Raw genomic sequence first — 115,343 nt, forward strand, 5'->3', positions numbered from 1 at the left:
GTTGCTGCCTAGCTTGTAATGGCCTCTTCGCGAGCAGGCTCGCTCTCACAGGGATTACACAATCCCGTGTGGGGCGAGCCTGCTCGCGATTCGATTTTGCGTCGAATAAAAATAACGAAGGACGAGAGATGCAACAACCAGCCAAAGGTTTGAAACGCGGGCTCTCTGCCCGACATATTCGCTTCATGGCACTGGGGTCGGCGATCGGCACCGGGCTGTTTTACGGTTCTGCCTCGGCCATTCAAATGGCCGGGCCCGCGGTACTGCTTGCTTACCTGATCGGTGGCGCTGCCGTGTTCATGGTGATGCGCGCCCTCGGCGAGATGGCGGTGCACAACCCGGTGGCCGGTTCATTCGGTCAGTACGCCAGCACCTACTTGGGGCCGATGGCGGGCTTTATCCTCGGTTGGACCTATGCGTTTGAAATGGTCATCGTCGGAATGGCCGACGTCACTGCGTTCGGCATCTACATGGGGTTCTGGTTTCCGGAAGTCGCCCGCTGGGTCTGGGTGCTCGGCATCGTTTCGGTGGTCGGTGGCTTGAACCTGTGCAATGTCAAAGTCTTCGGGGAAATGGAGTTCTGGTTGTCGCTGCTCAAGGTGGCGGCCATCGTCGCGATGATCCTTGGCGGCTTCGGCATCATGCTGTTTGGCATCAGCAGCGCCCCCGGTGCCCAAGCGACCGACATCAGCAACCTCTGGACCCAGGGCGGCTTCATGCCCCATGGCATGGGCGGTCTGATCGCTTCGTTCGCGGTAGTGATGTTTGCATTTGGCGGCATTGAAATCATTGGCGTGACCGCCGGTGAGGCCAAAGACCCGCAGCACGTGTTGCCTCGGGCGATCAATGCCGTGCCGTTGCGCATCTTGCTGTTCTACGTGCTGACAATGGTAGTGCTGATGTCGATCTTCCCATGGCAGCAGATTGGCAGCCAAGGCAGCCCGTTCGTGCAGATTTTCGACAACCTGGGTATCAGCTCGGCGGCGACCATCCTCAACATCGTGGTGATTTCGGCGGCGGTGTCGGCGATCAACAGTGACATCTTCGGCGCGGGCCGCATGATGTATGGCCTGGCTCAGCAAGGGCACGCACCGAAAGGCTTCGCCAGTTTGTCGCGCAACGGCGTGCCGTGGCTGACCGTGGTGGTGATGAGTTGTGCGCTGTTGTTGGGCGTGCTGCTGAATTACCTGATACCGGAAAACGTATTCCTGCTGATCGCCTCCATCGCGACCTTCGCCACGGTATGGGTCTGGCTGATGATTCTGTTCACCCAGGTGGCCATGCGTCGCTCCATGAGTGCCGAGCAAGTCAAACAGTTGAAATTCCCGGTACCGTTCTGGCCTTATGCGCCGATGGCGGCGATTGCCTTCATGCTGTTCGTCTTCGGCGTGCTGGGTTATTTCCCGGACACCCAGGCGGCTCTGATCGTTGGCGTGGTCTGGATTGTGTTGCTGGTGCTGGCCTACCTGACGTGGGTAAAACCGGCGGCAGGGAAGGCCGTACCGGTGGAGCAGGCACCTTCTTTTTCTCATTGATAACCTAACGGAGGCCAAGGATGAAAACTCTCTGGCAACACTGTCACGTCGCAACCATGGCGCAAGGCGTCTACTCGATCATCGAGGATGCGGCCATCGTGACGTCCGGTGCGCACATTGAGTGGGTCGGCCCACGCGCTGAACTGCCGGCTGGCGAATACCCGACCGTCAACGACTTGAAAGGCGCCTGGGTGACCCCGGGCCTCATCGACTGCCACACTCATACGGTGTTTGGTGGTAACCGCAGCGGTGAGTTCGAACAACGCCTGCAAGGCGTCAGTTATGCAGAAATAGCAGCGGCGGGTGGCGGCATCGCCAGCACGGTGCGCGCCACTCGCGCGGCCACCGAAGACGAATTGTTCGCCAGCGCCGCCAAGCGTCTGAAAAGCTTGATGCGTGACGGCGTGACCACGGTCGAGATGAAGTCCGGCTACGGGCTCGACCTGGCCAGCGAACGCAAGATCCTGCGGGTCGTGCGCCGTCTCGGCGCCGAACTGCCGGTCAGCGTACGCAGCACCTGCCTGGCCGCGCACGCATTGCCGCCGGAATATGCCGATCGCGCTGACGACTACATTGATCACATCTGCGCTGAAATGCTTCCGGCCCTGGCGGCCGAGGGTTTGGTGGATGCGGTGGATGCGTTTTGCGAGTACCTGGCGTTTTCGCCAGCACAGGTCGAACGCGTGTTCATCACCGCACAGAAACTCGGCTTGCCAGTGAAGCTGCACGCCGAGCAACTGTCGTCGCTGCACGGTTCGAGTCTGGCGGCGCGTTACCACGCGCTGTCGGCCGATCATCTGGAGTTCATGACCGAAGACGACGCCATCGCGATGGCCGAGGCCGGAACTGTTGCGGTACTGCTCCCGGGGGCTTTCTATTTCCTGCGGGAAACCCAATTGCCGCCGATGGATGCCCTGCGCAAACACGGGGTGAAAATCGCCATCGCCAGCGACCTCAACCCCGGCACCTCGCCAGCGCTGTCGTTGCGCTTGATGCTGAACATGGCCTGCACCTGCTTCCGTATGACTCCGGAAGAAGCCTTGGCGGGCGCGACCATACATGCCGCCACCGCGCTGGGCATGGCTGACACCCACGGTTCGCTGGAAGCCGGCAAGGTCGCAGACTTTGTGGCCTGGCAAATCGATCGTCCCGCCGACCTGTCGTACTGGTTGGGCGGTGACCTGGAAAAACGCGTCGTGCGTCACGGCGTCGAAACGAGCGTTTAGGAGAACAGTTGTGGATAAGGTTCTGAACTTCAAACAAGGCCGCGTGCCCCTGCTGATCAGCATGCCCCACGCCGGTCTGCGCCTGACCCCCGCGGTCGAAGCCGGGTTAATCGCCGATGCCCGCAGTCTGCCGGATACCGACTGGCACATCCCCACGCTTTATGAGTTCGCCGCCGAACTGGGTGCCAGTACGTTGGCTGCCGAGTATTCGCGTTTCGTCATCGATCTGAACCGACCGTCCGACGATAAGCCTCTGTATGTCGGCGCTACCACCGGCCTGTACCCGGCAACACTGTTCGACGGCATTCCGTTGTTCCGTGAGGGCATGGAACCGTCGGCGGAGGAACGTGCGACGTATCTGGAACAGGTCTGGACGCCATATCACAGCACATTGCAGAACGAGTTGGCGCGACTGAAGGCCGAGTTTGGCTACGCGCTGCTGTTCGATGCGCACTCGATCCGCTCGATCATTCCGCATCTGTTCGACGGCAAATTGCCGGACTTCAACCTCGGCACGTTCAACGGCGCCAGTTGCGATCCTCAGTTGGCGACTCAACTGGAAGCGATTTGTGCACGTCACGGCGATTACAGCCACGTGCTGAACGGTCGCTTCAAGGGCGGCCACATCACCCGGCATTACGGCAATCCGGCCGAAAACATCCATGCGGTGCAACTGGAGTTGGGTCAGTGCACGTACATGGAAGAGTTCGAGCCGTTCCGCTATCGCCCAGACCTGGCCGCGCCGACGCAGGTGGTGCTCAAGGAATTGTTGCAAGGACTGTTGGCCTGGGGTGAAAAGCACTACAACGCATAACCCTGTGGGAGCGAACTTGCTCGCGATGAGGCCGTGTCAGTCACAGAGATGTTGAATGACAGACCGCTATCGCGAGCAAGCTCGCTCCCACAGGTTGTTGGTAGTCGTCTCGATATTGGGTCGTCTCCGTGCAAAACACCGTCGCTACAGTTCGCTTTTAGTCTCGTGCGGCTGCGTAATGTTCCAGGCACGGTGCACAAAGACACCGGGCCCATAACAATCCGCTGCCGCACGAGACCCTCCCGATGAAACGACTGTTCACCCGCTGTCTCTCAATCCTCTGCGGCACTGCTCTTCTGAGCACCAGCGTCCTGGCCAATGATGACGCTTCCTGCAAGGCCGTGCGCATGGGCGTGGTCAACTGGACCGACGTGATCGCCACCAGTGGCATGGCCGATGTGTTGCTCAATGGCCTCGGCTACGAAAGCAAGCAAACCAGTGCCGTGCAGCAAATCATCTTCGCCGGCATCCGCGACAAGCGTCTCGATATCTTCCTTGGTTACTGGAAACCGGCGATGGACAAAAACATCGCCCCGTTCGTGGCCGCCAATCAAGTGAAAGTCATGGAAAAGCCGAGCCTGGCAGACGCTCAGGCGACCCTCGCCGTACCTGCGTACGTCGCCGAAGCGGGTCTGAAAACCTTCTCCGATATCGCCAAGTTCAAGGATCAGCTCGGCGGCAAGATCTACGGCATCGAGCCTGGCAGCGGGGCCAACACCATCATCAAAACCATGATCGAGACCAATCGCTTTGGCTTGAAGGACTTCAAGCTGATCGAGTCGGGTGAGGCCGGCATGCTGGCTGCCGTTCAGCGAGCGGTGAATCGCAAGGAGTTTGTAGTATTTGTCGGTTGGACCCCGCATCCGATGAACATCAACATGAAAATCGCCTACCTGACGGGCAGTGAAGACGTCTATGGGCCGAACGAAGGCGCAGCGACCGTTTCCACTGTTACCGCCCCGGATTACGCCGAGCGCTGCCCAAACGTCAATCGCCTGCTGGAGAACCTGACCTTCACTGCGTCCCAGGAAAGCCAGTTGATGGTGCCGATCATGGAGCGCAAGACGCCGCAGGACGTGGCCAAACAGTGGCTGCGCGATCATCCGCAAGATTTGCAACGCTGGCTCGCGGGCGTCAGCAGTTTCGATGGCAAGGATGGGGTCGCCACCGTTCAGGCCAGTTTGAAAAAATGACACCAGAACCTGTGGGCGCGAGCTTGCTCGCTCCCACAGGGGGGTGACCCACATATCCCCTGAACGGGCACCAGGCTCATGGCTCCTTATCCGCTTTCCAGGCAGATGACAGCGTTCGTCGATAAAACCGTCAGTTTCAATAGTACCGACAGCAGTCTCGAAGGTTTGCGCCAGGCCTATGGCGAGATGTGCCGGGCGTTCACCCCGTCACGTCCCGCCGGGTTGCATGTGGTCGATTTCGAATTGGCTGGCGTGGCGGCGAGGTCTTATCAACCGACCGCTTCGTCGCCGACCGACGGTTGCCCATGCATCGTGTATCTGCACGGCGGCGGCTGGGTGGTGGGAGATCTGGACTCCCACGACTTCATTTGTGCCGAACTGGCGTCGACACTCGGGGTGTTGGTGATCGCCGTCGATTATCGACTGGCACCGGAGCATCCGTTCCCGGCGGCATTCAATGACTGTCTCAGTGTGTGGCGAGCATTGCGCACGGGGCCGTTTCGGCTTGATCCCAAGCGCACATTGGTGGCCGGGGACAGCGCCGGCGGCAATCTCGCTGCCGCGCTTTGCCTGGCCTTGCGTGATGCAGGCGAGCCATTGCCGGCTGCACAGGTTCTGATTTACCCAGGTTTGGGAAGTGATCACACGTTACCTTCACGCAGCGAATGCATCGATGCCCCGTTGCTCAGCAGCAGCGATGTGGATTGTTATCACGCCTTGTATTTACCCGATACCCGACAGCCAGGGGCCTATGCGATGCCGTTGCTGGCCAGCGACTTCAGTGGCTTGCCGCCAGCGTTGGTCGCCGTGGCGCAATTCGATCCGTTGCGCGACGACGGCGTGGTTTTCGCCGAGCGATTGAACGCCGCTGGCGTGGTGGCGACGCTTTATTACGGCGAGGGGCTGGTTCACGGTTGTTTGCGGGCGCGGGGCCAGGTCGCCGAGGTGGACTTGCTCTATGAAACCCTGCTCGGGTATCTGGCGGCAAAACTCTGACGCTGCAACGGGCATGCTCATTGACGTAATTCGGGTTTATGATGCCGGACGGCAGAATAATAGAAGTCCCCCCAGGGATGACCTCGACCCCTTACGGAGCGCGCAATGCAGACTTTGTACCCGCAGATCAAACCCCACGCCCGGCACGATCTGGCCGTCGATGACACTCACACGCTGTACGTCGACGAAAGCGGTTCACCGAAAGGTTTGCCCGTCGTATTCATCCACGGCGGCCCCGGCGCCGGGTGCGATGCACAAAGCCGTCGTTATTTTGATCCCAACCTGTACCGCATTGTCACTTTCGACCAGCGTGGCTGTGGTCGCTCCACGCCCCACGCCAATCTGGAAAACAACACCACCTGGGATCTGGTCGCCGACCTTGAGCGCATTCGTAAGCACCTGGGTATTGAAAAGTGGGTGTTATTTGGCGGCTCCTGGGGTTCAACCCTGGCCCTTGCCTACGCGCAAACCCATCCGGAGCGTGTGCACGGTCTGATTCTGCGCGGGATTTTCCTCTGTCGTCCGCAGGAAATCGAATGGTTCTATCAGGCCGGCGCGAGCCGTCTGTTTCCCGATTACTGGCAGGACTACATCGCACCGATCCCGCTGGACGAGCGCGACGACTTGCTCAGCGCTTTCCACAAGCGCCTGATCGGCAACGATCAAATTGCCCAGATGCACGCGGCCAAGGCCTGGTCTACCTGGGAAGGCCGGACCGCCACCCTGCGCCCGAACCCGATGGTGGTCGATCGCTTCTCTGAGCCACAGCGCGCGTTGTCCATCGCTCGCATCGAATGTCACTACTTCACCAACAATGCGTTCCTCGAGGCGAACCAGCTGATCCGCGACATGGGCAAGATCGCCCATTTGCCCGGCGTGATCGTGCATGGTCGCTACGACGTGATCTGCCCGCTGGATAACGCCTGGGAACTGCACCAGAACTGGCCGAACAGTGAATTGCAGGTGATCCGTGATGCCGGCCATGCCGCCTCCGAGCCCGGTATTACGGATGCACTGGTTCGCGCCGCCGATCAGATGGCCCATCGTCTGCTCGACCTGGCCCCTGAAGAAGCATGAAGGGTCTGCTGCAACGCGTGCGTGGCGCGCGAGTCGAGGTAGCGGGGGAGGTGGTTGGCGCAGTCGATCAGGGTTTGTTGGTATTGGTGGCGGTCGAACCCGAAGACTCTCGGGCGAGCGCCGACAAACTTCTGCATAAGCTGCTTAACTATCGAGTGTTCAGTGACGCAGAGGGCAAGATGAATCTGTCCCTGGCGGATGTAGGCGGTGGGTTGCTGCTGGTCTCACAGTTCACCCTGGCCGCCGACACTAAAAGCGGGTTGCGCCCGAGTTTTTCGACCGCTGCCCCACCAGCCCTGGGCGAGGAGCTTTTCGACTATCTATTAAGTAAGGCGAAACAGGTGCATGGCACTGTGGCATCAGGTAGATTCGGCGCGGATATGCAGGTGCACCTGGTCAATGATGGCCCGGTAACCTTCCTGTTACAGACCTGAAAGCGCTTAAAACGTCTTTTTAAGCCCTTTTCGACTGTAAACAGGGGGTTTTCGCGATAAATACTTGGTTGCCCTGATGCGTTGTAACGCGGCCTACTAGATAATCGCGCGCTACGGGGATCAGCGTTCGTTGGTCCGTTTGACTTAGGTAGAGACTTGTCCTGGACCGTTTGGGGAATCATTTAGCCCCATCGGAGTCGGAATAATGCTCGCCAACTTGGCAAGAGTGGTCTGTAGGGGCGGTTTTTTTATGCAGCCTGCCTCACGGGCCCTTTAACTGGCCGTTGGTTTTTTGATCTGTTTTCGGCGAGGGTTGCTCGTGATTGTTAGTCCCTGTAATGCACCAAAATTGTCTGCCAAACGGTTTCGAAGCGCACTGGTAGCGGGCTCTGCACTGCTCTGCCTGTTCAGCGCCGGCCAGCTTTGGGCATTCGATCTGGATGATGTGTCGGCCAAGGCAAAAGAGCTGGCCGGGCAGAAATACGAAGCTCCGCGCAGTAACCTGCCGAACGAATTCCGCGAGATGAAATTCGCGGACTATCAAAAAATTCGCTTCCTGACCGAAAAAGCCGAGTGGGCCGATCAGAAAACCCCGTTCAAGCTGTCGTTCTATCACCAGGGTATGCATTTCGATACACCGGTGAAAATCAACGAAATCACGGCTAACGCCGTCGAAGAGATCAAGTACGACCCAAGTCGTTTCGATTTCGGCGACCTGAAATTCGATCCTAAAGCCACCGAACAGCTGGGTTATGCCGGTTTCCGTGTGCTGTTCCCGATCAACAAGGCCGACAAGCAAGACGAAATCATGACCATGCTCGGCGCGAGTTACTTCCGCGTTGTCGGTAAAGGCCAAACGTATGGTTTGTCCGCTCGCGGCATGGCCATCGACACCGCATTACCGTCCGGCGAAGAATTCCCGCGTTTCACCGAGTTCTGGATTCAACAGCCAAAACCGGGCGACAAGCACCTGGTGATTTTCGCCTTGCTGGATTCGCCTCGCGCTACCGGCGCCTATCGCCTGATTCTGCGTCCGGGCAGCGACACCGTTGTCGACGTCAAAGCCCAGATGTTCCTGCGTGACAAAGTCACCAAGCTGGGTGTTGCACCGCTGACCAGCATGTACCTGTTCGGCGCCAACCAGCCGTCCAAGGTGCTGAACTATCGTCGCGAACTACACGATTCCAGCGGTCTGTCGATCCATGCCGGCAACGGCGAGTGGATCTGGCGCCCACTGAACAACCCGAAACACCTGGCCGTGAGCAACTTCTCGATTGAAAATCCGCGCGGTTTTGGCCTGCTGCAACGTGGCCGTGACTTCAGCCACTACGAAGACCTCGACGACCGCTACGACAAGCGTCCAAGCGCCTGGATCGAGCCAAACGGCGATTGGGGCAAGGGCTCCGTCGATCTGGTAGAGATTCCGACCGCCGACGAAACCAACGACAATATCGTTGCGTTCTGGAGCCCGGAAAAGCTGCCTGAGCCTGGTCAGCCACTGGACGTCGCTTATCGCATGCACTGGACCACCGACGAAGCTGCTATCCACGCGCCGGACAGCGCTTGGGTCAAGCAAACGCTGCGTTCCACCGGTGACGTGAAGCAGTCCAATCTGATCCGTCAGCCGGACGGCACCGTCGCTTATCTGGTGGACTTCGAAGGCCCGTCCCTCGCGGCGTTGCCGCCAGAGGCGGACGTTCGCAGCCAGGTCAGCGTTGGCGACAATGCCGAACTGGTCGAGAACAGCGTGCGTTACAACCCTGAGACCAAGGGCTGGCGCCTGACGCTGCGCATGAAGATCAAAGACCCGGGCAAGTCCACCGAGATGCGTGCTGCACTGGTCCAGAATATCGTGCCAGCCGACCTCGCCAAGACCTCGCTACCGCTGTCCAATTCTTCTGTTGCCAAGGCCGATAAGGTCGCTGCCAAGCAACAAGAGAAAGAGGACAAGGAAGCCAAGCAAGCTGAGGCCAAGCAGGCCGACGCCAAACCAGCCGCAGATGCCAAGGACAAGGCCAACAAAGACGCCAAGCAGCCTGCTGCTGCAAACGCGGCCCCAGCCACACCGGAATCGGCATCGACTGAAGAAGTCCTGACCGAGACCTGGAGCTATCAGTTGCCTGCCGATGAGTAATTCTCAAGTACAGCCAGAAACGCTTGCAGAGTATCTGGCGCATCTACCGATGACCGACGAGCAGCGCGCGGAACTCGCGGGCTGCTCGTCGTTCAGCGAACTGCACCAACGCCTGTCGTCCCAGGTGTTCGACGCCCCGACCGACGCCGCCCAGGCGTCGGTCGGCAAACGCCTGACCCTGAATACCGCCGAAGAGTTGCAGGACGCCGAAATGCTGGTGCTCGACACCAGCGGTCGCGTTTGCCTCAAGGCGACACCGCCGATCCGTCGGACCAAGGTCGTGCCGGAGCCGTGGCGCACCAACATTCTGGTGCGTGGCTGGCGTCGTCTGACCGGTCGCACCAACCCGCCGGCGCCGCCGAAGGATGAGCGCGTATTGCCGGCCGCCCGCTGGCGCACCGTCGGTTCGATCCGTCGCTACATTCTGTTGATACTGATGCTCGGCCAGACCATCGTTGCCGGCTGGTACATGAAAGGCATCATGCCGTATCAGGGCTGGTCGTTCGTCGACCTGAACGAAGTCCTGCATCAACCACTGACGCAAACGGCCACGCAAGTGCTGCCGTATGCACTGCAAACCAGCATCCTGATTCTGTTCGGGATTCTGTTCTGCTGGGTATCGGCCGGTTTCTGGACGGCCCTGATGGGCTTCCTCGAACTGCTCACGGGGCACGATAAATACCGTATTTCCGGTAAAAGTGCCGGCAACGAGCCCATCGCCAAGGACGCGCGCACCGCACTGGTGATGCCGATCTGCAACGAAGACGTGCCCCGTGTGTTTGCCGGTCTGCGGGCGACCTTTGAGTCGGTTGCGGCCACAGGTGATCTGGATCGCTTCGACTTCTTCGTTCTCAGTGACAGCAACGACGCCGATATCTGTGTCGCCGAACAGCAGGCCTGGCTGGACGTCTGCCGCGAAGCCAAAGGCTTCGGCAAGATTTTCTATCGCCGCCGTCGCCGTCGTGTAAAACGTAAAAGCGGCAACCTCGACGACTTCTGCCGTCGCTGGGGCGGTGACTACAAATACATGGTTGTGCTCGATGCCGACTCCGTGATGAGCGGCGAATGCCTGACCAGTCTGGTGCGCTTGATGGAAGCCACCCCGGACGCCGGGATCATCCAGACCGCGCCACGTGCGTCGGGCATGGACACCCTTTATGCGCGTATGCAGCAGTTCGCGACCCGTGTTTACGGTCCGTTGTTCACCGCCGGCCTGCACTTCTGGCAGTTGGGCGAATCCCACTACTGGGGCCACAACGCGATCATTCGCATGAAGCCGTTCATCGAGCATTGCGCCTTGGCGCCGTTGCCCGGTAAAGGCGCGTTCGCCGGTGCGATTCTGTCCCACGACTTCGTCGAAGCCGCGCTGATGCGCCGTGCGGGCTGGGGCGTGTGGATTGCCTACGACTTGCCGGGTAGCTATGAAGAATTGCCGCCGAACCTGCTGGACGAACTCAAGCGTGACCGTCGCTGGTGCCACGGTAACCTGATGAACTTCCGGCTGTTCCTGGTCAAGGGCATGCACCCGGTGCACCGTGCGGTGTTTCTGACTGGCGTGATGTCTTATTTGTCGGCACCGTTGTGGTTCTTCTTTCTGGTGCTGTCGACGGCGCTGCTGGCGGTCAACACACTGATGGAACCGCAGTACTTCCTCGAACCCCGCCAGCTTTATCCGCTGTGGCCACAATGGCACCCGGACAAGGCGATTGCGCTGTTCTCGACCACGATCGTGTTGCTGTTCCTGCCGAAGTTGCTGAGCATCATCCTGATCTGGGCCAAGGGTGCAAAAGAGTTCGGCGGCAAGTTCAAGGTGACCTTGTCGATGCTGCTGGAGATGCTGTTCTCGATGCTGCTGGCACCGGTGCGGATGATTTTCCACACCCGTTTCGTGCTTGCTGCGTTCCTCGGCTGGGCCGCGACCTGGAATTCGCCACAACGTGACGACGACTCCACGCCGTGGAGCGAAGCGGTCAAGCGCCACGGTCCGCAAACCTTGCTGGGCTTCTTCTGGGCCTTGCTGGTGATCTGGCTGAATCCAAGCTTCCTCTGGTGGCTGGTGCCGATCGTCGGTTCGTTGATGCTGTCGATTCCGGTGTCGGTAATTTCCAGCCGTGTCGGTTTGGGCCTGAAGTCCCGTGATGAGAGCCTGTTCCTGATCCCTGAGGAATACAATCCGCCACAGGCGTTGCAGGCGACGGACCAATACACCCATGAAAACCGTTATCACGCGCTGAAAGACGGCTTCATCCGCTCGGTGGTCGATCCACAGCAGAACGCCCTGGCGTGCTCGCTGGCGACTTCGCGCCATGGTCAGGCAGAGCCGATCGAATGGTTGCGGGTCGAACGGGTTCGCCATGCATTGAAAGCCGGGCCTGACGGCCTGAACAACAATGAGCGTGTGCAACTGTTGAGCGACCCGGTGGCCTTGGCTCGCTTGCATGAGCAGGTCTGGAGCGAGGGCCACTCCGAGTGGCTGCAAGCCTGGCGTAAATCGGTGAAAGCCGATCCCCATGCGCCGTTGCTGCCGCTCAAGCCACTGGGCTCACAGCCTCAGATGGCATGACAAAAAGCCCCGCTTTAATAGCGGGGCTTTTTTTTGCCTGAACGTTGCCAAACACTTGTGAAAACGAATGAGTGCGTTAGGATCCGTCCCCGAATTGGTGCGCCCGGACAGCTTTCTGTTCGTATCTATCGGTTTTCTAAGGAAAACCGTCGATTGCGCGCCCCACAAAGCAATGAGTTTGGGGACATGATGATGAAGAAGTATCTCTCGATGCTGCTGGTTGGCGTCACGGCATTGGTTGCTGTCAGTACGGCACAGGCGGGTGCCATCGATGACGCGGTCAAGCGCGGTACGTTGAAAGTCGGCATGGACCCGACCTACATGCCGTTCGAGATGACCAACAAGCGTGGCGAAATCATCGGCTTCGAAGTCGATATCCTCAAAGCCATGGCGAAAGCGATGGGCGTCAAACTGGAGCTGGTCTCCACTGGCTATGACGGCATCATCCCGGCCCTGCTGACCGACAAGTTCGACATGATCGGCAGTGGCATGACCCTGACCCAGGAACGCAATCTGCGCCTGAACTTCAGCGAACCCTTCATCGTGGTCGGCCAGACCCTGCTGATCCGCAAGGAGCTGGAGGGCACCATCAAGTCCTATAAAGACCTGAACAGCGCCGACTATCGCATCACGTCCAAGCTCGGTACCACTGGAGAGATGGTCGCTAAAAAACTGATCGCCAAAGCCAAATACCATGGCTACGACAATGAGCAGGAAGCCGTGCTCGACGTGGTCAACGGCAAGGCCGACGCGTTCATCTACGACGCGCCTTACAACGTTGTGGCGGTTAACAAGGCCGGTGCTGGCAAACTGCTGTTCCTGGACAAGCCGTTCACCTACGAGCCGTTGGCCTTCGGACTGAAAAAAGGTGATTACGACAGCATCAACTTCATCAACAACTTTCTGCACCAGATCCATGAAGACGGCACCTACGATCGCATTCATGACAAGTGGTTCAAAGACACCGCTTGGCTCAAGGACATGGAATAAGGCTCGGTCAGATAGACCGCGTGGTCCCATTCGCGAGCAGGCTCGCTCCCACACTGGATCTGAATGTGGGAGCGAGCCTGCTCGCGAAGACGGCATCCCTGGCAACAAAGAATTCGGAACCCTCAGACTCAATGAAACAGAAAAAAGCCCAATGGCCGTGGCACGTATTGACCGTGCTAGTGCTGATCGGCCTGGCCGGCGCGTTGTATTACGCCACCTCGCTGATGTCCTACGAATGGCGCTGGAACCGTGTGCCGCAGTATTTTGCCTACCACGCCGAAGAGTCCCAGCGCGCCACGGATATTTCCACCGTCAGCGAGCTGGTGCGCAACGGCGATAAAGCCGAAGTTACCCTGCGCAATGAAGCGGGCGACGAGCAGCGCCTGACCGTCGACGACAACAGCCTGCAAGTGGCCCGAGGCGATGATGTGGCCGAAGGCGATGTGATCGGCGCGACACGGCATTGGGCCGCCGGACCGCTGATGTGGGGACTGTGGACCACCTTGTGGTTGTCTGTAGTGTCCGGCGTGCTCGGGCTGCTGATCGGCCTCGCGACGGGGCTGTGCCGTCTGTCAAACAACCCGACCCTGCGCGACCTTTCGACTATCTATGTCGAGCTGGTACGCGGCACACCGTTGCTGGTGCAGATCTTCATTTTCTACTTCTTCATCGGCACGGTGATGAACTTGTCCCGGGAATTGGCCGGGATCGCCGCGTTGTCGCTGTTCACCGGTGCTTATGTGGCGGAAATCATCCGCTCCGGCGTGCAGTCGATCGCCCGTGGTCAGAACGAAGCGGCGCGCTCCCTTGGCTTGAGCGCGGGCCAGTCGATGCGCCACGTGGTGATGCCGCAAGCCTTGAAGCGCGTGCTGCCGCCATTGGCCGGGCAGTTCATCAGTCTGGTCAAGGACACTTCGCTGGTGTCGGTGATCGCGATTACCGAGCTGCTGAAAAGCGGTCGTGAAGTCATCACCACGTCGTTCTCGCCGTTCGAAATCCTGTTCTGCGTGGCCGGCCTGTATTTGTTGATCAACCTGCCGCTGTCGAAAATCGCCAGCCGGCTTGAGCGGAGGCTCGCACAAAGTGATTGAAGTCCGCGATCTGGTAAAAGTCTTCGACACCCGCGGCCAGGTAGTGCGCGCGGTGGATAACGTGTCCACCCACGTCGCCAAGGGCGAAGTACTGGTGGTGATCGGCCCGTCGGGTTCCGGCAAGTCGACCTTCCTGCGTTGCCTCAATGGCCTGGAAGCGTTCGACTCCGGTTCGGTCAGCATCGATGGCCTGCAACTGGCCGATCCGAAAACCGACGTCAACGCCTACCGCCGCGAAGTCGGCATGGTGTTCCAGCATTTCAACCTGTTCCCGCACATGACGGTCCTGGAAAACCTCTGCCTGGCCCAGAAAGTCGTGCGCAAGCGTGGCAAGAAGGAGCGTGAGGCCAAGGCGCTGGCCTTGCTGGAGAAGGTCGGTATCGCGCAGAAGGCCAATGAGTTTCCATCGCGCCTGTCCGGTGGCCAGCAACAGCGTGTGGCGATTGCCCGTGCATTGGCGATGGAACCCAAGGTCATGCTGTTCGATGAGCCAACCTCGGCCCTCGACCCGGAAATGGTCGGCGAAGTGCTGGACGTGATGAAGACCCTGGCCGTGGAAGGCATGACCATGGTCTGCGTCACTCACGAAATGGGCTTTGCGCGGGAAGTGGCGGATCGGGTGTTGTTTTTCGACCACGGCAAATTGCTGGAAGATGCCGCGCCGGCGGAGTTCTTCGATGCGCCGAAGGATCCGCGGGCTCAAGCGTTTTTGCGGCAGGTTCTCTAGCTTCAGCGCCTTTCAGGCCGCCATCGCGAGCAAGCTCGCTCCCACATAGGTTGTGTGATCGACACACATCCCTGCGGGAGCGAGCTTGCTTGCGATGGCATCACTTCCCGGTTCGAACCGAGGCACATGTTGGTTTTATGGGAGCTGTATCGGCAGTCGGACCGGAATTTGTAGGCGTGAGCGAATCACCTTGTGGCAAGGGAGCTTGTCGGAACGCCGCACCGTCCCGCACGGCTGCGCAGCAGTCGTAAAACAGGCAAATGCGGGTTTGCTGCCAAAAAGCGATGGCCGCTTCGCGCCCAAGCGGGAGCAAGCTCCCTCGCCACAATGACCGTGTTTTGCTTTAGAAGAGGCGGGCCAGGAGTGCCGTGACCGCGGTTTCGACCCGCAGGATGCGCTCGCCGAGTTGCACCGGTTGCAGGCCGGCCTTGCCCAGCAGGTCGATCTCGTAGGGGATCCAGCCACCTTCCGGGCCGATGGCCAGAGTCACCGGTTCGTCCAGGCCACGAGGGCAGGGCGGGTAATTGCCGGGGTGACCGACCAGGCCGAGGGTGCCGTCGGTAATCGCCGGCAGACGGTCTTCCACGAAGGGTTTGAAACGCTTTTCGATGACGATGTCCGGCAGCACGCTGTCCCGCGCCTGCTCGAGGCCGAGGATCAACTGCTCGCGGATGGCCTCGGGTTCCAGAAACGGGGTTTGCCAGAAGCTCTTCTCGACGCGATAGCTGTTCACCAGCACGATGCGCGGCACACCCATGGCTGCTACGGTCTGAAACACCCTGCGCAGCATTTTCGGCCTTGGCAGGGCCAGTATCAGGGTCAGCGGTAGCTTGGCTGGTGGCGATTGGTCGAGGGTGACGCACAACTCGGCTTCATCGGCCTCCAGACGCAGCAATTGGGCAGAGCCCATCAGGCCGCCAATACGTCCGACTCGCAGGCTATCGCCAACAACCGAACGGTGAACTTCCTGCATGTGGGTCAACCGGCGATCGCGCAGGATGACCCTGTCGGCCGCAATGAAGTCGGCCTCTTCGAGGAGCAACACATTCACGGCTGGGTCGCTGGCGGCTGGTCGTTGTGATCGTCGGCCGGCTGGTCATCCGGGTGCTCGCCGCGTTTGCTGATCAAGCCGCCGAACAGCACGCCGATTTCAAACAGCAGCCACATCGGGACGGCCAACAAGGTCTGCGAGAAGATGTCCGGAGGCGTCAGGATCATGCCGACCACAAAGCAACCGATCACTACATAGGGGCGGATTTTCTTCAGGTATTTGACGTCGACCACGCCAATCCACACCAGCAGCACCACGGCCACCGGTATTTCGAACGCCACGCCGAAGGCAAAAAACAGCGTCATGACGAAATCGAGGTAACTGGTGATGTCGGTCATCATTTCCACGCCGGCCGGGGTGGCGGAGGCGAAGAATTTGAAGATCAGCGGGAACACCAGGTAATAGGCGAACGCCATGCCGGTGTAGAACAGCGCGATGCTGGATATCAGCAATGGCACCGCAATGCGCTTCTCATGCTTGTACAGGCCCGGTGCGATGAAGCCCCAGATCTGATGCAGGATCACCGGAATCGCCAGGAACAGCGAGACCATCATGGTCAACTTCAGTGGCGTCAGGAACGGCGACGACACGTCGGTGGCGATCATCGTCGCGCCGGCCGGCAAGTAGGCGCGTAGCGGCGTGGAGACGAAGGTGTAGATCTGCTGGGTGAAAGCGAACAACCCGGCGAAGATGACGAAAATCGCCGCTACACAGCGCAGCAGGCGGGTACGCAACTCGGTGAGGTGCGAAACCAGCGGCATGTGCTGGTCGTTTTCAGGGAGATCGCTCATGGGGCTCGCGGCGGCAATGTTGGGTCGTTAGGGGCCGGCGCAACAGGCGCAGCCGCAGGTGTAACAGGTTCAACCGGAGTCGTAGCCGCAGCGGCTGAAGGCTGCGCAGCCGCTACAACAGGTGCAGGCTCGGCGGCTGGAGCATGAGTCGTCTGCTCCGCCACCGGTTCGACCGTTTGAACCGGTGTAGCTTCCTGCTGAGTCGGCGTGAAGATTTTCCGCGCCTCCTGCTCCAAAGACAGAATGTGCTCGTTATGCAGTTGCCGACGAATCTCGTCGGCACCGATTTCACGTTCAACTTCCTGTTTGATTGCGTTGAAACTGCGCTTCAGACGCCCGATCCAAAGGCCGGCGGTGCGCGCAGCACCCGGCAGACGCTCGGGGCCCAGCACTAGCAGGGCAACGAGGCCGACGAGCAGCAGTTCAGAGAAGCTGATACCAAACATTAGTCAGTGCTCACACGTCTTTGCGGATCGGCTCTTCGACTTTTTGTGCCTGCACGTCGATGGTGTGCGGCTGGTTCACAGACTGTGTGGCTTGTGGCTGAACAGGCGGAACCGGTTGGGCCGGGGTCACCGTCGGGTCGACCGGCTTTTCTTCATCGTTCATGGCTTTGCGAAAGCCCTTGATCGTCTCGCCCACGTCAGTGCCGAGGTTTTTCAGTTTTTTGGTGCCGAACACCAGTACGACAACAACCAGGATGACGATCCAGTGTTTCCAGTCAAAAATGCCCATGTTGCTGCTCCTCTCTAATAATTGTTCAGGCGGACGGGCGCGAGGCTTTCTCGGCGTGTCCGGAGAGACCGAAACGACGGTCCAGTTCATCGAGTACAGCCTGTGGATGCTGCCCCAATTGGGCGAGCATGACCATGCTGTGGAACCACAAATCGGCGGTTTCGTAGATCACATCGCTGCAGTCACCGCTGATGGCGGCGTCCTTGGCGGCAATGATGGTTTCGACCGACTCTTCGCCGACTTTTTCCAGAATCTTGTTCAAGCCCTTGTGGTACAGGCTGGCGACATACGAACTGTCGGCGGCAGCGCCTTTACGCTCTTCCAGCACCTGGGCCAGACGGGTAAGAGTGTCACTCATGTGCGTGTCCTGAGGAATAGATAGCGTGCGGGTCTTTCAGAACCGGATCGACGGTTTTCCAGTCGCCGTTCTCGAAGACACGATAGAAGCAGCTCTGGCGGCCGGTATGGCAAGCGATATCGCCGATTTGCTCGACCATCAGGATGATCACATCGGCGTCACAGTCCAGGCGCATCTCATGCAAAACCTGCACGTGGCCGGACTCTTCGCCCTTGCGCCACAGCTTGCCACGGGAGCGCGACCAGTAGATGGCGCGGTTCTCGGCAGCCGTCAGTTCCAGCGCTTCGCGGTTCATCCAGGCCATCATCAGGACGCGCCCGGTCTTATGATCCTGGGCAATTGCCGGCACCAGGCCATCGGCGTCCCACTTGATCTCGTCCAGCCAGTTTTTCATCTTCGACTCCGACAGCGGGCCCGACACTACAATTAGTCAGGCCCAACGTTGAAACAGTGTGCCAGTACGCAGCACAACTGGCTATCGGCGAACGACCAGATACAAACCAACGGCCATCATGATTCCGGCCGGCCAGTAAGCCAGTTCGTTCAGCGGCCCGCCCACGGCCAGTATTGCACCGCCCGCCAGGTGAGCGGTGCCAAGCAGCCGCAGGAACCAGTCATCACGGCGCCGATGCCACGGTGGTGGCGGTTCGTAAGCCTGGGGGTGGGACATGCGCTCGAGCAGATCGCGAGCCATGTTGGCCAGGTGCGGCAGCTGTTCAAACTGGCTTTGCACGTTGCCGAGCAACGCTTTGGGGCTGACACGTTCCCTCATCCAGCGCTCGAGGAACGGCTGGGCGGTGTTCCACAGATCGAGATCCGGGTACAACTGACGGCCCAGACCTTCGATGTTCAGCAAGGTCTTTTGCAGCAATACGAGTTGTGGCTGCACTTCCATATTGAAGCGTCGAGCAGTCTGGAACAGGCGCATCAGCACCTGGCCAAAGGAAATGTCTTTTAACGGTTTTTCGAAGATCGGCTCGCAGACCGTCCGGATGGCTGCTTCGAATTCGTTGAGTTTGGTTTCCGCTGGCACCCAGCCCGAGTCGATGTGCAACTGCGCAACGCGGCGGTAATCACGCTTGAAAAACGCAAACAGGTTGCGCGCCAGGTAATCCTGGTCTTCCGGGGTCAGGCTGCCAACGATGCCGCAGTCGATCGCAATATATTGCGGGCTCCATGGGTTGACGGTGCTGACGAAGATGTTTCCGGGGTGCATGTCGGCGTGGAAGAAGCTATCGCGGAACACTTGGGTAAAGAAAATTTCCACGCCACGCTCGGCGAGCATTTTCATGTCGGTGCGCTGGTCGGCCAAGGTGGTCAGATCGGTGACCTGTATCCCGTAGATGCGCTCCATTACCAGCACTTTCGGCCGGCACCAGTCCCAGTAGACTTGTGGCACGTACAGCAGCGGCGAGCCATCGAAGTTGCGCTTCAGCTGGCTGGCGTTGGCCGCCTCGCGCAGCAGGTCGAGTTCGTCGTAGATGGTTTTCTCGTAGTCCTGGACCACGTCCACCGGGTGCAGCAAACGCGCGTCGGCCGAGAGTTTTTCGGCGGCACGGGCAAGGATGAACAGCCACGCCAGGTCCTGGGCGATGATCGGTTTCAGGCCGGGGCGAATGACTTTCACCACCACTTCTTCGCCGGTTTTCAGTTGCGCGGCGTGCACCTGCGCCACCGAGGCCGAGGCCAGTGGTTCAACGTCGAAACGACTGAAGACTTCGCTGATCTTTTTGCCCAGCTGCTCTTCGATCAGCTTGACCGACACTTGCGAGTCGAACGGTGGTACCCGGTCCTGCAATTTCATCAGTTCATCGGCGATGTCTTCCGGCAGCAGATCGCGGCGGGTGGACAGAATCTGTCCGAACTTGATGAAAATCGGTCCCAGGTCCTGCAATGCCAGGCGCAAACGCGCGCCACGGCTCAGGTCCAGCGTCTTGCGCGGGAACCAGCGCCACGGCAGTACGTAGCGCAGCGCCAGCAAAAACCACGGCAGCGGCAGGGCGAACAACAGGTCATCGAGACGGTAGCGGATCACAACGCGCTGGATGCGCAATAAACGGCGGACGGCAAGCAGCTTCATGCGTTATCGCTTGGGTCGAGGGATCGGGAAAGGCGCTCGAAACGCGCCTCGAGACGTTCCAGATCAAGCTTGATCTGGTCCAGTTCACTGAAGCGGGCTTCGGCTTCGCGCTGGCCGACGAGGGCGCGCGATTCTTCGGCCAGGTATTCGCCCAGATTTTGATTCAGGCTGGCGAAGCCCTGCTGGTACCAGCGTGCGCGGCTGCGCAGGTGACCGCCAACCAGGTGCGTAGCGATCGGGCCGAGCCAGCGTGCGAGTTCGTATTCCCAGTCCAGCTCGAGGTCCTGAAGGATCACCGCCAGTTCCAGCAATACGCCGCTGTCGCCGTCGAGTTCGACTTCAGGGGCGTGGAGAACCGAGGTCTTGTCCTTGCTCATCGCCAGTTTCAACAGGCTTGAGGCCGGCGCACGCAAGGTGCAGTCGGCGCCGGTTTCCCACTGGGAGGCGAGCATCAAGCCTTCGTCGCTGGGCAGGATGAACAGCTGTAACGCCGGGCTGCGGCAGTCGACGGCAATCACTTTGCCGCTCAAATGCGCCAGCCGTGGCAGCGCCGTGCTGTCGAGACGCAGCACCCGGTTCAGACCGAGCTCAACGCTGGCGAGCAGGCCGGCCAGCAACATCAGGGTTTGATGCCGCGGTGCAAGGCGACAATGCCGGCCGTCATGTTGTGATAGGTCACCCGGTCGAAACCGGCGTCGACCATCATGGACTTCAGGGTTTCCTGATTCGGGTGCATGCGGATCGATTCGGCCAGGTAGCGATAGCTTTCCGAGTCGTTGGTGATCAGCTTGCCCATCAGCGGCATGAAGGCGAACGAGTAGGCGTCGTAGGCTTTGGACATCAGTGCATTGGTCGGCTTGGAGAACTCCAGCACCAGCAAACGGCCGCCCGGTTTAAGCACGCGCAGCATCGAGCGCAGGGCGTCTTCTTTGTGGGTGACGTTGCGCAAGCCGAAGGCGATGGTCACGCAGTCGAAATGGTTGTCCGGGAACGGCAGCTTTTCAGCGTCGGCCTGAACGAACTCAACGTTGCCGGCGACACCCAGGTCCAGCAGGCGGTCACGACCGACCTTGAGCATGGATTCGTTGATGTCGGCCAACACCACCTGGCCGGTCGGGCCCACGAGGTGCGAGAACTTTTTGGTCAGGTCGCCCGTGCCACCGGCGATGTCCAGCACCCGGTTGCCCGTGCGCACGCCCGACAGTTCGATCGCGAAACGTTTCCACAGACGGTGCATGCCGCCCGACAGGAGGTCGTTCATCAAGTCGTACTTGGCGGCTACCGAGTGGAACACCTCAGCGACTTTTTCCGCTTTTTGGCTTTCCGGAACGTTTTTGAAACCGAAGTGAGTGGTGGGTTCGGCATCGCTGCCTTTGCGCTGATCAGTCATATCGCTGTCACCAGAAGAGAATGCGGGACATTCTAATCCCGGTGGCCTGCTTTGTCTTGGCAAGGCTGAAGGTAAGATAGGCAACCGCCGGGACGTTTTGCCGCACAGTCGGTCAAGATGCTTCAGGAAAGTATTCATAAAACAGGAGTCATTCGATGGCCCGTATTAGTGTTGAACGTGCCCACGGCCTGGGTAAGGAAGCGGCCCGCGAGAAGGCCGACAAGTTGGCGCAGAAACTGTCCGATCAATATGGCCTGGAGCCGCAGTGGTCCGGCGACACCCTGAACCTCAAGCGTTCAGGGGTTAAAGGCGCGGTGCATGTCAGCGAAGATTCGATCCGCGTCGATGTGGAGTTGGGCCTGATGATGTCGGCCATGAGTGGCATGATCAAATCGGAAATCGAAAGGGCTCTGGATAAAGCGTTGGTCTGATCGGTTCCTTCTTGAAACGCGATCCATGTGGGAGCGAGCCTGCTCGCGAAAGCGATCTTTCAGTCAACATCAATGTTGGATGTGAGGCCCCCTTCGCGAGCAGGCTCGCTCCCATAGTTTTTTATGGTGTGGCCGAAGGTTTATGTCAGTTGTTAGGGTGCCGTTTCTAATTTTTCTCCCTACTTTGTGCCTGAGCCCGACACTTCGCGGGCAGTTCCTCAAACCTTCTGCGCGTGAGGTGCACCATGGCCAAAGTTATTTTGAAGAAAAAAATCGACGCTTCGACTAATGCTCTGGGCGACGTCAAATCCTATGCCCGCAAGATCTGGCTGGCAGGCCTGGGTGCCTACACCAAGGTCGGTCAAGAGGGCAGCGACTACTTTCAAGAGCTGATCAAAGCGGGTCAAGCGGTTGAAAAGAAAGGCAAAAAAGTAGTTGCCGAAAAACTTGAAGCCGCTAATGCCGAGATCGATGAAGCGAAGAGTGAAGTGAGCACTTTCAAAGGCCGGGTCGAAGTTCAACTCGACAAGGTCGAGAAGGCTTTTGACTCGCGTGTCGCAAGTACCTTGAATCGTATCGGCATTCCGTCTAAACATGACGTTGAGACACTCTCTGTCAAGCTCGATGAGCTGACGGCATTGCTCGAACGCGTCGCGCGTAAATCTTAAGGAGAACGGGATGGCTGGTAAAAAGAACACCGAAAAAGAAGGCAGCTCGTGGATCGGGAAAGTCGAAGACTACTCCCGCAAAATCTGGCTGGCTGGTTTAGGCGTGTACTCGAAGATCGACACTGACGGCAGCAAACTCTTCGATACATTGGTTAAAGACGGCGAGAAAGCCGAGAAGCTCACCAAGAGCGCTGTGAGCAAAAAAGTCGATGCCGCCAAGGACTCTGCTTCGTCGGCCAAGTCGCGCATCTCTGGCGTGAAAGATCGTGCGCTGGGCAAGTGGGATGAGTTGGAAGGCGCTTTCGACAAGCGCCTGAACAGCGCCATTTCGCGCCTGGGCGTACCGAGCCGCAACGAAGTCAAAGCGCTGCACAGCAAGGTCGATACCCTGACCAAGCAGATTGAAAAACTCACCGGTGCCAAGGTTGCGCCTGTTGCGGCTAAAACCGCGGCGGCCAAACCGGCGGCTGCTAAACCAGCCACCAAAAGCGCCGCCAAGCCACTGGCCAAAGCTGCCGCTAAACCAGCAGCCAAAACTGCCGCAGCTAAACCTGCAGTAGCCAAGCCAGCGGCCAAACCGGTTGCGGCAAAAGCGGCGGCTAAACCCGCAGCGGCCAAACCGGCGGCAGCGAAGAAGCCAGCGGTGAAAAAACCGGCAGCGCCGAAAGCTGCTGCACCAAAACCAGTAGTGGCCGCCGCCAAACCGGCACCAACCCCGGTCAGCACAGCGAACTCCGCTGCTGCACCGACCCCCACTGTTACCCCGACTGCCGCGCCAGCTCCATCGACGCCAACCAGTCAGTCCTGATTTCAGGGCTCAAAAAAAACGCCCGGCCTGCAAAGGTCGGGCGTTTTTGTTTGTGCACGGATTTGCGACCGCCACAGATCCAAATGTGGGAGCGAGCTTGCTCGCGAAGGCGGGGTATCAGACGACATCAGCGCTGAATGACACACCGCTTTCGCGAGCAGTGGAATTTGTTTATCCAGTGGCATTGTTATTCGTGTTCTTCGAGGTATTGAAGTGCCAACCGCTCGGTCGCGACCTTGATCGGCGGCAGCAAGTGCGGCGCCACCAGCATCATGATCTGGTAAACCACCAACCTGACCTCACCTTCACGATCCAGAATTCGCTGATAGTCCAACGAGAACAGCAGCGTCATGGTGATCTGCTCCACCAACTGCCCCAACGCCTGGGTGTCGCTGACCAACTGCCCTTTGGCCTTCAGCTGTGCCAGCAATGAAGCCAGTGTGCGCTTCAGGGCGTTGAGCAGATTGCGTATGCCCTTGGCCAGTTTCGGCAGGCGCCCGGCCAGGTTCGACAAGTCCTGGAACAGAAATCGATAATGGGCCAGGCGCTCGACGATCAGGTGCAGGAACAGCCAGTAATCTTCCGGTGCCAATTCCACGTCGGATGGCGGATCAAGCAGTGGTGTCAGCTCGCTCTGGAAGCGTTCGAACAGCCCCAGAATCAGCGGTTCCTTGCCGTGGAAGTGGTAGTAGAGATTGCCCGGGCTGATGCCCATTTCGTTAGCAACTTCCATGGTGGAAACGTTCGGTTCGCCCTTCTGGTTGAACAACTGCAGGGCACATTCGAGGATCCGGTCGCGGGTTTTCATCCAGTCTTCTTAGTGGTCGAGTCATGCCACGGCCGACCTCGGCCGTGGTGGGTGGAAAGTTAGCGCACGTGCACGTAAGTCCCGGGCGCAGCCTCCTGCGGTGGGTAGTTCTGGTTGCCGAGCGTCATCAGGGTTGCCTTTTGTGCGCCTGAGCGCTCCTGAATCCAGCTCAGCCATTGCGTCCACCAGCTACCGTCGACTTGCTTGGCGTCGTAGTACCAGGCCCGTGGGTCGCCACTCAGTTTCGTGCTCTCGACGTAATTGGCTTTCGGGTTGTTGGGCGGGTTGAGAATGCTCTGCACATGGCCGCTGTTGGACAGCACGAAGCGCCGCTCACCCCCCAGCAGCAGTGTCGAGCGATACACCGCATCCCATGGCGTGATGTGGTCGTTGATGCCGGCCACGCTGAAGCTGTCGACCGTGACCTTCTGCAAGTCGATCGGCGTGCCACACACTTCGAGTCCGCCAGGATGGCTCAGCGGGTTGTGCTTGAAGAAGTCCAGCAGATCGCCGTGGAGCGCTGCCGGCAGGCGCGTGCTGTCGCTGTTCCAGTAGAGGATGTCGAACGCCGGAGGCTCTTTGCCGAGCAGGTAGTTGTTGACGAAGTAGCTCCAGATCAAATCGTTGGGGCGCATCCAGGCGAAGACCTTGGCCATGTCGCGCCCGTCCAGCACGCCCTTCTGATAGGAGCGGCGCTTGGCCGCCTCCAGGGTTTGTTCGTCGGCGAAGAGCGTTGCGGGGCTGTCCATCTGGCTGTCGAGCAGGCTCACCAGGTACGTCGCGCTGGACACCCGTCGCAGTTGCCGCTTGGCCTGCAAATGGCCTTGCAGCGCGGCAATGGTCAGCCCGCCAGCGCAGGCGCCCATCAAATTCACTTCCCGAGCGCCGGTGATTGCCCGGCACACGTTCATCGCTTCTTCCACGGCTTCAACATACGTCGACAGACCCCATTCGCGGTGACGCACATCCGGGTTGCGCCAACTGATCATGAAGGTTTGCAGGCCGTTTTTCAGGGCGAACTGGACGAAGCTATTGCCAGGGCTCAGGTCGAAAATGTAGTACTTGTTGATCTGTGGCGGCACGACCAACAGGGGTTTGGAATACTGCTTTTCGCTCATCGGCTTGTACTGGATCAACTCCAGCAGTTCATTGCGAAACACGACGGAACCGGCGGTGGTTGCAACCGTTTTGCCGACTTCGAAAGCATGTTTGGTGACTTGTCGCGGCAGGCAGTCGTTGTGCAGCAAGTCGTCCACCAGATGGCCGAGCCCGCGCACCAGGCTGTTGCCGCCAGAGTTGAAGATCTCCTTGATCGCCAGTGGGTTGAGCAGGCTGTTGGACGGCGACACGGCGTCATTGAGCAAGGCGAAAGCGAAGTGGGCGCGGGCGCGATCTTCCGGGCTCATGGTGCTCTCGTCGATCCAGCTTTTTACCTGTTTCTGCCAGCTCAGGTAGGCCTGCAAACTGCGGCGATAAAAAGGGTTGAGACTCCACGCCGGATCGGCAAAGCGATTGTCCTGCGGGTTGGTCGGGTGCAGGGTTTCGCCCAACAGCACGCGGCCCAATTGACCGCCGAGCTTCAGGACGTGTCGGGCACTGTGCACCGGGTTGCGCAAACCATGGGCGGCAACACTGCGCAGGGTTGAAAACAGATCCCGACCATTTAAGCCGGTAATCGCACTCTGTGCGTTGATGAACGCGGCGGGAGTGGGTAAAAACTCCCTCGCTGGTTTTTCGCGCATGACTCAACACTCCTTCGTCTTCAGGCCAAATACAAATACACCGAACCAGAACACCATAGACGCTGTAACGGGTTGTTGCGCGGCGCGGCGTCCTGCCGAGCGATTTAGGGTCGGTTACCGGCCCAATGGCGCCGGATGCGGATGCATTACCGCGCGCTGCCGTTCTTCTTCAAGGAATTTCATGATGATCGGCGCCACCGCTTCGGCCCGGGTAATCAGGAACAGATGCCCGTCGTCGATGATGTGTAACTGAGCGTTGGGAATCCGCCAGGCCAGCAGGCGCATGTTGATCAACGGGATCAGCGGATCATCGTCGCCGGCCAGTACCAGCGTCGGTTGATTGATCTTGTGCAGCCAGTGAATGCTGGTCCAGCCGAGGCCGGCGAACAGCTGCCAGTAGTAACCGAGCTTGCCCGCCGAGCGCACTTTTGCCGCGTGGCTCGCTGCCAGGGTCGGATCGCGACGGAACGCACCCCCATAAATCATCGGCGCAATGCGGATCACATGGGAGGGCTGGATGTAGCGCCGTGGGCTGGCCATCATCCACAGCACCTTGGGTTTGCCCGGCACCATCACCGCACCGGCCGCCGTGGCCGCCAGCACCAGCTTCTTGCAGCGCTCGGGATAGTCGTAAGCGAACTGCTGAGCGAGGGCGCCCCCCCAGGACACGCCAATCACGTTGACTTGCCCGTAGTCGAGATAGTCGAGCATCCGCGCCGTGAGTTTCGCCAGGCCCGGAAAGCGGTACGGCCGATTTGGCGTCGACGAGCCGCCGACCCCGGGTACGTCGAAAGCGATGACTTCCAGGTCCGGGTCCAGTGCCGCGATGAACGGAAACACCAGCTCCAGGTTGGCGCCGATGCCGTTGAAAATGAGCAAGGGCGTCAAGTGAGGCTTGCCGGGGCGTACTGCCGTGCGGAGGGTCTGGCCATCCAGGTCGACGGTACGAAATATGAACGGTTGCGGCATGCTTCAAGCCCTGTGGGTTAATTCATCCCCGGTCCCCTGTAGGAGCGAAGCTTGCTCGCGAAGGCGTCAGATCAGTCGAAATCCATGTTGAATGAGTGACCGCTTTCGCGAGCAAGCTTCGCTCCTACAGTAGGGTGGGGTGTGTCAGTTACCGCTCATGTACGTAGGTGCCCGGCGCAGCTTCACCTGCTGGATAAGCCTTGTTGCCCAATCTGGCTGGGGATTTTTTCAGCTTGCCCGAACGTTCGGCTTGCCATGCCTGCCAATGCAGCCACCAGGAGTCGGTATGTTTGGTGGAGTTTTCTTGCCACTCCTCGGCCTTGACCGGCATCTCGGCGCTGGTCATGTAACGCGATTTCGGGTTGCCCGGCGGGTTCAGAATGCTCTGGATATGCCCGCTGTTGGACAGCACGAATTCGACGTTGCCGCCAAACAGTTGCGCCGACTTGTAGCAGGACTTCCACGGGGTAATGTGATCGTTGGTGCCTGCCAGGGAAAAGATGTCGGCAGTGACCTGTTTCAGGTCAATCGGTGTGCCGCACACTTCCAGCGCATTGGGACGAATCAGTGGATTGTTTTTGAACATCTCGATCAGGTCGCCGTGGAATGCGGCGGGCAATCGCGTGGTGTCGTTGTTCCAGAACAGGATGTCGAAAACCGGCGGCTCGTTGCCGAGCAGGTAGTTGTTGACCCAGTAATTCCAGATCAGGTCGTTGGGGCGCATCCAGGCAAAGACTTTCGCCATGTCGCGGCCTTCCAGCACACCGGCCTGGTAGGAGTGGCGCTTGGCGGCTTCGAGTGTTTGTTCATCGATGAACAGCGCGACGTCGCTGTCCAGGGTGGTGTCCAGCACGCTCACCATCAGCGTCAGGGCGTTGACCTTCTTCTCGCCGATCGCGGCGTAGTGGCCCAGCAGTGCAGTGCAGGTGATGCCACCGGAGCAGGCCCCGAGCATGTTCACGTCTTTGCTGCCGGTGATTGCGGTGACCACGTCGACCGCTTCCTTGAGCGCCTCGATGTAAGTCGACAGGCCCCACTCACGCTGCTCCTTGGTCGGGTTGCGCCAGCTGACGATAAACGTCTGCAGGTTGTTGCGCAGGCAGAAGCGCGCCAGGCTCTTGTCCGGGCTCAGGTCGAAAACATAGAACTTGTTGATCTGCGGCGGCACCACCAGCAATGGGCGCTCGTACACCTGCTCGGTGATTGGCCGGTACTGGATCAGCTCCAGCACATCGTTGCGGAACACCACAGCGCCTTCGGTCACGCCCAGGGTTTTGCCGACCTCGAACGCGCCCATGTTGACCTGACTCGGCATGCCACCGTTGTGTATCAGATCCTTGGCCAGGTGCGAGAGTCCATCGAGCAGGCTTTTACCGCCGGTTTCGAAGAAGCGTTTGACGGCTGCCGGATTGGCCGCACTGTTGGTCGGGGCCATGGCTTCGGTCATCAGGTTGATCACGAAGTGCCCGCGACTGATGTCTTTGGGTGGCAGATTGCTGTCGTCGATCCAGTCGTGGAGTTCCTTGCGCCACGCCAGGTAGGTTTGCAAATAACGTTTGTAGAGCGGGTTCTGGCTCCAGGCCGGATCGGCAAAACGACGGTCATCGCTGTTCGGTTGCAGCTCGGATTTACCGAATAACACGTTCTTCAGTTCAAGGCTGAAATGGGCGACATGCCTGGCACTGTGAATCGGTTGTTTGATGGCCTGCCTGAGCACCATTCGAGCAGAAGCCAGTAAATCCTTTCCACGCAGACCAACGACAGGGTTCAGTCCCAAGGTATGTTCCGAGGCTTGATACTTCAAGTCATCGTTATTCTTGTTACTCATCTACGACGCTCCATTGTCCTGAGACGAGTACCTCGGTTCAGCTGCGCAGTTACACAGCCAATGCCAGGTACTACTGCTCGGGTGACCGTTAATTCTGCACCGCTGCTTTTTTATCGCAGAGAGCACTGCAGGGAACTTGCCAGTTCCATTGGTTACCCGAGTTTAATTTTTTTCGCAAGCGGGCCAATCAACGGACCCGAAGCGGAGCATTCAAACAGATGGAATTAGAAAATGCCCTCTAAAGAGCGAGAGGCCCGGATTAGAGCATCAGCTTGACGATGGATTGGTTCGGGTCGCGGGTTTTTCCGGCGGCTTTGAGTTCGGCAAGATAATCGTTCCACAGATCTTCCTGGCGCACGCCCAACTGGTACAAATACTCCCAGGTGAACAGGCCGCTGTCATGGCCGTCGTCGAAGGTCAATTTCAGTGCGTACTGACCGGCTGGTTCTACCTTGGTCAGCCCTACGCCGATCTTGCCAAATTGCAGGATAGGTTTGCCGTGGCCCTGGACCTCGGCGGAAGGAGAGTGCACGCGCAGGAACTCGGCGGGCAGGTGATGTTCTTCGCCGGACGCGTATTTCAGCGACAGGGTCTTCGAGGCTTTGTGCAGTTTGATATCGGTGGGGAGTTGGGTCATGGCCTGAGTTCCGTTATGGGGGGAACCCTGTAGGAGCGAAGCTTGCTCGCGATGATGTGTCAGTCGACATCAATGCGGCTGACACACCTTCGCGAGCAAGCTCGCTCCTACAAGTATGGCTTACAGGATATAACGGGACAGGTCTTCGTTCTGCGCCAATTCGCCGAGGTGGCTGTTGACGTAGTCGGCGTCAATCAGGATCGCCTTGTCGTCGTGGACACTGGCCAGGTCGCCGGCGCTGAACGACACCTCTTCGAGCAGGCGCTCAAGCAGGGTGTGCAGGCGACGGGCGCCGATGTTCTCGGTCTTCTCGTTGACCTGCCAGGCGATCTCGGCAATGCGCTTGATCCCGTCCGGCTGGAACTCGATGGTCAAGCCTTCGGTTTTCAGCAGTGCGCAATATTGTTCGGTGAGCGATGCGTGCGGCTCGCTGAGAATGCGCTCGAAGTCTTCCGGGGTCAGGGCCTTGAGTTCAACACGAATCGGCAGGCGACCTTGCAGTTCAGGCACCAGATCGCTCGGCTTGCTCAGGTGGAACGCACCTGAGGCGATGAACAGGATGTGGTCGGTTTTGACCATGCCCAGTTTGGTGTTGACGGTGCAGCCTTCGATCAGCGGCAGCAAGTCGCGCTGTACGCCTTCACGGGACACGTCGATGCCACCTGAATTGCCGCGCTTGGCGACCTTGTCGATCTCATCGATGAACACGATGCCGTGCTGCTCGACTGCTTCCAGCGCCTTGGCCTTCAACTCTTCTTCGTTGACCAGGCGACCGGCTTCTTCGTCACGGACCAGTTTCAGCGCTTCCTTGACCTTGAGCTTGCGGCTCTTGCGTTTGCCCTTGCCCATGTTGGCGAACAGGCTTTGCAACTGGTTGGTCATTTCTTCCATGCCTGGCGGCGCGGAGATATCGATGCCAGTGACTTCAGCGACTTCGATTTCAATTTCTTTGTCGTCCAGCTGACCTTCGCGCAGGCGCTTGCGGAACAGCTGACGGGTGTTGGAGTCGGCGGACGGGGCAGCGTCTTCGTTACTGAAGCCCATGCGTGCGGGCGGTAGCAGCGCGTCGAGGATGCGCTCTTCGGCGGCGTCTTCGGCGCGGTGGCGAACCTTGGTTATTTCCTGTTCGCGCAACAACTTGATCGCGGCGTCCGCCAGGTCACGAATAATCGACTCGACGTCGCGGCCGACATAGCCGACTTCGGTGAACTTGGTCGCTTCGACTTTGATGAATGGCGCGTTGGCGAGTTTTGCCAGGCGACGGGCGATCTCGGTTTTACCGACACCGGTCGGGCCGATCATCAGGATGTTCTTCGGGGTGACTTCAACGCGCAGCTCTTCAGGCAGCTGCATCCGGCGCCAGCGGTTACGCAGCGCGATGGCGACGGCGCGCTTGGCATCGTCCTGGCCAATGATATGGCGATTGAGTTCGTGGACGATTTCACGGGGAGTCATGGGCATAGTAATTGGCGGTCCTCAAGCAGCAGTGAGCCGTGGCGCAAAGGCCGAAACGGGCTTACTCAGCGAGGTCCTGCTCCTCAATGGTGAAGGTGTGGTTGGTGAATACGCAGATGTCGCCGGCAATGCCAAGCGCGGTTTCGACGATTTCGCGGGCCGACAAGTCGGTTTTCTTCAGCAGCGCGCTGGCGGCGGCCTGGGCGTAACCGCCACCGGAACCCATGGCGATCAGGCCTTCTTCGGGTTCAACCACATCGCCGTTGCCGGTGATGATCAGGGAAGCGTCTTTGTTGGCGACCGCGAGCATGGCTTCGAGGCGGCTGAGGGAGCGATCGGTGCGCCATTCTTTGGCGAGTTCGACGGCGGCGCGAACCAGGTGGCCTTGATGTTTCTCAAGCTGACCTTCGAAACGTTCGAAGAGGGTGAAGGCGTCGGCGGTAGCCCCGGCAAAACCGGCGATGACCTGGCCGTGGTACAGGCGACGAACTTTCTTCGCATTGCCTTTCATCACGGTATTGCCGAGCGAAACCTGGCCGTCGCCACCCATGACGACTTTGCCATGGCGGCGAACTGAAACGATGGTGGTCAAGTGAGAGTCTCCACGCAGCGGGGCGAAAATGCCTTATGGCAACTCATATGGGGGTGGTGGAGCGTATTTCAACTGTAGGACGAGGCGAGGGACGAGCGGTGTCATGCGGGGGGGTGTTTGTTCTGGCGCCTTCGCGGGCAAGCCTCGCTCCTGCAAGGGATAACGCAATCCTTGTAGGAGCGAGGCTTGCCCGCGAAGAACGATAACGCGGTACGGCTGACGAAATCAGCGGTTCTGGCGTTGTTGTAACAACAGATTGCTGAATCCTGCGCCGGCCAGTTGTTTCTGGGCCGTGGTCAGTTGTTCACGGTTGCTGAACGGTCCGACCAAAACCCGATACCAGGTTTCATCTTTAACCGTGCCGGACTCAACCGCCACCGCCTGACCGAGCAAAATGATCTGTGCGCGAACCTTGTCGGCATCCGTTTGCTTGCGGAACGAGCCGGCTTGCAGGAAGAACTTGGTCACCGGCGCCGCTTTGGACACCGGAGGCGCCGGAGGCGGCGTAATCCCGGCCAGCGCTGCCTGCGCCCGTGCAGTGTCGATCTTCGCCGCTTGTTCTGGCGTCACCGGCGTGGTCGGCACTGCCGGCACTTGTGGCGTCGGCAGGGTTTTCTCTGGCACCGCATCCGGCGGCACGATCACTTCCGATTCCGGCAGCAGGGTGTAGAAATCGTACTTCGGCTTCACCGGTTGCGTCGGGCTCGGCGGGGTCTTGTTGGCCTCGGCGACCTTGGTGGCTTTCTGCTGCTCGATCTTCTCGCGCTTGACGCTCTCGCTGCCCTTGCCCGGCTCCAGCTTCATCAGGAACACAACGAACGCGCCGACCGTCAGGCCGATGGCCATCCACAGCCAGCCCGGAATCGGTTTCTTTGCAGGAGCTTGGTAACGGCTGGCGCCACGCTTGGGTGCAGGTTTTTTCTTGGCAGCCAACTTACATACGCTCCAGAGTTTCCAGACCCAAGAGTTCCAGGCCTTGCTTGAGAGTGCGGCCGGTCAGCGCGGCGAGGCGCAGGCGGCTCTGCATTTGCGCCGGGGTGTCGGCGCCGAGGATCGGACAGTTCTCGTAGAAGCTGGAGAACAGGCCGGCGACATCGTACAGGTACGTGCAAAGGATGTGCGGCGTCCCTTTGTCGCAAACGTTGTTCAGCACTTCACCAAACTGCGCGAGCTTCGCCGCCAGCTCATGCTCGTGCGCGGCTTCGAGGGTGATCTGGCCTTCGACTTCGCTGAAGTCCTTGCCGAGTTTGCGGAACACGCCTGCCACGCGAGTGTAGGCATACAGCAGATATGGCGCGGTGTTGCCTTCGAAGTTCAGCATCAGGTCGAAGTTGAAGCTGTAGTCGCTGGTGCGGTGCTTGGACAGGTCGGCGTACTTCACCGCGCCAATGCCCACGACCTTGGCGATGTTGCGCAGTTCATCATCGGCCAACTCCGGGTTCTTCTCTTTCACCAGGGTATAGGCGCGTTCCTGGGCTTCGGTCAGCAGGTCGATCAACTTCACTGTTCCGCCATCACGGGTCTTGAACGGACGGCCATCTTTACCGTTCATGGTGCCAAAGCCCATGTGTTCCATTTCCATCGGGTGCGTCACGAAGCCGGCCTTGTGGGCGACTGCGAACACCTGCTGGAAGTGCAGCGCCTGACGCTGGTCGACAAAATACAGCGCGCGATCAGCCTTGAGCTTGCCGCTGCGATAACGCACGGCCGCCAGGTCGGTGGTGGCATAGAGATAGCCGCCGTCGGCCTTGACGATGATCACCGGCAGCGGGTCGCCGTCGGCGTTCTTGAATTCATCGAGGAACACGCACTGAGCGCCGTTGCTCTCGACCAGCATGCCCGCGGCCTTGAGGTCATTGACCACGTTGATCAGGTCGTCGTTGTAGGCGCTTTCGCCCATCACGTCGGCCATGGTCAGCTTGACGTTCAGCAGCTCGTAGATTTTCTGGCAATGCGACAGCGAGATGTCTTTGAACTTGGTCCACAGCGCCAGGCAGTCCGGGTCGCCGGCTTGCAGCTTGACCACCAGGCCGCGAGCGCGATCAGCGAACTCTTCGGATTCGTCGAAGCGTTGCTTGGCCGCGCGGTAAAAGTTTTCCAGGTCCGACAATTCGTCGCTGGTGATCGGGTTTTCTTGCAGATACGCCATCAGCATGCCGAACTGGGTGCCCCAGTCGCCGACGTGGTTCTGACGGATGACGGTGTCGCCGAGGAACTCCAGAACGCGAGCCACGCCGTCGCCGATGATGGTCGAACGCAAATGGCCGACGTGCATCTCTTTGGCCAGGTTCGGCGCCGACAGGTCGACGACAGTACGCTGCGCCGGGCCGGTCTTGCGCACGCCGATGTGGTCATCGGCCAGGGCGGCGTCCAGACGCGTGGCCAGGGCCTGAGTGTTCTGGAAGAAGTTCAAGAAGCCAGGGCCTGCGATTTCGGTTTTGGTGACATTCTCGTCGACCGGCAGCGCGGCGATGATTTTTTCGGCCAGATCGCGCGGCTTCATGCCGGCCGGCTTGGCGAGCATCATCGCGATGTTGCTGGCAAAGTCGCCGTGCGTCTTGTCGCGGGAGTTTTCCACCTGGATCGCCGGCGACAGGCCTTCAGGCAACACACCTTCGTTGACGAGTTGGGTGATGGCTTGTTGGATCAGCTGGCGAATGGTGTCTTTCATGGTCTTCTCTTTCGACCGCAAGCGCGGCGGCGCATCAATGCGCTGGTGGAAAAACTGGGCATTATCCGTTGCGAAGGCGGGCTTGCCAACTATAGCGGGCAGGTTATGGGTATGTGGTGACTATTTGGCCGTCTTCGCGAGCAGGCTCGCTCCCACAATGATTAGGTGAGTACCATAGATCCCTGTGGGAGCGAGCCTGCTCGCGAAGGCGACCTTCCAATCAATACAAATCGACCGGATCGACATCCAGCGACCAGCGCACTGCGCGCCCACTCGGCATTTGCTCCAAAACCAACAACCAACTGCTGAGCAACCGATGCAACGGCGCCCGCGCCGTGGCCTGCAGCAACAACTGTGCACGATAACGCCCGGCACGACGCTCCATCGGTGCGGGCACCGGCCCCAGCAGCTCTATACCGCTCAGATGCTGCTCGGCCAGCAATCGTTCCGCCGCACTGCACGCCTCATCGAGAAAACCTTCAGCCTGCCCCGGTTTGTGCGCTTCGGCGCGCAATAGTGCCAGGTGCGCAAACGGCGGCAGGCCCGCAGAGCGCCGTTCGCTCAACGCCTGCTCGGCAAAAGCGAAATAACCCTGTTCCGTCAGTTGCACCAGCAGCGGATGGTCGGCCAGGTGCGTCTGGATAATCACTCTGCCCGGCTCTTCAGCCCGGCCCGCGCGGCCCGCAACCTGGACGATCAATTGCGCCATGCGCTCGCTGGCGCGGAAGTCGCCGGAGAATAGTCCACCGTCGGCATCGAGAATCGACACCAGCGTCACCCGTGGAAAGTGATGCCCTTTAGCAAGCATCTGCGTGCCCACCAGAATGCACGGCTGTCCTTTCTGGATGGTCGCGAACAGCTGATTCATCGCGTCCTTGCGCGAAGTGCTGTCGCGGTCGACCCGCAACACCGGGACGTCCGGGAACAGAATCGCCAATCGCTCCTCGGCCCGCTCGGTGCCAGCGCCTACCGGACGTAAATCGACCTTGCCGCATTTTGGGCAATGCCGGGGCACGCGTTCGACGTAGCCGCAATGGTGGCAGCGCAGTTCGCCGGAACGTTGATGCACCGTCATCCGCGCATCGCAGCGTTGACACTCGGACATCCAGCCGCAGTCGTGACAGAGCAAGGTTGGCGCAAACCCGCGACGGTTAAGGAACACCAATACTTGCTGGCCGGCCGCCAGTGTCTGACCGATGGCTTGTTGCATCGGCCCGGAAATGCCGCTGTCCAGCGGACGGCTTTTCACGTCCAGACGCAGGAAGCGTGGTTGTTTGGCGCCACCGGCCCGTTCGTTTAATCGCAGGAGACCGTAACGACCGGTGTAGGCGTTGTGCAGGCTTTCCAGCGATGGCGTGGCGGACCCGAGGACAATCGGGATGTTTTCCTGTCGGGCACGCACCAATGCCAGATCACGGGCGTGATAGCGCAAGCCTTCCTGCTGCTTATAGGAACCGTCGTGCTCTTCGTCGATGATGATCAAGCCAGGGTTTTTCATCGGCGTGAACAGTGCCGATCGGGTGCCGATAATGATGTCGGCATCGCCGTCCCGGGCGGCGAGCCAGGCTTCGAGGCGTTCGCGATCGTTGACGGCAGAATGGATTAGCGCGATGCGTGCATTAAAGCGCTGTTCGAAGCGCGCCAGGGTTTGTGGGCCGAGGTTGATCTCCGGGATCAACACCAGTGCCTGCTTGCCGGCCTCGAGGGTTTCGCGGATCAGTTGCAAATAGACTTCGGTCTTGCCGCTGCCGGTGACGCCCGCCAGCAGAAACGCGTGATAACTGTCGAACCCGGCGCGAATCGCTTCATAGGCGGCGCACTGCTCCGGGTTGAGCGGCAGTTCGGGCTGCGCCAGCCAGTGTTCGTGACGCGCCCCGGGGGTGTGCTTGCGAATTTCCACCTGCACCAGGTCCTTGGCCAGCAGCAAATCCAGGCTGTCCTTGCTCAGCATCAATTTGCTCAGCAATTGATGGGCGACGCCGTGGGGGTGCTGGGCCAGCGTTGCCAGGGCTTCACGCTGGCGCGGGGCGCGGGCGATGCGCGGGTCATCCAGGCTGGCGCCGGGCGCGACGGACCAGAAGCGTTCCTGACGCGCTTCGGCCAGTTCACCTTGGCGCAGCAATACCGGCAGCGCCCAACTCAATGTGTCGCCGAGGCTGTGCTGGTAATACTGGGACGTCCACAGGCACAGTTTGAACAACGCTGGCGGCAATGGCGGTGTTGCATCGAGCAGGGCCAGCGCCGGTTTGAGCTTTTCAATCGGAACTTCGCTGTGGTCGGTCACCTCCACCAGTATCCCGATCATCTCCCGTCGGCCGAACGGTACCCGCAGGCGCATGCCGGGGTGCAACTGGGCACGCAGGACACCGGCCGGGGCACGGTAATCGAACAGGCGGCGCAGAGGCGAAGGCAGGGCGAGGCGCAAAATGGCGTCGGGCACGCGGGGGATTCTCTTTGGGCGGGCAATAAATGAAAGGCTGGGCGCGTAACCTGTAGGAGCGAGCTTGCTCGCGAAGCTGTGTCAGTCACATTGATGTCTACTGACACTCTTTCGCGAGCAAGCTCGCTCCTACAGGGGGCGGCGCTTTGGGGCGGGAGCCTAGCAGACGGTCGGTGTAAGGGACAGCTTGCGCGATTGCCACGGTCTGGTAGAATCCGCGGCCTAATTATGTGCGGTATTCAACAATAGTGTTGAGTGGCGGCACACTAGCCTGAGGAATACACCATGAAAGCCGATATCCATCCAGCGTACGAAACCATCGAAGTAACTTGCAGCTGCGGCAACAAGTTCGAAACTCGTTCGAACCTGTGCAAGCCACTGGGTACTGACGTATGCAACGAGTGCCACCCGTTCTACACCGGTAAGCAGAAGACTCTGGATACTGGCGGCCGTGTACAGCGCTTCGCAGACCGTTTCGGTGCTTTCGGCAAGAAAGCTCCTGCTGCTGCAGAGTAAGGTTGAAGGGCCCGATGGGCTTTTCCTTGCTGTTGAAAAAGGCGTCCCTCGCGGGCGCCTTTTTTGTGTCTGCGATTTGGCTTTCCGGCGCCCAGGCTTTTTGCCCGGCGCCGAGCGGTCTGACGTCGGTCGCGGTGCAACGAGTGGTGGATGGCGACACGCTGCGGCTGAGTGATGGCCGCAGTGTGCGCATGATCGGCTTGAATACGCCGGAATTGGGCAGGAACGGCCGATCCGACGAGCCGTTCGCAGTGGCGGCGCGCAAACGCCTGGAAGCGCTGGTCGCCGCCAGCGATGGGCGAGTCAGCTTGTTGCCGGGTAAAGAAGCCAGGGATCGCTATGGCCGAACCCTTGCCCATGTCTATGGCGCCGACGGCGCTAATGTCGAAGCGCAGATGGTCGCCGAAGGCCTCGGTTTCCAGGTGGGTATCGCGCCGAATGTCGATCTGATCACCTGCCAGCAAGCGGCGGAGCGCAGTGCCCGGCAAGCCGGCCTGGGGGTGTGGCGTCAATCACCTGTGCTGAAAGCAGAGCAGATCAGCGCTTCCGGTTTTGCCGTGCTCAGCGGTCGTGTGAGCAAGGTTCAGCGCAATCGCGGCGGGATTTGGATTGAGTTGCAGGACTCGGTTGTACTGCGCATTGCACCCAATCTGTCAGGGCAGTTCGATGTCTCGTCTCTTGAGCGGCTGAAGGGCAAGCAGATCGAGGCGCGCGGCTGGGTGCTGGATCGTTCGCGACGAGGCGGACTGAAAGAGGGGCAAGCACGCTGGCTCTTGCCAATAACTGACCCGGCGATGCTTCAAGCGGCACAGCAATGAAAAATTGTAGACATTTTTTATGATGATTGTGAACACTCTATCCCTTGTGTTCCGTGGCTCTTGGTCCAAAGTCGTAGGGCGGGGCGCTTGACAGGGGTGACTGGTCAGTCTTGTGGGGACTTTGCGACACGCGTATCCTCGGCGGTCCGTCTGTCCCACAGTAAAAAGCGGAATGCCCACATGTCTGATTTGAAAACTGCCGCTCTCGAATATCACGCCCATCCTCGTCCAGGGAAGCTGAGTGTCGAGCTCACCAAGGCCACCGCTACCGCCCGCGACCTGTCGCTGGCCTACAGCCCCGGCGTAGCCGAACCAGTACGCGAAATTGCTCGCGATCCTGAACTGGCCTACAAATACACCGGCAAAGGCAACCTGGTTGCAGTCATTTCCGATGGCACCGCAATTCTCGGCCTGGGTAACCTCGGCCCATTGGCTTCCAAGCCTGTTATGGAAGGTAAAGGCGTGCTGTTCAAGCGCTTCGCCGGCATCGACGTTTTCGACATCGAAGTCGACTCCGAAAGCCCGCAAGCCTTCATCGACACCGTAAAACGCATCTCCATCACCTTCGGTGGCATCAACCTGGAAGACATCAAGGCGCCTGAGTGCTTTGAGATCGAACGTGCTCTGATCGAGCAGTGCGATATTCCGGTGTTCCACGATGACCAGCACGGCACCGCGATCGTTACCGCGGCCGGCATGATCAACGCCCTGGAAATCGCTGGCAAAACCCTCGCTGACGCCAAGATCGTCTGCCTGGGCGCCGGTGCTGCCGCCATCTCCTGCATGAAATTGCTGGTGAGCATGGGTGCCAACATCGAAAACATCTTCATGGTTGACCGTACCGGCGTGATCCACTCCGGCCGTGACGACCTGAACCAGTACAAGGCTGTCTTCGCTCACGCGACCGACAAGCGCACCCTGGCTGACGCCCTGGCCGGTGCAGACGTGTTCGTTGGCCTGTCCGGCCCGAACCTGCTGAGCGCCGAAGGCTTGAAATCCATGGCGGCCAACCCGATCGTGTTCGCGTGCTCGAACCCTGATCCTGAAATCGCCCCGGAATTGGCCCACGCCACCCGTGACGACGTGATCATGGCGACCGGCCGTTCGGACTACCCGAACCAGGTCAATAACGTACTGGGCTTCCCGTTCATTTTCCGCGGTGCCCTGGACGTTCGCGCCAAGCGCATCAACGAAGAAATGAAAGTCGCGGCGGCCAACGCCCTGCGTGAACTGGCCAAGCTGCCGGTTCCTCAGGAAGTGTGCGACGCCTACGGCGGCATCAAGCTGGAATTCGGTCGTGAGTACATCATTCCGAAGCCAATGGATGCGCGTCTGATCACCGTGATCTCCGATGCTGTGGCCAAGGCTGCCATCGAGACCGGCGTAGCGACCCTGCCGTATCCGAAGAACTACCCGCTGAAAAGCGTGGATGACGTGTTCAACGGCTAAGCTGTAGTCGTATAAAAAGCCCCGGCTCTAGCGAGTCGGGGCTTTTTTTGTCTGTGGTTTTGTGGTGTCGGGGTGGGCCTCTTCGCGAGCAGGCTCGCTCACACAGGGTGGCGCATTCCAATGTGGGAGCGAGCCTGCTCGCGAAGACGGTCTGGCAGTCGCCACCTCTATAGGCCAATGCCACAGCAAAAAAAGCCCCGCGCTTCTTTCGAAGGCGGGGCTTTTGCGTTGCGTCATGCGATCAGAACAGGTCGATCGGCGCCGCCTCATCTGCTGGCAACGGGCTGCCGGGCGCAGTGCCGTTACCCAGTTCAGTCCCCGACGGTGGCGAATCTTCGGCCTTGAACAGCTCGAAGTAGGCGCCTGGCGTGCCTGGAAAGGCGGCGCGGCCGCTGACCGGGTCGACTCGCAGGCTGAGGATGCCTTCCGGCTCAGGCTGCGTATGGGGTGGCAAGCCTTTGAGGGCTGCGCCCATGTAGTTCATCCAGATCGGCAGGGCGACGGTGCCACCAAACTCGCGTTTGCCCAGGCTCTCTGGCTGGTCGAAACCGGTCCAGACAGTGGTCACGTAATCGGCATTGTAGCCGGAGAACCAGGCGTCCTTGGATTCGTTGGTGGTACCGGTTTTACCGGCAATGTCAGGGCGACCCAGGGCCAGGGCGCGGCGGCCGGTGCCGAGTTTGATGACGTCCTCAAGCATGCTGTTGAGGATATACGTGGTGCGGCCATCGATGATGCGTTCGGCCACGGCCGGCGTTTGCGGAGTTGGCTGGGCGGTCGGCGCTTCGCCAGGTGTTGCATTGACTGTGAAGGTATTGGCGACCGGAGCAGCGATACCGCTGCTGGCTACCTCACCTTTGGGTACGCTCGCCGGGTTGGCGACGAACAGCGTGTCACCATTGCGGCTTTCGATCTTGTCGATGATGTACGGGCTGATCTTATAGCCGCCGTTGGCGAAGGTGCTCCAGCCGGTGGCAATTTCCATGGGCGTCAGGGTTGCAGTGCCCAGGGCCAGGGACAGGTTGCGCGGCAGGTCCTGCTTGTTGAAGCCGAACTTGCTGATGTAGTCGATGGTGCGATCAACGCCCAGCGCCTGCACCAGTCGGATCGACACCAGGTTGCGCGACTTGTAGAGCCCTTCACGGAGGCGGATCGGGCCGAGGAAGGTGTTGGTGTCGTTCTTCGGGCGCCAGACTTTATCCAGGTACTCGTCGACGAACACGATCGGTGCATCGTTCACCAGGGTCGCGGCGGTGTAGCCATTATCCAGCGCGGCGCTGTAGACGAATGGCTTGAAGCTCGAGCCCGGCTGACGCTTGGCCTGCAGGGCGCGGTTGTAGTTGCTTTGCTCGAAGGCAAAACCACCGACGAGTGATCGAATGGCACCGTTCTGCGGGTCAAGGGAAACCAGCGCGCCCTGGGCCTGTGGAATCTGGCTGAACTTCAGCGAGTTGTCCGGCTGGCGCTGCACACGAATCAAATCACCGACCTGTGCAACGTCCGATGGCTGCTTCGGATTGGCACCCATGCTGTTGGTGTTCAGAAACGGGCGCGCCCATTTCATGCTGTCCCAGCTGACGTGTTCGTCGCCGGTGCGGGTCATGACTTGCAGGCCGTTCTTCTCGACCTGGGTGACGATGGCCGGTTCAAGGCTGCTGATGGTGCGTTGCTTGGTCAGCTCGGTGCTCCAGGCTTCGCGAGTCTTGCCTGGCAGACGCGACTCGGGGCCGCGGTAACCATGCCGCTGATCGTAGGTCATCAAGCCTTCGTGGACTGCCGTGTTGGCCAACTCCTGCAGATTGCTCGGCACGGTGGTGGTCACGCGAAAGCCCTCGGTGTACGCGTCACTGCCATAACGACCGACCATTTCGGCGCGGGCCATTTCAGCGATGTACGGCGCGTTCACTTCAGGTGTCGGCACGTGATAGCTGGCGTTCAGCGGCTCGTTGATCGCGGCGGTGTATTCGGTTTCGCTGATCTTGCCCAGCTTGTACATGCGCCCCAGGATCCAGTCGCGACGCTCTTTGCTGCGCGCCGGGTTGGCCAGCGGGTTGAAGCGCGACGGAGCTTTGGGCAGGCCGGCAATCATCGCCATTTGCGCCAGGCTGACATCACGAATCGACTTGCCGTAATAAACCTGAGCGGCGGCCTCGATGCCGTAGGCGCGGTTGCCCAGGTAGATCTTGTTGACGTACAGCTCCAGGATCTCGTCCTTGGTCAGTTGTCGTTCGATCTGCAGGGCCAGGAGGATTTCAGTGGTCTTGCGCGAGAAGCTGCGTTCGCTGCTCAGGAAGAAGTTCTTCGCCACCTGCATGGTGATGGTGCTGCCGCCGGACTGGATGTGCCCGCTTTTTACCAGCTGGGTCGCAGCACGCATCAGGCTGCTGGGATCGACGCCGTAGTGGTTGGCGAAATTGTCGTCTTCAGCACTTAGTAACGCATTAATGAAATTGGGGGGAATGTCGGCGAAACGGATCGGTGTACGGCGCATTTCGCCAAACTCTGCGATCAACTTGTTGTCGCTGCTGTAAACCCGCAGGGGAATCTGCAACTGGATGCTTCTCAGCGCCTCTACCGACGGTAATCCAGGGCTAAGGTAAAGATAGGCGCCGCTGAGACCTAAGAGCAGTCCGCAGAAAACGGCGACGATGGACCAACCGAAAAATTTCAGCAGACGAATCAAGGCTTTTGGATATCCAGGGCAAAGAATGAATGAGGCATCAGGGTCCAGGCTAAAAGGAGAATGACCCGCAAAACCGGAAAAAAACGCTGGGCATTATAAGCATTTTTCTGTCGCAAGCGTCATTTGCGCTGCTGTCAAGACGGATGAATGGAACGCAATGGACATTAGAGAGTCCGTAACTTACGGATAGTCATAGGGAATTGGTAGTGCTAGGACTCTTCAATAAAAAGCTCAATACGCTTCTGGGGATCGACATCAGCTCCACGTCGGTGAAGCTTCTGGAGTTAAGTCGCCAGGGCGACCGTTACAGGGTCGAGGCCTACGCGGTTGAGCCTCTGCCCGCCAGCGCTGTCATCGAGAAAAACATTGCCGAGCTCGAAGGTGTGGGGCAGGCACTCGCGCGCGTGCTGATAAAGGCCAAAACCCATCTCAAGAACGTCGCCGTGGCCGTTGCCGGTTCGGCGGTAATCACCAAGACCATCGAGATGGATGCCGGACTTTCCGACGAAGAGATGGAAAACCAGCTGAAGATCGAGGCCGATCAATACATCCCTTATCCCTTGGACGAAGTCGCCATCGACTTCGAAGTCCAGGGGGCCTCGGCGCGCAATCCCGAGCGCGTCAATGTGCTGCTGGCGGCCTGTCGCAAAGAAAACGTCGAGGTCCGTGAGGCCGCCCTGGCCCTGGCCGGCCTGACGGCTCGCGTGGTCGACGTCGAGGCCTACGCGCTGGAGCGTTCGTTCGGGTTGCTGGCGACCCGGCTGGCGTCTTCTCAGGAGCGATTGACGGTGGCGGTGGTCGATATCGGCGCGACCATGACCACCCTGAGCGTGTTGTACAACGGGAAGATCATCTACACCCGTGAACAATTGTTCGGTGGTCGCCAACTGACGGAGGACATACAGCGTCGCTATGGCCTGACCCTTGAGCAGGCTGGGCTTGCGAAGAAGCAGGGCGGTTTGCCGGACGATTACGAAAGCGATGTGTTGCAGCCGTTTCGCGATGCGCTGGTGCAACAGGTGTCGCGTTCCTTGCAGTTTTTCTTCGCCTCCGGTCAGTACCATTCGGTCGATCACATCCTGTTGGCGGGCGGTACCGCTTCGATCCCGGGGCTGGACCGGTTGATCGAACAGCGACTGGACACGCCGACGCAGGTGGCCAATCCCTTCACCGACATGACCCTGAGTAGCAAAGTCAACGCTGGCGCCCTGGCCAGTGACGCGCCGGCACTGATGATTGCCTGCGGACTGGCTCTCAGGAGTTTCGACTGATGGCGCGGATCAACCTTTTACCCTGGCGCGAAGAGCGGCGAGAAAAACACCGAAAGCGTTTTCTACTGACGCTGGTCGGTGTGTTGGTGGGGTCAGCAGGCTCGGTGTTGATGGCTAACCAGGCCATAAACAGTGCGATTGACCGACAAGCGGCCCGCAACAATTACATGGGCCAGCAGATTGCCGTGGTCGACGAGCGGATCAAGCAGATCAGCGACCTGAAAGCCCGTCGCCAGCAACTGGTCGAGCGCATGCGCATCATCCAGGACCTGCAAGGCAATCGCTCGATCAGCGGGCGGATTTTTGATCAATTGGCGCGCACATTGCCCGACGGGGTGTATTTCACCGAGGTGAAAATGGTCGGCAAGGCCTTGTCCATCGCAGGGGCCGCTGAATCCAATAATCGTGTTTCAGACTTGATGCGTAATCTGGATGCATCCGACTGGTTCGACGCGCCCAGCCTCACGGAAGTCAAAGCGACCACGGCAGGCCAGCTGGATCAGGCCAACGTATTTCAGTTGACTGTTCGTCAGACTCAGCCTGCCGCTGTGGAGGTCGGCCAATGAGTCTCTCCACTTGGTTTGAAGCGCTGCGCAAGATCGATATCAACGATCTGGATACCAACAACATCGGCTCCTGGCCACCGTTGATCAAAGCGTTAGCGGGCGTTCTGCTAATGATTCTGGTATTGGCGCTGGGCTACAGCTTTTCCACCAGTGACCTTGAGCGCCAGCTCGACCAAAAGCGCGAGGAAGAGTCGACCCTCAAGGAGCAATTTGCCAACAAAGCGCACATGGCGGCGAATCTGGAGCTGTATACCCAGCAGATGAAGGCGATGGAAAACTCCTTCGGCGTGCTGCTGCGGCAACTGCCCAGTGACACCGAAGTGCCCGGGCTGCTGGAGGACATCACGCGTACGGGGCTGGGCAGTGGCCTGGAGTTCGAAGAGATCAAACTGCTGCCGGAGGTCACCCGGCCGTTCTACATCGAACTGCCGATCCAGATCACCGTCACCGGTGCCTATCACGACTTGGCGACGTTCGTCAGCGGCGTGGCGGGGCTGCCGCGGATCGTTACCCTGCATGACTTCGACATTGCGCCGGCCAGTCCCGACGGTGGTCCGAAGTTGCGCATGAGCATTCTGGCCAAGACCTACCGTTACAACGACAAGGGGCTGCAAAAATGAGCCTGGGTCGTTGTTTTCCCCTGATGGTGTTGTGCGCCTGCCTGGCAGGTTGTGGCGGCGGCAATGACTTCAGTGACCTGGACGCCTACATGAACGAAATGCGTTTGCGTGCGCCCGGCAAGATTGAACCAACGCCGACATTTCGGTCTTACCCAACGTTCAGCTACAACGCCGCCAATCTGCGAAGCCCGTTTTCCCGGCAGGTCAGGGTCGACCTTGCCGGCCGGAAACAAGGCTCGCGCAACGTCAAGCCCGACACCGGTCGGGTCAAGCAGTACCTCGAAGGTTTCAACATCGAGCAGTTTGAAATGGTCGGCACGATCTCCAATGCGACGGGCTCCTTTGCGCTGTTGCGCGGGGCGGGCGGCGTGCATCGGCTGAAAGTTGGCGATTACCTGGGGCGCAATGATGGACGGATCGTCGCCATCAGCGGCTCGCAAGTCGATGTGGTCGAAATCGTTCCCGATGGCGAAGGCGCCTGGCTGGAGCGGCCACGGACCCTACCTTTGAAAGAGCACTCATAGTGGGACTCGAATAATGAACAGGATTTTCTCAGCCTTCGGTATTTCGCTATGGATAGCGATGCTGTCGCCGATGGTACAAGCGGCCACCCTCAAAGCACTGGATGTAGCGGCGCTGCCGGGTGATCGCGTCGAGTTGAAGTTATCGTTTGATGCGCCACCACCTGCGCCTCATGGGTACACGACAGAGCAACCGGCACGGATTGCGCTGGATCTGCCCGGCGTTGTCAGTCAGTTGGCGAGCAAAAATCGTGACCTTGGCGGTGGCAACGCGCGCAGTGCGACCGTTGTCGAAGCCAAGGACCGTACGCGGCTGATCATCAACCTGACCCAATTGGCCCCCTATAACACGCGGGTCGAAGGTAACAACCTGATCGTGGTGGTCGGGCAGGGGGCCAATAACGCGGGGTCCAAACCCGCCGCCAGTGAGCCGCGTGCAGCCAGTCCCAAACCCGCGCCAGCGAAAACGTATGCGCCGGTGGGCAAGGCGATCCGTGGCGTGGATTTCCAGCGCGGCACTCAGGGTGAAGGCAATGTGGTCATTGATCTGTCGGACCCCTCCATCGCCCCGGACATTCAGGAGCACGACGGTAAAATAATCCTCGGTTTCGCCAAGACTCAATTGCCCGAGCCGCTGCGTGTGCGCCTGGACGTCAAGGATTTCGCGACGCCAGTGCAGTTCATAAACGCCAGTGCCACGGGTGACCGGGCCACGATCAGCATTGAGCCCAGCGGTGCCTTCGATTATTCGACCTACCAGACTGATAACAAACTGACCGTCAGCATCCGTCCGATGACCGTCGACGACCTGCACAAGCGCAATGCCGAACGTGTCGCCTATAGCGGTGAAAAGCTTTCGCTGAATTTCCAGGACATCGATGTGCGTTCGGTGCTTCAACTGATCGCCGATTTCACCAATCTCAATCTGGTGGCCAGCGACACGGTTCAGGGAGGCATTACCCTGCGCTTGCAAAACGTACCCTGGGATCAGGCGCTGGACCTGGTGCTGAAAACCAAGGGATTGGACAAGCGCAAAATCGGTAACGTGTTGTTGGTGGCGCCGGCCGATGAAATCGCGGCTCGCGAGCGCCAGGAGCTGGAGTCGCAAAAACAGATCGCCGAACTTGCGCCGCTGCGTCGCGAGCTGTTGCAGGTGAATTACGCCAAGGCTACCGATATCGCCAAACTGTTCACTTCGGTGACCAGTGCCGAGGCAAAAATCGATGAGCGGGGCTCGATCACCGTTGATGACCGGACCAACAACATCATTGCCTATCAAACACAGGACCGGCTTGACGAGCTTCGCCGCATCGTTGCGCAACTGGATATCCCGGTGCGTCAGGTCATGATCGAGGCGCGCATCGTCGAAGCCAACGTCGACTATGACAAAAGCCTCGGCGTGCGCTGGGGCGGATCTGTCCAGAACAAGGGTAACTGGAACACCTCGGGCGTCAGCAACGGTGTCAATGCATCGTCGACCATCGGCACGCCGGGCAGCACCAGCACCAACTCGCCATTCGTCGATATGGGGACTGTCGGCAATACGTCGGGGCTCGGCATCGCCTTCATCACCGACAACGTGTTGCTCGACCTGGAGCTGACGGCGATGGAGAAAACCGGCAACGGTGAAATCGTCTCGCAACCTAAAGTGGTCACGTCCGACAAGGAGACCGCGAAAATCCTCAAGGGCACCGAAATTCCCTACCAGGAAGCCAGTTCCAGCGGCGCTACCTCGGTGTCGTTCAAGGAGGCCTCGCTGTCTCTGGAAGTGACGCCGCAGATCACCCCGGACAACCGGATTATCATGGAGGTCAAGGTCACCAAGGACGAGCCGGACTACCTGAACAAGGTGCAGGATGTGCCGCCGATCAAGAAAAACGAGGTCAACGCCAAGGTCCTGGTCAATGACGGCGAGACCATCGTGATTGGCGGAGTTTTTTCAAATACTCAGAGCAAGGTTGTAGATAAGGTGCCATTTCTTGGCGATGTGCCGTATCTTGGCCGCCTTTTCCGGCGTGACGTGGTTTCGGAGAAAAAATCCGAGCTGTTGGTGTTTCTCACTCCGCGTATCATGAATAACCAGGCGATTGCTGTGAGTCGTTGATTCTGTGCGAAATTTGATTCTTGTAGGACCGATGGGGGCTGGTAAAAGCACCATCGGCCGATTGCTGGCCAAAGAGCTGCGCCTGCCATTCAAAGATTCCGATAAGGAAATTGAATTGCGCACGGGCGCCAATATCCCATGGATCTTCGATAAGGAAGGCGAACCGGGCTTTCGTGATCGCGAGCAGGCAATGATTGCCGAGCTGTGCGAATGCGATGGCGTGGTATTGGCGACCGGCGGCGGGGCGGTCATGCGCGAAGCCAATCGTCGGGCGCTGCACGCCGGTGGTCGGGTGGTTTACCTGCACGCCTCTGTCGAGCAGCAGGTCGGTCGCACCGCCCGTGACCGCAACCGCCCCTTGTTGCGTACCGCCGACCCGGCCAAGACCCTGCGGGATCTGCTGGCGATCCGCGATCCGCTGTATCGGGAAATCGCCGACCTGGTGGTGGAAACCGATGAGCGGCCACCGCGAATGGTGGTGCTCGATATCCTGGAACGGTTGCAGCAGCTGCCTCCCCGTTAATGCGCAGCGCGAAATGCGCTATCCTCGGCGTGCCGTCATGGCCGCTCAAGGTTGTGGCGGATGGCTACCGAGCGGCGTCACAACAGCAGACGCCGGGGACATTCGATAACTCAAGGCAGGACGCCTGATTCCATCTTCACAGTGGGGACACATGCAGACACTCAAGGTCGATTTAGGCGAGCGCAGCTACCCGATTCATATTGGCGAAGGATTGTTGGATCAGCCTGAGCTGCTGGCCCCGCATATACGCGGACGGCAAGTGGCGATCATCTCCAACGAAACCGTTGCGCCGCTCTATCTCGAACGTCTGACTCGCAGCCTCGCGCAGTTTTCGGTGGTCTCCGTCATCCTGCCCGACGGCGAAGCCTTCAAGACCTGGGAAACGCTGCAACTGATTTTCGACGGCCTGCTGACCGCCAGGCACGACCGCCGCACGACGGTGATCGCCCTCGGTGGCGGCGTCATTGGTGACATGGCCGGTTTTGCTGCGGCCTGCTATCAGCGCGGTGTCGATTTCATTCAGATCCCGACCACACTGCTGTCGCAAGTCGACTCCTCGGTGGGTGGCAAGACCGGTATCAACCACCCGCTGGGCAAGAACATGGTCGGCGCGTTCTATCAGCCGAACGTGGTGCTGATCGATACCGCCTCCCTCAATACCCTGCCGGCCCGCGAACTGTCCGCCGGGCTCGCTGAAGTCATCAAATACGGGTTGATCTGCGATGAGCCGTTCCTGACCTGGCTCGAAGAGAACGTCGATCGCCTGCGTGCTCTGGATCAGGTTGCCCTGACGTACGCCATTGAACGCTCTTGCGCCGCCAAGGCTGCGGTGGTCGGTGCAGACGAGCGTGAAACCGGTGTTCGCGCCACGCTTAACCTGGGTCATACCTTCGGCCACGCCATCGAAACCCATATGGGCTATGGTGTCTGGCTTCATGGAGAAGCGGTCGCTGCTGGCACTGTAATGGCTTTGGAAATGTCCGCACGCCTGGGCTGGATCAGCGAGCAAGAACGCGATCGCGGTATTCGCCTGTTCCAGCGCGCCGGCCTGCCGGTCATCCCGCCTGAAGAGATGACTGAAGCCGATTTTCTCGAACACATGGCGATTGACAAGAAAGTGATCGACGGTCGTTTGCGCCTGGTGCTGCTGCGCCGCATGGGCGAAGCAGTGGTGACCGACGATTATCCGAAAGAGGTTCTACAGGCCACGCTGGGAGCGGATTACCGCGCCCTGGCTCAGCTTAAAGGTTAATAAGATCCCGATGACTAGTTTGCATGCCGACGAGGCTTTCCTCGGCCATTACCAATTGAGTCACGACCCTTTTGCTCCACGGGTGCCTGGCTTCAAATTCTTCCCGGCCCAGCGCAAACCGGTGCTGGGGCAACTGCATCATCTGGCACGCTACAGCCAGTTGCTGCTGGTGGTCACTGGCCCTGAGGGCAGCGGTAAAACCCTGCTGCGCCAGGCCCTGGTGGCCAGTACCAACAAGCAATCGGTTCAGAGCGTCGTGGTTTCCGCGCGGGGTGCCGGCGATGCGTCGGGCCTGCTGCGTCAGATAGCCCAGGCGCTGAACGTCGCCCAAGCCGACATCGGCGCGATTCTGGCTCAGGTGGTGCAACTCGCGCTGACCGGTCAGGAAGTTTATTTGCTGGTGGATGACGCCGAGCAGCTTGACGAGTCCGCGCTTGAAGCCTTGATGGCTCTGGCGGCCGGCGCGCCGGAAGGTCGCCCGCACGTGTTCCTGTTCGGCGAGTCCTCGCTGATCACTCAGCTCGAGGCGCTCAGCCTCGAGGAAGAGCGTTTCCACGTCATCGAGTTACAGCCCTACACCGAAGAAGAAACCCGCGAATATCTGGACCAGCGACTCGAAGGCGCCGGTCGGGGTATCGAACTTTTCACCGCAGATCAGATCTCTGATATTCACGAAAGCTCCGACGGTTGGCCTGGCACCATCAACCAGGTTGCCCGCGATGCGATGATCGAAGCCATGATAGCCAGCCGCTCAGCGGTGAAGCGTCCAAGTATGGGGTTCAAGATGCCGAAGAAACACGTATTGGCGATTTCCGCCGTCGTCGTGGTCGCGGTAGCTGCCGCCTGGTTGATGCCAGGTCGCAGCAAAGCACCGACCACCGGCGCACCTGCGAATGAGCAGGCGCAGTTACCGCTCGGCCAGGGCACACCAAAACCTAACAGCGGTGGTGCGCCATCCGTTGAGTTCGCCGGTAACACGCAGCCGATGCCGTTGCCGCTGGTCGGCAACTCGCAGCCGGTCATGCGCAAGCCTTTGGCCGAAGCTGCCGGTGGCATCACTGAAGGTGATGACGGTGTGCCGGTCGAGGGGGCCAGCGCCAAACCGCCGACCGTAACCACGACTGCGCCGCCTGCCGGCATCCAGCCGGGTCCGGCACCGACTCCAGCCGCCAAACCGACGCCAGCGCCGACTCAGGTCGCGACGGCCAAGCCAGTTCCGGCTGCGCCTGCCGTGAAGCCCGCTCCAGCGCCAGCCAAGCCTGCCGCCGCTGTTGCTGCCAAACCTGTCGAGAAGCCAGTGGCCGTGGCCAAAGCCGCCGGTGGCACTTGGTACGCAGCGCAATCGCCAGGCAATTACGTGGTGCAGATCCTCGGCACCAGCTCCGAAACTACTGCGCAAAACTTTGTGAAAGAGCAGGGCGGCGAGTACCGTTATTTCAAGAAAGTGCTTAACGGCAAGCCGCTCTACGTCATCACCTACGGTAGCTTCGCCAATCGCGATGCAGCCGTTACCGCCATCAAGGCCTTGCCAGCGAAGGTTCAGGCTGGTAAACCTTGGCCTCGCACTGTCGCCAGCGTCCAACAGGAACTGGCTACAACTCGCTGAAGATTCGGCGGCCTTACCCAGGCCGCCTCTCCCGGCACCTCAAAACTTCTGCAAGCGCATGCCGTCTCTACAGACCGCGTGCCTTGTGGTGTCTGCGTCACAGTAGTCTTTGAGTCGTTGCGGTCAAAATTAAAAAAAGTTTTGACTAGCACAGCATATCCCTTTAAACCTTTCACAAATGCGACATAGATTTGCGACAGATCGTCGTCAAATTTGTGAGCCTCTGTGTCGGTGTGTACAATGACCTCCCTTTTGCCCCCGCAAAGCCGGCGCACGTCTGGCGCGGATGGTAAGTGGTTGAATTGAAAAGAAATTTGCCTCGGTAAGAGGCAGCCTGGTGAGAAAGTGTCTATGAAAGCAGGTCTGTACCAACCAGATGAATTCAAGGATAACTGCGGTTTCGGCCTGATAGCCCACATGCAGGGCGAGCCCAGTCATACCCTTTTGCAAACGGCCATCGAGGCCCTGACCTGCATGACCCACCGCGGTGGGATCAACGCCGACGGCAAGACCGGTGACGGTTGCGGTCTGCTGATTCAGAAGCCGGATGTGTTCCTGCGAGCGATTGCCCAGGAAACCTTCGGCGTCGAAATGCCCAAGCAATATGCGGTGGGCATGGTCTTCTTCAACCAGGACCCGGTCAAAGCCGAGGCCGCTCGCGAGAACATGAACCGCGAGATCCTGGCCGCTGGCCTGCAGCTGATCGGCTGGCGCAAAGTGCCCATCGACACCAGCGTCCTCGGCCGCCTGGCCCTTGAGCGCCTGCCACAGATCGAACAGGTGTTCATCGGTGGTGCCGGCCTGAGCGATCAGGACATGGCCGTCAAGCTGTTCACCTCCCGTCGTCGCTCGTCCGTGGCCAACGCCGCCGACGCCGATCACTACGTCTGCAGCTTTTCCCACAAGACCATCATTTATAAAGGCCTGATGATGCCGGCGGATTTGACCGCCTTCTATCCAGACCTCAGCGACCAGCGCCTGCAAACCTCGATTTGCGTGTTCCACCAGCGCTTCTCCACCAACACCCTGCCGAAATGGCCACTGGCTCAACCGTTCCGCTTCCTGGCGCACAACGGCGAGATCAACACCATCACCGGCAACCGCAACTGGGCCGTGGCCCGTCGCACCAAGTTCACCAACGATCTGATGGACCTGGAAGAACTTGGCCCGCTGGTCAACCGTGTCGGTTCCGACTCCTCCAGCATGGATAACATGCTCGAGCTGATGGTTACCGGTGGCATCGACCTGTTCCGTGGCGTGCGGATGATCATTCCGCCAGCGTGGCAGAACGTCGAAACCATGGACCCGGACCTGCGGGCGTTCTATGAATACAACTCGATGCACATGGAACCGTGGGACGGCCCGGCCGGCGTGGTCATGACCGACGGTCGTTACGCGGTGTGCCTGCTCGACCGTAACGGTCTGCGTCCGGCGCGTTGGGTCACTACCAAGAACGGTTTCATCACCCTGGCCTCGGAAATCGGTGTCTGGAACTACCAGCCTGAAGACGTGATCGCCAAGGGCCGCGTTGGCCCGGGCCAGATCTTTGCCGTGGACACCGAAACCGGCCAGATCCTCGACACCGACGCCATCGACAACCGCTTGAAGTCTCGTCATCCGTACAAGCAATGGCTGCGCAAGAATGCCCTGCGCATCCAGGCGACCATGGAAGACAACGACCACGGTTCGGCGTTCTACGACGTCGATCAGCTCAAGCAATACATGAAGATGTACCAGGTCACTTTCGAAGAACGTGATCAGGTGCTGCGTCCGCTCGGCGAGCAAGGCTACGAAGCGGTTGGCTCGATGGGCGACGATACGCCGATGGCCGTGCTGTCCCAACGCGTGCGCACGCCGTACGACTATTTCCGCCAGCAGTTCGCGCAGGTCACCAACCCGCCGATCGACCCGCTGCGTGAAGCCATCGTCATGTCGCTGGAGATCTGCCTCGGTGCCGAGCGCAACATCTTCCAGGAGTCGCCGGAACACGCCTCGCGCGTGATCCTCAGCTCGCCGGTCATTTCTCCGGCCAAGTGGCGCTCGCTGATGAACCTCGATCGTCCGGGCTTCGAACGCGCGATCATCGATCTGAACTACGACGAAAGCGTCGGCCTCGAAGCGGCGATCCGCAACGTGGCCGATCAGGCTGAAGAAGCCGTGCGCAGCGGTCGTACCCAGGTCGTGCTGAGTGACCGTCACATTGCTCCGGGCAAATTGCCGATCCACGCTTCGCTCGCCACCGGTGCGGTGCACCACCGCCTGACCGAAAAAGGCCTGCGTTGCGACTCCAACATTCTCGTTGAAACCGCGACGGCCCGTGATCCGCACCACTTCGCGGTGTTGATCGGTTTCGGCGCCTCGGCGGTCTATCCGTTCCTGGCCTACGAAGTGCTGGGCGACCTGATCCGTACCGGTGAAGTGCTGGGCGACCTCTATGAGGTGTTCAAGAACTACCGCAAAGGCATCACCAAAGGTCTGCTGAAGATCCTGTCGAAGATGGGCATCTCGACCATTACGTCGTACCGCGGTGCGCAGTTGTTCGAAGCCATCGGCCTGTCCGAAGAAGTCTGCGAGCTGAGCTTCCGTGGCGTGCCAAGCCGCATCAAGGGTGCGCGTTTCGTCGACATCGAAGCCGAGCAGAAAGCCCTGGCGGCCGAAGCCTGGAGTCCGCGCAAGCCGATCCAGCAAGGCGGTCTGCTGAAGTTCGTCCACGGTGGCGAATACCACGCGTACAACCCGGACGTGGTCAGCACCTTGCAAGCCGCTGTGCAGCAGGGCGACTACAGCAAGTTCAAGGAATACACGTCGCTGGTGGACAACCGTCCGGTGTCGATGATCCGCGACTTGTTCAAGGTCAAGACCCTGGACACGCCGCTGGACATCAGCGAGATCGAACCGCTGGAATCGGTGCTCAAGCGCTTCGACTCCGCCGGCATCTCCCTCGGTGCGCTGTCGCCGGAAGCCCACGAAGCCCTGGCCGAAGCCATGAACCGCCTCGGCGCGCGTTCCAACTCCGGCGAAGGCGGCGAAGACCCGGCGCGCTACGGCACCATCAAGAGCTCGAAAATCAAGCAAGTCGCGACGGGTCGTTTCGGTGTCACCCCCGAATACCTGGTCAACGCTGAAGTGCTGCAGATCAAAGTCGCTCAGGGCGCCAAGCCCGGCGAAGGTGGCCAGCTGCCTGGCGGCAAGGTCAACGGTCTGATCGCCAAGCTGCGTTACGCGGTACCGGGCGTGACCCTGATTTCGCCGCCGCCGCACCACGACATCTACTCGATTGAAGACTTGTCGCAGCTGATTTTCGACCTGAAACAAGTCAATCCGAAGGCGCTGGTCTCGGTGAAACTGGTCGCAGAAGCAGGCGTCGGCACCATCGCTGCCGGTGTGGCCAAGGCCTATGCGGACTTGATCACCATTTCCGGTTACGACGGCGGCACCGGCGCATCGCCGCTGACGTCGATCAAATACGCGGGCGCCCCGTGGGAACTCGGCCTGGCCGAAACCCACCAGACCCTGCGCGGCAACGACCTGCGCGGTAAAGTCCGGGTGCAGACCGACGGCGGCCTGAAAACCGGCCTCGACGTGATCAAGGCGGCGATCCTCGGCGCTGAAAGCTTCGGCTTCGGCACCGCGCCAATGATCGCGCTGGGCTGCAAATACCTGCGTATCTGCCACCTGAACAACTGCGCCACCGGCGTTGCGACTCAGAACGAGAAGCTGCGTAAGGATCACTACATCGGGACCGTCGACATGGTGGTGAATTTCTTCACCTACGTCGCCGAAGAAACCCGTGAGTGGCTGGCCAGGCTGGGCGTGCGCTCTCTCGAAGAGCTGATCGGTCGTACCGATCTGCTGGAGATCCTGGAGGGCCAGACCGCCAAGCAGAATCACCTCGACCTGACGCCATTGCTGGGCAGCGATCATATCCCGGCAGACAAGCCTCAATTCTGCCAGGTAGACCGCAACCCGCCGTTCGACAAAGGCCTGTTGGCCGAGAAAATGGTCGACATGGCCACGTCGGCCATCAACGACATGAGCGGCGCCGATTTCGCCCTGGATATCTGCAACTGCGACCGTTCCATCGGTGCGCGGATCTCCGGTGAAATCGCTCGCAAGCACGGTAACCAAGGCATGGCGAACGCGCCGATCACCTTCCGCTTCAAAGGGACGGCCGGTCAGAGCTTCGGTGTGTGGAACGCCGGCGGCCTGAACATGTACCTGGAAGGCGACGCTAACGACTACGTCGGCAAAGGCATGACCGGTGGCAAACTGGTCATCGTTCCGCCGAAGGGCAGCGCCTACAAGACCCAGGACAGTGCCATCATCGGTAACACCTGCCTTTACGGCGCCACGGGCGGCAAGCTGTTCGCCGCCGGTACCGCGGGCGAGCGTTTTGCGGTGCGTAACTCCGGTGCTCACACCGTGGTGGAAGGCACTGGCGATCACTGCTGCGAATACATGACGGGTGGTTTTGTCTGCGTGTTGGGCAAGACCGGTTACAACTTCGGCTCAGGCATGACCGGTGGTTTCGCCTATGTGCTCGACCAGGACAACACCTTCGTTGACCGGGTCAACCACGAACTGGTGGAGATCCAGCGGATCAGCGGCGAAGCGATGGAAGCCTATCGCAGCCACCTGCAACGCGTGCTGAATGAATACGTCGAGGAAACCGACAGCGAATGGGGTCGTAACCTCGCTGAAAACCTCGACGACTACCTACGTCGTTTCTGGCTGGTCAAGCCTAAGGCTGCCAACCTGAAATCGTTGCTTTCCAGCACCCGTGCCAACCCGCAGTGATATGCGCCTGAAGAGTTTGATGAGGTTTTAACAATGGCTGAACGTCTGAATAACGACTTCCAGTTCATCGATGTCGGGCGCAAGGATCCGAAGAAGAAACTGTTGCGTCAACGCAAGAAAGAGTTCGTGGAGATCTACGAACCCTTCAAACCCCAGCATTCGGCCGATCAGGCCCACCGCTGCCTGGGTTGCGGTAACCCGTATTGCGAATGGAAGTGCCCGGTGCACAACTTCATTCCGAACTGGCTGAAGCTGGTGGCCGAGGGCAACATCCTCCAGGCTGCCGAGCTGTCGCACCAGACCAATACCCTGCCGGAAGTCTGCGGCCGGGTGTGCCCGCAGGATCGTCTGTGCGAGGGTGCCTGCACCCTCAACGACGGTTTCGGCGCGGTGACCATCGGTTCGGTCGAGAAGTACATCACCGACACCGCGTTCGCCATGGGCTGGCGCCCGGACATGTCCAAGGTCAAACCGACCGGCAAGCGTGTCGCGGTGATCGGTGCGGGCCCTGCCGGCCTGGGCTGTGCCGACGTGCTGGTACGCGGCGGCGTGACCCCGGTGGTGTTCGACAAGAACCCGGAAATCGGCGGTCTGCTGACCTTCGGCATCCCTGAGTTCAAGCTGGAAAAGACCGTGCTGAGCAATCGTCGCGAAGTCTTCACCGGCATGGGCATCGAGTTCCGCCTGAACACCGAAGTGGGCAAGGACGTGACCGTCGAGCAACTGCTCGAAGAATACGATGCCGTGTTCATGGGCATGGGCACCTACACCTACATGAAGGGCGGCTTTGCCGGCGAGGACCTGCCAGGCGTGCATGACGCGCTCGACTTCCTGATCGCCAACGTCAACCGCAACCTGGGCTTTGAAAAGTCGCCGGAAGATTTCGTCGACATGAAAGGCAAGAAGGTGGTGGTGCTGGGCGGTGGCGACACGGCGATGGACTGCAACCGTACTTCGATTCGCCAGGGCGCCAAATCGGTGACCTGTGCTTATCGTCGTGACGAAGAGAACATGCCGGGCTCGCGCAAAGAGGTGAAGAACGCCAAGGAAGAAGGCGTGAAATTCCTCTACAATCGCCAGCCGATCGCCATCGTCGGTGAAGACCGCGTCGAAGGCGTGAAAGTGGTCGAGACCCGTCTCGGCGAACCGGATGCCCGTGGCCGTCGCAGTCCTGAGCCGATTCCGGGTTCCGAAGAGATCATCCCGGCCGATGCCGTGGTCATCGCTTTCGGTTTCCGCCCAAGCCCGGCGCCGTGGTTCGAACAGTTCAGCATCCAGACCGACAGCCAGGGCCGCGTTGTGGCCCCGGAACAAGGCAAGTACAAGCACCAGACCAGCAACCCGAAAATCTTCGCCGGTGGCGACATGGTTCGCGGTTCTGATCTGGTGGTTACGGCAATCTTCGAAGGCCGCAACGCCGCCGAAGGGATCCTGGATTACCTGGGCGTGTAAATTTGCTGGATCGGCGTCGCTCCATTCGCGGGCAAGCCACGCTCCTACAGGGATCGCGTAAACCCTGTAGGAGCGAGGCTTGCCCGCGAAGAAGCCCGTCGCATCAACGCAAATCCAGCCGATGAAACCCGCGACAAATTGACCCGATAGACAAAAGGCGCGGCTCTTGCCGTGCCTTTTGCGTCGCGCTCTGAGAAAATGCCCGCACTTTTTTTCCGGATGCCGACATGACTGCCCTGAAGAACGACCGTTTCCTTCGCGCCCTGCTCAAGCAACCCGTAGACGTCACCCCTGTGTGGATGATGCGTCAGGCCGGTCGCTACCTGCCTGAATACCGCGCCAGCCGTGCCAAGGCCGGTGACTTCATGAGCCTGTGCATGAACCCGGCGTTCGCGTGCGAAGTCACGATGCAACCGCTCGACCGCTACCCGCAGCTGGACGCGGCGATCCTGTTCTCCGACATCCTCACCATCCCCGATGCCATGGGCCAGGGCCTGTACTTCGAAACCGGTGAAGGTCCACGCTTCAAAAAAGTCGTCAGCACGCTGGCCGACATCGAAGCCCTGCCGATTCCTGATCCGCACAAAGACCTCGGCTACGTCATGGACGCGGTCAGCACCATCCGCCGCGAACTGAACGGCCGCGTGCCGCTGATCGGCTTTGCCGGCAGCCCATGGACCCTGGCCACTTACATGGTCGAAGGCGGCTCGTCGAAAGACTACCGCAAGACCAAAACCATGCTCTACGACAACCCGCAAGCCTTGCACCTGCTGCTGGACAAGCTCGCGCAGTCGGTCACCAGCTACCTCAATGGCCAGATCATGGCCGGCGCACAAGCGGTGCAGATCTTCGACAGTTGGGGCGGCAGCCTCTCGGCGGCGGCGTACCAGGAGTTCTCCTTGGCCTACATGCGCAAAATCGTCAGCGGCCTGATCCGCGAACACGAAGGTCGCAAAGTGCCGGTGATCCTGTTCACCAAGAACGGCGGCCTCTGGCTGGAAAGCATCGCCGATGCTGGCGCTGATGCACTGGGCCTGGACTGGACCTGCGACATCGGTAGCGCCCGTGATCGCGTCGGTAGCAAAGTCGCACTGCAAGGCAACATGGACCCGACCGTGCTCTACGCCAAGCCGGAAGCCATTCGCGCCGAAGTCGGGCGGATCCTCGCCAGCTACGGCAAAGGCAGCGGCCACGTATTCAACCTCGGCCATGGCATCACGCCGGAAGTTGATCCGGAGCACGCAGGCGCTTTCCTGCGCGCAGTGCATGAGTTGTCGGCGCAGTATCACGAGTGATGTGACGGACTAACTGACACTCTGCTTTTCTGTGGGAGCGAGCTTGCTCGCGATGGTCGTTAACGATAACGCGTGTTTGCTGGCGAAACGCGGCGCTCTTGAGACCATCGCGAGCAAGCTCGCTCCTACAGGGGAAATCGTCAGGCCTTTACACCGCCAAGCGGCGGCAACTTCGCCAGCTTCAACGCCACCAGCAGCGCAATCACCAGCAACGCACCGATAAACAACCCAATTCCGTTCCACCCACCCAAGTGCCAGAACACCCCGCCCGCCGTCCCTGCGATACTCGACCCGGCGTAGTAGCTGAACAAGTACAGCGACGACGCCTGACCCTTGGCCTTGATCGCGCGGCGGCCGATCCAGCTGCTGGCCACCGAATGCGCAGCGAAGAAGCCAAAGGTGAAGATCAGCATGCCGATAATCACCACCGGCAGCGGTGTGAACATGGTCAGCGCGAGGCCGGCGATCATCAGCACGATGGTGCCCCAGAGCACTTTGCGGCGTCCGAGTTTGTCGGCCAGCGCGCCGATTTTTGCCGAGCTGTAGATGCCCGACAGGTACACCACCGACAGCAGGCCGACGAAGGCCTGGTCCATGTGGTACGGCTCGGCCAGCAGGCGATAGCCGATGTAGTTGAACAGCGTGACAAACGCGCCCATCAGCACGAAGGCTTCGAGAAACAGCAGCGGCAAGCCCGCGTCGCGAAAGTGCATGGTGAAGCCGTCGAGCAGGCTGCGCGGGTGCAGCGAGCGGGCGCGGAAGTTGCGTGATTCGGGAAGAATCTTCCAGAACACTGTCGCCGCAATCAGCGCCAGACCGCCGATGACCAGCATCGCCGTGTGCCAGCTGACGAAGTCGATCAACACGCCAGTGATCAGGCGCCCGCTCATCCCGCCAATCGCGTTGCCGCCGATGTACAAACCCATCGCCAGACCGATGTGCTGCGGGTGGATCTCTTCGCTCAGGTACGTCATGGCGACCGCGGCCAGGCCGCTCAACGACAACCCGATCAGCGCGCGCATCGCCAACACGCCTTGCCAGCTCGGCATCATCGCGCTGGCCATGGTGCACAGGGCGGCGGCGAACAAGGCCGCAACCATCACCGGCTTGCGTCCGACACGGTCGGAGATCGGGCCGGTGATCAGCAGACCAATGGCCAGCATGCCGGTGGCCACTGACAGGATCAGACTGCTCTGCGCCGCGTTGATCGAGTACTCGTAGGACAGCAGCGGCATCATCGGCTGCACACAGTAAAGCAGCGCGAAGGTCGCGAAGCCGCCGGAGAACAGCGCCAGCACCGTGCGCATGAACATCGGCGTGCCTTTTTCGATGTAGATCTCCTTCAACTCACAGACGTGATCATCCACGGCGGCGGGTGGAACTTCATGGGCGAGTGGGGCGACAGCTGTTTTCACTTCAGACCTCGGGAGGCGCAGCCGGACAGGCAATGAAAAAAGCATATAGCTGCCTAATGATTCAATCCAATATATTGTTCGACCTGTTTGAGAGGTTTTGCGACCTAATGGAGTTTTCATGGAATTGCGTCACTTGCGCTACTTCATCGCTGTCGCCGAAGAACTGCATTTTGGCCGCGCGGCTCAAGTGCTGGGCATCTCGCAACCGCCCTTGAGTCAGCAGATTCAGGCGCTGGAGCAGGAGGTCGGCGCACGGCTATTCGAACGTACCAATCGTCGGGTCGAGCTCAGTGAAGCCGGTCGATTGTTTCTGGAAGAGGCGCGGCTGGTGTTGGCGCAGGTCGATAAAGCGGCGGATGTGGCACGGCGGGCGCAGCTCGGCGAATTGGGCGAGCTGAAGATTGGCTTCACCTCGTCGGCGCCGTTCAACTCGACCATTCCCCAGGCGATTTTCTCGTTTCGCCAGCGCTTCCCGGCGGTGCACCTGAACCTGCGAGAAATGAGCAGCACCCAGGTGGCCGATGCACTGGTGGATGAGTCGATTGAAGTCGGGATCATGCGGCCGCTGGGATTGCCCGACTCGCTGAGCGTGGTCGAACTGATGCGTGAGCCGCTGGTGGCCGTCCTCAGCTCCAAACATCCGCTGGTCAAGGACAGTGAAGAGGGATTGTTTCTGTCGGCATTGGCCCTCGAACCATTCGTATTTTTCCCACGCAGCTATGGCAGTGGTCTTTACGCACAATTACTCAGCCTGGCCCGGGATGCCGGCTTCAGCCCACACTTTGCTCAGGAGGCCGGCGAGGCGATGACCATCATCGGCTTGGTGGCAGCGGGATTGGGGGTGTCGGTGCTACCGGCGTCTTATCAGCGGATGCGCATTGATGGCGTGGTCTATCGGCCCCTGCTCGATCCTGAGGCGGTTTCGGCGGTGTGGCTGGTGCAGCGCAAGGATCAGAAATCGCCGATGGCCAAGGCGTTTGTGGAGCTGTTGACGCGTAAGGTCGAGCCGCTGAAAGCGTGACTGCTGCGCAGTCATTCGCGAACCTGCTCGCGAAAGCGTCCACAAAATCACCAGAAAGGGTTCAGTTGCCTATGCCAAAGCGGACGCTTCGCTGAAGGGCGTAGGACATTTCCGAACTGTCTCGAACAGGCCACAGCGCCTTGCGGCATTGCCTACAACTAATCCAGAATCCGCCGGCTTGTGCGCTTTTGGGGCCATCGGTAACTTGATTCGCGTCACTGATTTCCAGTGATCGGGTTTAGTAGCCCGTGGTGACTCGAGGCGCATAGCGCATCAAACAGTCAGGTATTCCCATCCCTGCACTCTATGGTGGCTGTGCGTAGGGCGCTCTCGGGCGCGCCGGTCTCTCGGGTCCCCGGTCTACTAACCTGCGCACAGCTGCCACCTCATCTTATTAGTAGAGATGTGGTGGTAGCTCTAATCTCGAGGACCTGAATGATGCGTAACTCTAAACCGTATTCACCGGACACCGATCCGGACGCTCCACGCCAACCAAGCAAAATCTTCCTCATAAATCCCGATATCGACAACCAGACCCTGCTGGAATACGCCTGTGAATCCCTGGCATCAGCAAACGTCATGGCCAGCGATTTCGCGAGGTATCTGGAAGGATCGCAAAGCAACACGCTACTGGGGATTCAGCAGTCAATCATGCTGGGAGAACTGGCAGTAAACCGTGTATTGGATAACCTCGATCCACCCTGATGCGTCACGGCACCAGGACTCCCGAAAGGCGCCCTTTGTCGTTGTGCGCCAGGCATGGCGCGTTACGCGAACCCGACTCTCTCAGCGTGGTGGAGTCGCCGATGGCCAAGGCGTTTGTGGAGCTGTTGACGCGTAAGGTCGAGCCGCTGAAAGCGTGACTGCTTCGCAGTCATTCGCGAGCAGGCTCGCTCCCACAGGGTTTTGCGGTGTGAACACGATTTCTGCTCCACCAGCCATCCCCTGTGGGAGCGAGCGAAAGCCTCCACAAATTCACCAGAAAGGGTGCAGTTGCCTATGCCAAAGCGGACGCTTCGCTAAAGGGCGTAGGACATTTCCGAACTGCCTCGAACAGCGCAGGAAAGTCAGCGGGGCGGTTACATTGATTGAATGGCTGATGCGCAAGCAGACGCGATAGTTTCAAGGTTTTGTTGGGTAACAGTCTGCAAGTCGTCGACGACAAGACAGGTCGCGCTGGCGTTAATGAAAGCAAGTTGATTCAAGCTCAGTAAGCGCAGGACAGCCCCTGTGCAAAGCGCGGGGGCTTCTTTGATCCGTTCGGAAAACTCGCTTGCTTTGTACTCTGATAGAGGGCTTTTGAGTCCGATCATTTCGCACAGGACTGGGCTCCTGGCACAACGTTAGCCCCCTAAATCAGCCCCTAAAACCCGGTAAACCTTTGGAAATGCAGTAGTCATGGATTGTCTGCACTACTCCCTCCGGCGAATCATCTGCTCCATCCTTGGGATAGAACAACAAGTCGCTCCCCGCTGGGTGCGGCACGATCTTGTTGAAGTGTTCCACCAACTCCCCTCGTTCTTCTTCTGTCCCTGCATCGTCGATAGCATCAATCAGTGCTTTGAATTCCTGTTTGGTGTACTCGGAAAGATTGCTCTTGATTTCCATTACTCAGCCTTTCTGTGTAGGTCTAGATGATGCCTTGGTGTGACAGCTCGCAGGTTGTCAACATCGTATACGGCGCCACCATCCTTGATTAATTCTACGTGGTGCAGCTCGAAGGCAACTCGTTTTCCGGCATGCTCAATTTTGGGGGCGGCAGGGGCCAAGCCGTTCACCATGCCGGACAGGTTGCGTGAACTGAATTGCCGGCTTAACTCTGAATCATTAGCTACGGCTATCCAGAACGCTTTCCTGAATGTGTCAAAGCTACTGAATTTTTGTCCTCGGAGTTCATCCGCAATCCTCGTGGGAATGTGCGAGCCTAGCCCGGTGCGAGCCCCATCAAGCCAAATACCAGGGACATCTTCGCCCACACCTGTGACGACACCGGAGTCATACCGAGCACTGAGTACTAGGTAGATCGGCTCAAGCCCCGTATCGGCAGGAAACCAGATGATTGCATCCTGGTAATCGGGCGGATGCTCGGGGTTCACCAATATTTTGTTGGATTGCTCTGTAGGCGGGTACACCCATATCGTGGGCAATGGCGGGGCGCCTTCCAGTGCGGGAACTCTCGGTGCGTCATCCGGATTTGCGGCTGGCGTCCAGGTCAAGCCAATGCCGTTGCCGATGTCGGCGACGAACTTCTCGCCTTGCTGTTTTGCCTTGATGACCGGGACGAACTCCCAGTCTTTTTTCCCGCCGGTGTAGAAGCCGTAAGCGCTGACGGAACCATCAGGTAATGTCTTTACGTTGATGCGCACACGGGTTCGACCCGCATCCAGCAGCGCGTACTGATCATTTTTGTAGAAGGCGCTATCGGGAGAAAGGCTGGTGTTCGGCATCAATAACGCCACTATCCCCACCGCTGCACCAGCCGCCACCACTGAGCCGGTCAGATTGAGCGCAAGCGAACCGCCGAGCCGTTGGGCAAGGGTGCCGCCCGTCGCCGACCCGGCCACCCATTTGAGCGGTATGCCTTCGGTGGTAATCGCCGCGCCGGTGCCCAGTACGGCCCACAATCCGTAGTCGGCCAGTGGTTCGACCGGGACAAAACCGGCGGGGTTGTTATGGTTGATGACGCCGTCAGGGAGGTTGCAGCTTTTGGCGAACACGCAACCTTTGCTATCGAGTTGCTTGTGTTTTTCGACTTGTATGAGGACGCGATCTTCATAGGCTTGTTGCTTGGCGAGCATGTCGTCGTAGGCCTTTTGCCTGGCATCACGTTCGGCGAGTTCGGTCGGGGTCATGTCTCGCAGGTAGCGTGATCCGTTTCCACTACCACCACCTCCACTGGCATATTCCCAGACTTGGGGGATGTTCTTGTCGCGAGCCATAGGTGTTTTTCTGCATGTGACTGTAGGAGTAGCGAACCTACCGGGGAGGCACAGGCGCTGGCATTAGGACGTTTCCTAAATGCAGCGCTGAAATTTCCTATTTCATGTTGTTTCTGTGGTGCGAGGAGAATTGCCTGGATTTGGCTGTGGCCTGGTATTGGGCTTTGGGGGCTGCGATGTTTTGCATCAAAATGCCCTTGTCCTGAGGGCTACACGACGTTGCGTCGTTGCCTAGAACTACGCCAGAACCCACCGGACTCTGATCCGGTCACTCCATTTGAATCAACCGATTCTGACACACGCCAACCAAGCAACATCTTCCTCATCGCCCCCGAAATCGACAACCAGACCTTGCTCGAATACGCCTGTGAATCCCTGGCGTCAGCCAACGTCATGGCCAGTGATTTCGCTAGGTATCTGGAAGGATCACAATGCAACACACTGCTGGGGATTCAGCAGTCGATCATGTTGGGGGAGCTGGCAGTAAACCGTGTGTTGGATAACCTAGATCCACCCTGATGCGTCAGGGCACTGGGACTCCCGAAAGGGGCTTATGAGACGCTGAGGATAAATCAATGGCAGGCTCGAAATATTCGGGTGGCCACCTTATTTCCTGTCACGCCATCGACTTCTTGCGTGGAGATAAGCGGTCAAATCGCTGTAGCCCAATTGAGCTGCAATTTCCGTTAACGACTCTCCCTGCATTTCAAGATGCAGTTCCAGTTCTGCGCGAATCTGATCGAGTAATTGTCTGAAGGTCGTGCCCTGCTCATCCAGACGCCTGCGTAATGTTCTGGGCGTCTGGTGCAGTGCCTTTGCCAGATGGTCCAGATTTGGAGTTTCACCTCTCGCCAGAGACCGTCGCGCACCTTCAGCAACCTTGGCTGACCAACCGCTGAAGTTACGGTGTGCGGCAATCCTTCGATCCAGCTCCTGAGTCAATAACTCCAACATCCCGTGATGACGGGTCTGCATCGGCAGGCTCAAGCTTCGAGCATCGAAATAGAGGCAGTTAGCCGTGCAGTCAAACTCGATATGATTGCCAAACCACTGGGTGTACTGTTTGTAATACGTGGGTCGCGAATGAATGAATTTGGCCAGCACTGGCTGCACATCCTGTCCCGTTCCCCGTCGTAACTGCGCGATGGACATTGCGCCGTAGTGTTCGACGACATATCGCGCCAACTCGCCTGGCGCATCGACGCACAGTTCGACTCCGACACCGTTTTCGTCGCTCACCAATTTCACACTATCAGTGTCTGAGGCAAGCGGTGCGTACTTGGCCCAAAGGTGCATGGACGACAAAACGTCGGGACTGTACAGGCAAAGATAAGCCAACACGTGCCAGTCCTGAGGCGTGAACAGCGCGAACAGTTTTAACCCGATAGCCGGGTCAATGCGCGCCGCCTCACGCCATAGCTGATTCAGTTCGATCAGGCTGTAATCCGTGGTTTTTCGCAAGACTTGGCTATCAAGGAAGCGCTCCAGCACCTGGCCCAGCCTGCCGCGATGAAAGCGCTGGGGCGGGTGGTTGGCCGGTTCTAGCTCAATTCTGTCCATTTCGCGCATTGGGTGGGCTTGCTCCTGGGTCTCTAATGACAAGGCATTGCCCGTAAGGGCCTAAATCGAGAGTGCCATGAATATAACAATGCTCGTCAATCACCCTGCTGTGATAGTGGCCGGGATTTTCCTTGGCTTCATTTTGCTGGAACTTGCCTGCTCCTCGTTTCGTCAGTCGTCAGGTAGTAAGCGTGACGTACTCATTGAAGTCGTCGGCTCCGGTTTATTAGTGATGGTCACATTCCCTTTAGTCATGTGGCTAAGTGGTTCGATATTAAATCAGGCCATCCCGGATATGAAGGGCGCGTTGTCCGGAATTCCTTGGGTTGCAGGATTTGCATTGTTTCTACTGCTGGATGACATGACCCAATATTGGTGGCATCGCCTGACTCATCGGGTTCCCGCCCTTTATGCATTGCATCGTGCACATCATTCTGCGCCCTATATGAGCGTCCGCATCGTCTATCGCAACAACAGTTTCTACTACCTTTTGATGCCGGGTATCTGGCTATCTGGTGTGTTGATTTATCTGGGGCTTGCACCCGTTTATTACGTTTATTTGATTCTTAAAATGACTGTGATCTTCGCGGCACACAGCAGCGTTACGTGGGACGACAAACTTTATCGCATCCGCGCTTTTCGCCCACTTATCTGGGTTCTGGAGCGAACCATCTCCACGCCATCCACTCACTCTGCGCATCACGGTTTGACTGCCGAGGATGGCGTGACGCACTACAAAGGCAATTTCGGTAACATGTTATTTTTATGGGACGTGTTGTTCGGCACAGCCAAAATTACCCGTAGGCGTCCGCCAGCATACGGTATCGAACACTTGTCACCGATAAGCTGGAAAGAAGAATTGTTCTGGCCAATCGTCCGCTCCCACCGCACCGTACCCAAGGTAAGCAACGCTAAACAGAAGGTGGCACAATGAGCCGCCATATCGTTCTGTTGTCTGGATCGAATAGATCCAACAGTCAATCAGTCAAGGTTGCCAATTATCTGCGCGACCGATTAGAAGCACTCGAGCTTTGTGACTCAAGCGAACTGATAGACCTGGCTTCTAGTCCGCTACCGCTTTGGCCAGAAGAAGACACTCAGAAAGTCTGGAGTGTCCAGCAAGCGATCCTCAAAAAAGCAACCGCATTGATCGTGATTAGCCCTGAGTGGAATGGCATGGCTTGCCCGGCCCTGAAGAACTTCTTTTTGTACGCAGGGCTCGGAGAACTAGGACATAAGCCCACGCTTTTAGTGGGTGTTTCGGCTGGACTTGGGGGAGCCTACCCAATTACAGAGTTGCGTGCTTCAAGCTACAAAAATAGCCGGATCCTGTATTTGCCTGAACAATTGATTATAAGAAACGTTGAATCGATGTTGAACAGCGAATGTCCTTCAGACGAAAATGATATGCGCATCCGCGCACGTGCCGACTGGGCTTTGCATATACTTTGTCAATACGATGAAGCCTTGAGTACGATACGACCGACAATCAAACATCCGCCTGAGTTTTCTACCGGGATGTAAAGTTGCCACACTTCAAGAGCTGTTTAAATTAAGTACACCGCTTAAGTGGCACTATCAGCTTAACGTGAAAAGGATGCTTGTTTTAATGCCTGCGTCCCTGGCTCAATCAAGTTCTTCCATCATTACAGTGCGTTTCGGAAATGACGGTCTCCGTTTTTCGGTTATGTCATTTTTTTGCTGGGGGCATAAAAAGATCGTCCGGACGCGGCCTGAGCCTTCGGACGATCTTTTGATTTTGCTTATGCCCAGCGCTTGAAAATCAGCGACGTATTCACCCCGCCAAACGCAAAATTATTGTTCATCACGTACTGATTACTCATCTGCCGAAACTCGCCGCGCAGGTAATCAAGCTTGCCGCATTGCGGATCGACGTCGTCGAGGTTGAAGGTGTGGGCGTATAGGTCGCGATTCATCATTTCGATGCTGAACCAGGATTCGAGTGCGCCGCAGGCGCCGAGGGTGTGGCCGAGGAAGCTCTTTTGCGAACTGATCGGCATGTGCTCGCCGAACAGGCTGCTGGTGGCCAGGGTTTCGGCGATGTCGCCTTGTTCAGTCGCGGTGCCGTGACCGTTGACGTAGCCGATGTCCGAAGGCTGCAGGCCGGCGTCTTCCAGGGCCAGTTCCATGGCTCGGCGCATGGTGACCAGCTCTGGGCGAGTGGCGTGCTGGCCATCGGCGTTGCTGCCGAAACCGACGAGTTCTGCATGGATGCGGGCACCGCGAGCCAGGGCGTGTTCCAGCTCTTCCAGTACCAGCATGCCGCCGCCTTCGCCGATCACCAGGCCGTCGCGTCCTTTGTCATACGGGCGCGGGCTGGTCTGCGGGGCGTCGTTTTTCAGGCTGGTGGCGTAGAGTGCGTCGAAGACCATGGCTTCGGTGGGGCACAGCTCTTCGGCACCGCCGGCGAGCATCAGGGGCAGGCGGCCGAACTTGATCGACTCGTAGGCGTAGCCGATGCCCTGGCTGCCGCTGGTGCAGGCGCTGGAAGTCGGGATCAGCCGGCCGGTAAGGCCGAAGAAGATGCTGATGTTCGCCGCCGTGGTGTGCGGCATCATGCGCACGTAGGAGTTGGCGTTCAGGCCTTCGGCCACCGAGTTGAGCAGCATCTTGCCGAACGCCTTGATCTCGTCGGTGCTGCCGGTGGAGGAGCCGCACGAGACGCCCATGCGCCCGTCCTTGATCGACTCGTCGCCCAGCAGCCCGGCATCGGCCAGCGCCTGCTCAGCCGCGCCGACCGCCAGGCGCGATACGCGGCCCATGCTGCGCAGTTGCTTGCGGGTCCAGTGGCTTGGCACCTTGAAGTCATCGATGGGCCCCGCCAGACGGGTGTTGAGTTCAGTAAAACGATCCCACTCGTCCATCCGGCGAATGCCGCTGCGGTTGGCCGCGAAGTTGCCGGCGATGGTCTCCCAATCGCTGCCCAGTGAGGTGATGCCGGCCATGCCGGTGACGACGACGCGCTTCATCAGCACAGGCCTCCATTGACGGCCAGAACCTGCCGGGTGATGTACGACGCTTCCGCCGACATCAGGAAATTCACCGCGCCGGCCACCTCTTCAGGGGTGCCCATGCGTTGTGCGGGGATCATTTTCATCAGTTCTTCCACCGGCACGTTTTCATCGAGCATGGCGGTGTCGATCAAGCCGGGTGCGACGCAGTTAACGGTAATTTTGCGCTTGCCCAGTTCGATCGCCAACGCTTTTGCTGCGCCGATCAGACCGGCCTTGGAGGCGCTGTAGTTGACCTGGCCACGGTTGCCGATCAACCCCGAAACCGAGGTGATACAGACAATTCGCCCGGCCGCGCGACGACGAATCATCGGCATCATCACCGGGTGCAGCACGTTGTAGAAACCGTCGAGGTTGGTGCGCATTACGACGTCCCAATCATCCTCGCTCAGCGCCGGAAAAGCACCGTCGCGCGTCAGGCCAGCGTTCAACACCACGCCGTAATAGGCGCCGTGGGCTTCTACGTCGGCTTCGAGAACGGCTTTGCAACTGGCGCGGTCGGACACGTCGAATTGCAGAATGCGCGCATGGCGACCCAAGGCTTCCACCTCGGCCTTCACTGCGACAGCGTCGGACAGACCGCTGCGGCAATGCAGCACGATGTCATGCCCGGCCTGCGCCAGTCGTAAAGCGATAGCGCGGCCAATGCCACGGCTGGAACCGGTGACCAGTACGGATTCAGTCATGACTGGACTCCTGGGGATTCATGAAGGTATTGAGCGGCCTGAGGCGGACGAAACACGTTCAGACGGGCGGTGGCGTGAATGCCGGGGGCGTTGATATGACATTCGAACACGCCCATGCCGTTGTCGTCTTCCAATGAGCGAATCCCGTGGATCGTCAACTCGGTGCCGGCGGGGAAATGCTCGACGTTGCATTCGAATTTACGGGTGCCCAGCAGGAAGCCCAGTGCCACCGCATCGCCGCGCTGGCGCGCATGACAGCCAGCGTATGCCGCTACGCTCTGGGCCATCAGTTCGATGCCGACCCAGGCCGGCAGGCTGCCGTCGGGGAGACTGAACAGGCCGTCGGGCCTGACGGTGAGACGGGTATAAATCTGCTCGTCATCGAACGACAGGATCTGTTCGATGAGGATCATGTCGCCTGCGTGGGGCAGCAGTTCGGCGAGCGGCCAGTCAATCATGGTGCGTCTCCGATAATCAGGCTGACGTTGTTGCCACCGAAGGCAAAGGAATTGCTCATCAGATAGCGAGGTGCAATGGACGTCAGGCGATCGGTCGGGGTCACCCATTTCAGGGGTGGCAACTCGGGGTCGGGTTGACCGTCCCAGACGTGTGGCGGCAACTGATGCCCGCGGTTGTCCTGGCTCAGGCTCAACCAGCAGAACGCCGCTTCCAGCGCGCCGGCAGCGCCGAGGGTGTGCCCGGTCATGGGTTTGGTCGACGAACACGGCACGCCTTCAGGAAACACTGCCGCGACGGCCAGGCTTTCCATGGCGTCGTTGTGTTGAGTGGCGGTGCCGTGGAGGTTCAGGTAGCCGATTTGATCGGGTTGCAGGTTCGCGCGGGCCAAGGCCTTTTGCATGGCTTGTTGAGCACCGCGGCCGTTCGGTTCCGGTGCGGAAATGTGGTGTGCGTCGGAGCTGGCGCCACTGCCCAACAGGGCAATCGGCGGCTTGTCGCCAGCGCTTTTGCTCATCAGGAACAGCACGGCGGCTTCGCCAATGTTGATCCCGTTACGGTTCACCGAGAACGGATTGCAACGCTGCCCGCTCACCGCTTCCAGTGCCGAGAAGCCATTGAGGGTCAGCTTGCACAGGCTGTCGACACCGCCGCACAACACCGCATCGCACACGCCGAGGTCCAGCAGTCGCTGGGCACTCATCAGTGCTCGGGCGCTGGAGGTGCAGGCTGTGGAAATCACGTAGGCCGGGCCGCTCAATTGCAGCCAGTCGGCGAGGAAATTTGCCGGTGCGCCGAGCTCCTGTTGCTGATAGTTGTACTCGGCAGGGAATTCATGTTCGCGGATGTAATGGGCCAACCCGCAGCTGGCTTCTTCAATGCCCGAGGTGCTGGTGCCCAGGACGATACCGATACGGCCACGACCATAGGTCTGGATTGCCTGGTCGATGTCTTCGCGAATTTGCAGCGCGGCTTCCAGCAACAATTGGTTATTACGGCTGGCTTGCTCAATCAGTTCGGCTGGTATCGGTGGCAACGCACCTTGCACGGCCGCCACCGGTAACGCTCGCTCCGCGACCCAACCGGTCTCGCTACGCATGCCGGAGCAGTCGCCGGCAAACAGGTTACGGGCGACTTCGTGCTTGCCACGCCCCAGGGCGCAGATCATCCCGAGGGCATTCAGATAGGCGGTCATGGTGCCTCCCCGCTCAGGGGTGTGACTTGATACTTCGGACCTTTGGGCAGGTTCAATTCAAAGCTCAAGGGTTGTGAATAACGAACATCCCAGCGTGTTGGGAGGGCTCTTTGTGCGCCATGTTGCCAGGCGGCGGGGTAGTTGCCCGACAGTTCATCCTTGGGCGTCAACGCAAACAGCAGCGCCGCGAACAGCTCCCGGGCTTCCGGATTGGGCGGCAGCAGGCCGTCGGCTTGCCACTGTCCATCAATCAGCTTTTGGCGGGCCTGAGGAATGCCCAGCAGGTCCATCATCGACCAGCGAATGCCAGGGCCTTCACGCTGGATCACCAGCACCCAGTCCAGACGTTGATCTGCCTGCAAGCGTTGAATGTGCAATTGCAGCGGCAACGACAGGCTAGGGGTTCGCTCGGGCAGCGGCGGCTGGCTGGCGCAAGCACTCAACAATAGGACAGCGCCAAGTAGCAGAAATCGCAGAATGTTTGCAGTCCCTGTGGGAGCGAGCCTGCTCGCGAATGCGGTCTTACATTCACCAATGATATTGACTGACACACCGCTTTCGCGAGCAGGCTCGCTCCCACAGGTATGAGTTGCACTAAGCATCAAACAACACCTTCCAGGGGTTTGCGCGCAACCACGTTGACCAGGGTTTCTTCCCGTTGGCCAATGGGTTTTGGCTGGCGCAGACCCAAGCGTTCGAGCAGGCCGAAATCCTTGGCACGGCTCCACCATAAATACGGATAAGACACGTTGTGCGGGCCAAATTCGAAACCCTGCCGACGAATCATCGCCAGATAGCCGTCAGCGCTCTTCTGCACCTGCATCGGGTGGCGGAACAGCCAGCGAATCACCCACGTATCAATGTAAGCCTCAGTGGATTCGGCGAACAGCAAATAACCGCCGGGCTTGAGCACGCGGTAGAACTCGGCCAATGCCCGTTCCTGCTCCACCAGGTGGTGGAAGGTCTGGTGACAGAACAGCAGATCGACGCTGGAATCCGGCACGGCAAGCGTTGCGCAGTCGCTGCCGATCAGCTCCACGTCCATGCATCGACGCATGGCTTCTTCGTTGCTCAGGGACAGGCTGTGCGGGTCGGCATCCACCCCGATCAGCCGCTGCGGCGCAAAGGTCTGGTGCAAGTGCTGGAACGACTTGCCTTGCCCGCAACCGGCATCTAAAAGCACCGCATCGCGAGGCAGCGGCTCGCTGAACAGGCTGCGCAAATCGTTGATCGCGACCCGCAGCACACGGTGCTGCCAGGTATGGCTGCGCAGGAACCACAAACCGAAGCGGGTTTCTTCAACGTAGGTGTCGCTCAAGTAGCTCATGTGACATCCCTGGCACAGAGTTCTGACAGCATCCGCAGCCGGCGTTTCGGTTCGGTGACAAACGGATTGCGCTCGTCCCAGGCATAACCGGCGAGGATCGAACAGATCATTCGACGAATATCCGGTGAGCCGCCCTCATGGTAAATCACATCCTGGAACGTCCCGGCGTACCAGCCTTCGACGTAGCAGCGGAACGTGTCGACGCCGCGCTTGAGCGGCTCGGCAAACTCGGTCTGCCAGTCGACGCTTTCGCCCTGCAACTGACGGTGTAGAACCGCAGCGGCCATGCTCGCCGAGCGCATGGCGATGGTCACACCAGAGGAAAACACCGGGTCGAGGAATTCCGCCGCGTTGCCCAACAGCGCAAACCCCGGACCATGCAGGGTTTTGACGTTGGCCGAATAGCCGCCGATGGTGCGCGCCGGCGTATCCCAAACCGCATTGTTCAGCACCCCGGACAGGCTTGGCGTCTCGGCAATGAAACCGCGCAGGCAGTCATCCAGGTTTTCAGCACGACCTTCGAAGTGTTCGGCAGCTGCAACCACGCCGACCGAGCAGCGGCCATTGCTGAACGGGATGGTCCAGAACCAGACATCGCGCTGGGTCGGGTGCGTGGTGATGAGGATCTTTTCCCGTTCGAATGTCGGGCTGTCGATATGGTCTTCGATGTGCGTGAACACCGCCTGACGCACCGGGAAATTCGACGGTGAATCAAGGTCCAGCAGGCGTGGCAACACACGGCCATAACCGCTGGCATCGAGCATGAAATCAGCTTCGATGCGGTATTCGCTGCCGTCCTCACGGCGCACGCCGAGCTGCGGTTTTACCCGGTCGATGTCAACGCTGACAATCGCTTCGCCGTAGCGAACTTCCACACCCTGCAGGGCGGCCTGATCGGCCAGCAGTTTGTCGAAATCAGCGCGCAGAACCTGAAAAGTGGTCGGCTTGCCGTTGCTGAAGGTGTCACCGAAATCGAAGGCGCTGTACTGCTCGCCCCACGCAAATGCCGCACCGGTTTTCAGCTGGAAACCGGCCGCGTTCACGGCTTCAAGCATGCCGGCTTCTTCAACGAAATCCAGGCAATGCGACAACAGGCTTTCGCCGATGGAAAACCGTGGGAAATGCTGGCGCTCGATCATCAGCACATCGTGACCTTTGCGCTTGAGCAGCGCCGCGGCGATGGCCCCCGAGGGGCCCGCGCCGATGACCACCACCTGACGACGTTCCATTTCAACTGTTGGCATGGGGGCTCCTTGCCGGGACGGCGATGGTTATGGGGGTTCGGTGCATGCCGGCGAGTGCCGGCAGCAGTGTTGCGATCAGGCCCATCAGCATCAGCGCAAAATACAGCGCCGGGCTGATGAGCTGTTGTTGCAGCAGCAGGTTGAGAAAGACGATCTCACTCAAGCCACGGATGTTCAGCAGGATACTTTCCCGCCAGCGACTGGCCCCTTCAAACGAAGCGCCGGCCCAGCCGAGGCCCAGCCAGTTGCCCAGCAGTTTGCTGGCAATCGGCAACAGCAGCAGTGCCGCCAGTTGTGCCCAGCCGAGGCTGTCCATGGCGCTATGAACGTTGATCTGCACGATGCCGAACGTGAGGATCAGCGGGATCGCGATGTACGTCTGTAGGCGAATCATCCATCGCACCGGCAACGGCAGTACCAGCGGCACCTTGAGCGCGGCCATGCATAGCAGATAGCCAATACCGAAAATCAGCGCATTGAGCTTGAAGTGTTCAGCGACCACCAACAGTGCGAAAAAGCTGCCGGTGTGCAGCAGCGGTTGGCGCAGACCCAGCAGGCGCAGCAGCAACGGCAGGCAAGCCCCCGCCAGCGGCAGCAACAGACTGCTCAGGTGCAAGCTGCCCTGTGCGATGGCGAACAGGGTCCAGCAGGTGAGGTCGATGAGAATCGCGGTCTGCACCAGTCGCCGGGTGGCGGCTGGCGGGTAGTTGATGTGCCGCAGGTACAAATACAACACCGGAATCGCGGTAATGGCGAACAGCAGGCCGACCGCCAACGAGCTGATCCACGGCTGCGCCGGCAACAGCCACACCGCCGTCGCCAGCCCGCAGGCGAACGGAATGCAGAAACTCGGCAACGCGATTTTTACGCTTTGACGGTCGAGTCGCAGATCGATGACGTCGCTGAGAATGTTCCCCAGCAGCAAGGCAAAACTCAGGCTGTAGAGGTTTTTCAGCCAGACCGGTGCGATCAGTTCGGCGCCACTCAGTTGCCAGCCCGGTTCGATCCAGAAGTACATCAACAGCGGCAAGCCGACGGTCGCCAACAGCAACTGGCTGACGATCGGGATCAAGCCAACGTGACGACCGACCCGCGTGGCAACGGCGAATAACGCCAGGGCCATCACCCAGAACAGGACGACCGTCATGCTGCCGACTCCGCAACAGGCGCCGGATGGACGTGACGACCGGCCCACGGCGCGAGTATGAAGCTGAACGCCAGACCGAGGCTCACCGATAAACCGAAGTTGCTCACCGCCGGCGTGCTCGACACCGCCAGCAATCCAAACGACAGCCACGTGGTCAGTGCCGCCAGCAAGGTGCCCAGCAGGCTCACGGCGGCGCCGCCGACCTGTTCGCGCATGAGGATCGCGTAGTCGACGCTGATCGCCGTTACCAGCAGCAGGCCGAACAGGCTGAACAGTGTCAGCGGCTGACCGAGCCAGCCGAGACTGGCGAGGCTGCAAAGGGCGGCCAGCAATGGCAGAGCGACAATTCGCAGCGCGCCGCCGAGGCCGAATGGCAGGATCAGCACCAGCACGATCAACACGCAGGAGGCGAGTTTCAATTCTGCAGCACTGATCTGCGTCGCGGCGAAAACACTGTTCAACTCACCGAGACGATCCACCAACTGCACGCCTGGCAAGCCCAATGCCTGAGCTTGCAACAGTGCAGGGTTGTTCAGGCCTTGCAGGCTGACCATCGCTGCCACGCCGTCTTCGGTGAGCCCCAGCCACAACGTGCGATAGGGTTCCGCCAATGGACCGACCAGCGCCGAATCGATGTCTTCGGTGGGCAGCGCCTGCAACTTCGTCAACTCCGCTTGCAGCGCTGCGAGCGGCACGCCGACGTTGAGCAGGGGTTGCCAGAATAGCGGTAGCTTGTTCAGCGCTTCACGCACTCGTCGTTGTTCGCTCGGCTGGCTGACCAGTTGATTCAGCGAGAGATAGCCCTGGAGTTTGTTCAGGTTGATTAACTGATCGAGGCGCTCGTTCAACGCGGTTTGGCGCTCCAGCAATTGCTGCTGATTGCTCGCGTGCACCAGGAAAAATTGACTGGTGGGTTGATAGCCGGTGATGCGCGCAATGGTCTGGGCCTCGTCGGTCAACTGTTGCGGTGTACCGATCCACTGGCGGATGTCGTTTTTGCTGTCGAGCTGTACCAGACCGCCGACACAGAAAGCGATCAGCAGTGCGAGCAAAATCGGGGTACTCACGTATTTGAGCAGTGTTTCACGCAGGTTCACCAAAAACGCGGAGACGCGCAGCATCCACTGCGCGGGACGTAAATCCGTGCCCTTGAGCAGTGCCGGCAACAGGCATACGGCAGACAAGTAGGCGCCGACCAGGCCGGCGGCGGAGAACACGGCAATCTGGGTCAGCGCCGGAAACGGTGTCCATGCCAGCGCCAGATAGCCTATGCAACTGGTGATCAGGCTTAGCGTCAGGCCCGGCAACGTCAGGCGCAATGCCGGCCAACTGTGCCAGGGTTTCAGGCTCCAGCTCTTGGACAGGTAATGCAGCGGGTAATCCACTGCAACCCCGATCAGGCTGGAGCCGAGCACCAGCGTCATCACATGCATATGGCCGAACATCGCCACGCAGGTCACCGCGCCAAACAGCATGCCTGCCAGCACCGGGACGAAGGCCAGCAACACCCGAAAACGCCGGAAGGCCAGCAGCAACAGCAGCAGAATCCCCAGCGTGGCTCCACCACCGACCCAGGTGATTTCGCGCGTGGCTTGCTTTTGCCCGTTGGCCGCATAGAGCAAGCCGCTGGCAGCGAGCACTTGTACATTCGCCTGGGCGGCTTCTTCGCGGCTGTGTTTGAGCAACTCGGCCACTTGCAGCGGCAGGTTCATGTCAAAGGCGTTGCCGGTCGTGCGTGCCCGCAGCAGCACCCAACTCTTGCCGTCGGCATCGGCAACCAGCGCGCCGCTGCCGATGTCCAGTTGCACCGAGCCGTGTTGCGGCTGGCTGTTCTGGATGCGCCCGGTCAGGCCCAGCCAGTCGTCCTGGCTCGGCACCAGACTGAAGCCGGTGAACGGGTCGAACAGGGCTTGCACGCGCTGCTGGATAAACGCGTCGGGATGCTCGATCAGTTGCTGGCGGTCCGCCGTCGAGAGCATCGCCAGACGGCCTTGGAGCAATTGCGTGCGCAGCGCCGGCAAGTCCGCTTGCAGGGTCCACTGGACCTTTTCGAACAAGCCGCTGGCCTGCCACTGCTCGCCCAGTTTCTGCGCCATGGTGATGGCTTGCTGGCGATCGGCGTGGCCGACCAGCACCAGCATTTCGCGGTTCAGCGGTTCTTGCATGCGTTGTTCGGCGCGCAGTTCCAAGGCGTCCGGTGCGGTGCCGGGCACCAGTTCCATCAGGTTGGCCGACAGCGGTGCGCCGTTACGCCATTGCCAACCGGCGAGCGCGAGCACCGCCAGCAGCAGGAGCAGAAACAGTCGCGGAAGATTCCGTTCACTCGGCAAAGTCATGCTGCTCCGGGTCGCTCAATGGTCGGTCGCTGGTGCTGCCCTGCATGCGCAACAGAGTGCTGTCACCCTGGGTTTCCAGCAGCTCGATGGTCTGCACCAACTCACCGCCAGCGATATTGATTTGAGTGAACACCTGTTTGAGCAGCATTGAACGAGGAAGCAGCGTCAGCTTCCAGTTCTGGGCATCGCCGCTCAGCGACAGGTCGAAGTCACGTTGCAGCCCGCTGCTATCGCCTTGCAGCACGGCCAGGAACAAGCGGTTCTGCTCGGCGCCTGCGCTTTTGCCGGGCAGCATTTGCCAACCATTGGCATCGCGTCGTGCGATGCCGTTGGCGTTGATGCGGTAATCCTGTTGCAGCGGGGTTTTCAGCAACCACAGCAGGCCATGGTTTTTAGCGAGGACGAACGTGCCCGTGCTGGTCAACGGCTGCGGCAGGGCGCGCAGGTGTTTTTCCTGAACGAAATTGCCATGGATCACATCGGGTTTCGCCAGTTGATCGCTGAGCTGTTGCAGATCGAATGCCTGCGCCAGCGACGTGCAACCCAACATCAATACCAGCGCCGCCACGATCCCGTAGCAGCTGCCGAGCCCGCGAGGCTGCGTTCGGCGGCGAAGCCGTCGTAAAGCCTGCGCTTGTGGTGCATCAGGCGAAACGCGGGGCGACTGCTGCGCAGTCGAACGCAGGCTTCGCCAGCTGCTACAGAGGGTCATCAGCGGGTTCATGCCAGAATCCTTTCAACGGCGTCAGTGAAGACTTTCGGCGAGGCCAGCTGCATTTCGCGGTTGCTCATGTCGACAGCGACTTGCACGGAACTGGCGCGGGTCAGGCGTTCGCCGGTCTGCAGATCGCTGATCAGGTAACTGATTTTCAGACGGTTCTCCCACTCCACCAGATTCGCTCGCACATTCAGCTTCTGGCCGAATACGGCACCGCGTACGTAGCGCAGTTGCAGGTCGATCACCGGCCAGGCATAACCCGACTCGACCATCGCAGTGTAGTTATGGCCGATCTTGTCCAGCAATGCGCAGCGAGCGACTTCCAGGTATTTAATGTAATGGCCGTGCCAGACGACGTTCATGGTGTCGACGTCGAAGAACGGCACGAGGATTTCCGTATCGGTATGAAGCACTCCCTTGCTACGCATGCAGCCTCCAGTGTTGTTCGGCGATACGTTTCAGGCACAAGCGCAATTCGCCTTCCAGCGCGCGGTCTTCGATGACCGGCGGGAAGTCCCTGGCCAGTTCTTCATGCATGGCGGCGAGGGCCGGTGGCAATGGGCGCGCGTCTTCGGCCTTGCTGCGCAGCCACACGCCTTGGTTGGCGGCGAGCAGCGTGGCGGCGGCGACCTGTTCGGTCAGCTCCAGCACGCGGATCGCATCGCGGGCGGCGATGGTGCCCATGCTCACTTTGTCCTGGTTGTGGCATTCGGTGGAGCGCGAGAACACGCTGGCCGGCATGGTGTTTTTCAGTGCTTCGGCGGTCCAGGCGCTGGTGCCGATCTGCACGGCCTTGAAGCCGTGGTTGAGCATCGCGCGATCAGCGGTGGCGCCGGACAAGTTGCTCGGCAAACCATGGTTGTAACGCTCGTCCACCAGCAGCGCGAGTTGGCGGTCCAGCAGGTCGGCGACATTGGCCACCAGGTTTTTCAGGCTGTCCATGGCGAACGCGATGTGGCCGCCGTAGAAGTGGCCGCCGTGCAGGACGCGTTCGGCTTCGGCATCGATGATCGGGTTGTCATTGGCGCTGTTCAACTCGATCTCGATGAACGAGCGCAGCCAGTTCAGGCTGTCGGCCAAAACCCCGAGGACGTGCGGCGCGCAACGCAGGGAATAGCGGTCTTGCAGGCGATGCAGCGGCGCGGTCGGTGCGTCGATCGCCAGATCCTTGCGCAGCCACGCGGCGACTTGCATCTGCCCTGGATGCGGTTTTGCGGCGAACAGGCGCTCGTCGAAGTGTTCCGGATTGCCTTGCAGCGCGACCACGTTCAGCGCGGTAATGCGGGTGGCCAGTTGCAGCAGATAATCGGCGCGGGCGTAGGCCAGGCAGGCGAGGCCGGTCATGACGGCGGTGCCGTTCATCAGCGCCAGGGCTTCTTTGGGGCGCAGCACCAACGGCTGCCAACCGAGTTCACGGTGCACGTCGGCAGCCTGTCGGCGTTCGCCACGGAACATCACTTCGCGCTCGCCGGACAGGGTCGCGGCCACATAGGACAACGGCGTCAAGTCACCGCTGGCACCCACCGAACCTTCTTCCGGGATCAGCGGCAGGATGTCGTGTTCGAGGAAGGCCTGCAGGCGCTCCAGCAGTTCTATACGGACCCCGGAAACGCCGTGGCACAGCGACTGCAAACGCGCCGCGAGTACTGCGCGGGTGGCTTGTGCGTCGAGCAGTTTGCCCAGCCCGCAGCCGTGAAACGTGTACAGGTGACGGGGCAGCGCTTCGACATGATGCAACGGCACCGCAACCACGCAGGAATCGCCGTAACCGGTGGTCACGCCATAAATCACGCCTTCCTTGTCCAATAGGGAATCGAGGAATCGCGCGCCCTTGGCAATGCGCTCGCGGTACGCGGGATCGCTCTGCAACAGCGTCGGCACCTGACGGTTGGCCAGGGCCAGCACGTCTTCAATGCGCAAAGGGAGTTCGCCGAAGGTTACCGGCTCAAGCGTTGGCGTCGTCATCGGTCTTCCAGAAAGGGTAAAAGTTGAACCATTGTTGAGGTGCTTCGAGGCAATAGTGACTCAAGCGTTCGGCGTAGCGCGAAGCCCACTGATGAATGACCTGCTCGCGGTCACTGCGCTTCCACACCACAGCCTCGGTGAACGGTTCGAGGGTCAGTCGATAATCGCCTGTCGGCTTCTTCAAGCACAGCAGCAGATTGACCTTGCACTTCAGCAAACCGGCCAGCAGCCACGGCCCCTGCGGGAACGCGGCTTGATGGCCGAGGAAGTCCACGGTCACGCTACGCCCGCCATGCAGCGGTACGCGGTCACCGGCAATCGCCAGCCATTCGCCGCGTTCCAGGCGTTCATGCAGTTGCAGCATGATCAGCGGGTCCAGCTCGCTGACCTGAATCAGCCGCAGATTGGTCGCCCCGGCTTCACCCAGCAAGCGGTTGAACTGCTCGGCGTGCTTGGTGTGCACCAGCACATTCATTGTCACCTTTTCGCCGATCTCTGCCAGCGCGCGGCAGACTTCGAGATTGCCCAGGTGCGCGCCCACCAGCATCTGCCCCCGCGTGCCGCGCAGCTGATTGCGCAGTAAGGCCGAGTCGATGATTTCAATCTGCTCGATGCTCAACTTGCCGTTCCACACGTCGAGCTTGTCGAGCATGGAGTCGGCAAAGGCCATGAACTGACCGAACACCCGCCAATGGGTCGGGCGCAAGTCGCTGCGACCGCTCCAGTCCGCGAGGCGCTGCTGGTATTGCCAGGCGCTGTGGCGGGCGCTGCGCCCGAACAGGAAAAAGTACAGGACGATGCCGTACAACAGCGGGCTCAACAGCCTGCGACCGAGTACTTTGGCGCCGAATGCGGTGAGCTTCATCAGCCAGAAACTGCCGCGCTCCTGACGGTCGGCCCAGTGTTCTTTGTCGGCGTTGAGGCTCATGCTCGCCACCGCCGCCAGAGAATCATCGGGGCCCGCAGCAACATGCCGAAGAACAGCCGGGTGTGCATGCTCGAAATCAGTACGTTGTCGTAGAACATCCGGAAATGTGAAACACCATCCAGAGGGTAGTGGACCTTGACGGGCAGCCACTGCATCGGCAGGTTGCGCCAGGCCAGTCGCACCAGAATGTCCGAGTCGAAGTCCATGCGTTTACCGATCCTGGCCGAGTCAATCAGCGCCAGGGTCGGGGGCAATGGATAGATGCGGAAGCCGCACATGGAATCGCGAATCTGCAATGAAAGCGTGTTGATCCAGACCATGACGTGCGTCAGGTAACGGGCGTACAAACGACCTTTCGGCACACTGGCGTCGTATTGCGGATAACCGCAAATCACTGCTCGCGGATGGGTACGTGAGAGTTCAATGAAGGTCGCGACATCATGCAGGTCGTGCTGGCCGTCGGCGTCCACCTGCAAGGCATGGCTGAAGCCCAGGCGCGAGGCTTCGCGAAAACCGGTCATGACCGCGCCGCCCTTGCCCTGGTTGGCAGTGAGCCGGATCAAGTAAACCATTTCGCGTTGGGCCAGATCGTCGAGCACTTTTGCGCAGGCGGGGCTGCTGGCATCGTCCACCAAAATGCACGGCAGGCCATTCGCAGTCAGCGCATCGACCACGGCGGTGATCGCGGTTTCGTGGTTGTAGACGGGGACAATGGCGCAGGGGTTATGCATGTTGGGTTGCGCCTCGCCCCTGTAGCAGCTGGCGAAGCCTGCGTCCGGCCGCGAAGCGGTCGTCATCCGGTAGTGGGGGGACGTTCAGAATAACCGGGCTGTTCCAGATGCGAGCGCTTCGCGCTCGGACGCAGCCTTCGGCAGCTGCTACAGGAGATCTCAACTTACCCACAGGCAGCCTCCAGCAAAATCCGCCCACTGGAGCAGGTGGCGATTTCATTGCGATAGGTGAAATACAGCTTGCCGCGTACCGGGTCGAAGCGCAGGTGCAACTGGATTTCATCGCCCGGGCGCACCAATTGCTGGAATTTCAGCACTTCCATGCCGGCGAATTTCTTGGGCAGGTCCATCAATTGCTGGCCGAGGTTCAGCGCCCACTCCACCTGTACCACACCGGGCAATACCGGCGCCTTGGGGAAGTGGCCGCTGAAGTAGGCAAGGTCTGGCGGCACCGCCAGTTGCAGGCTCCACTCGCCGTCGACTTCGACCTGTTCCAGCACTTGCGGTGCCTTGGGGCGGGGCGCCAGAAGCAGCGCATCAACGTCGGCCTGGGGCAACTTGCCCTGAGGCGTCAGCGGCAGTTGCCGCAGCAGGCGCCAGCGTCGTGGCAGCGCCAGGGTTTCGCAATGCTGGCTCAGATGTTGACGCAACGCTTGCGTAAGGTTGGGTCGACCCTGATTGCGCAAGGCATGCAAACCCGCCTCGCTCAGCACCAGCAACGCCCCCAGTGAAGCGCGGTTTTCCTGAACCACCCCGAGACGCGCTTCAGCGACCCAGTCGTGGTCCATCAGCGCCTTTTCCAGCATCGGTAATGAAATACGTTTCTCTTCCAGTTTGACGATCCGGTCCAGTCGTCCGAGCAGTTCGAAACGGCCGTCTACGGCTATCCGCGCAGCGTCGGCGGTGTGTTCGATATGGCCCGGCGGCAAGTACGGCGACGCGATGAGCAGTGCGCCATCGCTGTCCTGGCTCAATTTGATACCCGCAAAGGGCTGCCAGAGGTCGTGACCCTGACGCCAGGCAATGCCACCGGTTTCCGAGCTGCCGAGAATTTCCGTCGGCCATTGTTGCAGTCGTTCGCACAAGCGTTGTGCAGCCTCGACCGGCAACGCGCCACCCGATGAAAACACCCGGCGCACCGCGCTCAAGGCCGGCCAGTCGAGGTTGTCGCCCATACGTTTAAGTAACGCCGGGCTGGCAACCCAGGCAAACGCCGGATGTTCGCGGCTGGCACGCTGCAAGTCTTCCGGGAAGGCCAGTTGCTTGCGCACAAACGTGCGCCCGGCACACAGCGGCCACAGCACCCGAAACAGCAGGCCGTAGATGTGCTGGGTGGCGACACTGCCAATCATGCACGCCGGGCCCAGATCAGCCCCCCAAAGTTGCTCCAATGCGTCGACTTCATTGGCCAGTTGGCGCAACGTTTTCTCGATTCGCTTGGGCTCACCGCTGGAGCCGGAAGTGCACAGGCTCAACGAGCAGAGGTCCAGGTCGAGTGCCGCGCCGGGGAGTGGCGGATGTCGGTAGTCGCTCAGGTGAGCGTCGTCAGCCTGAGCGGTCAGCCACAGGTCGACATCGCTCGACCAGCGCTGGCGAGTCTGGGGTTGCAGGTCGGCGGGTAACAGCACGCTAACCCCCGCGCGCCAGGCGCCAAACAGGGCAATCGCGAGATCGGCGGCATCGTCGAGGTGCACGGCAATGCGCCGCACCCCTTGGGCTTGCAGGCCGGCAGCCAGGCTCAAGGCCTGCTCGTAGAGCTGCGCGTGATTCAGCGTCGGTTCGGCCGTCACGGCACGCTCCGGTTGAGCCTTGAGCAACAATTGCTCAAGTTTTATCCAATTCATGGGTGGCCTCGTACCCTTTGTCGTATGAGCCATTCAATGGCAAACATCAGGCCGATCAATCCATAGGAGATCAGGCCGGTGTACAACATCCACCAACTCAGCGGCGCCCAAAGGGTCAGGGCGGCGGCGCACAAGCCGTTGCATAGAAAAAATACACTCCAGGCAATCGTGACCTGGCGGGTATAGCGAATGGCTTTGGCTGGCAAATGGGGTTCACGCAGACGGGCCAGGCGTTCCACCATCGGCGGGCCGTATTTCAGGCTCAACCCGAACAGCATCAGCATGAAGCCGCTGATCAGCACCGGATACCAGCGCAGGAGGGCCGGGCTGTCGAATACTGCAAGCAACAGGCAAAACACGATGGCGACAACGGCCATCCACAGGCTCCCTGGTCGCCGCACGCCCGTCAACGCGCGCGCCAGCCACAGGCTGCCCAGCAGCAAGCCGAACTGCCACGGTGCGAAATGCTCCATGCCGAAATACACCGCAAAGGGGTACAGCAGGCCCGCCAGCAGCAGACCAAGGCCAATCAGCCGGCTCATGCGGCCGGTTGAACCAGACGGTAGACCGCCTCGACCACGTCGCTGACGGTACGCACCGATTTGAATTCTTCGGCGGCGATTTTTTTGCCGGTCTGGCGTTTGATGTGATCGATCAGGTCGACCGCGTCGATGCTGTCGATTTCCAGGTCTTGATACAGGTTGGAGTCAAGGCTGACACGCTCGGGATCCAGCTCGAAGAGTTCCACCAGAGCATCGCGCAGGGTGTTGAAAATGTCGTCACGAGTTTGCATGGTCCGGTCTCAAGCTGCCTGTTTTGCAGTGACGAACGCCGCAAGGCTCGCCACGTTTTTGAAGTGATCACGGGTGTCCTTGGCGTCGGCGTCGATTTTGATGCCGTACTTTTTCTGGATCGCCAGGCCGAGCTCCAGCGCGTCTACCGAGTCCAGGCCCAGGCCTTCACCGAACAGCGTCTGGTCATCGCCGATGTCGTCGGCGTTGATGTCTTCAAGACCCAGGGCCTCGATGATTAACAGTTTTATTTCACGGTGCAGTTCGCTCATCTTCGGCGAGCTCCTTAATAAAGTAGTGATGCAAATAATCGTTGAGCTTGCGCGAGGCTTGAGGCGCAGGGCCTTGCGTGGCGAAGGTCTGTGGGTCTATATCGGCCCCGACACGGAAACTGAAGTGCACGCGACGTTTTGGGATCCGATACCAGGGTTCTGCCTTGGTTAATGTGGTGGGGCTGACCTTGATAATGACCGGGGTGAGGATTTTCGCACCCCGCAGGGCGATCGCCGCTGCCCCCCGATGAAAGGCCGGCGCCTTGCCTGGGGCAGTGCGAGTCCCTTCGGGAAAGATGATCAAGGTCTGACCGCTTTTCAGCGCGTCGGCCGCATTGTCGAGCATGTCCATGCTGCCGTCATTGCTGATGTATTCGGTGCAGTGAAGCGGGCCACGGGTAAAGGGGTTCTCCCAGAGGCTTTTCTTGACCACGCAATTGGCATGGCGTACCAGGCCGATCAGGAAAACCACATCTATCAGCGAGGGGTGATTGGCGATGATCATCTGACCCGGTCGGCCGAGGTTCTCCGCGCCCTGAATGTCGTAGGTCAGCACCCCGGTACGCGCCATGAACCGGACAAAAAACCAGAACAGACGAGCAACCGTATGTCGCGCTCGCTGCCGATGCGTCTGGGCATTGCCCGGCAGGCAGCTCAACAGCGGAAAAAACACCAGGCGCAGGCTCAGGCAGCCCAACCCGAACAGGGTGAAGCTTGCGGCGGTCGCCAGCAGGCGCCAGTAGTAGGCGTCGCGGTTTTTTTCAGTTACAGGTTGCGTTGCCAGGTCCATACACGATTTTTCCAGGCATGTTGGCAGGTGGTCTGCTGGTCGAGCAGGGTACGCACTAGATCCAGTGCATGGGGCCAGTGGGTTTTGGACAACTCATTCGGGGCGCTGTTCAGCGACAACTGCCAGTCGTTACCGGGGGTCAGCAGCAGGCCGACCGCGTAAGGGAATGGCACATCGTCGATCCAGGTCGAATAGGCCTCGGGCGGCTGCTCTTCGGTGACCACCACCAGCACCGCGGGTGCGCCTTCCTCAAGGAGAGTGCAGGCCTCTAGCATGCCCTGTTCAAGGCCATCCCCCGCGGCGGCGAGGGCAGTCATTTCGCTGGTTTCACCGCGCATGATCGACCATAGGCCAATAATCGCATTGTGCACCGACAGGCTGAACTGGGTCGGCGATAACGGCTGATCGGTGGCCAAATCACGGAGAATGTCGAAGGTGCGCGGTGTTTCGCCGTGGCGCGAAATAAAGACCAACGGCAGGTCGTGGCGACCTTCGGCCAATGGCCAGCCAACACTGAACGCCATCCGCGCCAGACGGCTGAGTCGTCGGCGCTGCATGGCCGGCAAAAACGAGACATCCGGCGCTGCATCGCTGCTCGCAAGCACGACCGGTTGTCGACTCCAGGCCTGCCAGTCGTCCACGCTTTCGAGCCCCGGGGCCCACGCGCGCCATTGGGCGATGTTGAAGTTGATCACAGACATTCATCCCGCCCCTGCGGGGCTTTCTTGACGCGGTGAGTCCAAAGATAGCGACAGACCGTACGTGACGCAAAACGCCGAGTGGCGCGCATTATCCCGGTGCGGCGGACCTGTAGCAAATGCTGGTTACATTTTGCTCAGTCAAATGTACCGGTTGGTTCGGCTGAAGCTGTCGGCTGACCATTATCCACATTGTAATCGCCCTGTCTGTCGGCGCTGTTAGCAATCAGTCCGTGAGTATTCGGCTTTTTCATCCTGATCCAGCGATTGACTGTGTAGTCCTTGTGCCGACGAGGTAGCAAAGCGAGGCCGTGGACTACTACACTCGGTCATTCTTTGATACATGGAGGTTTTGACATGCGGCGCGTGGTGTTCAATCAAAAAGGTGGTGTAGGCAAATCCAGCATTGCCTGCAATCTGGCGGCGGTCAGCGCCAGCGAGGGTTATCGCACCCTGTTGGTGGATCTCGATGCCCAGGCCAACTCCACTCAGTACCTGACAGGTTTGACCGGTGATGACATTCCGATGGGCATTGCCGATTTCTTCAAGCAAACGCTGTCTTCCGGACCGTTCTCCAAAAAAAACCAGGTCGATATCTACGAAACCCCGTTCGACAACCTCCACCTGATTACGGCGACCGCCGAGCTGGCCGATTTGCAGCCCAAGCTTGAGGCCAAACACAAGATCAACAAGCTGCGCAAACTGCTCGATGAGTTGTCCGAAGACTACGACCGAATTTACCTCGACACCCCGCCAGCGTTGAACTTCTACGCCGTATCGGCGTTGATTGCTGCCGATCGGGTACTGATTCCTTTTGATTGCGACAGTTTTTCCCGGCAGGCGCTTTACGGCCTGCTGGCGGAAATCGAAGAATTAAAGGAAGACCACAACGAAGGGCTGGAAGTTGAAGGCATCGTCGTCAACCAGTTCCAGAGCCGCGCCAGCCTGCCCCAGCAAATCCTCGACGAACTGATCGCCGAAGGTCTGCCGGTGCTGTCTGTGTATTTGGGCAGCTCAGTGCGCATGCGTGAGTCCCACCAGGCCAACACACCGCTGATCCACCTGGACCCGCGACATAAGCTGACGCTGCAATTCGTCGAGCTGCACAACCTTCTCGAAAACGCCTGATCCCGGCGGACATCCATGATCCATGTAGGAGCGAGCTTGCTCGCGAAGGACGTTAACGATACGGCGTTTTTCCTGAGTAAACGCGTTGCTCTTAAGTTCTTCGCGAGCAAGCTCGCTCCTACGGACAGATTCAGATCCCTTGGCTGCGCAACCAGCTCATCAACTGCGGCAACGGGAAGGCCCCGCTCTGGCGTGCCACTTCCTGGCCGTTCTTGAACAGAATCAGACTCGGAATCGAGCGAATTCCCAATTGCGCCGATAATTGCTGGTTCGCCTCGCTGTCCAGCTTGGCCAACCGACACTTGCCCGCCAACTGCCCGGCTGCCTGCTCAAACACGGGGGCAAACGATTTGCACGGCCCACACCACTGCGCCCACACATCCACCAGCAACGGCAGATCGCCCTTGATCTGACTGGCGTAATCGCCTTGCTTCAATTCGAACGGTTTGTTCAGCAATACCTCGGCCTTGCAGCGACCGCATTTCGGATGGTCGTTGAGACGCTCGGCGGGGATGCGGTTGAGGCCGTTGCATTGAGGGCAGGGGATGAGGAGTGGGTCGGTCATGGTCGGTCTCTGATTGAAGGGCTGTCTATGGCACTGATCTGGAGTCGAAACAAATCTTTATCAAGTATTCAAAGGCCAATGCTGGGTAACGGCTGTCGCAAACGCACACATTTCTCAAGCGTTCGATCCGGCGCCTATAGCTACGCTGGAGGCAACTTCAACAACTTTTGATTTTTATGAGGGGGTCGCTTTTGCTTTCAGCTGCGTGCTACTTTTGTTGCACTTGTCGAGAAGTCGATATCGATCAATTGTCGGATAGGAGTTATCCCATGTCCGTGACTTCCAAAATCCGCCGTCAAGGGGGGGCTGCGGTGATTACGCTCCCGCCTACCTTGCTCAAGCTCCTTCATTTGGAAGTGGGGGCACAGTTAGAACTGAATGTGGTCGATGGCGAGTTGATAGCCCGGCCCGTCATGCCCGCTCCTCACAAACGTTACAGCCTTGCGCAGTTACTTGAAGGATCCGAAGCAATGGTTGAACTGAACGCGCAGACCGCATCTGCACGTGAAGGCGACCCGGTTGGCCGGGAGTTGGGTTGATGGTTCGTCGGCAGGCCCCGCAGCGGGGCGATGTCTATTGGATTGATCCGAACCCGGTTGCGGGCCGAGAGATGATGAACCGGCATCGCTTCGTGGTGATAACCCCAAGGGAAATCAACGCCCTGGGCGTCAGTATGACTGTGCCTGTGACCAGTGGCGGGAGCTTCAGTCGAAACTCTGGACTGGCGGTTATCGTCTCCGGTCACGAAACGAACGGCATCGCCGTGTGCAATCAGGTGCGCAGTTTTGACATTGAACAACGTGTCCATGATGGCTCGGCCAGGTTCATTGAGCGGCTGGATGACGTCACGATGGCTGACATCGTCGCTCGAGTCGTCAGTGCCATCGATCCTCTGGATTGACGAGCCTCACGACGAACAACTGATCTCCAGGTGCTTGCCCCACTCCGGCGGACGCTCGGCATAACCCTCCATCCCCGGCTGCTCCTCGAACGGATTGCTCAGCACTGCGTGCAGTCGGCGAACCTCCGAATAGTCGCCCCTTCCTGCGGCGTCGATAGCTTTCTGCGCCAGGTAGTTGCGCAGGATGTACAGCGGATTGACCGCGTGCATCCGTTTGCGGCGCTGCGCCTGATCAGCGTCGCCTTCGCGAGCAACCCGGGCGACGTAGCGTTCGCCCCAGGCATCGAAGCCCTTGATGTCGACAAAGTCGTCACGCAACCGGGCAACGGCGAGGTCGGCTGACTCATCGCCCAAACGGCGGAAGAACAGGCTGTAGTCGACGCCGCTGTTCTGCATCAATTGCAGCAGCTGTTCCAGCAGTGTCTGGTCATCCTCTTCGGCGATGGTGAGACCGAGGCGGCGGCGCATCAGGTCCAGGTAATGAGCCTGATACAGCGGCAGGTACAGGCCGAGGGCTTCGCGCAGGGCTTCGACGCTGATGAAGGGCGTCAGGGCCTGGGCCAGCGCGCTGAGGTTCCACTGGCCGATCGGCACCTGGTTGCTGAAGGAATAGCGGCCCTGATCATCAGAGTGATTGCAGATGAAGTGGGCGTCGAAGTCGTCGAGGAAGGCGAACGGGCCGAAGTCGAAGGTGATGCCGAGGATCGACATATTGTCGGTGTTCATGACGCCGTGGCAGAAGCCGTAAGCCTGCCACTTGGCGATCAGTTCGGCGTTGCGCTCGACGATTTCACGGAACATGGCCAGGTACGGTTCCGGCTGTTCCAGGCATTGCGGGAAATGCATCGCCAGCACGTGTTCGCCGAGTTCTTTCTGCTTCTCGGGTCGTTTGGTGTAGTAGAAATATTCGAAATGGCCGAAGCGCACATGGCTCGGCGCCAGGCGCAGGACCATGGCTGCGCGCTCCTGTTTCTCGCGCCAGACCGCGGTGTCGGAGCCGATCACGCACAGCGCGCGGGTGGTCGGGATATTCAGGGCGTTCAGCGCTTCGGAAGCGAGAAACTCGCGGATTGAGGAGCGCAGTACAGCCCGTCCGTCACCCATGCGTGAAAAGGGTGTCTGACCAGCGCCCTTGAGGTGCAGGTCCCAATGTTCGCCCGCTTCGTTGTAGACCTCGCCCAGCAACAAGCCGCGGCCGTCGCCGAGCTGCGGGTTGTAGGAACCGAACTGATGACCGGAATAAACCATCGCCCGAGGCACGGCGTCGGCCCAGAGTTTGTGGCCGCTGAACAACTCGGCGAACGCCGGAGTTTCGGCCTCGGCCGGGTCCAGGTCCAGCAATGCCATGGCGGCAGGGCTGGCCACCACCAGGCGCGGGTTATCGATGGGCTCCGGTAGCACGTGGACAGAAAACGTATCGCCCAGGCGGGCAAAGCGATTATCGAAGGTCAGTTCGTCGAGGGCTTTCACCGGCCATCTCCAGCAGAATGTCCGAGCATTCTGCTAGGGATAGGGCGGTTAGTCGAGCTCGGTGGCCGGCGGCTCTTGCAGCGGTTTGTCTTCTGCTGGCGGCACAATGGTTTTGGTTTCCGGCTCGACCGGCACCATTCTGTATTCCTGGCCTTGAAGGTTCTTGAGGTAGACCTCCATCTGCCGGAACGAGATGTTGATGTGCTGCTTCTTGAACTCACGGTTGATGAAGCGGTTGACCTCATCGAGCACCGGGTTGCGGTCCCCGAGGTCGCGCACGTGCATGCGCAACTCGTGGTCGAGCGTGCTTTCGCCAAAGTTCAGGAAGTACACATGAGGTTCCGGGTCTTTCAACACCCGCGGGTTATCGCGGGCCGCTTTGAGCAGGAGCTCTTTCACCAGGTCCAGGTCTGAACCGTAATCGACGCCGAGCTTGAGGGTCACTCGGGTGATCGTGTCGGTCAGGGACCAGTTGATCAGTTGCCCGGTGATGAACGTCTTGTTCGGGACAATGATGTCCTTGCGGTCGAAGTCGGTGATGGTGGTGGCACGGATGCGGATCTTGCTGACCGTACCCGAGAGGTTGCCGATGGTAATGGTGTCGCCAATCCGTACCGGGCGTTCGAACAGGATCATGATGCCGGAGATGAAGTTGGCGAAAATTTCCTGCATCCCGAAGCCGAGGCCGACCGACAGCGCCGCGACCAGCCATTGCAACTTGTCCCAGCTCACGCCGAGGGTCGACAGGGTCGAGACAAAACCGACACCGGCAATCACGTAGGACAGCAACGTGGTAGTGGCGTAGGAGCTGCCCTGAGCCAGGTTCAGCTTCGACAACACCAACACCTCCAGCAGTCCCGGCAAGTTGCGTGCGAGGGCGAAGGTGATGCCGATGATGATCAGCGCGCCGAGCAGGTCGCGGAGACTGATCGGCACCATGCTCATGTTGGCGCCGGTGCCACTGGTGTATTCGTAGAGGGTGACGTTGTCCAGGTACGAGAACACTGAAATCAGGTCCGACCAGACCCAATACAGTGCGGCCATGAAACCGCCCAGCAGCGCCAGTCGGATCAGGCGCAACGACTGCTCGTTGACCTTCTCGATGTCCAGGGTCGGCTCTTCGATGACCGCTTCGCCATCGCCGGCTTCTTTCGCCGCCTGGCGTTTGGTCAGGGCGCGCTGGTAGGCCAGGCGTCGGGCCGCAACGGAGAGGCCGCGCACGAAGGTCGCTTCGATGACCAGCCAGAACATCAGCAGGTACAGGGTGTTGATCAACCGGTCGCTGAGCTTCAGCGCGGTGTAGTAGTAGCCGAAGCACACCGCCACGAACAACGCGACGGGCAGGATCGTGAACATGACCCCGACGGCCTTGCGGAACAGTGAAGCGTTTTCGTGAGCCGGGCTGCTGACGAGCAGGCGGCTGAGCAGCCAGGCCATCAAGGCGTAGCAGGTCAGTACGACGGGCATGCCCAAAATATCATCGGCCAGCACCGCTGGTTGCAGCTCGGCAACCGCCACCACGGTGACCAACGCCATGACCACTAAACCGAGCCGACGAACCCAGCCTTGAAGGAATTCGACCTGAGGTTTTTCCCAACGGAAGTGCAGTTCGGCCACGCCGCCCGGCGCGAGGATTCGGTAAGCGGTGTAGAACACCAGCCAGGCCTGGGCCATTTGCAGCAGCGCCGCGCCCATGTTGGCGTTCTGTCCGCGAGCGTCGATCTGCAAGGCCAGGCCGCACAACGCCAGACCCAGCGAAACCGGCATGGCCAGCAGAATATTGATCAGAATCGCCTGTGGCGTGTGCAACTGGCTGTCACGCTTGAAATGGCCGATGTCCTTGTGAACCTTGTTCAGGCGGGCATACAGGCTTTTTCGCCGCCACAACAGCGCGCCGATCAGCAGGACCAACGGCAGAAACAGCAGTGGCCGTTGAATCAGGCCATCGGTCAATTCGCTGAGGCTAGAGGCCCATGGCAGGGTAGTGACCTGACGTTGCAGGCGTTCCGGTATGCCACGCATCCACTCAACGTCCAGTGGTTTGTTGCTGGGAATCCAGAACATCTGCTCATCGAGCGTAGCCCTGAGACTTTGCGCGGTGCTGAGCAATTGCTTCTGATTGAGTTGCAGAGTGATGGATTCATTGAGTACCGAGCTCAGTTCGCGGTTCAGCCGCTCCAGCAGGTCGACGCGGGTGGTGGCCAGCTCCAGCAGGCTCTTGCGCAGCTGCGGGGTGACTTGCTCCGGTGGTTGGGTCGCCAGCAGATTGTCGACATAGGTTGACGGGCTGCTGAGCAGTTCTCGTTGTTGGCCGACTTCAAACTGATACAAGCGAATGTCGGCGATCTGATCGGCCAGATTGCGGTCGAGTTTGATGTGCGGCAACAGCTGTTTCTGTTTGTAGAGAATCTTGGAGAGCAGCAGGCTGCCCCTGAGCACGTTGATCTGCTCGTCCAGGGCGGAATCGCTTTGGGTCACGCTGTCCAGCTGCTGCTTGGTCTGCAGGTTTTGCTGGGTGACGACGTTGAGGCGGTCCGTGCTTTTGAGCAGGTAGTCGGAAAGCTTAAGGTTGGCTGCGCTTTCGGTGGCCAGCAGGCTGCTGCCGCCGGACTTTTGCGCTTCAATGGACTGCTGCGTCACGGTCTCTTGAGACTGAGCGAGGCGCTTCTGGTTGATCAGGTTTTGCAGTTCCTGAATCTCTTGATCCAGACGGTCGGATTTCTCCGAGAGCAGGTCATGCTGGCTGTTGCCCAGGTCCTGCAGTTGGCTGTTGCCGGCCAGTTCCTGGCGACGTAGCGGGATTAAGGCGTTCAGCGCGGCAAGCTCGGCATTCAGTTGGTCGCGCTGCTCGCCGCTCAAGGTCTTGCCGTTGTCCTTGCCGGACTTGAGGATGTTGTTGATCTGCTGGATGCGGGTCTGGCTGGTGGAAATTTCAGCCTGAGCGCGCTCGGGTCGAGTCTGGGCAGTAATCACCAGGCTGTTGGCATCGCCCAACGCTTTCTGCAGATCACTCTGCTGGGTGGAGCGCTCGGTGAGCATTTGCTCCAGTTGCTGGATCGACAGGTTGGCGAAGCGTTGCTCCATGGGCACCACTTTGGTGGCCTTGAGGCGCGTCAGCTCCCGCTGGTTTTCGACGTTCTGCTTGGGCGCGGTGGCCAGTTGCTGCTTGAGATCCGCCAGCTTCTGTTCGTAATCACGCGCGTTGTTGAGCTGGGTGAGCGTGTTTTGCAGGATGGCTTGCAGCGTTTTCTGATCGGCCTCCGGCAGTTTGCGCGAAGCGATCTTGTCCAGGCTTGCTTGCACGGCTTCGCTGGTCGGCGGTTCGGCCGCTTGCAGGGTACCGACGGAGAGGCTCAAGCCCAGTAGGGCCATGATGAAAAAGGTGCGCAGGGTTGACATAGGGACCGATCGAAAACGAGACGAAGAATGGAGTTTAGAGGAACAAGCCGGGACCCGGGCGAGTTCCTTCGGGGAATCTGACGCCCACTTTGCCGATCTTGTTCCCTTCCATGGCCGCGACAGTCCAGATGGTGTTGTTCCATTCCACCTGGTCACCGACGACGGGCGCACCGCCCACTTTATGAGCAATGAAGTGGCCCAGGGACATGTCTGGATCGATGTCTTCGACTTTCAACCCGTACAGCGCCGCAACTGCGGCCAGCTGGGCGTCTCCTTCGAGCACGAAGTCGCCGAAGAAACGCAAATCGAGGCCCCGTTGTGGTGCCTGGCTGAAGAGTTTTCCGAGCGCCGGAAGGTTATGTTCGTGGCCGATGACACACAGCAAGTCGTCAACTTCGAGCACCGTACTACCCGACGGATGGAGCAGTTGCTGGCGGCGAAACAGGGCTGCGATCCGCGTGCCTTCGGGCATTTTTAGTTCGCGAAGGGGCGAGCCGATGCACCATTTCTCGGCACCGAGGCGGTACACGAACAGCTCCCACTCGCTGGTGACGTGAACTTCCAGCGCGGCACGAGAGATCGGTGCCGGTTCCGGTGGAACGGTCACCTTCAGCAGTTTGGCCACCCACGGCAGGCTCGTGCCCTGCACCAGCAGCGACACCAGCACAATAAAGAAGGCGAGGTTGAAGTACAGCTGAGCGTTGGGCAGGCCGGCCATCAGCGGGAACACCGCCAGAATGATCGGTACCGCACCGCGTAATCCGACCCAGGAGATAAAGGCTTTCTCGCGACCATGGAACGCCTTGAACGGCAGCAGACCGACCATCACCGACAGTGGTCTGGCAAACAGAATCATCCACAGCGCCAGCCCCAGCGCCGGCAGCGCAATCGGCAGCAGGTCGTGGGGCGTGACCAGCAGCCCCAGCACCAGGAACATCCCGATCTGCGCCAGCCAGGCCATGCCGTCGAGCATGTGCAAAATACCATGGCGGCTGCGCACCGGACGGTTGCCGATCACCAGGCCGCACAGGTAAACAGCGAGGAAACCGCTGCCGTGCAAGGCGTTGGTCAGGGCGAAGACGACGAGGCCGCCGGCGATCACCAGAATCGGGTACAGGCCGTTGGCCAGATTGATGCGATTGACCAGTTGCAACATGACCCAGCCACCGCCGAGGCCGATGACAGCCCCGATACCGAACTCACGCACGAAATGCGTGAGCAGGCTCCAATGCAGGCCGGTCTGGCCGCTGGCGAGCATGTCGATCAGGGTGACGGTGAGAAACACCGCCATCGGGTCGTTGCTACCCGACTCGATCTCAAGGCTGGCGGTGACCCGTTCGTTCAGGCCTTTGCCGCCCAGCAGCGAGAACACCGCCGCGGCATCCGTGGAACCAACGATGGCGCCGATCAGCAGGCCTTGAATGATGTTCAGGTTGAACAACCAGGCGGCGACCATGCCCGTCAGCGCAGTGGTGATCAGCACCCCGACGGTGGCCAGCGAGAGTGCGGGCCACAACGCCACGCGGAAACTCGCCACCCGGGTGCGCAAGCCGCCGTCGAGCAGGATGACGGCCAGTGCAAGGTTGCCGACCAGATAAGCAGTTGGGTAGTTATCGAAGATAATGCCGGCGCCGTCGACACCGGCGGTCATGCCCACGGCCAGGATGATGACCAGAATCGGGATGCCGAGGCGGGACGAAAGTGAGCTCACCAGAATGCTCGCACCTACCAGCAACGCGCCGATCAAGAACAGGCTGTTGATGGTCGTTGCATTCAAAGGCAGTACTCCAGAAAGCTGAAAGACGGGCGCAAACTGACCATGCAGTCTGCGTGCCAGCGATTCTAACCTGTTGAAATGTGATGCTGTCAAAAAAGGTTTTAAGTCAGCGCAGACCCCGTGTAGGAGCGAGCTTGCTCGCGAAGAATCCAAGGACGACGCGCTGAACCAGGCAGCACGCGTTATCGTTGACGTCCATCGCGAGCAAGCTCGCTCCTGCAGGGGGGGCAGGATAAACCGCCCGACCCTGATGTTCAGGTCCAGTGCCAACCAGACGAAGTGCAGGAACCAGATCCGTCTGTCACAGTCTTTAAAGATCGCGAGAAAGGTCGCCCGCCAGGAAAATCAAGGCTTTGAGCCCGATTAACCCTGGCATCCATGGTGACTTTTCTTTATCGTACGCGCCCCTTGAAAATGCTTGGAAAATCAAAATGTTGGAAGCATCCCTAAGCCAATTGGAACAGCTGGTCAGCGACCTGGTGCAACAGAACCAGAGCCTGCTCGGCACCAACCAAACCCTGAGCGCAGAACTGGCCCAGGCCAAGGATGAAAACGAAAGCCTGCAATTGAGCCTGATGGAGCAGGAAGAGAAGCAAGGTGCAACGGCCGCACGCATCCAGGCCCTGGTTGAGCGCGTCAGCGCCGGCCCGGTCAGCGCATGAATCATGGCGCCGCAGGGGTAAAAGTCGTCTCGATCCTGGGGGAGGACTATTCGATCAAGGCGCCGGCCGGGGAAGAGCAAACCCTGCTGGACGCCGCGTTAATGTTGAAGGCCGCTCTGGCTGACACCAAACGAAAGTACCCGACGCTGATCGGTGACCGCTTGCTGGTGTTGGCGGCCATGAATCTGTGCTCGCAGCAGATCGAAATGCAAAAGCAGCACAAGCTCGAACTCGACCGTTACCAAGAGCAAGTCAGCGCCACGGTTGAAGTGATCTCCAAGACGATCAATCAGGCCTGATCGATTTTGCGCACAACCAAAGAATAAGTTGTCGTTTGTGTTGTATACAATCGGCACGACTGTTGCAGTGTTTCAGTCTCTTATTCTTTGGGGGTGTTCCATGCAGTTCTGGCGACGCAGTATTCAATGGCAGTTGATCCTGAGTATGGGGTCCGCACTGCTGGTCAGTATTCTGATCGTGGTTGGCATTTATACCCTCGTGGTCAACCGTCTCGCCCAGAGCTATCTGGTCGAGCAAGCGCTGCCATCGAGCATCGAAGCGATGCGCAACGACATCGAACGAATCCTGGTTCAACCCCTCACCGCCGCCAAGGACATCGCCAGCAATAGCATGGTGCGCGACTGGGTGGCCGGGGGTGAAGACAGTAGCCGGACCGACGCCTTTGTGACCTATCTGGAAGGCATTCGCGCGGAACACAAAGCCTTCACCGCACTGATTATCGGCGCGGCTTCAAACCACTATTTCACTGAAAAAGGCCTGGACCGGACCCTCAGCCGTTCCAATCCGAAGGACGCCTGGTTCTATTCATTTCTGGACAGCGACAAGTCCAAGACCCTCAATATCGACAATGACACTGCGACCGGAGAATTGGCGCTGTTCATCGACCTTAAAGTCGAGCAGGCCGGCAAAGTCGTGGGTGTTGCAGGCCTTGGCCTGAGCATGAAAGAGCTGTCGGAGCTGATCCACAACTTCAACTTCGGTGAGCGCGGCAAGGTCTATCTCGTGCGTGCCGATGGTTTGATCCAGGTTCATCCCGAAGCGCAATTTAGCGGCAAACGTACCTTGGCCGAACAAATCGGCACGTTAGCGGCGCAAGCGGTCATGGGTCAACTCTCTACCTCCACGGCGTCCGCCACCAGCAGCCGCTTTATGCGCGATGGTGAAGATTATCTGGCATTGAGCCTGCCGCTACGGGATCTGGGCTGGACGCTGGTGGCGGAAGTGCCGCAATCGCAGATCTACGCCGAAGCGCGGCGCGCCATGTGGATGAGCAGCGGTATCGGCCTGGCCGTGGCGCTGGTGTGCCTTCTGCTGGTGGTATGGCTGGCCCGTGGATTGGTTCGCCCGATTCGTCAGGTAACAGCGGCATTGGTGGCTATCGGTAGCGGTGGGGGAGATTTGACCCACAGGTTAGATTCCAGTCGCGCCGATGAGCTCGGCGACCTGGCGCGCGGCTTCAATCGGTTTCTGGACAGTCAGCGCGACATGATCGGCGAAGTACTGACCACCAGCGAGCGCTTGCGCACTGCGGTCGGCCAGGTGGCGCGCGTGGTGGACAACACCGCTGAGCGCTCCGGGCGTCAGCAGGAAATGACTGACATGGTCGCCACCGCGGTTCATGAAATGGGCCTGACCGTGCAGGAAATCGCCCAGAATGCCGGCAACGCGGCGCTCGCCTCGCAAAACGCTCGTGACGAAGCACTGCAGGCCCGCGAGGTGGTGGGCGGGTCGATCCGTCACATCGAAAGCATGTCCGATGAAATCGGCATCGCCGCCAATGCGGTGGGCGATTTGGCCAATCAGGTGGCGTCCATCGATCAGGTGTTGGCGGTGATTCGCGGGATTTCCGAGCAGACCAACTTGCTGGCGCTGAATGCGGCTATTGAAGCCGCTCGGGCTGGGGACATGGGGCGTGGTTTTGCAGTGGTGGCCGATGAAGTGCGAACACTGGCGCGTCGGACGCAAGCGTCGACCGATGAGATTCAGCAGATGATCGGCAGCCTCAAGCAGGGCGCGGAGAATGCGGTGTCGTCGATGCATTCAGGGCAGGCGGCGACCGGTACTGGCGTTGAGTCGAGTCAGCGCACCGGGGCGTCGTTGACGGCAATTACCGGGCAGGTCGAGCGCATCAGTGACATGAACCATCAAGTGGCGACGGCGACGGAAGAGCAGTCGGCAGTGACCGAAGAGATCAATCGCAACGTGCAGGGGATTTCTGATTTGGCCCGGGCGACGGCCGGAGAAGTCAGGGCCTGTCGTGAAGATTGCCAGACTTTGCGGCGCCTGGCGGATGATTTGGCGCGGCAGATGGGTGGCTTCAAGTTGAGCTAATAAATGTATTGCCTGCGCTGACGCCATCACGAGCAAGCTCGCTCCCACATTGGAATGCGGTCAACTGTGGGAGCGAGCTTGCTCGCGAATGGTTTCAGCAGCACCAAAGATTCCGGATCAAAACCACTCATCCCGCATCCCAAGGCACACATCATCCCGCGCCTCAAGAATCGCCAGCTCATGGTGGCAACCTGGCACTTCCCACGTCAGAAAATACCGCGCCGCCTGCATCTTGCCTTTATAGAAGCTCACATCCGCCGCATTCCCTTTGGCCAACCCTTCCTCGGCACGAATCGCCTGCTCCAGCCAGCGCCAGCCAATCACCGTGTGTCCAAACACTTTCAGGTACAACGCCGAGTTGGCCAGGCTACTGTTGACCTTGCCTTGGGCCAGGTCGGTCAGCAGGCCGATGGTTACCGTTTGCAGGCGCGCCACCAATTTTTCCAGCGGCTCACGTAGCGGTGTCAGCGATTCATACACCTGCGCACGCTCGGCGGTACCCGCGATCAAGCGAATCAGCTGCTTGAGCCCGGCCCCACCGTTTTGCGCCAGCTTTCGCCCCAGCAAGTCCAGCGATTGAATACCATGAGTCCCTTCATGAATCGGGTTCAGGCGGTTGTCGCGGTAATACTGTTCCACCGGGTACTCACGGGTATAACCGTGCCCGCCAAGAATCTGGATCGCCAGTTCGTTGGCCTTCAGGCAGAACTCCGACGGCCAGGATTTGACGATCGGCGTCAGCAAATCCAGCAGCTCATGCGCCTGCTTGCGCTCGGATTCGGACTCAAGCGTCGTGGTGTCATCGAACAGTCGTGCCGCGTACAGCCCGAGGTCGAACGAGCCTTCGACGTAGGCTTTCTGAGTCAGCAACATGCGTTTCACGTCAGCATGCTCAATGATTGCCACTGGTGCGGTGTTCGGGTCTTTGCTGTCCGGCACGCGACCCTGCGGGCGCTCGCGTGCGTACTCCAGGGAGTACAGATAACCGGCGTAACCGAGCATTACCGCGCCCATGCCGACGCCGATCCGCGCTTCGTTCATCATCTGGAACATGTAGCTCAAGCCATGGTGTGGCTTGCCCACCAAATAGCCGACACACTCGCCGTTATCGCCGAAGTTCAGCGCGGTGGACGTGGTGCCGCGCCAGCCCATCTTGTGGAACAGGCCCGCCAGCACGACGTCGTTGCGTTGGCCGAGGCTGCCGTCATCGTTGACCAGAAACTTGGGCACGATAAACAGTGAAATGCCTTTCACCCCGGCCGGTGCATCCGGAAGTTTGGCCAGGACCATGTGCACGATGTTTTCCGACAGCGGGTGATCGCCGCCGGAGATGAATATCTTGTTGCCCTTGAGTCGATAAGTGCCGTCGGACGCTGGTTCGGCGCGGGTACGAATGTCCGACAGCGACGAGCCTGCATGCGGTTCCGTCAGAGCCATGGTGCCGAAAAAACGACCGTCAATCATCGGTTGCAGGAAGCGCTGCTTCTGTTCCTCGGTGCCGAAACTCTCGATCAGGTTCGCTGCACCCATGGTCAAAAACGGGTACGAGGTCGATGCGGCGTTGGCCGACTGGAAATGCGCGAAGCAGGCCTGCGACAGCAGTGTGGGCAGTTGCATGCCGCCAGCGTCGAAACTGCGCGCAGCGTTGAGGAAACCGGCTTCGAGGAAGGCATCCACCGCCGGTTTCACCTCTGGAATCAAAATCGCCTGACCGTCTTCGTAGCGCGGCTCGTTTTCGTCGCCCTTGCGGTTGTGCGGGGCGAAGAACTTCTCGGCAATGTTGCGCGCCGTGCCGATGGCGGCATCGAAGGTTTCGCGGTTGTGCTCGGCGAAACGCTCACGCTGGGTCAGGCCCTCGGCATCGAGGACTTCATACAGCTCGAAAGCCAGATTGCGGGAACTGAGCAACGTCTCGGACATGGCGGCCTACCTTTTATTGGGATGGGCCGAGTCTAGGCGGGGGGAGGGCGGGGTGAACAGGATGATTGATGAGCGTGATGGTGTGTTGCGGGCACCGCTAATCAAATGTGGGAGCGAGCCTGCTCGCGAAGAGGCCGTCAGTTTCAACATTGATGCTGACTGATAGGCCGCTTTCGCGAGCAGGCTCGCTCCCACAAGCGTAGTGCTGTTTAGCCGATGGTCATCAGGCTGGCGTTACCACCCGCCGCAGCGGTGTTGACGCTCAACGCCCGCTCGATCACCAACCGTTCCAGTGCAATGGTGGTCTCGCCCTGCGACAGGCCATGAACCCCGACAATCGCCCCGGTGCGCTTGGCCACTTGTTGGCACACGGCGCGTAGCTGATCGGAATGGCCATGGTGCAGAACCGCATCGAACAGCACCTCGTCCTTGGTCCAGTCGGAAACCCGCTTGATCTTCGCCTGAACGTCCTTCGGCAGACGTGCGAACACGGCCTTGGTCACTTCAGCTTCCGGCCATACCGCCGAGCCACCCACGGCCAACACCGCCGCCAGTTGCGTCAGCAGATCGCCTTCGACTTCCGCCAGGCACAACACGTGTTCGCGAGGCAGGATCGCGTAGCTGTTGCGCTCGCCGGTCGGCCCCGCCAGTACGCGGGTGATGCCGCTTTGCGATTGCGCCGCGAACTGCACGCACAATGCGCTCAGGTCGCTGAACTTATTGCTGTCGGCCCAGGCTTGCAGCGCGGTCAGCGGTTTGCTCATGGCATCACGCAGGCGAACGTCCGGTGCGGTGATGGCGTCACCGCGAGCGAAGGATTGTTCGATCGCATCGGTAGGACGGGTCGACAGCAGGCGGTACAGGTACAGCGGACCACCGGCTTTCGGGCCAGTCCCCGACAAACCTTCGCCGCCGAACGGTTGCACGCCGACCACAGCACCGACAATGTTGCGGTTCACGTAGACGTTACCGGCGTTGACGTTATCGATCACCTTGGCGATGGTCTCGTCGATGCGGGTGTGCACGCCCAGCGTCAGGCCGTAGCCGGAAGCGTTGATCTGACCGATCAGTTGATCGATGTCCTTGCGCTTGTAGCGAACCACGTGCAGCACCGGGCCGAAGATCTCCCGTTGCAGCTCGTCGAAGCTTTCCAGTTCGATCAAGGTCGGCATCACGAAGGTGCCGCGTTTGACTTCCTCGGTGTTGGCAATCGCCACCTGGTACACGCTGCGACCCTTGTCGCGCATGCCCTGGATGTGTTTCTCGATGCCGGCCTTGGCTTCGGCGTCGATTACCGGGCCGATGTCCACGGACAGGCGCTCTGGATTACCGAGGCGGCATTCAGCCATGGCGCCCTTGAGCATTTCGATGACACGGTCAGCGGAATCTTCCTGCAAGCACAGGACTCGCAGCGCCGAGCAACGTTGGCCGGCGCTGTCGAAGGCCGACGACACCACGTCGATTACAACTTGTTCGGTCAGTGCCGAGGAGTCGACGATCATCGCGTTTTGGCCGCCGGTTTCGGCGATCAGCGGAATCGGGCGACCCTGTGCATCCAGGCGCCCTGCGACATTACGTTGCAGCAAACGAGCAACTTCGGTGGAACCGGTAAACATCACGCCTTTAACCCGATCGTCACCGACCAGGCGCGCGCCAACCGTTTCGCCACGGCCCGGCAGCAGTTGCAGCACGCCTTGCGGAATCCCCGCTTCGAGCAGCAGGCGCACGGCTTGAGCCGCCACCAGCGGGGTTTGTTCCGCTGGCTTGGCCAGTACCGGGTTACCGGCGGCGAGGGCTGCAGCGACTTGGCCGCTGAAGATCGCCAGCGGGAAGTTCCACGGGCTGATGCACACCACGGGGCCCAGTGGGCGGTGGGCGTCGTTGGTGAAATCGTTGCGCGCCTGCACCGCGTAGTAACGCAGGAAATCCACGGCTTCGCGCACTTCAGCGATAGCGTTGGCGAAGGTCTTGCCGGCTTCGCGAGCCAGCAGGCCCATCAGTGGCTGGATCTCGCCTTCCATCAAGTCGGCAGCACGTTCCAGGATCGCGGCGCGTTCGGCCGGCGGGGTGGCCTGCCAGATCGGCGCAGCGTTCAGGGCGCACTGGATGGCGTTGTCGACGTCGTCGACGGTGGCTTCCTGCACGTGGCCAACCACGTCACGCAGATCGGACGGGTTCAGCACCGGTGCCGGCGTTTCGGAGCTGGAAGCGCAACCAAGCATCGGCGCGGCTTTCCAGTGGTTGTGAGCAGTGGCCAGCAGGGCGCAGGACAAGGAGGCCAGACGATGTTCGTTGGCCATGTCGATGCCGCTGGAGTTGGCGCGCTCGGCGCCATAAAGATCACGCGGCAGCGGGATACGCGGGTGCGGCAGGCCGAAGCCGCCTTCCAGCGTCGCCATCTGCTCGATGCTGGCCACTGGATCGGCCACCAGCTCCTGAATCGAAATGGATTGGTCGGCAATGCGGTTAACGAACGAGGTGTTCGCGCCGTTTTCCAGCAGACGACGTACCAGGTACGCCAACAGTGTTTCGTGAGTGCCGACCGGCGCGTACACGCGGCACGGACGGTTCAGCTTGCCTTCGGAAACTTTGCCTACAACCTGTTCGTACAGTGGTTCGCCCATGCCGTGCAGGCACTGGAACTCGTACTGGCCCGGGTAATAGTTCTGACCGGCGATGTGGTAAATGGCCGACAGGGTGTGGGCGTTGTGCGTCGCGAATTGCGGGTAGATGACTTCCGGTACCGACAGCAATTTGCGCGCGCAAGCGATGTAGGACACGTCGGTGTACACCTTGCGGGTATAGACCGGATAGCCTTCCAGTCCTTCGACCTGGGCGCGTTTGATTTCGCTGTCCCAATACGCGCCTTTCACCAGGCGGATCATCAGGCGATGACGGCTGCGGCGAGCCAGGTCGATCACGTAATCGATCACGTACGGGCAACGCTTCTGATAAGCCTGGATCACGAAACCGATGCCGTTCCAGCCGGTCAGTTGCGGCTCGAAGCACAGGCGCTCCAGCAGATCCAGCGACAGCTCGAGGCGGTCGGCTTCCTCGGCGTCGATGTTCAGGCCGATGTCGTATTGCTTGGCCAGCAAGGTCAGCGACAGCAGGCGCGGGTACAACTCCTCCATCACACGCTCGTACTGCGCACGGCTGTAACGCGGGTGCAGCGCCGAGAGTTTGATGGAAATGCCCGGACCTTCATAAATCCCGCGGCCGTGGGACGCTTTGCCGATCGAGTGGATGGCTTGTTCGTACGAGGCCAGGTACTTCTGAGCGTCGTGCTCGGTGAGTGCGGCTTCACCCAGCATGTCGTAGGAATAGCGGAAGCCTTTGGCTTCGAACTTGCTGGCGTTGGCCAGGGCTTCGGCGATGGTTTCGCCGGTGACGAACTGCTCGCCCATCAGGCGCATGGCCATGTCGACGCCCTTGCGGATCATCGGCTCGCCGCTCTTGCCGATGATGCGGCTCAAGGATGAAGTCAGGCCGGCTTCGTTATGGGTGGCGACCAGTTTGCCGGTCAGCAGCAAGCCCCAAGTAGCGGCGTTGACGAACAGCGAAGGGCTGTTGCCCAGGTGCGGGTGCCAGTTGCCGGTGCTGATTTTGTCGCGGATCAACGCGTCACGGGTGCCTTTGTCCGGGATGCGCAGCAGCGCTTCGGCCAGGCACATCAGTGCCACACCTTCTTGAGACGACAGGGAAAATTCCTGCAACAGGCCCTGGACAATCCCGGCACGGCCGCCAGCGCTCTTCTGATTGCGCAGTTTTTCGGCAATCGAGGACGCGAGCTTGTTGGTCGCTTCAGCCATCGCTGCGGGCAGGCGAGCCTGTTCGATCAGCATCGGCACCACTTCAGGTTCCGGGCGACGGTAGGCAGCCGTAATAGAGGCGCGCAGTACCGATTGCGGCAGGATGCTTTCGGCGAACTCAAGGAAGCACTGGTGGGCGTGATCCAGAGGCGCATCGACGACGTCGTCGGAATCCTTGGTCAAGCCGTTCAGCTCGGTCAGGGTTGCACCACCCTCGAGTTTTTCCAGGTAATTGAAAATGGCCTGCTTGATCAACCAGTGCGGGGTGCGATCGATCGAGGTCGCGGCGGCCTTGAGGCGCTCGCGGGTCGGGTCGTCAAGTTTGACCCCAAGGGTGGTGGTAGCCATATTTTTATCCTCATGTTTGCCACGACCGCGTGGCATCAGCTGGCGGCAAGATTAGCTGTGCAATCTTTGAGGTGCAACCGGGTGCAACCCTTTTTTTGTCGGAATAATACGCAGCTCGTCAGGAAATAAATTCCGGTACGAACGTACCGCTCCTGCTTGGTGCTTTTTCTTCTAGTAAAACCCTTTGACTGCGCTAAAAGGGAGCAAAAACAGCGCTTTTCCACGGATTGCGCTCTAGGTGCAACTTATTCTCGGAAATGGGTTGCACCTTATTTGCTTTGTTGAATAGGATTCGCGCCCAAGGTGCAACCTATAAAAAATACAGGTGCGCCGGCTGATGGCTTTCCTGGGGAAACATCAGTCATAAATGCGCGGCCCCCCGGAATCGCCTGAACAAACATTGTCGTTTGTCGGCGCTTTCGCACGCCGCCGCTACATAAAAACAAAGCCAGGGCATCACTTAATGAGCGTAAGCAATCCAACCCTGATCACGTTCGTGATCTACATCGCAGCAATGGTACTGATCGGGCTTATGGCCTATCGCTCCACCAACAACCTGTCGGACTACATTTTGGGTGGCCGCAGCCTGGGCAGCGTCGTGACGGCATTGTCCGCAGGCGCCTCCGATATGAGCGGCTGGTTGTTGATGGGCTTGCCGGGCGCTATCTACATGTCCGGTCTGTCCGAAAGCTGGATCGCCATCGGCCTGATCATTGGTGCTTACCTGAACTGGCTATTCGTCGCCGGCCGTCTGCGTGTGCAGACTGAGCACAATGGCGATGCGCTGACACTGCCGGATTACTTCTCCAGCCGTTTCGAAGACAAAAGCGGTCTGCTGCGGATCATCTCCGCGATCGTGATCCTGGTGTTCTTCACCATCTACTGCGCTTCCGGCATCGTGGCCGGCGCCCGTCTGTTCGAAAGCACCTTCGGCATGTCCTACGAGACAGCCCTGTGGGCCGGCGCTGCGGCGACGATTGCCTACACCTTCGTCGGCGGTTTCCTGGCCGTGAGCTGGACCGACACCGTGCAAGCCACGCTGATGATCTTCGCCCTGCTGCTGACGCCGATCATTGTGCTGTTGGCCACCGGTGGCATCGACACCACGTTCCTGGCCATCGAAGCGCAAGACCCCGGCAACTTCGACATGCTCAAAAACACCACCTTCATCGGCATCATCTCGCTGATGGGCTGGGGCCTGGGCTACTTCGGCCAGCCGCACATCCTGGCGCGTTTCATGGCGGCGGATTCGGTCAAGTCGATTGCCAATGCCCGTCGCATCTCCATGACCTGGATGATCCTGTGCCTGGGTGGCACCGTTGCTGTCGGCTTCTTCGGCATCGCGTACTTCTCGGCCAACCCTGCCGTGGCGATGCCTGTCAGTGAAAACCACGAACGTGTGTTCATCGAACTGGCGAAAATCCTCTTCAACCCATGGGTCGCCGGTGTGCTGCTGTCGGCCATTCTGGCGGCGGTCATGAGCACCCTGAGCTGCCAGTTGCTGGTGTGCTCCAGCGCCCTGACCGAAGACTTCTACAAAACCTTCCTGCGTAAAAGCGCTTCCCAGGTTGAACTGGTCTGGGTCGGCCGCGCCATGGTGCTGCTGATTGCCCTGATCGCTATCGCGTTGGCCGCCAACCCGCAAAACCGCGTGTTGGGTCTGGTCAGCTACGCCTGGGCTGGTTTCGGTGCCGCGTTCGGGCCGGTGGTCCTGATCTCCGTGATCTGGAAAGACATGACCCGCAACGGCGCACTGGCCGGGATACTGGTCGGCGCGATCACCGTGGTCGTCTGGAAACACTTCGAATTGCTCGGCCTGTACGAAATCATCCCTGGTTTCATCTTTGCCAGCCTGGCCATCTACATCGTCAGCAAACTGGGCACGCCGACCTCTGGCATGCTTCAGCGCTTCGCCGCTGCCGAGGCTGATTTCCGCCTGAACAAGTGACGGGGAAGAGCTGATGCTCTGACTTTGCACTGAACATGAAAACGGCCCGCTTCCTTTGGAGGCGGGCCGTTTTTTTTTTTTGTTGGCACTTAGCCAGAGGTATTGAAGTTTCCCTGTGGGAGCGAGCTTGCTCGCGATTGCGGTTGATCATTCAATAACGATGTCGACTGACCCGGCGCCATCGCGAGCAAGCTCGCTCCCACAGGTGTTTGCAGTGCTTCTTATGAGGAATGTCTGTAGCCAAACATCCCGATTCTTGAAGGAAAATTCCCTAAAAAAGTAGGGCCAATCTGATTTTCCTGTCCCTCCCGCAATGCCCCTTGTCGCTCATGCAGAATCGCCCGCCTTCGTTCTGCAGAGACACATCGGATGTTCGCTCCTGCTAATCAACCGCGTTTCACGTTGGTCGTCGACGGCGACCGGCATGACCTCAAGGTGCTTGAGTTTACGGGCAAGGAAGCCATCAGCCAGCCCTATCGTTTTGACCTTGAGCTGGTCAGCGATCGCCCGGACATCGAGCTTGAAAGCCTGCTACATCGTCAGGCGTTTCTGAGTTTCGATGCACAAGATTGCGGTATTCACGGTCAGGTTTTTCGAGTGGGCCAAGGGGAGACCGGCCAACGGCTGACGCGCTATCAAGTCAGCCTGGTCCCGCGTCTGAGCTACCTCGGTCAGCGCATCAATCAGCGGATCTTCCAGCACCAAAGCGTGCCGGCGATCATTGCGCAGGTTCTGAAGGACCACGGCATTCAGCGCGATGCCTTTGAGTTTCAACTCGGCAGCGACTACTCGCCGCGCGCGTACTGCGTGCAATACGCGGAAAGCGATCTGGCATTCATCCAGCGCCTGTGTGCCGAGATCGGTATTCACTACCATTTCCAGCACAGCCCCGATGGGCATCTGTTGGTCTTCGGCGATGACCAGACCGTTTTCCCGCGTCTGTCGGAGCCGACCCTCTACCTCCCCGGCAGCGGCTTGGTCGCGGATGCACCGACGATCAAGCGTTTCAATGTGCGCCTGGAAACCCGCACCACGGCGGTAACCCTCCGTGATTACGATTTCCATAAACCGCGCCTGGCGCTTGAGAGCCGCAGTGATAGCGAACAACGGCCGGTGCTGGAGGACTATCACTTTCCTGGCCAATTCACTGATCGTGAACAGGGTAGGGATCTGGCTCAACGAGCGCTTCAGCGTCACAACGCGGACTTCCGTCAGGCCGAGGGAGGCAGTGACGTATCTGCGTTAATCAGCGGGCATTTCCTGCACCTTGCCGAGCACCCGCGTCAGGCGTGGAATGACCTGTGGTTGATCACCGAAATCGAACACCGGGGTCGTCAGCCGCAAGTGCTGGAAGAGTCAGCGAGCAGCGACAGCCCGGATGATTTTCAGGGCTATCGCAACACCTTTCTGGCGACACCGTGGGACGTTTCGTTCCGTCCGCCGCTCATCGAAAAACCGCATGTCGCGGGCTATCAGGCTGCCGTCGTCACCGGCCCGAATGACAGCGAAATCCATTGCGACGAGTACGGCCGGGTCAAGGTTCAGCTGTTGTGGGACAGGCACGGCCAGTTGGACGAGCATTCCAGTTGTTGGTTGCGAGTTGCTTCCGGCTGGGCTCACAACCGCTACGGCAGCGTATTGATCCCCCGGGTCGGTATGGAAGTGCTGGTGGGTTTTGTCGACGGCGACGCCGACAAGCCGCTCGTTATGGGTTGCCTGCCCAATGCCTCGACGCCGTTGCCGCTGGAGCTGCCCGCCGACAAGACCCGCAGCACCTTCCGAACCCAAAGCAGTCCGGGGGGCGGTGGCTACAACGAATTGCGCATCGAGGATCGCAAAGGTGCCGAGGAAATCTACCTGCGGGCCCAGCGAAACTGGAATCAGCAGGTGTTGCAGGACGCGCACGTTCAGGTCGGAAACCAGCGCAGCGTGGACATTGGTGCAAACGATCACCTGCACGTGCGCGGTGACCGATACATCAACGTCAACAACCAGACCTTCAAGGCAAGCGGGCAATTCCACGTCAGCGCCGGCCAGCAAGTGGTCATCGACGGCGGTGCCAGCGCCACGATTCAGGCAGGCGGGCACTGGATCAATATCGGCCCCGCCGGGATCTTCAGCAGCGTACCGATAGAGCTGGGTGGTGCGTTGATGCCGACATTGAGCGCCCCGACGACTCAAAAAACACGCTTGGCCCTTAGCGCGGCACAGATTCTGAGCCTGAAAAGTGATGCGCCGTTCTGCGAAGAATGTGAGCGCTGCAAAGGGGGCGCCTGTGCAGCCTGAGCGCCTGCCGCCACACGCTTGGCTGGAGTGCCAGCCGCTTGAGCCTGGCGAGCAGTTATTCGCCGTTTTCGGCAATGCCAGTTCCGCCGAACCCTTTAAAGCCTGGCAGCGATGCAGCCCGGTACACGCACCGAGCCCGATCTGGGCAGACACCGGGTATGCCGAGTGGGAACCGGTCATGCCCTATGTCGCCATTGTCGATCCGGGCAGTGAGTTTCTGCAGTGGGTCGCCAGCACCGAGTCTTGCGACTGGGGTTGGCTGGCGGTGTCTGCTTCGACTCAAGAAGTACTGCTCGAACATTTGCGAAGCCTGACACAAGTGCTTTTACCCGATGGCAGCGCGGTGTTTTTTCGCTTTTGGGATGGGCGTTATTTGCTGCCGATCCTTCAGTCTGCGCAGGTCAGTGCGGCGCAATTATTGCCGGTGATCGGGCGTTGCCTGATCAATGGCCAGTCGCTCGAGATCGGTGGTGCCGCGATGAAAACCTCAAGGGTTTTCCCTTGGTGGGAAGTCACTGAGCCGTTGCTGCAACACCTCGCCCTCGCGTGCGCAACCACCCGCATCAACAACCTGATGCAGTGGTTGAGCGAAGAGCGCCCTGATCTTTACGAGGCGTTTTCCGAAAGTGTTTTGCAGCACAAGGTCGCGATCTTTCTTGAGTCGCCGGGTCTGCCTGATGCACCGAAATCAGCGTTGGTGGATTACCTGATGGCGGAGCTGAACTGATGGATCAGGTCGTACGGATTGAGCAGGCGCTGGATGGTTTTAATGACACGCTGGTTTTGTATCGCCAACAACTGCGAGGCTTTTTAAGCAGTAACGCGGACAGGGCCAGCCGCCTTACGGACATGCCTTCGCTGATGGGCATGGAGCGGCAGATCAAACTGGGGGATACCACCACGTCGGTGAGCAGTGGTGATGACGATTTTATCTCCAGTGTTGCGCAGTGTCCGAAGAGCGGGATTCTGCAGATCGAGAGCAAGTTCGAATCGGTTTACGACATTCCGCTGGGGAACATTCAGGTTGATGTCATTGCGGCAGAGGGCGGCAAGAGAACGCCGGTCACACTCGACGAAAACGGTAAAGGAACGTTCGAAGGCACTCCCGGCAAGTTCTACCGGGTTCATGTGCACAGTGACGTCACGCCGACGCAGATCGATGAGCTTTTCAAGTCTTACGATGGCCTGACCGAACAGCTGGAGGCTTGGCTGCGTCGTGAGTGGGAAGGGTTCAAACCGCAGTGGTCGCAGTCGGCTTTTGCCGCGGCGGGTAATGGGATGTTCGCGGGGAGTTGGTCCGCGATCATCGGCGTGTGGGACAGCATCAGCCTGCTCTCGGACATTCTGCAAAATCCCGGCAAATTCGTTGAGCGCTTGGGCAGCAGCGCCGATGAGCTGGCCAAGCTCGCAAAGACCGCGCCGGAGGCGATGGCAAAAGTCCAGCTGTTGGCCAGTGATGAAGCCGCATTGTGCTTGCTGCTGCGCACTGCCAGCCTGTGGCTGGAGATGCTGCCGCCCAGCGTGATCGCCGGCAAAACGGCCGAGGGCGTGGCCACGGTCGTGGTGCAACTGCTCATCGACATTCTGATCGGGGTTGTCCTGACCTTCGCGGGGGCGGGGGCGGGCATTGCCTACCTGAGCATGCGTCTTGCCCATTACGGCGCCCGGATCGTCAGCGCCGTACAGGGTTTCGTCAAAGCCATCTTCACCCTCCTCAACAGCTTCATGTCCTACGTAGACCGCTACAAAAAGGTCGCTGCACGCGGTGTCGCAGCGGGTGTGAAAAACGGCGGGATGCAGTTGCGGTGGGATGCCAAACGCAACACCACGCTCAAGCAAAACGAACACCGCGACGACGTTCCGGTTCAGGCGAAAAACCCCAACGGCGACAGCGCCGATACCGCCGGTAAAACCGCGACCAACAAATGCCCGGTGTCGATGGTTACCGGCGAAGAACTGCTGACCCTCACCGACGGTGCGCTGGACGGGATCCTGCCGTTCGACTTCACCCGGCTCTATCGCACCAGCGCCGCCGAGATCGATGACGGCCTCGGGTTCGGCTGGAGTCATTCGTTATCCCATCGACTGGACATCGATGGCGACACGGTCATCTGGATCGACCACGAAAACCGGCGCACCGTTTTCCCGCTGCCTGGTAATGAGCGCCCGGCGATCCATAACAGCCTGTCGCGCGCGGCGATTTATCTCGGCGACGAACCCGAAGAGCTGATCCTCGCCCAGGCGGGGGATGAGACGCGGTTTTATCACTTTATTAATGGCCGACTGACCGCGATCAGCGACGCTTACGACAACCGGCTACGTATCACCCGCGACCGTCAGGACCGCCTCCAACGCCTCGACAATGGCGCCGGCCGCGCCTTGCTGTTGCGCTACGACCGCCGCCATTTGGTCGCCGTCGACTACCAGCGTTTTGTCCCGGCGGACACGTTGGACGAGGCGTGGGTCACCGAACAGACGCTGGTCAGCTATCGCTATGACGACCGCAATCAACTGATCGAAGCCAGCAACGCCGCCGACGAAAGCGAACGCTACGACTACGACGATCAGCACGTCATCCTGCGGCGGCAACTGGCCGGTGGGGCGAGTTTCTTCTGGGCGTGGGAACGATCCGGCAAGGCCGCGCGATGCATCCGTCACTGGGCGTCGTTTGCGCAGATGGATGCGCGTTATGTCTGGGATGACCAGGGCAGCGTCACTGTCCAGAACATCGATGGCAGCGAAGAGGTTTACCAGCACGACGACCGGGCACGACTGGTACGCAAGGTCGAGTTGGACGGCGGCGAACAGCTCAAAGCCTACGACGACAACGGTCGGCTGATTGCCGAACAGGATCCGCTGGGCACCGTCACTGAATACCACTACGACGAGGTCGGACGGCTGGTTGCGCTGATTCCGCCGGAAGATGAACCGACGGCCTACGAGTACCGCAACGGTTTCCTGCATGCGCGGTATCGCGGCAAAGCTGTCTGGAAGTATCAGCGTAATCCTCAGGGTGACATCACCGAAGCGACCGATGCCGACGGTCAGGTCACCCATTATCACTACGATGAACAAGGCCGGCTGCTGTCGATCCGCTACCCGGACACCAGCCGCCACACCTTCGTCTGGAATGCCTTGGGCCAACTGCTCGAAGAAACCTTGCCGGACGGTGGTCAGCGGCGGTGTTCCTACGATGCGCTGGGGCGGCGGATTACCGCTCAGGACGAACACGGCGCTGTCACTCAGTACCAATGGGATGCCGTTGGCCGACTGATTCAGACGACGCTGCCCACCGGTGCTACGCGCGCCTTCAGCTACAACGCCTACGGCAAGATTACCGCCGAGCGCGATGAGCTGGGCCGCGTCACGCGCTATGAATACGTCGACGGTTTGCACCTGGTCAGCCGTCGGATCAATGCCGACGGCACCCAGCTCAAATACCGCTACGACAACGCCCAGCTGTTGCTCACGGAGATCGAAAACGAATCCGGCGAAACCTATCGGCTGGACTACACGTCCAGCGGCTTGATCCGTCAGGAAACGGGATTTGACGGGCAGCGCACGGCGTACGCCTACGATCTCAACGGACATCTGCTGGAGAAAACCGAGTTCGGCGATGACGGCTCGCAACTGATTACCGCTTATGAGCGCGACTCGGCCGGACGGTTGTTGGTCAAGACACTGCCCGACGGCATCAAGGTCGACTACTGCTACGACAGCCTTGGCCGACTGGTCGGCGTCGACGACGGCCACGACCATCCGCTGGAGTTCGAGTACGACCCCCAGGACCGACTGATCACCGAACATCAAGGCTGGGGCACGCTGCGTTATGGCTATGACGCCTGCGGCCAGCTCAACCGCCTGCGCCTGCCGGACGGCAGCACACTCGATTACCACCACGCCAAGGGCGGCGCGCTGACCGCTATCGACCTTAATGGTGCGCGACTCACCACCCACCAATTCACCTTCGGTCGCGAACAGCAACGTCAACAAGGTCAGCTCACCAGCCACTACCACTACGACGACCAAGGCCGGCTGCACACCCACGCGCTCAACCAGCAGACCCGACCGTCATACCTGCGCCACTACAGCTACGCGGTCAACGGCAACCTCGCCGCCATCGCCGACAGCCGCCACGGCCAGCGCAGCTATTACTACGACCCGCTCAATCGCCTGACCCGCGTGCGCCACACCCGCGACGACCCACAGGAAACCTTCGCTCACGACCCGGCCGGCAACCTGATCATGCAGGACCGCCCCGGCGCCGCGACCGTCAAAGGCAACCGCCTGCTGATGCAAGGCGATCGGCATTACGACTACGACGCCTTCGGCAACCTGATCCGCGAACGCCGTGGCACCGCCCAGAAACTCGTCACCGAATACGCTTACGACTGCCAACACCGCTTGGTCGGCGTCACGACACCGGATGGACGTGGCGCCAGCTACCGCTACGACGCCTTCGGCCGCCGCATCGCCAAAACCGTCGACGGCCACACCACTGAATTCTTCTGGCAAGGCGACAACCTCATCGCCGAAAGCAGCCGCAAGCACTACCGCAGCTACCTCTACGAACCCGGCAGCTTCCGCCCCTTAGCCATGCTCGACGGCAAAGGCCCACGCCAGGCCTGCCCGTTCTACTACCAACTCGACCACCTCGGCACGCCGCAGGAGTTAACAGATTTTGGTGGCGAGATTGTCTGGTCGGCGAAGTACAACGCCTATGGCAAAGTCACCCGGATCGCGTTGGGCGGGGGCGAGGAACTCGAGCAGCCGTTGCGGTTTCAGGGGCAGTACTTTGATGGCGAGAGCGGTCTGCATTACAACCGGCATCGGTACTATGATCCGGAGGTTGGACGGTACCTGACACCGGACCCGATCAAATTGGCGGGTGGGCTGAACTCGTATCAGTACACGCCGAATCCGACGGGGTGGGTTGATCCGTTGGGGTTGAGCGGGAATTGTCCGCTGCCGAATAAGCCTGGGTGTAAGGCGCCGGATGATACGACTGGCGCTAAGGTTGATGAAGGTGAGCCGCCGCTGCCGAAAATGACGGCCGAGCAGCGTCGAGCGAGGATTGATGAGTTGGCGGAGGCGAATGCGAAGGGGCGGGTTATGGCGATGGAGAAAAAATACGACATGCACACCGTCAAAAAACACAGCTCAGAAATATCTGATGACGCGCTAAAGCAGCGAGCTATTAACGGAACGGATCCTCATACGGGAAAAATTCCGAAAGGTGCAAAAGGAAATTTAAGCTCTCAGTTCGGTAACTGGAGAGTTCATTTCAATGCGTTGAATAAAGCATTGACTAGGGAAAGGTTGGGGTTGAGCCCCCATACGGGGAAAGACCAAAACAAAAATCCGATTGTAAGGATGGAGCTTCCTGGCGCAGGTCGTGGGTATAGGCCAAATAAAAAAAATATAGACAATCCTAAGCTAAATGAAGATTTGAATTGGTTTGAAGTTAAGTTTGATAAATACGATGTGACGCGACCCTTTACAGGTTTTCCTGCGGAGAAGAAATAATGTTGCTTGATCCATTTTTAAATGAAGAGTTTCGGCCGGACTTAATGTGGTTTATTGGGGTTTTTGGAGTTTATGACCGCGAAGAGACTCTCGGTGCCGAGCTTGAAGTCTATGATCCTAATGATACTGACGATAGAGCCGAGCTGATCAAAAAATACAGCTTGGATTTAGACTATTTGTCCTATCGCCATAAATTTGTTTTGGTGGAGTCTTTGGCAAATAAGCTGAATGACGAAAGTTATGACTTTCAGGGTTTGTTTGATATTGACGAGGATGAAGCTGCGAGCTGGCCTCGTGGTGAGTGGTACGAATTGGAGAACCCTCGGGAGTTTCTCCAGCATGTCTACACGCTGGCGAAAGAGGTTTGGAAAGACGACCTCCATAAAGCCAGCCTCGAAGATCAATCAACTTGGTAAGGCTTGTTATCTTTGAGGCAGATAGATTTTATGACCGCTTCGCGCTCAATTCGCGGGCAAGCCACGCTCCCACAGGATTGAAGTCGTTCCCATTTTTGGTGGGCTGCCTCGTCCCTGTAGGAGCGAGGCTTGCCCGCGAAGGCGGTCTTACAGGCAACGAAGATTTCCGGGCAAGGTCGTCGGACGTTTCCTTCAAGTTGTAGCGGTTTCCATGAACTGGTGCACAACGGGCGCCATCGATAGTCTTTGGCGGTCACTGCAAATTCAGTGACAGGGCGTGGAAGCCCTTCTATCGTTAGGCGCGTCAAGCGCCACCAGTTCGGCGTTTTTTATCGTCTGTGTTTTATGGTGGCTGTGCGCGGGGCGCTTTCGAGTGCGCCGAGTGCCTAACGTCTCGGTCTTCCACACCTGCGTACAGCCGCCACCTATTGCGTGGAAGTGATTGCTGGCGGTTCCAATTCATACGTTAGGAATCAGATCAATGACAACACTTCACCCAGATCCACCCTACGAAAAACCAATCCCCCACCCCGAAAACCGCTTCATGGCGCTCACCAGCAATTGCAGTGACATGCCCACCCTGTTCGTCGATACCCAAGCGCCGCTCGATGTTTTGTATGACGCAGCCAGCTATCGAATTCGCGCCGTCACCCAGGTGCTTGAGAACCTGTCGATGCGGGGTTCGATTGAGTGTGAATCCTTTATCCTCAGCGACTTTGCGTTGCTGTGTGCCATTGCGTTGCGGGATGGGTGTGATGTGCTGGATGTGGTTGGGCGGCGGTTGCGGGCGCGGGCTTCGGAGTAGCGCCTAGGGGCTTTCCCTGATGCTGTTCAGTTAAGCAATTCTGGCGGAGACGCACGTTTTGTAGCAGCTGGCGAAGCCTGCGTTCGGCTGCGCAGCAGTCGTAAAATCAGCACTCGCGGTATTTCAGGGGCACCGTGCAGGCAGGGTTTACGACTGCTGCGCAGCCGAACGCAGGCTTCGCCAGCTGCTACAGGGGGTGCGATCACCGCGTAGCGCAGCCGCTCGGCTGTGAGGCCCTGACGTTGGGCTCGGTACAAGGTAAACTTCCGGGCCTTCGCAGGAGCAATCATGAATTATCGTCACGCCTTCCATGCCGGCAATCACGCCGATGTGTTCAAACACCTGACTTTGACCCGCCTCATCGCTTTGATGTCGCGCAAGGAGCAGCCGTTTGCCTATCTCGATACTCACGCCGGCATTGGTCTGTATGACCTGCAGGGCGATCAGGCGAGCCGTACCGGTGAATACCTGGAAGGCATTGCGCGTTTGTGGGATCAGCCGGATTTGCCGGCGTTGACCGCCGATTACATGAAGGTGCTGCACGACATGAACCCGGATGGCCAGTTGCGCTATTACCCGGGTTCGCCGGAACTGGCGCGGCGTCTGACGCGCCCGCAAGATCGGCTGATGCTCAACGAGAAGCACCCGGAAGATGGTGTGTTGCTCAAAGACAACATGGCGGGTGACCGGCGGGTGAAGGTGCACCTGGGTGAAGGCTGGCATGTGCCGCGTGCGATGCTGCCGGTGCAGGAGAAGCGGGCGGTGATGTTGATTGATCCGCCGTTTGAGCAGCTGGATGAGATGCAGCGCTGTGCGGCGTCGCTGAAAGAGGCGATTGGCCGGATGCGCCAAACCGTGGCGGCGATCTGGTATCCGGTGAAGGACCAGCGCATGTTGCGGCGTTTTTATCAGGATCTGGCGGGTACGGGCGCACCGAAGTTGTTGCGGGTGGAGTTGCTGGTGCATCCGCTGGATACGCCGAACAGTCTGAACGGCTCCGGGTTGGCCATTGCCAATCCGCCGTGGGGGCTGGAAGAGGAATTGCGTGAGTTGCTCCCGTGGTTGTCCAAGAAGTTGGGACAGACCCAGGGTGGGTGGCAGATGGATTGGTTGATTGCTGAGAGTTGATTGTTGATCAGACGCATCTATGGCGTCTGGCCTGACGCCTTCGCGGGCAAGCCTCGCTCCTACAGTTTGATGTGATCCGTAGGAGCGAGGCTTGCCCG

Annotated in this window: 97 protein-coding genes and 1 pseudogene; 48 read left to right on the top strand and 50 right to left on the bottom strand. The window is 59.5% G+C overall.

Features of this window, described 5'->3' with window-relative positions; genetic code table 11:
* Positions 1-128 precede the first annotated feature (128 nt).
* The 12 genes from ACM6IR_RS00725 to ACM6IR_RS00780 all read left to right on the top strand — a co-directional run bounded on the left by ACM6IR_RS00725 (position 129) and on the right by ACM6IR_RS00780 (position 14,780).
* Positions 129-1,535, top strand: a complete 1,407-nt coding sequence (locus ACM6IR_RS00725) for an amino acid permease (protein WP_414905919.1) — start codon at positions 129-131, stop codon at positions 1,533-1,535.
* 20 nt (positions 1,536-1,555) lie between these two features.
* Positions 1,556-2,761 (top strand): imidazolonepropionase, encoded by a 1,206-nt coding sequence (hutI, locus tag ACM6IR_RS00730; protein WP_414905920.1) that lies wholly within the window; start codon positions 1,556-1,558, stop codon positions 2,759-2,761.
* 10 nt (positions 2,762-2,771) lie between these two features.
* On the top strand, positions 2,772-3,575 hold the full coding sequence (gene hutG, locus ACM6IR_RS00735) for an N-formylglutamate deformylase (protein ID WP_414905921.1): 804 nt from the start codon (positions 2,772-2,774) through the stop codon (positions 3,573-3,575).
* Between the two features lie 245 nt (positions 3,576-3,820).
* The gene (locus ACM6IR_RS00740) at positions 3,821-4,768 is read left to right on the top strand and encodes a choline ABC transporter substrate-binding protein (protein WP_414905922.1); all 948 of its coding nucleotides are present in this window, start codon (positions 3,821-3,823) and stop codon (positions 4,766-4,768) included.
* A gap of 78 nt (positions 4,769-4,846) precedes the next feature.
* On the top strand, positions 4,847-5,764 hold the full coding sequence (locus ACM6IR_RS00745) for an alpha/beta hydrolase (protein WP_414905923.1): 918 nt from the start codon (positions 4,847-4,849) through the stop codon (positions 5,762-5,764).
* 105 nt (positions 5,765-5,869) lie between these two features.
* Positions 5,870-6,841 carry a prolyl aminopeptidase gene (gene pip, locus ACM6IR_RS00750; protein WP_414905924.1) on the top strand — a complete coding sequence of 324 codons (972 nt, stop codon included), beginning with the start codon at positions 5,870-5,872 and terminating at the stop codon, positions 6,839-6,841.
* On the top strand, positions 6,838-7,275 hold the full coding sequence (gene dtd / locus ACM6IR_RS00755; RefSeq protein ID WP_414905925.1) for a D-aminoacyl-tRNA deacylase: 438 nt from the start codon (positions 6,838-6,840) through the stop codon (positions 7,273-7,275). Before pip ends, dtd begins: the two co-directional genes overlap by 4 nt.
* A gap of 319 nt (positions 7,276-7,594) precedes the next feature.
* Entirely contained in the window at positions 7,595-9,409 is a 1,815-nt protein-coding gene (locus ACM6IR_RS00760; protein WP_414905926.1) for a glucan biosynthesis protein G, read from the top strand.
* Positions 9,402-11,972 (top strand): glucans biosynthesis glucosyltransferase MdoH, encoded by a 2,571-nt coding sequence (mdoH, locus tag ACM6IR_RS00765; RefSeq protein WP_414905927.1) that lies wholly within the window; start codon positions 9,402-9,404, stop codon positions 11,970-11,972. The genes ACM6IR_RS00760 and mdoH overlap by 8 nt, the downstream gene beginning before the upstream one ends.
* A 192-nt stretch (positions 11,973-12,164) precedes the next feature.
* On the top strand, positions 12,165-12,962 hold the full coding sequence (locus ACM6IR_RS00770) for a transporter substrate-binding domain-containing protein (protein ID WP_414906024.1): 798 nt from the start codon (positions 12,165-12,167) through the stop codon (positions 12,960-12,962).
* A 131-nt stretch (positions 12,963-13,093) separates the two neighbouring features.
* Positions 13,094-14,053, top strand: coding sequence for an amino acid ABC transporter permease (locus tag ACM6IR_RS00775; RefSeq protein WP_414905928.1), 960 nt, complete (start codon positions 13,094-13,096; stop codon positions 14,051-14,053).
* Positions 14,046-14,780, top strand: coding sequence for an amino acid ABC transporter ATP-binding protein (locus ACM6IR_RS00780; RefSeq protein WP_414905929.1), 735 nt, complete (start codon positions 14,046-14,048; stop codon positions 14,778-14,780). Before ACM6IR_RS00775 ends, ACM6IR_RS00780 begins: the two co-directional genes overlap by 8 nt.
* Before the next feature lie 343 nt (positions 14,781-15,123).
* Here the strand turns inward: ACM6IR_RS00780 and ACM6IR_RS00785 are convergent, their stop codons facing one another.
* The 9 genes from ACM6IR_RS00785 to ubiE all read right to left on the bottom strand — a co-directional run bounded on the left by ACM6IR_RS00785 (position 15,124) and on the right by ubiE (position 21,185).
* Entirely contained in the window at positions 15,124-15,831 is a 708-nt protein-coding gene (locus ACM6IR_RS00785) for a 16S rRNA (uracil(1498)-N(3))-methyltransferase (protein WP_414905930.1), read from the bottom strand.
* Positions 15,828-16,622, bottom strand: a complete 795-nt coding sequence (tatC, locus tag ACM6IR_RS00790) for a twin-arginine translocase subunit TatC (protein WP_414905931.1) — start codon at positions 16,620-16,622, stop codon at positions 15,828-15,830. The genes ACM6IR_RS00785 and tatC overlap by 4 nt, the downstream gene beginning before the upstream one ends.
* Positions 16,619-17,068 carry a Sec-independent protein translocase protein TatB gene (tatB, locus tag ACM6IR_RS00795; protein ID WP_414905932.1) on the bottom strand — a complete coding sequence of 150 codons (450 nt, stop codon included), beginning with the start codon at positions 17,066-17,068 and terminating at the stop codon, positions 16,619-16,621. The genes tatC and tatB overlap by 4 nt, the downstream gene beginning before the upstream one ends.
* A gap of 10 nt (positions 17,069-17,078) precedes the next feature.
* Positions 17,079-17,357 (bottom strand): twin-arginine translocase TatA/TatE family subunit, encoded by a 279-nt coding sequence (locus ACM6IR_RS00800; protein WP_201115288.1) that lies wholly within the window; start codon positions 17,355-17,357, stop codon positions 17,079-17,081.
* A 25-nt stretch (positions 17,358-17,382) separates the two neighbouring features.
* On the bottom strand, positions 17,383-17,715 hold the full coding sequence (locus tag ACM6IR_RS00805) for a phosphoribosyl-ATP diphosphatase (RefSeq protein ID WP_007899279.1): 333 nt from the start codon (positions 17,713-17,715) through the stop codon (positions 17,383-17,385).
* Positions 17,708-18,109: a phosphoribosyl-AMP cyclohydrolase gene (gene hisI / locus ACM6IR_RS00810; protein ID WP_414905933.1), complete on the bottom strand. Its 402-nt coding sequence runs from the start codon at positions 18,107-18,109 to the stop codon at positions 17,708-17,710. Before hisI ends, ACM6IR_RS00805 begins: the two co-directional genes overlap by 8 nt.
* Positions 18,110-18,190: 81 nt before the next feature.
* Positions 18,191-19,795, bottom strand: coding sequence for a ubiquinone biosynthesis regulatory protein kinase UbiB (gene ubiB / locus ACM6IR_RS00815; protein ID WP_414905934.1), 1,605 nt, complete (start codon positions 19,793-19,795; stop codon positions 18,191-18,193).
* On the bottom strand, positions 19,792-20,415 hold the full coding sequence (locus ACM6IR_RS00820) for an SCP2 domain-containing protein (protein WP_414905935.1): 624 nt from the start codon (positions 20,413-20,415) through the stop codon (positions 19,792-19,794). Before ACM6IR_RS00820 ends, ubiB begins: the two co-directional genes overlap by 4 nt.
* Entirely contained in the window at positions 20,415-21,185 is a 771-nt protein-coding gene (gene ubiE / locus ACM6IR_RS00825; RefSeq protein WP_414905936.1) for a bifunctional demethylmenaquinone methyltransferase/2-methoxy-6-polyprenyl-1,4-benzoquinol methylase UbiE, read from the bottom strand. Before ubiE ends, ACM6IR_RS00820 begins: the two co-directional genes overlap by 1 nt.
* A gap of 155 nt (positions 21,186-21,340) precedes the next feature.
* Between ubiE and ACM6IR_RS00830 the strand changes: the two genes are divergently transcribed.
* The 3 genes from ACM6IR_RS00830 to ACM6IR_RS00840 all read left to right on the top strand — a co-directional run bounded on the left by ACM6IR_RS00830 (position 21,341) and on the right by ACM6IR_RS00840 (position 23,092).
* Positions 21,341-21,616 (top strand): polyhydroxyalkanoic acid system family protein, encoded by a 276-nt coding sequence (locus ACM6IR_RS00830; protein WP_414905937.1) that lies wholly within the window; start codon positions 21,341-21,343, stop codon positions 21,614-21,616.
* A gap of 245 nt (positions 21,617-21,861) precedes the next feature.
* Positions 21,862-22,284, top strand: coding sequence for a phasin family protein (locus ACM6IR_RS00835; RefSeq protein ID WP_414905938.1), 423 nt, complete (start codon positions 21,862-21,864; stop codon positions 22,282-22,284).
* 10 nt (positions 22,285-22,294) lie between these two features.
* Entirely contained in the window at positions 22,295-23,092 is a 798-nt protein-coding gene (locus ACM6IR_RS00840; protein WP_414905939.1) for a phasin family protein, read from the top strand.
* Between the two features lie 187 nt (positions 23,093-23,279).
* Here the strand turns inward: ACM6IR_RS00840 and ACM6IR_RS00845 are convergent, their stop codons facing one another.
* The 10 genes from ACM6IR_RS00845 to ACM6IR_RS00890 form a co-directional block, all read right to left on the bottom strand.
* The gene (locus ACM6IR_RS00845; RefSeq protein ID WP_414905940.1) at positions 23,280-23,900 is read right to left on the bottom strand and encodes a TetR/AcrR family transcriptional regulator; all 621 of its coding nucleotides are present in this window, start codon (positions 23,898-23,900) and stop codon (positions 23,280-23,282) included.
* A 59-nt stretch (positions 23,901-23,959) separates the two neighbouring features.
* Complete coding sequence (gene phaC, locus ACM6IR_RS00850) at positions 23,960-25,642, bottom strand: class II poly(R)-hydroxyalkanoic acid synthase (RefSeq protein ID WP_414905941.1); 1,683 nt, start codon at positions 25,640-25,642, stop codon at positions 23,960-23,962.
* Between the two features lie 114 nt (positions 25,643-25,756).
* Positions 25,757-26,611 (bottom strand): poly(3-hydroxyalkanoate) depolymerase, encoded by an 855-nt coding sequence (gene phaZ, locus ACM6IR_RS00855; RefSeq protein WP_414905942.1) that lies wholly within the window; start codon positions 26,609-26,611, stop codon positions 25,757-25,759.
* Positions 26,612-26,759: 148 nt separating this feature from the next.
* Positions 26,760-28,439: a class II poly(R)-hydroxyalkanoic acid synthase gene (gene phaC, locus ACM6IR_RS00860; protein ID WP_414905943.1), complete on the bottom strand. Its 1,680-nt coding sequence runs from the start codon at positions 28,437-28,439 to the stop codon at positions 26,760-26,762.
* Between the two features lie 259 nt (positions 28,440-28,698).
* Positions 28,699-29,076, bottom strand: coding sequence for a gamma-butyrobetaine hydroxylase-like domain-containing protein (locus ACM6IR_RS00865; protein WP_414905944.1), 378 nt, complete (start codon positions 29,074-29,076; stop codon positions 28,699-28,701).
* Between the two features lie 120 nt (positions 29,077-29,196).
* Complete coding sequence (gene hslU / locus ACM6IR_RS00870; protein WP_414905945.1) at positions 29,197-30,537, bottom strand: ATP-dependent protease ATPase subunit HslU; 1,341 nt, start codon at positions 30,535-30,537, stop codon at positions 29,197-29,199.
* Between the two features lie 55 nt (positions 30,538-30,592).
* Positions 30,593-31,123 (bottom strand): ATP-dependent protease subunit HslV, encoded by a 531-nt coding sequence (gene hslV / locus ACM6IR_RS00875; RefSeq protein WP_007899242.1) that lies wholly within the window; start codon positions 31,121-31,123, stop codon positions 30,593-30,595.
* Positions 31,124-31,348: 225 nt separating this feature from the next.
* Complete coding sequence (locus tag ACM6IR_RS00880; protein ID WP_414905946.1) at positions 31,349-32,056, bottom strand: SPOR domain-containing protein; 708 nt, start codon at positions 32,054-32,056, stop codon at positions 31,349-31,351.
* 1 nt (position 32,057) lies between these two features.
* A complete protein-coding gene (gene argS / locus ACM6IR_RS00885) occupies positions 32,058-33,794 on the bottom strand; it encodes an arginine--tRNA ligase (RefSeq protein ID WP_414905947.1) in 1,737 nt (578 codons plus the stop codon).
* A gap of 220 nt (positions 33,795-34,014) precedes the next feature.
* On the bottom strand, positions 34,015-36,234 hold the full coding sequence (locus ACM6IR_RS00890) for a primosomal protein N' (protein ID WP_414905948.1): 2,220 nt from the start codon (positions 36,232-36,234) through the stop codon (positions 34,015-34,017).
* 285 nt (positions 36,235-36,519) lie between these two features.
* Between ACM6IR_RS00890 and rpmE the strand changes: the two genes are divergently transcribed.
* The 3 genes from rpmE to ACM6IR_RS00905 all read left to right on the top strand — a co-directional run bounded on the left by rpmE (position 36,520) and on the right by ACM6IR_RS00905 (position 39,017).
* Positions 36,520-36,750 carry a 50S ribosomal protein L31 gene (rpmE, locus tag ACM6IR_RS00895; protein ID WP_008080648.1) on the top strand — a complete coding sequence of 77 codons (231 nt, stop codon included), beginning with the start codon at positions 36,520-36,522 and terminating at the stop codon, positions 36,748-36,750.
* Between the two features lie 14 nt (positions 36,751-36,764).
* Positions 36,765-37,568, top strand: coding sequence for a thermonuclease family protein (locus ACM6IR_RS00900; protein WP_414905949.1), 804 nt, complete (start codon positions 36,765-36,767; stop codon positions 37,566-37,568).
* Between the two features lie 180 nt (positions 37,569-37,748).
* Positions 37,749-39,017: a malic enzyme-like NAD(P)-binding protein gene (locus tag ACM6IR_RS00905; protein WP_090176589.1), complete on the top strand. Its 1,269-nt coding sequence runs from the start codon at positions 37,749-37,751 to the stop codon at positions 39,015-39,017.
* Between the two features lie 241 nt (positions 39,018-39,258).
* On the opposite strand, the gene ACM6IR_RS00910 is transcribed toward ACM6IR_RS00905, so the two are convergent.
* Positions 39,259-41,697 carry a penicillin-binding protein 1A gene (locus ACM6IR_RS00910; protein WP_414906025.1) on the bottom strand — a complete coding sequence of 813 codons (2,439 nt, stop codon included), beginning with the start codon at positions 41,695-41,697 and terminating at the stop codon, positions 39,259-39,261.
* A gap of 209 nt (positions 41,698-41,906) precedes the next feature.
* Between ACM6IR_RS00910 and ACM6IR_RS00915 the strand changes: the two genes are divergently transcribed.
* The 11 genes from ACM6IR_RS00915 to hemE all read left to right on the top strand — a co-directional run bounded on the left by ACM6IR_RS00915 (position 41,907) and on the right by hemE (position 57,707).
* Complete coding sequence (locus tag ACM6IR_RS00915; protein ID WP_414905950.1) at positions 41,907-42,971, top strand: pilus assembly protein PilM; 1,065 nt, start codon at positions 41,907-41,909, stop codon at positions 42,969-42,971.
* On the top strand, positions 42,971-43,537 hold the full coding sequence (locus ACM6IR_RS00920; RefSeq protein ID WP_414905951.1) for a PilN domain-containing protein: 567 nt from the start codon (positions 42,971-42,973) through the stop codon (positions 43,535-43,537). Before ACM6IR_RS00915 ends, ACM6IR_RS00920 begins: the two co-directional genes overlap by 1 nt.
* Positions 43,534-44,157 (top strand): type 4a pilus biogenesis protein PilO, encoded by a 624-nt coding sequence (gene pilO / locus ACM6IR_RS00925; protein WP_414905952.1) that lies wholly within the window; start codon positions 43,534-43,536, stop codon positions 44,155-44,157. Before ACM6IR_RS00920 ends, pilO begins: the two co-directional genes overlap by 4 nt.
* On the top strand, positions 44,154-44,681 hold the full coding sequence (locus ACM6IR_RS00930) for a pilus assembly protein PilP (protein WP_414905953.1): 528 nt from the start codon (positions 44,154-44,156) through the stop codon (positions 44,679-44,681). Before pilO ends, ACM6IR_RS00930 begins: the two co-directional genes overlap by 4 nt.
* A 13-nt stretch (positions 44,682-44,694) precedes the next feature.
* Positions 44,695-46,782 (top strand): type IV pilus secretin PilQ, encoded by a 2,088-nt coding sequence (pilQ, locus tag ACM6IR_RS00935; RefSeq protein WP_414905954.1) that lies wholly within the window; start codon positions 44,695-44,697, stop codon positions 46,780-46,782.
* A 4-nt stretch (positions 46,783-46,786) separates the two neighbouring features.
* A complete protein-coding gene (gene aroK, locus ACM6IR_RS00940; RefSeq protein WP_414905955.1) occupies positions 46,787-47,305 on the top strand; it encodes a shikimate kinase AroK in 519 nt (172 codons plus the stop codon).
* Positions 47,306-47,456: 151 nt separating this feature from the next.
* Complete coding sequence (gene aroB / locus ACM6IR_RS00945) at positions 47,457-48,557, top strand: 3-dehydroquinate synthase (RefSeq protein WP_414905956.1); 1,101 nt, start codon at positions 47,457-47,459, stop codon at positions 48,555-48,557.
* A 10-nt stretch (positions 48,558-48,567) separates the two neighbouring features.
* Positions 48,568-50,163 carry an AAA family ATPase gene (locus ACM6IR_RS00950; protein ID WP_414905957.1) on the top strand — a complete coding sequence of 532 codons (1,596 nt, stop codon included), beginning with the start codon at positions 48,568-48,570 and terminating at the stop codon, positions 50,161-50,163.
* Positions 50,164-50,514: 351 nt separating this feature from the next.
* Entirely contained in the window at positions 50,515-54,960 is a 4,446-nt protein-coding gene (gltB, locus tag ACM6IR_RS00955; RefSeq protein WP_414905958.1) for a glutamate synthase large subunit, read from the top strand.
* Positions 54,961-54,993: 33 nt separating this feature from the next.
* Entirely contained in the window at positions 54,994-56,412 is a 1,419-nt protein-coding gene (locus ACM6IR_RS00960; protein WP_414905959.1) for an FAD-dependent oxidoreductase, read from the top strand.
* Positions 56,413-56,639: 227 nt separating this feature from the next.
* Positions 56,640-57,707, top strand: a complete 1,068-nt coding sequence (gene hemE / locus ACM6IR_RS00965) for a uroporphyrinogen decarboxylase (RefSeq protein WP_414905960.1) — start codon at positions 56,640-56,642, stop codon at positions 57,705-57,707.
* Between the two features lie 140 nt (positions 57,708-57,847).
* Here hemE and ACM6IR_RS00970 read toward each other — a convergent pair whose 3' ends face one another.
* Positions 57,848-59,074: an MFS transporter gene (locus ACM6IR_RS00970; protein WP_414906026.1), complete on the bottom strand. Its 1,227-nt coding sequence runs from the start codon at positions 59,072-59,074 to the stop codon at positions 57,848-57,850.
* 166 nt (positions 59,075-59,240) lie between these two features.
* On the opposite strand from ACM6IR_RS00970, the gene ACM6IR_RS00975 reads away from it, so the two are divergent.
* Positions 59,241-60,143, top strand: a complete 903-nt coding sequence (locus tag ACM6IR_RS00975; RefSeq protein ID WP_123366931.1) for a LysR family transcriptional regulator — start codon at positions 59,241-59,243, stop codon at positions 60,141-60,143.
* A 438-nt stretch (positions 60,144-60,581) separates the two neighbouring features.
* Positions 60,582-60,848, top strand: coding sequence for a DUF6124 family protein (locus ACM6IR_RS00980; protein WP_414905961.1), 267 nt, complete (start codon positions 60,582-60,584; stop codon positions 60,846-60,848).
* Positions 60,849-61,499: 651 nt separating this feature from the next.
* Here the strand turns inward: ACM6IR_RS00980 and ACM6IR_RS00985 are convergent.
* Complete coding sequence (locus ACM6IR_RS00985; RefSeq protein WP_414905962.1) at positions 61,500-61,751, bottom strand: bacteriocin immunity protein; 252 nt, start codon at positions 61,749-61,751, stop codon at positions 61,500-61,502.
* Positions 61,751-63,082 (bottom strand): S-type pyocin domain-containing protein, encoded by a 1,332-nt coding sequence (locus ACM6IR_RS00990; protein WP_414905963.1) that lies wholly within the window; start codon positions 63,080-63,082, stop codon positions 61,751-61,753. Before ACM6IR_RS00990 ends, ACM6IR_RS00985 begins: the two co-directional genes overlap by 1 nt.
* Before the next feature lie 219 nt (positions 63,083-63,301).
* On the opposite strand from ACM6IR_RS00990, the gene ACM6IR_RS00995 reads away from it, so the two are divergent.
* Positions 63,302-63,601, top strand: coding sequence for a DUF6124 family protein (locus ACM6IR_RS00995; RefSeq protein WP_414905964.1), 300 nt, complete (start codon positions 63,302-63,304; stop codon positions 63,599-63,601).
* 87 nt (positions 63,602-63,688) lie between these two features.
* Here the strand turns inward: ACM6IR_RS00995 and ACM6IR_RS01000 are convergent, their stop codons facing one another.
* Positions 63,689-64,651, bottom strand: a complete 963-nt coding sequence (locus ACM6IR_RS01000) for an AraC family transcriptional regulator ligand-binding domain-containing protein (RefSeq protein ID WP_414905965.1) — start codon at positions 64,649-64,651, stop codon at positions 63,689-63,691.
* A 67-nt stretch (positions 64,652-64,718) separates the two neighbouring features.
* Here ACM6IR_RS01000 and ACM6IR_RS01005 point away from each other — a divergent pair, with 67 nt between their 5' ends.
* Positions 64,719-65,576: a sterol desaturase family protein gene (locus ACM6IR_RS01005; RefSeq protein WP_414905966.1), complete on the top strand. Its 858-nt coding sequence runs from the start codon at positions 64,719-64,721 to the stop codon at positions 65,574-65,576.
* A complete protein-coding gene (locus tag ACM6IR_RS01010; protein ID WP_414905967.1) occupies positions 65,573-66,166 on the top strand; it encodes an NADPH-dependent FMN reductase in 594 nt (197 codons plus the stop codon). The genes ACM6IR_RS01005 and ACM6IR_RS01010 overlap by 4 nt, the downstream gene beginning before the upstream one ends.
* Positions 66,167-66,405: 239 nt before the next feature.
* On the opposite strand, the gene ACM6IR_RS01015 is transcribed toward ACM6IR_RS01010, so the two are convergent.
* The 20 genes from ACM6IR_RS01015 to ACM6IR_RS01110 all read right to left on the bottom strand — a co-directional run bounded on the left by ACM6IR_RS01015 (position 66,406) and on the right by ACM6IR_RS01110 (position 84,805).
* Positions 66,406-67,632 carry a beta-ketoacyl-ACP synthase gene (locus tag ACM6IR_RS01015; RefSeq protein WP_414905968.1) on the bottom strand — a complete coding sequence of 409 codons (1,227 nt, stop codon included), beginning with the start codon at positions 67,630-67,632 and terminating at the stop codon, positions 66,406-66,408.
* On the bottom strand, positions 67,632-68,360 hold the full coding sequence (gene fabG / locus ACM6IR_RS01020) for a 3-oxoacyl-ACP reductase FabG (RefSeq protein ID WP_414905969.1): 729 nt from the start codon (positions 68,358-68,360) through the stop codon (positions 67,632-67,634). The genes ACM6IR_RS01015 and fabG overlap by 1 nt, the downstream gene beginning before the upstream one ends.
* The gene (locus ACM6IR_RS01025; RefSeq protein ID WP_414905970.1) at positions 68,357-68,818 is read right to left on the bottom strand and encodes a hotdog family protein; all 462 of its coding nucleotides are present in this window, start codon (positions 68,816-68,818) and stop codon (positions 68,357-68,359) included. Before ACM6IR_RS01025 ends, fabG begins: the two co-directional genes overlap by 4 nt.
* The gene (locus ACM6IR_RS01030) at positions 68,815-70,011 is read right to left on the bottom strand and encodes a beta-ketoacyl-[acyl-carrier-protein] synthase family protein (RefSeq protein ID WP_414905971.1); all 1,197 of its coding nucleotides are present in this window, start codon (positions 70,009-70,011) and stop codon (positions 68,815-68,817) included. The genes ACM6IR_RS01025 and ACM6IR_RS01030 overlap by 4 nt, the downstream gene beginning before the upstream one ends.
* Positions 70,008-70,613: a hypothetical protein gene (locus ACM6IR_RS01035; RefSeq protein ID WP_414905972.1), complete on the bottom strand. Its 606-nt coding sequence runs from the start codon at positions 70,611-70,613 to the stop codon at positions 70,008-70,010. Before ACM6IR_RS01035 ends, ACM6IR_RS01030 begins: the two co-directional genes overlap by 4 nt.
* The gene (locus tag ACM6IR_RS01040) at positions 70,613-71,338 is read right to left on the bottom strand and encodes a class I SAM-dependent methyltransferase (RefSeq protein WP_414905973.1); all 726 of its coding nucleotides are present in this window, start codon (positions 71,336-71,338) and stop codon (positions 70,613-70,615) included. The genes ACM6IR_RS01035 and ACM6IR_RS01040 overlap by 1 nt, the downstream gene beginning before the upstream one ends.
* On the bottom strand, positions 71,335-72,582 hold the full coding sequence (locus ACM6IR_RS01045) for an NAD(P)/FAD-dependent oxidoreductase (RefSeq protein ID WP_414905974.1): 1,248 nt from the start codon (positions 72,580-72,582) through the stop codon (positions 71,335-71,337). The genes ACM6IR_RS01040 and ACM6IR_RS01045 overlap by 4 nt, the downstream gene beginning before the upstream one ends.
* Entirely contained in the window at positions 72,569-73,729 is a 1,161-nt protein-coding gene (locus ACM6IR_RS01050; protein WP_414905975.1) for a sodium:proton antiporter, read from the bottom strand. Before ACM6IR_RS01050 ends, ACM6IR_RS01045 begins: the two co-directional genes overlap by 14 nt.
* Complete coding sequence (locus tag ACM6IR_RS01055) at positions 73,726-76,065, bottom strand: MMPL family transporter (protein ID WP_414905976.1); 2,340 nt, start codon at positions 76,063-76,065, stop codon at positions 73,726-73,728. Before ACM6IR_RS01055 ends, ACM6IR_RS01050 begins: the two co-directional genes overlap by 4 nt.
* Positions 76,049-76,615: an outer membrane lipoprotein carrier protein LolA gene (locus tag ACM6IR_RS01060; protein ID WP_414906027.1), complete on the bottom strand. Its 567-nt coding sequence runs from the start codon at positions 76,613-76,615 to the stop codon at positions 76,049-76,051. Before ACM6IR_RS01060 ends, ACM6IR_RS01055 begins: the two co-directional genes overlap by 17 nt.
* 170 nt (positions 76,616-76,785) lie before the next feature.
* Positions 76,786-77,211, bottom strand: coding sequence for an acyl-CoA thioesterase (locus ACM6IR_RS01065; protein ID WP_414905977.1), 426 nt, complete (start codon positions 77,209-77,211; stop codon positions 76,786-76,788).
* Complete coding sequence (locus tag ACM6IR_RS01070; protein ID WP_414905978.1) at positions 77,204-78,748, bottom strand: HAL/PAL/TAL family ammonia-lyase; 1,545 nt, start codon at positions 78,746-78,748, stop codon at positions 77,204-77,206. The genes ACM6IR_RS01065 and ACM6IR_RS01070 overlap by 8 nt, the downstream gene beginning before the upstream one ends.
* Complete coding sequence (locus ACM6IR_RS01075) at positions 78,729-79,676, bottom strand: glycosyl transferase (protein ID WP_414905979.1); 948 nt, start codon at positions 79,674-79,676, stop codon at positions 78,729-78,731. The genes ACM6IR_RS01070 and ACM6IR_RS01075 overlap by 20 nt, the downstream gene beginning before the upstream one ends.
* Entirely contained in the window at positions 79,673-80,407 is a 735-nt protein-coding gene (locus ACM6IR_RS01080; protein WP_414905980.1) for a glycosyltransferase family 2 protein, read from the bottom strand. Before ACM6IR_RS01080 ends, ACM6IR_RS01075 begins: the two co-directional genes overlap by 4 nt.
* Before the next feature lie 164 nt (positions 80,408-80,571).
* Positions 80,572-82,251, bottom strand: coding sequence for an AMP-binding protein (locus ACM6IR_RS01085; RefSeq protein WP_414905981.1), 1,680 nt, complete (start codon positions 82,249-82,251; stop codon positions 80,572-80,574).
* Entirely contained in the window at positions 82,248-82,793 is a 546-nt protein-coding gene (locus ACM6IR_RS01090) for a hypothetical protein (RefSeq protein ID WP_414905982.1), read from the bottom strand. The genes ACM6IR_RS01085 and ACM6IR_RS01090 overlap by 4 nt, the downstream gene beginning before the upstream one ends.
* Positions 82,790-83,044 (bottom strand): acyl carrier protein, encoded by a 255-nt coding sequence (locus ACM6IR_RS01095; RefSeq protein WP_008025124.1) that lies wholly within the window; start codon positions 83,042-83,044, stop codon positions 82,790-82,792. The genes ACM6IR_RS01090 and ACM6IR_RS01095 overlap by 4 nt, the downstream gene beginning before the upstream one ends.
* A 9-nt stretch (positions 83,045-83,053) precedes the next feature.
* Positions 83,054-83,314: a phosphopantetheine-binding protein gene (locus ACM6IR_RS01100; RefSeq protein WP_414905983.1), complete on the bottom strand. Its 261-nt coding sequence runs from the start codon at positions 83,312-83,314 to the stop codon at positions 83,054-83,056.
* A complete protein-coding gene (locus ACM6IR_RS01105; RefSeq protein WP_414905984.1) occupies positions 83,295-84,104 on the bottom strand; it encodes a lysophospholipid acyltransferase family protein in 810 nt (269 codons plus the stop codon). Before ACM6IR_RS01105 ends, ACM6IR_RS01100 begins: the two co-directional genes overlap by 20 nt.
* Entirely contained in the window at positions 84,080-84,805 is a 726-nt protein-coding gene (locus ACM6IR_RS01110) for a beta-ketoacyl synthase chain length factor (RefSeq protein ID WP_414905985.1), read from the bottom strand. Before ACM6IR_RS01110 ends, ACM6IR_RS01105 begins: the two co-directional genes overlap by 25 nt.
* A 354-nt stretch (positions 84,806-85,159) precedes the next feature.
* On the opposite strand from ACM6IR_RS01110, the gene ACM6IR_RS01115 reads away from it, so the two are divergent.
* The gene (locus ACM6IR_RS01115; protein ID WP_414905986.1) at positions 85,160-85,930 is read left to right on the top strand and encodes a ParA family protein; all 771 of its coding nucleotides are present in this window, start codon (positions 85,160-85,162) and stop codon (positions 85,928-85,930) included.
* Between the two features lie 130 nt (positions 85,931-86,060).
* Here ACM6IR_RS01115 and trxC read toward each other — a convergent pair whose 3' ends face one another.
* Positions 86,061-86,495, bottom strand: coding sequence for a thioredoxin TrxC (gene trxC, locus ACM6IR_RS01120; RefSeq protein ID WP_414905987.1), 435 nt, complete (start codon positions 86,493-86,495; stop codon positions 86,061-86,063).
* Positions 86,496-86,764: 269 nt separating this feature from the next.
* Between trxC and ACM6IR_RS01125 the strand changes: the two genes are divergently transcribed.
* Positions 86,765-87,034 carry an AbrB/MazE/SpoVT family DNA-binding domain-containing protein gene (locus ACM6IR_RS01125; protein WP_414905988.1) on the top strand — a complete coding sequence of 90 codons (270 nt, stop codon included), beginning with the start codon at positions 86,765-86,767 and terminating at the stop codon, positions 87,032-87,034.
* On the top strand, positions 87,034-87,396 hold the full coding sequence (locus ACM6IR_RS01130) for a type II toxin-antitoxin system PemK/MazF family toxin (RefSeq protein ID WP_201115216.1): 363 nt from the start codon (positions 87,034-87,036) through the stop codon (positions 87,394-87,396). Before ACM6IR_RS01125 ends, ACM6IR_RS01130 begins: the two co-directional genes overlap by 1 nt.
* Positions 87,397-87,402: 6 nt before the next feature.
* On the opposite strand, the gene selO is transcribed toward ACM6IR_RS01130, so the two are convergent.
* The 3 genes from selO to ACM6IR_RS01145 are packed head-to-tail and all read right to left on the bottom strand — an operon-like array spanning position 87,403 to position 94,042.
* Complete coding sequence (gene selO / locus ACM6IR_RS01135; protein WP_414905989.1) at positions 87,403-88,866, bottom strand: protein adenylyltransferase SelO; 1,464 nt, start codon at positions 88,864-88,866, stop codon at positions 87,403-87,405.
* A 48-nt stretch (positions 88,867-88,914) separates the two neighbouring features.
* Positions 88,915-92,265: a mechanosensitive channel MscK gene (gene mscK, locus ACM6IR_RS01140; RefSeq protein WP_414905990.1), complete on the bottom strand. Its 3,351-nt coding sequence runs from the start codon at positions 92,263-92,265 to the stop codon at positions 88,915-88,917.
* A 34-nt stretch (positions 92,266-92,299) separates the two neighbouring features.
* Positions 92,300-94,042, bottom strand: coding sequence for a potassium/proton antiporter (locus ACM6IR_RS01145; protein ID WP_414905991.1), 1,743 nt, complete (start codon positions 94,040-94,042; stop codon positions 92,300-92,302).
* Positions 94,043-94,473: 431 nt separating this feature from the next.
* On the opposite strand from ACM6IR_RS01145, the gene ACM6IR_RS01150 reads away from it, so the two are divergent.
* From ACM6IR_RS01150 to ACM6IR_RS01165, 4 genes and pseudogenes are all read left to right on the top strand, one after another.
* Positions 94,474-94,704, top strand: a complete 231-nt coding sequence (locus ACM6IR_RS01150; protein WP_054053207.1) for a hypothetical protein — start codon at positions 94,474-94,476, stop codon at positions 94,702-94,704.
* On the top strand, positions 94,701-95,003 hold the full coding sequence (locus tag ACM6IR_RS01155) for a cell division protein ZapA (protein ID WP_414905992.1): 303 nt from the start codon (positions 94,701-94,703) through the stop codon (positions 95,001-95,003). The genes ACM6IR_RS01150 and ACM6IR_RS01155 overlap by 4 nt, the downstream gene beginning before the upstream one ends.
* A 145-nt stretch (positions 95,004-95,148) precedes the next feature.
* Positions 95,149-96,192, top strand: a pseudogene (locus tag ACM6IR_RS01160) (cache domain-containing protein); the annotation flags it as partial.
* A 132-nt stretch (positions 96,193-96,324) separates the two neighbouring features.
* Positions 96,325-97,056, top strand: coding sequence for a methyl-accepting chemotaxis protein (locus ACM6IR_RS01165; protein WP_414906028.1), 732 nt, complete (start codon positions 96,325-96,327; stop codon positions 97,054-97,056).
* Positions 97,057-97,173: 117 nt separating this feature from the next.
* Here the strand turns inward: ACM6IR_RS01165 and ACM6IR_RS01170 are convergent, their stop codons facing one another.
* Positions 97,174-98,976: an acyl-CoA dehydrogenase gene (locus ACM6IR_RS01170; RefSeq protein ID WP_414905993.1), complete on the bottom strand. Its 1,803-nt coding sequence runs from the start codon at positions 98,974-98,976 to the stop codon at positions 97,174-97,176.
* 209 nt (positions 98,977-99,185) lie between these two features.
* Entirely contained in the window at positions 99,186-103,136 is a 3,951-nt protein-coding gene (putA, locus tag ACM6IR_RS01175) for a trifunctional transcriptional regulator/proline dehydrogenase/L-glutamate gamma-semialdehyde dehydrogenase (protein WP_414905994.1), read from the bottom strand.
* A 463-nt stretch (positions 103,137-103,599) separates the two neighbouring features.
* On the opposite strand from putA, the gene putP reads away from it, so the two are divergent.
* From putP to ACM6IR_RS01210, 7 genes are all read left to right on the top strand, one after another.
* Positions 103,600-105,084, top strand: a complete 1,485-nt coding sequence (gene putP / locus ACM6IR_RS01180; protein ID WP_414905995.1) for a sodium/proline symporter PutP — start codon at positions 103,600-103,602, stop codon at positions 105,082-105,084.
* Positions 105,085-105,453: 369 nt separating this feature from the next.
* Positions 105,454-107,370 (top strand): type VI secretion system tip protein VgrG, encoded by a 1,917-nt coding sequence (locus ACM6IR_RS01185; RefSeq protein WP_414905996.1) that lies wholly within the window; start codon positions 105,454-105,456, stop codon positions 107,368-107,370.
* On the top strand, positions 107,360-108,097 hold the full coding sequence (locus ACM6IR_RS01190; protein ID WP_414905997.1) for a DUF4123 domain-containing protein: 738 nt from the start codon (positions 107,360-107,362) through the stop codon (positions 108,095-108,097). Before ACM6IR_RS01185 ends, ACM6IR_RS01190 begins: the two co-directional genes overlap by 11 nt.
* Positions 108,097-112,896 carry an RHS repeat-associated core domain-containing protein gene (locus ACM6IR_RS01195; RefSeq protein ID WP_414905998.1) on the top strand — a complete coding sequence of 1,600 codons (4,800 nt, stop codon included), beginning with the start codon at positions 108,097-108,099 and terminating at the stop codon, positions 112,894-112,896. The genes ACM6IR_RS01190 and ACM6IR_RS01195 overlap by 1 nt, the downstream gene beginning before the upstream one ends.
* A complete protein-coding gene (locus ACM6IR_RS01200) occupies positions 112,896-113,312 on the top strand; it encodes a hypothetical protein (protein WP_414905999.1) in 417 nt (138 codons plus the stop codon). Before ACM6IR_RS01195 ends, ACM6IR_RS01200 begins: the two co-directional genes overlap by 1 nt.
* Positions 113,313-113,793: 481 nt before the next feature.
* A complete protein-coding gene (locus ACM6IR_RS01205) occupies positions 113,794-114,117 on the top strand; it encodes a hypothetical protein (RefSeq protein ID WP_414906000.1) in 324 nt (107 codons plus the stop codon).
* Between the two features lie 288 nt (positions 114,118-114,405).
* Complete coding sequence (locus ACM6IR_RS01210; protein ID WP_150634746.1) at positions 114,406-115,245, top strand: 23S rRNA (adenine(2030)-N(6))-methyltransferase RlmJ; 840 nt, start codon at positions 114,406-114,408, stop codon at positions 115,243-115,245.
* Positions 115,246-115,343 lie beyond the last annotated feature (98 nt).

The sequence above is a fragment of the Pseudomonas sp. IT-P253 genome (genome assembly GCF_949768125.1).
Lineage (GTDB): Bacteria > Pseudomonadota > Gammaproteobacteria > Pseudomonadales > Pseudomonadaceae > Aquipseudomonas.

What these genes read in the sequence shown, in the direction of transcription:
- ACM6IR_RS01110 (WP_414905985.1), bottom strand. Translation starts at nt 84,805, where the DNA reads ATGTCTGTGATCAACTTCAACATCGCCCAATGGCGCGCGTGGGCCCCG.
- hisI (WP_414905933.1), bottom strand. Translation starts at nt 18,109, where the DNA reads ATGAAAAACTGGCTGGACGAGATCAAGTGGGACGCCGATGGCCTGGTG.
- mdoH (WP_414905927.1), top strand. Translation starts at nt 9,402, where the DNA reads ATGAGTAATTCTCAAGTACAGCCAGAAACGCTTGCAGAGTATCTGGCG.
- ubiB (WP_414905934.1), bottom strand. Translation starts at nt 19,795, where the DNA reads ATGAAGCTGCTTGCCGTCCGCCGTTTATTGCGCATCCAGCGCGTTGTG.
- ACM6IR_RS00845 (WP_414905940.1), bottom strand. Translation starts at nt 23,900, where the DNA reads ATGAAAACCCGCGACCGGATCCTCGAATGTGCCCTGCAGTTGTTCAAC.
- ACM6IR_RS01075 (WP_414905979.1), bottom strand. Translation starts at nt 79,676, where the DNA reads ATGAGCCTCAACGCCGACAAAGAACACTGGGCCGACCGTCAGGAGCGC.
- phaZ (WP_414905942.1), bottom strand. Translation starts at nt 26,611, where the DNA reads ATGCCGCAACCGTTCATATTTCGTACCGTCGACCTGGATGGCCAGACC.
- ACM6IR_RS01170 (WP_414905993.1), bottom strand. Translation starts at nt 98,976, where the DNA reads ATGTCCGAGACGTTGCTCAGTTCCCGCAATCTGGCTTTCGAGCTGTAT.
- ACM6IR_RS00905 (WP_090176589.1), top strand. Translation starts at nt 37,749, where the DNA reads ATGTCTGATTTGAAAACTGCCGCTCTCGAATATCACGCCCATCCTCGT.
- ACM6IR_RS00920 (WP_414905951.1), top strand. Translation starts at nt 42,971, where the DNA reads ATGGCGCGGATCAACCTTTTACCCTGGCGCGAAGAGCGGCGAGAAAAA.
- trxC (WP_414905987.1), bottom strand. Translation starts at nt 86,495, where the DNA reads ATGACCGACCCACTCCTCATCCCCTGCCCTCAATGCAACGGCCTCAAC.
- tatB (WP_414905932.1), bottom strand. Translation starts at nt 17,068, where the DNA reads ATGTTTGGTATCAGCTTCTCTGAACTGCTGCTCGTCGGCCTCGTTGCC.
- argS (WP_414905947.1), bottom strand. Translation starts at nt 33,794, where the DNA reads ATGAAAGACACCATTCGCCAGCTGATCCAACAAGCCATCACCCAACTC.
- phaC (WP_414905943.1), bottom strand. Translation starts at nt 28,439, where the DNA reads ATGAGTAACAAGAATAACGATGACTTGAAGTATCAAGCCTCGGAACAT.
- ACM6IR_RS01130 (WP_201115216.1), top strand. Translation starts at nt 87,034, where the DNA reads ATGGTTCGTCGGCAGGCCCCGCAGCGGGGCGATGTCTATTGGATTGAT.
- ubiE (WP_414905936.1), bottom strand. Translation starts at nt 21,185, where the DNA reads ATGACTGATCAGCGCAAAGGCAGCGATGCCGAACCCACCACTCACTTC.
- ACM6IR_RS01100 (WP_414905983.1), bottom strand. Translation starts at nt 83,314, where the DNA reads ATGAGCGAACTGCACCGTGAAATAAAACTGTTAATCATCGAGGCCCTG.
- ACM6IR_RS01200 (WP_414905999.1), top strand. Translation starts at nt 112,896, where the DNA reads ATGTTGCTTGATCCATTTTTAAATGAAGAGTTTCGGCCGGACTTAATG.
- ACM6IR_RS01210 (WP_150634746.1), top strand. Translation starts at nt 114,406, where the DNA reads ATGAATTATCGTCACGCCTTCCATGCCGGCAATCACGCCGATGTGTTC.
- ACM6IR_RS00820 (WP_414905935.1), bottom strand. Translation starts at nt 20,415, where the DNA reads ATGTTGCTGGCCGGCCTGCTCGCCAGCGTTGAGCTCGGTCTGAACCGG.
- putP (WP_414905995.1), top strand. Translation starts at nt 103,600, where the DNA reads ATGAGCGTAAGCAATCCAACCCTGATCACGTTCGTGATCTACATCGCA.
- ACM6IR_RS01070 (WP_414905978.1), bottom strand. Translation starts at nt 78,748, where the DNA reads ATGACGACGCCAACGCTTGAGCCGGTAACCTTCGGCGAACTCCCTTTG.
- ACM6IR_RS00990 (WP_414905963.1), bottom strand. Translation starts at nt 63,082, where the DNA reads ATGGCTCGCGACAAGAACATCCCCCAAGTCTGGGAATATGCCAGTGGA.
- ACM6IR_RS01045 (WP_414905974.1), bottom strand. Translation starts at nt 72,582, where the DNA reads ATGCCAACAGTTGAAATGGAACGTCGTCAGGTGGTGGTCATCGGCGCG.
- ACM6IR_RS01015 (WP_414905968.1), bottom strand. Translation starts at nt 67,632, where the DNA reads ATGAAGCGCGTCGTCGTCACCGGCATGGCCGGCATCACCTCACTGGGC.
- ACM6IR_RS01055 (WP_414905976.1), bottom strand. Translation starts at nt 76,065, where the DNA reads ATGACTTTGCCGAGTGAACGGAATCTTCCGCGACTGTTTCTGCTCCTG.
- ACM6IR_RS01105 (WP_414905984.1), bottom strand. Translation starts at nt 84,104, where the DNA reads ATGGACCTGGCAACGCAACCTGTAACTGAAAAAAACCGCGACGCCTAC.
- ACM6IR_RS00805 (WP_007899279.1), bottom strand. Translation starts at nt 17,715, where the DNA reads ATGAGTGACACTCTTACCCGTCTGGCCCAGGTGCTGGAAGAGCGTAAA.
- ACM6IR_RS01080 (WP_414905980.1), bottom strand. Translation starts at nt 80,407, where the DNA reads ATGCATAACCCCTGCGCCATTGTCCCCGTCTACAACCACGAAACCGCG.
- dtd (WP_414905925.1), top strand. Translation starts at nt 6,838, where the DNA reads ATGAAGGGTCTGCTGCAACGCGTGCGTGGCGCGCGAGTCGAGGTAGCG.
- ACM6IR_RS01025 (WP_414905970.1), bottom strand. Translation starts at nt 68,818, where the DNA reads ATGATTGACTGGCCGCTCGCCGAACTGCTGCCCCACGCAGGCGACATG.
- ACM6IR_RS01010 (WP_414905967.1), top strand. Translation starts at nt 65,573, where the DNA reads ATGAGCCGCCATATCGTTCTGTTGTCTGGATCGAATAGATCCAACAGT.
- ACM6IR_RS00985 (WP_414905962.1), bottom strand. Translation starts at nt 61,751, where the DNA reads ATGGAAATCAAGAGCAATCTTTCCGAGTACACCAAACAGGAATTCAAA.
- phaC (WP_414905941.1), bottom strand. Translation starts at nt 25,642, where the DNA reads ATGCGCGAAAAACCAGCGAGGGAGTTTTTACCCACTCCCGCCGCGTTC.
- ACM6IR_RS01150 (WP_054053207.1), top strand. Translation starts at nt 94,474, where the DNA reads ATGTTGGAAGCATCCCTAAGCCAATTGGAACAGCTGGTCAGCGACCTG.
- tatC (WP_414905931.1), bottom strand. Translation starts at nt 16,622, where the DNA reads ATGAGCGATCTCCCTGAAAACGACCAGCACATGCCGCTGGTTTCGCAC.
- ACM6IR_RS01095 (WP_008025124.1), bottom strand. Translation starts at nt 83,044, where the DNA reads ATGCAAACTCGTGACGACATTTTCAACACCCTGCGCGATGCTCTGGTG.
- hemE (WP_414905960.1), top strand. Translation starts at nt 56,640, where the DNA reads ATGACTGCCCTGAAGAACGACCGTTTCCTTCGCGCCCTGCTCAAGCAA.
- ACM6IR_RS00775 (WP_414905928.1), top strand. Translation starts at nt 13,094, where the DNA reads ATGAAACAGAAAAAAGCCCAATGGCCGTGGCACGTATTGACCGTGCTA.
- ACM6IR_RS01205 (WP_414906000.1), top strand. Translation starts at nt 113,794, where the DNA reads ATGACAACACTTCACCCAGATCCACCCTACGAAAAACCAATCCCCCAC.
- pip (WP_414905924.1), top strand. Translation starts at nt 5,870, where the DNA reads ATGCAGACTTTGTACCCGCAGATCAAACCCCACGCCCGGCACGATCTG.
- ACM6IR_RS01090 (WP_414905982.1), bottom strand. Translation starts at nt 82,793, where the DNA reads ATGAGCCGGCTGATTGGCCTTGGTCTGCTGCTGGCGGGCCTGCTGTAC.
- ACM6IR_RS00950 (WP_414905957.1), top strand. Translation starts at nt 48,568, where the DNA reads ATGACTAGTTTGCATGCCGACGAGGCTTTCCTCGGCCATTACCAATTG.
- ACM6IR_RS01125 (WP_414905988.1), top strand. Translation starts at nt 86,765, where the DNA reads ATGTCCGTGACTTCCAAAATCCGCCGTCAAGGGGGGGCTGCGGTGATT.
- ACM6IR_RS01050 (WP_414905975.1), bottom strand. Translation starts at nt 73,729, where the DNA reads ATGACGGTCGTCCTGTTCTGGGTGATGGCCCTGGCGTTATTCGCCGTT.
- ACM6IR_RS00725 (WP_414905919.1), top strand. Translation starts at nt 129, where the DNA reads ATGCAACAACCAGCCAAAGGTTTGAAACGCGGGCTCTCTGCCCGACAT.
- ACM6IR_RS00835 (WP_414905938.1), top strand. Translation starts at nt 21,862, where the DNA reads ATGGCCAAAGTTATTTTGAAGAAAAAAATCGACGCTTCGACTAATGCT.
- ACM6IR_RS00840 (WP_414905939.1), top strand. Translation starts at nt 22,295, where the DNA reads ATGGCTGGTAAAAAGAACACCGAAAAAGAAGGCAGCTCGTGGATCGGG.
- ACM6IR_RS00770 (WP_414906024.1), top strand. Translation starts at nt 12,165, where the DNA reads ATGAAGAAGTATCTCTCGATGCTGCTGGTTGGCGTCACGGCATTGGTT.
- mscK (WP_414905990.1), bottom strand. Translation starts at nt 92,265, where the DNA reads ATGTCAACCCTGCGCACCTTTTTCATCATGGCCCTACTGGGCTTGAGC.
- ACM6IR_RS01035 (WP_414905972.1), bottom strand. Translation starts at nt 70,613, where the DNA reads ATGCTTAGTGCAACTCATACCTGTGGGAGCGAGCCTGCTCGCGAAAGC.
- ACM6IR_RS01060 (WP_414906027.1), bottom strand. Translation starts at nt 76,615, where the DNA reads ATGTTGGGTTGCACGTCGCTGGCGCAGGCATTCGATCTGCAACAGCTC.
- ACM6IR_RS01005 (WP_414905966.1), top strand. Translation starts at nt 64,719, where the DNA reads ATGAATATAACAATGCTCGTCAATCACCCTGCTGTGATAGTGGCCGGG.
- aroB (WP_414905956.1), top strand. Translation starts at nt 47,457, where the DNA reads ATGCAGACACTCAAGGTCGATTTAGGCGAGCGCAGCTACCCGATTCAT.
- pilO (WP_414905952.1), top strand. Translation starts at nt 43,534, where the DNA reads ATGAGTCTCTCCACTTGGTTTGAAGCGCTGCGCAAGATCGATATCAAC.
- pilQ (WP_414905954.1), top strand. Translation starts at nt 44,695, where the DNA reads ATGAACAGGATTTTCTCAGCCTTCGGTATTTCGCTATGGATAGCGATG.
- ACM6IR_RS01185 (WP_414905996.1), top strand. Translation starts at nt 105,454, where the DNA reads ATGTTCGCTCCTGCTAATCAACCGCGTTTCACGTTGGTCGTCGACGGC.
- ACM6IR_RS00900 (WP_414905949.1), top strand. Translation starts at nt 36,765, where the DNA reads ATGGGCTTTTCCTTGCTGTTGAAAAAGGCGTCCCTCGCGGGCGCCTTT.
- ACM6IR_RS01115 (WP_414905986.1), top strand. Translation starts at nt 85,160, where the DNA reads ATGCGGCGCGTGGTGTTCAATCAAAAAGGTGGTGTAGGCAAATCCAGC.
- ACM6IR_RS00975 (WP_123366931.1), top strand. Translation starts at nt 59,241, where the DNA reads ATGGAATTGCGTCACTTGCGCTACTTCATCGCTGTCGCCGAAGAACTG.
- rpmE (WP_008080648.1), top strand. Translation starts at nt 36,520, where the DNA reads ATGAAAGCCGATATCCATCCAGCGTACGAAACCATCGAAGTAACTTGC.
- ACM6IR_RS01085 (WP_414905981.1), bottom strand. Translation starts at nt 82,251, where the DNA reads ATGAATTGGATAAAACTTGAGCAATTGTTGCTCAAGGCTCAACCGGAG.
- ACM6IR_RS01000 (WP_414905965.1), bottom strand. Translation starts at nt 64,651, where the DNA reads ATGCGCGAAATGGACAGAATTGAGCTAGAACCGGCCAACCACCCGCCC.
- ACM6IR_RS00830 (WP_414905937.1), top strand. Translation starts at nt 21,341, where the DNA reads ATGGCCCGTATTAGTGTTGAACGTGCCCACGGCCTGGGTAAGGAAGCG.
- ACM6IR_RS00930 (WP_414905953.1), top strand. Translation starts at nt 44,154, where the DNA reads ATGAGCCTGGGTCGTTGTTTTCCCCTGATGGTGTTGTGCGCCTGCCTG.
- ACM6IR_RS01195 (WP_414905998.1), top strand. Translation starts at nt 108,097, where the DNA reads ATGGATCAGGTCGTACGGATTGAGCAGGCGCTGGATGGTTTTAATGAC.
- ACM6IR_RS00800 (WP_201115288.1), bottom strand. Translation starts at nt 17,357, where the DNA reads ATGGGCATTTTTGACTGGAAACACTGGATCGTCATCCTGGTTGTTGTC.
- ACM6IR_RS00960 (WP_414905959.1), top strand. Translation starts at nt 54,994, where the DNA reads ATGGCTGAACGTCTGAATAACGACTTCCAGTTCATCGATGTCGGGCGC.
- hslU (WP_414905945.1), bottom strand. Translation starts at nt 30,537, where the DNA reads ATGCCCATGACTCCCCGTGAAATCGTCCACGAACTCAATCGCCATATC.
- ACM6IR_RS00740 (WP_414905922.1), top strand. Translation starts at nt 3,821, where the DNA reads ATGAAACGACTGTTCACCCGCTGTCTCTCAATCCTCTGCGGCACTGCT.
- putA (WP_414905994.1), bottom strand. Translation starts at nt 103,136, where the DNA reads ATGGCTACCACCACCCTTGGGGTCAAACTTGACGACCCGACCCGCGAG.
- ACM6IR_RS01165 (WP_414906028.1), top strand. Translation starts at nt 96,325, where the DNA reads ATGGTCGCCACCGCGGTTCATGAAATGGGCCTGACCGTGCAGGAAATC.
- ACM6IR_RS00865 (WP_414905944.1), bottom strand. Translation starts at nt 29,076, where the DNA reads ATGACCCAACTCCCCACCGATATCAAACTGCACAAAGCCTCGAAGACC.
- ACM6IR_RS01155 (WP_414905992.1), top strand. Translation starts at nt 94,701, where the DNA reads ATGAATCATGGCGCCGCAGGGGTAAAAGTCGTCTCGATCCTGGGGGAG.
- gltB (WP_414905958.1), top strand. Translation starts at nt 50,515, where the DNA reads ATGAAAGCAGGTCTGTACCAACCAGATGAATTCAAGGATAACTGCGGT.
- ACM6IR_RS00980 (WP_414905961.1), top strand. Translation starts at nt 60,582, where the DNA reads ATGCGTAACTCTAAACCGTATTCACCGGACACCGATCCGGACGCTCCA.
- ACM6IR_RS01030 (WP_414905971.1), bottom strand. Translation starts at nt 70,011, where the DNA reads ATGACCGCCTATCTGAATGCCCTCGGGATGATCTGCGCCCTGGGGCGT.
- ACM6IR_RS01040 (WP_414905973.1), bottom strand. Translation starts at nt 71,338, where the DNA reads ATGAGCTACTTGAGCGACACCTACGTTGAAGAAACCCGCTTCGGTTTG.
- hutI (WP_414905920.1), top strand. Translation starts at nt 1,556, where the DNA reads ATGAAAACTCTCTGGCAACACTGTCACGTCGCAACCATGGCGCAAGGC.
- ACM6IR_RS01065 (WP_414905977.1), bottom strand. Translation starts at nt 77,211, where the DNA reads ATGCGTAGCAAGGGAGTGCTTCATACCGATACGGAAATCCTCGTGCCG.
- ACM6IR_RS00745 (WP_414905923.1), top strand. Translation starts at nt 4,847, where the DNA reads ATGGCTCCTTATCCGCTTTCCAGGCAGATGACAGCGTTCGTCGATAAA.
- fabG (WP_414905969.1), bottom strand. Translation starts at nt 68,360, where the DNA reads ATGACTGAATCCGTACTGGTCACCGGTTCCAGCCGTGGCATTGGCCGC.